Origin of the sequence: Nocardia sp. CA-290969, from assembly GCF_050936135.1 — a bacterium.
GTDB lineage: Bacteria > Actinomycetota > Actinomycetes > Mycobacteriales > Mycobacteriaceae > Nocardia.
Genome location: NZ_JBNJNJ010000001.1, coordinates 5,147,867 through 5,263,209 on the forward strand (window position 1 = coordinate 5,147,867; position 115,343 = coordinate 5,263,209).

Here is a 115,343-nt window from a genome sequence, read left to right on the forward strand (position 1 = left end):
GGCCGTCCCGGGTTTCGGCGGCGGAGGGGGCGTGGATCTCGACGATCTCGATACCGTCGCGGGACAACTGTTCCACCACCGTCCGCGCGGCGTCGCGGGCCCTGCCCTGGCCCGCGGAGGGGTTGGTCACCACGGCAACCGCGCGGACCTCGCGGAGTCCGGCCCGGTCGCCGCTCGCCTCGGTCATGGCAGCAGTGTGCCAGGGTTGAGGATCCCGGCCGGGTCGATTTCGCGTTTCACCGCGCGCAGCACCCGCACGCCCAGTTCGCCGATCTCGGCCGGTAACCAGGAGCGATGGTCGGCGCCCACGGCGTGGTGGTGGGTGATGGTGGCACCGGCGGCGGTGATGGCGTCGCCCGCGGCTTGTTTCGCGGTCCACCACTGCGTGATCGGGTCGTCGAGGAGTTTTGCGACAACCGTGAAGTACAGCGATGCGCCGGTCGGGTAGGTATGCGAGATATGGCACATGACCAGCGCGGGCGTGCCCTGGGCCGAGAGTGCCTCGGTGAGCGCGGTGGTGACCCGGGTTTTCAGTTCGCCCAGCCGGTCCCAGGTGGTCGCGGTTTCCAGGGTTTCGCACAGCACCCCGGCGTCGAGGAGCGCGTCGCGCAAGTAAGGGGCGGCGAACCGGCCGTGCTCCCAGTCCCGGGCGGGCGTGGGACCCAGTTCGGTGCCGCCGGCCGCGCGCAGCAATGCGGCCGCCTCGGCGCTACGCGCGGCGACATGGGCGGCACTGCCTTCGAAGGTGGTCACGGCGAGGCAGCCGGAGACCGGGGTGCCGCCGACATCTTTGGAGCGCGCCAGGTTCAGCCCGGTTTCGGCCTCGTCGGACAACCGCAGCACCGTCGGGGCGGCACCGGTCTGCACGACCGCGCGCAACGCGGCGGCACCGGTTTCGAAATCGGGGAAAGACCACGCCATATGGGCCGTGGTTTCCGGAACGGGGTGGACCCGGACGGTGACCTCGGTGATCACGCCGAACGTCCCTTCGGAACCCAGGAACAGTTCCCGCAGGTCGGGTCCGGCGGCCGAGGCCGGTGCCCGGCCCGGTTCCACGGTGCCGGTGGGTGTCGCGACCCGCAGGCGCTGGACCATATCGTCGAAACGGCCGTACCCGGCGGAGGCCTGCCCGGACGACCGGGTGGCCGCGAACCCGCCGATACTCGCGAATTCGAAACTCTGCGGGTAATGCCCGAGCGACAGCCCGTGCGCGGCGAGCAACTGCTCGGCCCGCGGCCCGGTGACACCGGCGCCGAAGGTCGCGGTACCGGAGACCGGGTCGCACTCCACCAGCGCGTCGAGGCGGCGCAGGTCCAGGGCGATCACGGTGTCGAACCGGCCGCGCACCGGGTCGAGACCACCGACCACACTGGTGCCGCCGCCGAACGGCACCACGGCGATGCCCTGTTCGGCGCAGTAGGCGAGAACATCGGCCACCTGCGCGTGATCGGCCGGGCAGACCACCGCGTCGGGCGCGTCCTGGGGACCCTCGGCACGCCTGCGCAGCAGGTCGAGCGTGCTCTTGCCACCCGCGTGCAGTAACCGGGCGGCGTGTTCGGTGGATATGTGCTCCGCCCCCACCAGCCGCGCGAGACCGGCGCGCCGGTCCGCGGACAGGACCGGCGGCCGCAGCGGCACCTCGCCCTCATCACGACGCGCCACCGGTGCACCGGAGACGCCGAACACCTGGCCGAGCAGACCACGGATCTGCTCCGGCAACGGTGTGTGCCCAGCGGGAATTCCCCAGGCGTCCCACACCATATCGGGTCGTGCGGCGCGTGCGGCCGGTTCTGCGGGAGTCTCGCCCTGCCCAGTGGTCATGCGTTACAGTTTGACATGAAGTGTCAAGAAGTAAACCCCTCGAGATGAGGTCGTAGCCTGTGCCCGGTAGTGCAACCCCGCAGGACGCCGGTTCGGTGGACCGGACGATCCTGGACGCCGCGCGCGACTGCGTCGCGGAATTCGGGGTCCGGCGCACCACCCTGGCCGAGGTCGCCCGCCGGGCGCGGGTGAGCCGGCCCACCGTCTACCGACGCTGGCCGGACAGCCGGGCACTCATCGGCGAACTGCTGGTACGCGAACTGCGCGCGATCATCGCGTCGGCCATACCGGAATCGGGGGACGCGCGTACCCGGCTGGTCACCGGTGTCGTGGCCGGCGCGGCACAGGTGCGGTCGAATCCGCTGTTCGGGAAGATCTTCCGCACCGATACCGATCTCATGCTCACCTATGTCTTCGGCCGGCTCGGCCGCAACCAGCGCGAACTGCTCGAGCTGTTCACCAGCGGTATCCGCGACGGGCAGGCCGACGGCTCGGTGCGCCCCGGCGATCCCGGGCACCTCGCGGCGATGATGCTGCTCATCGCCCAGTCGGCCGTGCAATCGGCGGCCACGGTCAGCGAACTGCTCGACGAGCCCGCCATGGATACCGAACTCCGGCACGCCCTCGACGCGTATCTCACGCCCGGGCCCACCTCGTCCAGGAAGGAGTAGCGCACGGCCGATCGGGACACGATCCCCACCCGCCACGCGCCACGAAACTATGGTCACCAGCCCTTCCGATTCCGCCGGCCCCGCGCTCGACGCCCGCCGGCGCACCCGCGAACTCACCGCCCTCGGCGACGACCCCACCATCGACCTGCTGGTCATCGGCGGCGGAGTAACCGGCGCCGGAGCCGCCCTCGACGCAGCGACACGCGGACTGCGCACCGTCCTCGTGGAGAAGAACGATCTGGCGCACGGCACCAGCCGCTGGAGTTCCAAACTCGTCCACGGCGGCCTGCGCTACCTGGCGAGCGGACGAATCGGCATCGCCCACGAGAGCGCGGTCGAACGTGGCATCCTGTTGCGCCGCAACGCACCGCATCTGGTACGCCCGCTACCGCAACTGGTACCCCTGCTGCCCGGGATCGGGTTCGGAGCGCGGACCCTGATCCGCACCGGTTTCCTGGCCGGCGATGTGCTGCGCGCCGGGGCCCGCACTCCGGCCGCCGTACTGCCGAGGTCACGCCGGGTGACCCGGGCCGAAGCGCTGCGCCTGGCCCCGACCGTGCGGCAGGACGGGCTACGCGGCGGACTGCAATCCTGGGACGGGCAACTGGTCGACGACGCCCGGCTGGTGGTGACGCTGGCCCGGACCGCGGCCGCCCGGGGCGCCACGGTGCTCACCCGGGTCGCCGCCGAAACCGTCACCGGCGACAGTGCCACGCTCCGCGACACCCGGACCGGCGAAACACTCACGGTCCGCGCCGCGGCGGTCGTCAACGCCACCGGGGTCTGGGCCGATCAAGTGGATCCGAGTATCGACCTGCGACCCAGCCGGGGTACCCACCTGGTATTCGACGCCGCCGCCTTCGGCGGCCTCACCGCCGCCCTCACCATCCCGGTCACGGGTTCGGTGGGCCGCTTCGTCTTCGCGCTCCCCGCCCCGCACGGCCGGGTCTACCTGGGCCTGACCGATGAGGACGCACCGGGGCCGGTGCCCGACGAACCCCGGCCCACCCCCGGCGAAATCGATTTCCTGCTCGACACGGTGAACACCGTCCTGCGAGTCCCGCTCACCCACAGCGATATCCGCGGCTCCTACGCCGGTCTGCGCCCGCTGCTGCGCACCGCCGGCGACCACACCGCCGATATCTCCCGCGAACACGCGGTCCTCACCTCCCCGTCCGGGGTGATCACCGTGGTCGGCGGCAAACTCACCACCTACCGGAAGATGGCCCAGGACGCGGTCGACGCTGCCGTGACCCGTGCCCGGCTCCCGGCCGGGCCCTGCCGGACCACGGATCTCCCGCTGGCCGGCGCGGTCACCGGAGTCGCCCGGGATCGGCTGCTCGCACCGCAACTGCTGATCGAACGGTACGGCGCCGAAGCCCCCACCGTGGCGGCCCTCGCCGCCACCGACCCGGAACTCGCCGCGCCGGTGGCGCCCGGAATCGATGTACTGGCAGCGGAATTCGCCTGGTCTCTCACCCAGGAAGGTGCCCTGGACGCCGACGATCTCCTGGACCGCCGCACCCGGATCGGGCTGGTCGCCGAAGACCGCGCCGCGGCCCGCGCGACCGCCGAAGCCATGGTGGCCGCCTATTCCGGATGATCTCCGGCGTACTCCCAGTCCTGCACGCCCGCGGTCATACAGGCACGCGGCCAGCGGTCCAGCCCGTGCGCGGCCTCCTCCGCCCGGATAGCGCGCAAGCCGGGCGTTTCCTCGCTCGGCTCGAGATACCGGAAACCGAGCCGTCGATAGTAGGGCCCGTTCCACGCGACCTCGGTGAACGTCGTCAAGGTGACCGCCGGCAGCCCGCGCGCGGCCGCCCACCGGACGGCCCGGTCGATCAGCCGGCGGCCGATCCGCTGCCCCCGGTATTCGGGCAGCACCGACACCTGGTCGATATGGGCATGCCCGTCGACGGTGCTCACGAGGAGATAGCCGACCGGCTCCGCGCCGGCCACCCACACCCACGCCCGGCCGTCCAGCACGAACTCCCCGAGCACCTGCTCCGACAGCGGCTCGTCCCCGGCCACCGCCTCCATACCCACCGCGGCGAACGGCCTACCCGCCCGCACCTCGATATCCCGCAGCCGAGGGATATCCGCGGTGGTTGCCTCTCGGATCATGAGTACTCCTGTTCGCAAACCAGCCGCGAAGGGTACACGCTGTGTTTTTGGCGCGCTGGCGCGCGCGGGGGTTTGGCCCGTCCCTGCGTTCAGCCCGCGATACTCGCGCCTGCGGCGCATCGTCTCGCGGGCTGAACGCAGGGACGGGCCAAACCCCTCCAAGTGCCTCGCTGAACTCGGCGCCGCCGTGGTTGCGTTCGATTCCGGTGCTGCGGACCGTGCAAGTGCCTCGCTGGACTCCGCGCGGCCGTGGTTGCGTTTTATTTTTCGGGGTTGTGAGCGCACCAACTGCCTGGCTGAACTCGGCGCCGCCGTGGTTGCGTTCGATTCCGGGGTTATGGGCCGTGCAAGTGCCTCGCTGAACTCGGCGTCACCGGAGTTACGTCCGATTTCGGAGTACGGCCCGCCGAGTACCTCACTCAACTCGGCACCACCGTGGTTGGGACGTCGGCGTGAACTTCTCGGAGGGTTGTCTCCGGTCCCCTGACTTCGGTCGGTCTACAGCCTCCGGTTCGGGGCCCGTCTCGTTCTGGAGCGACAGAGCGGGGGAGCGAAGCGGAGGAGCGGCGGAGTGAAGAACGAGACAAAGGGGGGCCCCGAACCCGCGACGCCGAAGGCGGCGCCATGACACAGTTCGGGGCCCGTCTCGTTCTGGAGCGACGGAGCGGGGGAGCGAAGCGGAGGAGCGGAGGAGTGAAGAACGAGACAAAGGGGGGCCCCGAACCCGCGACGCCGGAGGCGGCGCCATATACACAGCTCTATGCTGGTGCGGTGGTCTGAGGAAGGAGCCGCGGGTGCGTGTCGATACGTCCACCATCGGAATCGCGCCGGGTGAGGGCTTGGTCGCACGCTTCGGTGATGTCGTGATCTACCTGGTGGGTGCCAATGCGTCCACCGAGCGGATCCTCGGCGCCGTGGAGGCGGTGGCGGATGTGGAGCATCCCGGTGCGGCGATCGCGCAGCGGCTCGCGGCCGTGGTGTTCGGGACCGGTTCGGAACCACCGCCTTTCGGTCTGGTCGCCCCTACCGCCGACGGCACACTCGTGTTGCTGCGGGGTCCCGTTTCGGCGTTGATCTCGGGAGCCGAGGGGTCGCGGCGGCTGGTCGGTGCGCGGGCGTTCACCTGGGTCGACGAGATCGTGCGTGATCCGGTTCGCACCCTTGCGGTGGGGCCGGGGGCGGAGGCCCAGGTGACCCCGTATCCACGTACCGATCTGCGCGCCGGTGTGGTGCCCGGCGGTGGTTTCGTCATCCACGCGGCGGTGCGCCGCGGCCGGAAGCAGAACCGGGCCGCGGCGGCTGCGGCGCCGGTGGCGGGCGCGGAACCGCAGGCCACGGCCCCTGCCGGACTGGCCGCCGCCGAACCCGAACCGGCGGCCGATCCCGGTCCGCCCACCGGTCTGGCGGGGGCCCGGTCCGCGGAGCCGCTGCCGGGCACCCGGGCGTGGTCGGCGGCACCGCAACGCCCGGCGCCGGATCCCATCCGCCTGCGTAAGGAGCCGGCGAGTTCGCGGCTGCTGCCCGCCGCCCGCAACGGCGCCGAGGGGCCCGGGAAATCCGCGCCCGCGCTGGTGGCCGAGGACGGTACCAGCTATCCGCTGGACCGGGCGTATGTGATCGGCCGTGGCCCGTCGGTCGACGAATCGGTACGCCGCAAAACCGCCGCCCCGCTGGTCCTGCAGCGTGACCGCCACATCTCCCGGGTGCACGCCTACCTTTCGGTGGACGGCGGCAAGGTGTTCCTCCGCGACGCCGGCACCGCCGCGGGTACCTTCGTCTCCACCCCGGGTGAACCGCGGTGGACCCGGATCGGCCAGTCCCCCACCGAACTGCCGCCCGGCGGCCGGATCCGCATCAGCGAACAGGTCCTCACCTACCAGGACGAAAGCCCGCACGCCGGCAACTGATCGGTATGCCCGGGCCGCGCGCCCGCGCCGCGCGGCGCACAATGGCGGTATGCACCGCACCGGCCCGACCGACGACATCGACGAATCCGCACTCACCGTCACCCCACCCAAAGCGCAGGCCGCGGGGGTCACGGCGGTCGGTGTCGCGCTGGGGCGGGCGGTCGCCGATATGGGGGTGGTCCGCACCGCGCGCACGCTGGCGCGGGTGAACCAGGTGCACGGTTTCGACTGCCCGGGATGCGCGTGGCCGGAGCCCAGCGGGCACCGCCGGCCTGCCGAGTTCTGTGAGAACGGCGCGAAGGCGGTCGCCGAGGAAGCCACTCTGAACACCGTGGGCCCGGAGTTCTTCGCCGAGCATTCGCTTGCCGAGCTGGCCGGCAAGTCCGGGTACTGGCTGGGCCGCCAGGGCCGGTTGACCCACCCCATGGTGCTGCGGCCGGGCGATACCCACTACCGGCCGATCACCTGGGACGACGCCTACCGGCTCGTCGCCGACCAGTTGCGGGCGCTGGATTCGCCGGACGAGGCGGTGTTCTACACCTCCGGCCGCACCGCGAACGAAACCGCGTTCCTCTATCAGCTCATGGTCCGCAGTTTCGGCACCAACAACCTGCCCGACTGCAGCAATATGTGCCACGAATCCTCGGGCACCGCGCTGACCGGTTCGATCGGGATCGGCAAGGGCTCGGTGACCATCGACGATTTCGCCGCCGCCGATCTGATCCTGGTGGCGGGGCAGAACCCGGGCACGAACCATCCGCGCATGCTGAGTGCCCTCGCCGACGCCAAGAAGTCCGGTGCCCGCATCGTCGCGATCAATCCGCTGCCCGAAACGGGCCTGCTCGGGTTCCGGGATCCGCAGACCGTCCGCGGGCTCACCACCGGCGTCGATATCGCCGACGATTTCCTGCAGATCCGCCTCGGCGGCGATATGGCCCTGTTCCAAGGTCTGGCGAAACTGCTCTTCGAGGCCGAGGACCGCGCCCCGGGCACCGTGCTGGACCGCGCCTTCATCGACGCGCACACCGCCGGTTTCGCCGCCTACGAACGCCACATCCGCGCGGTCGATCTGGAGACCGTCTACGAGGCGAGCGGTCTCACTCCCGATGAACTCGCCCGCACCGCCGACCTGATCGCTCGCTCCGGCAACATCATCGTGTGCTGGGCCATGGGTCTCACCCAGCACAGGAACGCGGTGGCCACCATCGAGGAAGCCACCAATCTGCTGCTCGCGCGGGGCATGATCGGTAAACCGGGCGCGGGTGTCTGCCCCGTCCGCGGGCATTCCAACGTGCAGGGCGACCGCACCATGGGCATCTGGGAACGGATGCCCGAACCCTTCCTGGCCGCCCTCGACCGCGAGTTCGGCATCACCAGTCCCCGCACCCACGGTTACGACACCGTGCACACCATCCGCGCGCTACGCGACGGCAAGGCGCGGGTGTTCTTCGGTATGGGCGGTAATTTCGTCGCCGCCACCCCGGATACCGCCGTCACCGAGGCCGCGCTGCGCAGCTGCGCGCTCACGGTGCAGGTGTCGACCAAACTCAACCGCAGCCATGTCGTACACGGCGCCACCGCGCTCATCCTGCCGACCCTGGGCCGCACCGATCTCGATATCCAGAACGGCCGGCGCCAGCAGGTGTCGGTGGAGGATTCGATGTCGATGGTGCATCTGTCCACCGGCCGGCTCACCCCGGTGAGCGATGAACTCCGCAGCGAGGTCGCCATCGTGTGCGAACTGGCCCGGGAACTGCTGGGTCCGCAGCATCCGGTGCCCTGGGAGGATTTCCGCGGCGACTACGACCGGATCCGCGACGCCATCGCCCGCGTGGTCCCGGGGTGCGCCGACTACAACACCCGGGTCCGGCAGCGCAACGGTTTCGTCCTGCCGCATCCGCCCCGCGATACCCGCGAATTCCGCACGGCCACCGGCAAAGCCAATTTCGCCGTCAACGAGCTCAGCTGGGTGCCGGTCCCGCCCGGCCGGCTCGTCCTGCAGACGCTGCGCAGCCACGACCAGTACAACACCACCATCTACGGTCTCGACGACCGCTACCGCGGCGTGCACCACGGCCGCCGGGTGGTGCTGGTGAACGCGGGCGATATCGCCGAAATGGGCTTCCGCGACGGCGATCTCGTCGACTTGGTCGCGGAGTGGACCGACGGTGTCGAACGCCGGGTGACGGGCTTCCGGCTGGTCGAGTACAGCACGCCGCGCGGGAACGCCGCCGCCTACTACCCCGAGACGAACCCCCTGGTCCCGCTCGACCATGTGGCGGCGCGATCGAATACACCGGTGTCGAAGGCGGTTGTCATCCGGCTCGAACCCCATGTCCACCAGCGCAGCCCGGAATGAGCAGAGTCACCGCGCGACGCCGGATGGTGCGTATCACCCCGGCCGGTGAGATCACCCGTCCCGATACCCTGGCCGTCGAGGAACCCCTGGAGATCCGGGTGCGCGGCGAATCGCTCACCGTCACCATGCGCACCCCGGGCAACGATATCGACCTGGTGCACGGTTTCCTGTTCGGCGAATCCCTGATCACCGCGGCCGCCGATATCCGCACCGCCCGCTACTGTGCCGGCACCGACGACGAGGGCCGCAATACCTACAATGTCCTCGATATCGACCCCGCCGCGCCGATCGCCCTGCCGAACCGCCCGTTCCTTACCACCGGCGCCTGCGGTCTCTGCGGTCGCACCGCCCTCGACGAGATCCGGCAGCGCACCCGTCATCCGCTGCCCACTCCGGCACCGATGGTGGACGCGGCGATTCTGGCCGGTCTGCCCGAAGCCCTGCGCGAACGGCAATCGGTCTTCGACGCCACCGGTGGCCTGCACGCCGCCGGCCTCTTCACCGCCACGGGCGAAGCGCTGGTCGTGCGCGAGGACATCGGCCGCCACAACGCGGTGGACAAGGTGATCGGCTGGGCGCTGCTCGAGAACCGGATCCCGGCCACCGATCTCGTCCTCGTGGTGAGTGGCCGCGCTTCCTTCGAACTGGCCCAGAAAGCCGTGCTGGCCGGTATCCCGATCCTCGCGGCGGTTTCGGCCCCCAGTTCGCTCGCCGTGGACCTGGCCGCCGAATCATCCCTGACCCTGGCCGGTTTCGTCCGCGGCGACACCATGAACCTCTACACCTGCCCCGAACGGATCAGCGGCACGCCGAGCCGGAAGTAAATGCGCGTCCCGGCCACTCTGTCGCGGATCAGCGCGGCGCGAGGGCCGGATAGTCGGCGAGGTCGATATCGTCGGTGGCGTCGGTGGCGTACTTGTCCATGAGGTCGAACAGTCGCGATCCCAGGAACCAGTCGCGGAGCCGTAATCCGTAGCGGGTCTTCGGCGCCAGGAAGCGGCCTACGTTGCTGTTGCCCCCGATCTTCACGTAGTCGCGCAGGATCTCCTCGTATCGAGCGAAAGCGGTGCCGTACTCACCTCCGGCTACGGCGAGTTCACCGGCCAGGACATAACCGCCGACCAGCGCCGAACCGGTCCCGAATCCGGCGAGTGTGTTGCCGTAGGCGCTGTCCCCGACCAGCGCCACCCGTCCCGAGACGAATCGGGGCATCCGCACCCGGGCGATCGCGTCCAGGTAGAAATCAGGGTGATCCGGCAGTTCCGCGAGCATGTCCGGCACCTGCCAGCCCATTCCGGCGAACCGTTCGGTGAGCACCCGGCGCTGGTCGGCTTCGCCGGCGAACTCCAGTTTCCCGGCGGCGAACATGTACATCTGCTGGGCCTTCGGGCCACCCCGCACCGCGAGCAGGCCGGGGGCGCTGTGCGCGTAGGCCACGCGGCGGCGCGGGCCGTCGCCATCGCCGCCGCCGGGGACGTCTCCGGCGATGGCGTAGTAGTAACCCCGATGCTCGACGAACTCTGCTTCCGGGCCGAAGACCAGGCGGCGCACCCGGGAATGGATCCCGTCCGCCCCGAACACGAGATCGAAACGACGGGCAGGGCCGTGTTCGAATTCGACGTCGACACCACTGCCGGTTTCGCGTAGCGCACTGATCGAATCACCGAACACGTAGTTGCAGCGCTCGGCGGTGAGACCGTGCAGGATCGCGGCCAGATCGCCCCGCAGGATCTCCACCTCCCCGCCGGTGAAATCACCCGACATCCGCGCTCGCTCGCGCCCCTCCGCGTCGACAAAAACCGTATCGGTGGCTCCGGTGCTGCGTCGCTGGATCTCGTCGAAGATGCCCATTCGCTCGAGCAGTGTGCGTTGGACGCCACCTTTGAAATCGACGGCCTGGCCGCCCGGGCGCAGAGCCGGGGCACGCTCGACCACCGTGACCTCGAATCCGTAGCGGTCGAGCCAGTAGGCGAGCGCGGGACCGGCGATGCTCGCGCCGGAGATGAGAACGCTGCGGTTCTTCACGATGAACTCCATCCATCATATGCGTCCGCAGGAAACTGTTTCCAGCGGACGCCGACAGCGTATGGTAGACACAGTTTCACGTCAACCGATTTTCGAGAGGCATCTCCATGGCCACGCCCACCGTCCTGGAACTGCTCTGGGGAACCGATCGACGCCCCACGCGGGGGCCGAAACCCACCCTGACCCGGGCCGCGATCGTCGCCGCCGCGGTCGAACTGGCCGATACCGAAGGCCTGGCCGCGGTGTCCATGCAGAAGCTGGCCGACCAGCTGGGCTACACCAAGATGTCGCTGTACCGGCATGTACCGGGTAAGGCCGAACTCACCGCACTGATGACGGAGGCGGCCATGGCCGGCCTACCGGAACTGGACACCTCGGGCCCGCAACCCTGGCGAAGTGGCCTGCGCTCCTGGGCCTACGCGAGTTTCGCGAGATACCGGCGCCACCCGTGGGTGATGGAACTACTCGCCGGCGCCCGGCCTGTGGGCCCCAACGAACTCGGCTGGACCGAGGCCGCCCTCGACGCCATGGCGGATATCGCATTGACCGGCCCGGAACGGCTGGACACCCTGGCCGTGCTGAACGGGCATGTGCGCAGCCTCGCACAACAATTGATCGGCCCCGGCGTCACCGAGGAAGAATTCACCGGCGCGATGGCCGCCGCGCTGGAACTGGCCGGTGACCGTTTTCCACGGTTGCTCGAGGCACTGTCGGATCGCCCGGAAGCGCAGCAGCCGGCCGAATGGTCACACCAGCGCGATGCCGCCCTCGAATTCGGAATCGAACGCATCCTCGACGGCGTGGCGGCCCTGATGGCTCAGCGCACCCGCCGGTGACGGCGCCCCCACGTTTCGCGCGGCCGCCGCGCTCACATTCCGGGCAGCCGAATCCCCCGGTCCGCCGCCAGCCGGGCCAATTTCTCGGCCTCGTCGATGGCGACGGCGACATACGTGCGCCAGCCGTCGTCGTCGCGGCGCAACAGATATTCGTAGTCGCTGTCGGTGAGCAGGGCATCGTCGCCGTCGTAGAAATGCCAGCGCACCCGCACCCGAGCCAGGACAGGGGTCAGCTCGGCGTACTCCAGCAGCGTGTGATCCACCCGGGAAAGTCCCAGCGACTGATAGACGGGGTGCGCCTGTGTCAGGCCCTGCGCCATTTCTTCCCGCGAATGCAGCGCCCCCACGAATTCGCCGCTGACAATGGTGCCCGGCGTCCCCCATAACGCAGCCGTCCGTTCGGCGTCGTAGGCACTCAGCGTGGACTGGTATTCATCGAGAAATGCTTCGACTTCGCCGCGAATGGACATAGCACCCTCTCGCCCGCCGGGCCTGCCGGTCGCAATCGGTGGCGACCGGCTCGGCCACGGCCGGAGTTCGGAGCGTCCGCGACCGGACGCTCCCCTCCTCAGTTGGCCAGCGCCTCCAGCAGCGCCGCACGCTGGCGGGCACCCAGGCCGCCGATCCGGCGATCCTCCGGGATATCCGCCTGGTCCATCAGTTTGGCGGCCTTCACCGGGCCGACACCCGGCAGCGCCTTGATCACGGCGACAACTTTGGTCTTCTTGACCAGTTCGTCGCTATCGGCCTTGCGCAGCAACTCGGCGACCGAAACCTTGCCGTCCTTCACCTGACCGATCAGTTCGGAGCGCGCCTTGCGCACCGCCGCCGCTTTGGCCAGAGCCTCCGTGCGTTGTTCCGCGGTCATCGTTGGCAGTGCCATATCTCCTCCGCTTTCACTCGTCGCTCGAACATCTGGTTGATCGGGTCGATTCAACATCACAATACCGACACCGAACCGCCGACACACCGGCCAGACCTGCAGTCATAGCAATGATTTCTGATTCGGCTCCGCGGGTCGCGCCCGGATCCGATTCGGACGGTTGACCGGGAATATCCGGTTGGACGTGCTGGAACACGTAACATTTGCCGTCTGCGCAGCGAAAATACAGGCAGACGCATCCCCTGTACGGCGGCGATTCAACGGAGAACCGAGGGATCAACGCAGATACCCGCCCGCTGTGCACGGTATGCGCTGTGATCAGGTACTTCTTCCCCACAACTCCGCGCCGGGCCGTATTCGGCCCGATTGAACCGATGCACGATTCCTACGCCGGATCCGCGCACAGCTGCTACGCTCCCGAACCTAGAACACGTTTCAATTCGTAGGAGTGGTGATGGCACGGGAGATCCGCGACGTAGTCGAGCAGTACGTGAAACTGGTCGGCGCCGGACCGACCGAAGGTATCGTCGCTCTCTATGCACCCGATGCCGTGATCGAGGACCCCATCGGCACCGAGCCGAAGCAAGGGCACGAGGCCATCCGCGAGTTCTACAACGTCATCGCGAGCCTCGAACGGGAGACCTCCCTCGCGCCGGAAACCGTGCGCATCGCCGGCAACCATGCCGCCTTCGTATTCACGCTCGTCACCAAGGCCGGCGGTCAGCGGATGACGCTGAGCCCGATCGATGTCATGGAATTCGACGCCGAGGGCCGGATCACCCGCATGCGCGCCTATTGGAGCGCCGACGATATGGTCGTCGAGCCCGAATGAGCCGCGATGCGGCGACTCTACTGCGCTGAGCCGTCGCATCGCCGGACCCCGGGGTCGCCCACGACCGGCCCTGCCCCCATCATGTGCCCGGTATCCTGGCCATCAGGATCCCGCGCGCTGGGCCGATATCGTGGGCACCCCGGGCGTCACGCCGCGGAACCCTATCTCGTCCAGGTAGTAGAGCAACCACACCAGGACCGAGGAGATCCGATGAGCACTTCCCGTATTCCCGCGCTCGCCCCGAAGGATGCCGGGCTGCTGACCAAGGTCATGTACTGGTTCGCGCGGCGCAAGGTCGGCGAGGTCCCCGAACCGTTCGCGGTGAGCGGGCACCACACCGGCATCCTGGTCGCCGGCGGAATTCACGAACTCCTGGCGGAGCGGGTGTCGAAGAAGCTTCCCGCCAATATCCGGGAGATCGCCGTGTACCGGACAGCCTGGACCGTCGGCTGCTCCTGGTGCGTCGATTTCGGCACCATGCTGCAGCGACTGGACGGCCTGGATATCGACCGGCTCCAGCACATCGACGAGTACGAGACGTCCCCGCACTACACCGACGACGAGCGGGCGGCCATCGCCTACGCGGACGCGATGACCGCGACCCCGATGACCGTCACCGACGAACAGGTCACCGACCTGGAGAACCGGTTCGGCCGGGCGGGCGTCATCGAACTGACCTACCAGATCGCCCTGGAGAACTCCCGGGCACGCAACAACCACGCCCTGGGCATCACCGCACAGGGCTTCAGCACCGATTCGTGCCGGGTGCCCTGGGCATGAGCGAGTCAGGCCCGGAGGCGGTAGCGAAGCGTCACCACGCAGGGCCCTCGCTCATGCCCCATCAGCACCGCATGAGCGAGTCAGGCCCGGAGGCGGTAGCGAAGCGTCACCACGCAGGGCCCTCGCCCATGCCCCATCAACACCGCATGACGGCGGGTCAGACCACCCAGCACGCATACCCGATATGCGCGCCGCGGCCGACGAACACCTGCACATAGGGCGCGAGATCACCGCCGGGCTGGGCCGCCTGCAAGGTGTGGTCACCTTCGTAGGCGGGCACCCACTGGACCAGCGCGATACCGCCCCCGGCCGGTGGGACCGTGGCGAACGGGACCCCGTTGTCGTAGAAGGTCACCGGGGTCACCGCCTCGCTGAGCCGTGCCCGCACGGTGTAGGTGCAGCCGGTGCCGTAGTTGGTGCGGATCCCGGCGTTCAGATCCGGCATCACACTGACCTGCACCACGGTGGCGGCGGCCGGCGGCGCGCCGAGCACGGTGGCCGTCAATGCCGCCGCGACCACACAGAGAAAGGCGCCCGCCCGGCCGAACCGTGCGGGCGCCTTCGGGTCGTCTGATCGTTCGCGCCGGATTCCCCCGATAAGCAGCTGTGTCACCATGACCCGCTCCTACATCGCCGGAATGTCGAGTAGTCAGGCGACGATACCGCGCGGCGGCGGCCGGTAGGCCCGGATCCGGTGTCGGAACGGTTGCGTCCCGGTCGCAGGCCGGCATTGTCACCGGCCCGCCCGGCGTACTGCTGCCTCAGGCCGACTTGTCGCGGCGCTCCGGGCGCTCCCGCTTACGCGGCACGATGGTGGGCAGCACATTGTCGTTGACGGTATCCGCGTCCACGACCACCTTGGCCACATCGTCGCGGCTGGGGATATCGAACATCACCTGCTGCAGCACCTCTTCCATGATGGCGCGCAGACCGCGCGCCCCGGTGCCCCGCAGAATGGCCTGATCCGCCACGGCCTCGAGTGCGTCGCGGGTGAACTCGAGATCCACCCCGTCCATCTCGAACAACCGGATGTACTGCTTGACCAGCGCGTTCTTCGGTTCGGACAGGATTTTCACCAGCGAATCCTTGTCCAGGTTCGTCACCGACGCGACCACCGGCAACCGGCCGATGAATTCGGGGATGAGACCGAATTTGATCAGATCCTCCGGCATCACCTCGGCGAAATGATCGGTGGTGTCGATTTCGGCCTTCGACCGCACCTCGGCACCGAAACCGATGCCGCGGTGGCCGGTGCGATCGGAGATGATCTTCTCCAGACCGGCGAACGCGCCCGCCACGATGAACAGCACATTGGTCGTATCGATCTGGATGAATTCCTGGTGCGGATGCTTGCGCCCGCCCTGCGGCGGCACACTGGCCTGCGTACCCTCCAGAATCTTCAGCAGCGCCTGCTGCACACCCTCACCGGAAACATCCCGGGTGATCGACGGGTTCTCGCTCTTGCGCGCGATCTTGTCGACCTCGTCGATATAGATGATCCCGGTTTCCGCGCGTTTGACGTCGTAATCGGCGGCCTGGATGAGTTTGAGCAGAATGTTCTCGACATCCTCACCCACATAGCCGGCCTCGGTGAGCGCGGTGGCATCGGCGATCGCGAACGGCACGTTCAGCATTTTCGCCAGTGTCTGCGCCAGGTAGGTCTTACCGCAGCCGGTGGGGCCGAGCATCAGGATATTGGATTTCGCCAGTTCGACGCTCTCCCCGCGGGCGTCACGGCCCTTGTCGCCGGCCTGGATCCGCTTGTAGTGGTTGTACACCGCCACCGCGAGAGTTCGTTTGGCCGTGTCCTGGCCGATCACATAGTTCTCCAGGAAATCCCGGATCTCCGCGGGTTTCGGGAGTTCGTCGAGTTTGACCTCACTCGATTCGGCGAGTTCTTCCTCGATGATCTCGTTACACAGATCGATGCACTCGTCGCAGATGTACACCCCTGGTCCCGCAATGAGCTTCTTGACCTGCTTCTGGCTCTTCCCGCAGAACGAGCATTTGAGCAGATCGCCGCCGTCGCCGATGCGCGCCATCGTGTGGGTCCCTACTTCCTTGTTCGCGTGCAACCATCCGTCCAGCTGTCAGCCGGCCGCGCCCGCGGTGGAGCGAATCCGGCAATATCACCCGGATCGAAGGGGCGGTGCTGTCAACCGGGAACACAGGTCCCTGGGTTTGACCGTACCCGGTGTGTGCGATCGAGGTCGACAACTCGGGCAGGTTTCTCGTCGCGGTTGTGCGGGGATTCACCCGGATACGGCGTCGGCGCACGATTTCCGGCGCCGGGCCACACGGGGCGTGTCGCCCGCTCGGCCCGTATCCGCACGGCCGGGACCCGCTTCCCGGCCGACCCGGCGTCCCGCGATCACCGCGGTGCGCCGGGCCCCGGCCGCACTCACTTCTGAGCGCTGAGCTTCCGGTAGTCGAACACCGTATCGATGATCCCGTACTCCTTGGCCTCCTCGGCCGTCAGGATCTTGTCGCGGTCGGTGTCCTTGCGGATGGTGTCCGCGTCCTTGCCGGTATGGCGGGCCAGCGTGGTCTCCATCAGCCGGCGCATCCGCTCGATCTCGGCGGCCTGGATCTCCAGATCCGACACCTGACCCTGGATACCGCCCTCGACCGACGGCTGGTGGATCAGCACCCGCGCGTTCGGCAGGCACGCCCGCTTACCGGGGGTACCGGCGGCCAGCAGCACCGCCGCCGCCGACGCCGCCTGCCCGAGGCAGACGGTCGCGACATCGGCACGCACGTACTGCATGGTGTCGTAGATCGCCATCAGCGAGGTGAACGAACCACCCGGCGAGTTGATGTACATCGTGATGTCACGATCGGGATCCAGCGATTCCAGTACCAGCAGCTGCGCCATGATGTCGTTCGCCGAGGCATCGTCGACCTGCACGCCGAGGAAGATGATGCGCTCCTCGAACAGCTTGTTGTACGGGTTGGATTCCTTGACGCCGAAACTCGAATGCTCGATGAACGACGGCAGGATGTAGCGCGACTGCGCGCCCGCCGGGGCGAGACCGCCGAGCCCGGCGCGTGCAACGTTCGGATTGGCCATATTCGTCTCCAAGTCTATGAGTGAGCTGTCCGCAGAGCGCCGATCGCGGCCACCGGCGATCACCGGCTCCGCGAACTCCGCTCTAGTTGCCCGTGCCGCCCGCCTGGCGTGCATTGGTGATCACACGGTCGATGAAGCCGTATTCCAGTGCCTGCTCGGGCGTGAACCAGCGATCGCGGTCGGCGTCGGCATTGATCTGCTCCACCGGCTTACCGGTGTGCATCGCCTGCAACTCGTTGAGCTCACGCTTGGTGTACGCGAACTGCTCGGCCATGATCGCGATATCCGCGGCCGAACCGCCGATACCGGCCGACGGCTGATGCATCATGATCCGGGTGTGCGGCAGCGCGAAACGCTTGCCCGGCGCGCCCGCGGTCAGCAGGAACTGCCCCATGGAAGCGGCCAGACCCATCGCGGTGGTCGAGATATCGCATTCGGCGTACTGCATGGTGTCGTAGATCGCCATACCAGCATTCACCGAGCCACCGGGCGAATTGATGTAGAGCGAAATATCCTTGGTGGGATCCTCCGCCGACAACAGCAGGATCTGCGCGCAGATCTTGTTCGCGATGTCGTCGTCGACCTGGGTGCCGAGGAAGATGATGCGCTCACGCAACAGGCGCTCGTACACGGAATCGCTGAGATTGAGCCCAGCGGTCGGAGCTGTCATGACCTCGGCTTTGTTGATTGTCACGGATACCTGCCTTCTCTCGCCGGCTCGTTGCTGTCACAAACAGTAACGAAACAGGGGGTGACCGACGTCCCGGTCCCCGCCTGATTCGCTCAGAGCGCAATATCTACGGAGGCGCCTTCGGTGGCGTGGGTTCGGAGTCTCTCGATGCCACATGCCCTCGCTCGCGAATTGCGAACCCAGGTCCACGCTTCGCCGTTGCGCTGTATTTTTGGCGCGCTGGCGCGCGCGGGTTCGGGGCCCCCTCGGTCTCGTTCTTCACTCCTCCGCTCCTCCGCTTCGCTCCCCCGCTCCGTCGCTCCAGAACGAGACGGGCCCCGAACCACGGAGGCCGGACTGATCGCATGCGGAGAAACGGGGTGGCATCGGATGGGACCGGTCCGGCTCGGGTGCTCATGCGGTTCGCAGGCACTGTCGAGCGACGTTCCGAAGTGCAGACCCGACACCAGCGGGGAGACCGGAAGCCCTGGGGCCTGGGCGGGGGCGTACCGGGACAGGGGGATGTTCCCGTGCTGTCTCTGGATTGCCGACACCGCCTCTGGTCCCAGGGCTTCCGATCCGTGGTGCTGTATGGGTTACTCCTCCGTGTCCGCGGTGGACTCGGTGGTCTCCTCCGCAGCCTCGTCGTCGGCGGGCTTCGGGGTGCCGAACATTTCTTCGGTGTCGACGGTGTTGCCGGCCGAATCGGTGACGGTCACCTTGCCGACGACCTCGGCCAGGGCCTTGCCGCGGCGGACATCGGCGAAGACCGCGCCGAGCTGGCCCGCCTGCTGGACCTGCTGGATGAACTGTTCCGGCGCCATCCCGTAGCGCTGGGCCTGGAACAGGATTCGCTCGGTGAGCTCCTCCTGGCCGACCTGGGTGCCCTCGGCTTCGGCGACCGCGTCCAGCAGCAGCTGGGTCTTCACCGACTTCTCGGCGGCCTCCTTGGTGTCGGCGTCGAACTCCTCGCGGCTCGAGCCCTGGGCCTCCAGTGCCGCGGCGAACTTCTCCTCGTCGTGGTCGAAACCGTGCACGGCGTCGTGCTCGACGGCGTCGATCTCGGCCTTGACCACGGCCTCGGGCAGCGGCACCTCGACGGCTTCCAGCAGCTTCTCCAGCACCTGGTCGCGGATATCGCCGGCCTGCTGGACCTTCTTGTTGCGCTCGACGCGGGTGCGCAGATCGGCCTTCAGCTCGTCGATGGTGTCGAATTCACTGGCCAGCTGGGCGAATTCGTCGTCGGCCTCGGGCAGTTCGCGTTCCTTGACCGAACCGACGGTCACCGTGATCACGGCTTCCTTACCGGCGTGCTCACCGGCGACCAGGGTGGACGTGAACTCCTTGGACTCACCGGCCGACATACCCTGCAGGGTTTCGTCCAGGCCCTCGATGAGCTGGCCGGACCCGACCTCGTGCGACAGCCCGGTGGTCGCCGCCTCCGGGACCTCCTCGCCGTCGACCGTGGCCGACAGGTCGATGGAGACGAAATCGCCGTCCTGCACGGGACGTTCGACACCCACCAGGGTCCCGAACCGCTGCCGCAGCGACTGCAGCTGCTCGTCGATGTCCTCGTCGGTGATCTCGATGGCATCGACGGTGACGGCGATGCTGCTGTAGTCCTCGGGCAGGGTGATCTCCGGCCGGACATCGACCTCGGCGGTGAACGCCAGCTCCTGCCCGTCCTCGATCTTGGTGATCTCGATCTCCGGCTGACCGATCACCTTCACCTCGGAGGTGGTGACGGCCTCGCTGTAGCGGCCCGGCAGCGCGTCGTTGACGACCTGCTCCAGCACCGCGCCGCGACCCAGGCGCGCCTCGAGCAGCTTGGCCGGAGCCTTGCCCGGACGGAAGCCGGGAATGCGCACCTGCTTGGCCAGGGCCTTGTAGGCGCGATCGAAGTCCGGCTTCAGCTCCTCGAAGGGCACCTCGACATTGATCCGGACCCGGGTCGGGCTCAGCTGCTCGACGGTGCTCTTCACGGACATGCTCCTTGTTCTCGTCGGTTCGTCTTCTCGCCGGCCCGCCACGTTGACCGTGCCGCGGGCCGGGTGATGGTGCGTGGTCTGGCGACGGCGCGCGGGTACGCGCCGCCGGCGTACCGTCTCCGAACGGCGAGCACCTGCGGTTTCACGCGCCCGGGGTACGCATCCCGACCAGGGTAGTTGACCGGGCCGGGCAGGCTGCACGCCGGGAGGCGGTTGACGGGCTCCCGCGCCCGGAAATCGCGGCGGCGCCGCTACCGCCCCGGTGCGGCTCAGCCCTGCGGAACCGCCACCGCGTCCGTGACGAAGACCAGGGTCTCATTGGGCCGCACCCCGTTGCGGCCCGCGCCGTAGCCCAGGTCCGGCGGGATGATCAGCAGTCGCCGGCCACCCTGCTGCACACCTTCCAGACCCTGCTCCCAGCCGGGGATGACCATGCCGGAGCCGAGGGTCAGCTCTAAGGGCTCGCCGCGGTCGAACGAGGAATCCAGCTTCTGCTTGTCCGACCAGGTGACCAGGGAATAGTTCATGGTCAGGTCATCGCCCGGGGCGGCCGCGCGACCCGAGCCGGGCACCAGATCCTTCACCACGAGTTGCTTCGGCGGATCGCAGTCGTCGGGAACGGTGATCTCGGGTACTTCACCGAACCCACCGGTCACCCCGATATCCTCGGCCGTGCATTCGCGCCCCTTCGACCGCGCCGGCGCGCCCTGCACGGGAGCGCTCCGCGGCGCGGCCGCCGAGGAGGCAGTGGTCGCAGCGCTGTCCGAACTGTCGTCCGAACCGCATGCGCTGAGCCCGAACGCCACCGCACCCACGGCCACAACGGCGACGATCCTGCCGAATTTCTGCATGAGCCGCACACTAGCTGTATTTTTTGGTGCCGCCTCCGGCGGCACGTGGTTTTGGCCCCCCTTGGTCCCTGCTGTCAGCACTCGACACTCGCGGCTGCGCCGCATCGCATCGAGCACTGACAGCAGGGACGGGCCAAAACCTCCAAGGGCCTCGTAAGACTCGGCACCGCCGTGGTCGCGTTTCGATTTCGGGGTTACGTGAGCCTTCTGGGGGCCTTGTAAGGCTCGGCGCCGTCGTGGTTGCGTTTGATTTCGGGGGGTTATCGACCGTCCAAGCGCCTCGCACTTCGGCGGCGCCGTGGTTGCGTTCGGTTCCGGGGTGACGGGCGCTCCCAGTGCCTCACTGGGCTTGGGCGGCCGTGGTTACATTCGGATTCGCGGCGGGCCGGGAGCGGCGGAGCTGATTCGGTTATCGGCTGGATTCACGGGTATGCCGCGCAGGGAGAGTATCGATAGCGCGACCGCGGCCGGGACCGCGCGAACCGGACACCGGGTGGCACACTGCCAGCTATCGTTGACGGTGCCCGCACCCGGCGTGCGGATAGCCCGGCGCGACCACGACCTCCAGGAGGTTCCGCGTATGACGCAGTTGGCGAGTGCAGGCGGGGATACCGCGGCCGACAATCTGGGCGGTGACGGGGGCGAATCCATCGCACCCCGCCCCTATGTACTGTCCGCGGATACCGAGGGGCCACTCGATCCCGACGAGCTGGAAACGGTGGACGCGTGGTGGCGGGCCGCCAATTATCTGTCGGTCGGGCAGATCTATCTGATGGCCAATCCGCTCGTCCGCGAACCCTTGGCACCCGAGCACGTCAAACCGCGGCTGCTCGGGCATTTCGGGACGGTGCCGGGGCTGAATCTCGTCTGGGTGCACGCCAACCGGGCAATTCTGGCGCGTGATCTGGACGCGGTGTTCGTGGCCGGGCCGGGGCACGGCGGGCCGGGTCCGAATGCGTGCGCCTGGCTGGAGGGCACCTATTCCGAGCTGTACAGCCATGTTCCGCGCGACGCCGAGGGGATGCGGGCGTTGTTCGCGCAGTTCTCTTTTCCGGGTGGGGTGCCCAGCCATTGCGCGCCGGAGACGCCCGGCTCCTTCCACGAGGGTGGCGAGCTGGGTTATTCGCTGTTGCACGCGTTCGGCGCCGCGCTGGACAACCCGCATCTGACGGTCTTCTGCGTGGTGGGTGACGGGGAGGCCGAAACGGGGCCGCTGGCGGGCAGCTGGCATGCGAACAAATTCCTGAACGCGGCGCGCGACGGCGCGGTGCTGCCGATCCTCGCGCTGAACGAGTACAAAATCGCCAATCCGACTCTGCTGGCGCGGATCCCGGAATCGGAGCTGGTATCACTGTTGCGGGGCAACGGCTACGACCCGTTGATCGTCGCCGGTCGCGACCCCGCTCAGGTCCATCAGGATATGGCCGCCGCCATGGACACCTGCCTGGAGCGGATCGCGCAGATCCAGCGCGCCGCCCGCGACGGCACCGACAATTCGCGACCACACTGGCCGATGATCGTGCTGCGCACGCCCAAAGGATGGACCGGCCCCCCGCAGGTCGACGGTGAACCGGTGGAGGGCACATTCCGTGCGCATCAGGTACCGCTGCCCGCGGCACGCAACGATGCCGGGCATCGCGCGGTACTCGAACAGTGGCTGCGTTCCTACCGGCCCGAGGAGTTGTTCGACGAGGCCGGCGCACCGGTCTCGGAGTTGCGGCGGCTGGTGCCGGACGGGGCGAAACGGATGAGCGCGAGCCCGGTGGCCAACGGTGGTGCGCTGGTCCGTGATCTGCGGCTGCCGGATTGGCGCGACTTCGCCGTAGACGTTCCGGGACCGGGGCGTACCAGCCATGAGGCGACGCGAGTGCTGGGCGGGTGGCTGCGCGCGGTCACCGAACGCAACCCGGACAATTTCCTGACGTTCGCACCGGACGAGCTGGCCAGTAACCGGTTACAGGACATCCTCACGGTCACCGGCCGCAACTGGCAGGCCGAGGTCGGCGTCCACGACGAGAAACTGGACCGCGCGGGGCGAGTGATCGAGGTGCTGTCGGAGCATATGTGCCAGGGCCTGCTGGAGGGTTACCTGCTCACCGGCCGGCACGGCGTCTTCACCTGCTACGAGGCGTTCGTCCATATCGTCGACGCGATGTTCAACCAGCACGCCAAATGGCTGGACGCCAGCGCCGCGGTGCCGTGGCGGCGGCCGCTGGCGAGCCTGAACTATCTGCTGTCCTCGCATGTGTGGCGGCAGGACCACAACGGCTTCACTCACCAGGACCCCGGCTTCCTCGATGTGGTGCTGAACAAGAAACCCGAGATCGTGCGGGTCTACCTGCCGCCGGACGCGAACACCCTGCTCTCGGTGTACGACCACTGCCTGCGCTCGCGGCATTACGTGAACGTGGTGGTGGCCGGTAAACAACCGCAGCCGGACTGGCTGTCGGGCACCGAGGCCGCGCTGCACTGCGCACGAGGTATCGGCATCTGGGATTGGGCGGGTCATCGCGACGAACCGGCCACCACCCCGGATGTGGTGCTGGCCTGCGCCGGCGACGTACCGACCCTGGAAACCCTGGCCGCGGCGGCGATCCTGCGGGAGAAACTGCCCTGGCTGCGGGTACGGGTGGTCAACGTGGTGGATCTGATGCGGCTGCTACCGACCGAGGAGCATCCGCACGGGCTCCCGGACAGCGAATTCGACACCTTGTTCACCCGGGATTCCCCGGTGATCTTCGCCTTCCACGGCTACCCGTGGCTCATCCACCGGCTCACCTACCGCCGCACCAACCATGCCGGCCTGCATGTGCGCGGCTACAAGGAACGCGGCACCACCACGACCCCCTTCGATATGGTCATGCTCAACGATCTCGACCGCTATCACCTGGTGATGGATGTGATCGACCGGGTCCCGGCGCTGCGCCAGCAAGCGGCCGGGCTGCGCCAGGAGATGGTGGACGCGCGCCTGCGGGCCCGCACCTGGACCCGGCAGCACGGCGAGGATATTCCGGAGGTGGCGAACTGGCGCTGGCCCGGGTGATCGATCGAGGGCCGGCGGTCCGGGTGATGCAGTCGCGCCCGGTGTGAAACTGCCTTGCCGCGCCGGTGCGGCTCGGCCACGATCACAGCATGCTGTTGACGATCACCTGCACACCGGAGGCGGGCAGTACCACGCCCGCAACCGATCTCGGGTTCCTGCTGCACAAGAACCCGGACCGGGTGCAGGAATTCGGATTGTCCTACGGCACCGCGCATGTGCTCTACCCGCACGCCTCCCCCGAACGCTGCACCGCGGCACTGCTGCTGGAAGTGGACCCGGTACGGCTGGTGCGCGGCCGGTCCCGCGACCTGCAGGCGTTCAGCCTCGGGCAGTACGTGAACGACCGCCCCTACGCCGCGTCCTCATTGATGTCGGTGGCGATCGGCTCGGTGTTCCGCAGCGCCTTGCGCGGTGATTGCGCCCAGCGCCCCGGACTGGCCGACACCCCGCTGCCGCTGCGCCTGGAACTGCCCGCGCTGGGCTGCCGCGGTGGACCCGCCCTCGCCGAACGGATCTTCGCCCCGTTGGGCTGGACGGTAGGCGCCACCCCGCTCCCCCTCGACCCGGCGTTTCCCGAATGGGACGATTCCGCTCATCTGCGGCTGGTGCTGACCGGAACCCTGCGGGTGGCCGATGCCCTCAACCACCTCTACGTCCTGCTGCCCGTGCTCGACGGCGCCAAACACTACTGGCTCGACTCCGGCGAGGTGGACAAACTCCTGCGGGCCGGCGGCGCCTGGCTGGCCGCCCACCCGGAACGCGGCTGGATCACCCGCCGCTACCTGGCGCGGCGCCAATCCCTGGTCCGCACCGCGCTGGCCCGGCTGGCCGAACTGGACGATTCGGACCCCGAGGAGCTCGGCGCAATCGACGAAGTCCTCGCAGGTGACGAGACGAACGCACCGCACCTCGAGGCGCGGGCCGGTTCCGGTCCGGCCTCCCCCACAACGGTTCTCGCTCGGACGCCAGGGCGCCCCTCTTCGGACCGCACCGATCGGGATCCCGCCGCCGGCGGCACCGTCGCGAGCAGCGCCGGCGGGCCGGACCGCGAAGTACCGGCCGGCACCACATTCAGTACGCATGCACAGGCCGATACCGCGGCCGGTATTCGGAGTTCGGCCGAACAACCGGCCATCGTGCCGGATACCACCCGACCGCACGGCATCACCGTGCCGGGCGCTCCGAGGTCGGCCGGCGCGCCCGCGACCGCATCGGTTGCCGCCGGCGACGAGCAGGCACCGGCACCGGTGGAGCCGCGGCCAGTTGTCACCGTGGCCCAGGACACGGACACCGGTGTGCAGGCCGCTGCGGACGGGCCCATGCCGGCGGGCGCTTCCTGGTCCCCCGGTTCCGTGGACGCGAGCACCGCCGCGGGCACCTACAGCGCGGAAAACCCTCCGTCACTGGCGGTGCAGCGGCGAGCAGCGGTCGTCGCGGCGCTGCGAGAGGCCGGAGCCGCCCGCGTCCTCGACCTCGGCTGTGGTGAGGGGGCGTTGCTACGCGAACTGCTCGACGACAGGTCTTTTCAGGAAATCGTGGGCGTCGACGTCTCCACCCGGGCACTGTCGATCGCACGGCGGCGGCTGCGGCTGGATCGGCTGCCGGCCGCGGTCACGCGCCGGCTGACCCTGCGGCAGGGATCGCTCACCTATACCGACAACTCCTTGCGCGGTTTCGACGCGGCCGTGCTGATGGAGGTGATCGAACATATCGACCCGCCGCGCCTGCCCGCGGTCGAGTACGTGGTGTTCGGCGCGGCGGCACCGCGGTCGGTGCTGGTGACCACCCCGAATGCCGAATACAACGTCCGGTACGACGGATTACCGGCGGGCAAGTTCCGGCACAGTGACCATCGCTTCGAATGGTCCCGGGCGGAGTTCGGTTCGTGGGCGCGGCGGATCGCGGGGCACTACGGCTACCGGGTGGAGTTCGCGCCGATCGGCAACCCCGACCCCGAGGTCGGGCCGCCCACCCAGCTCGCGGTGTTCACCCGTGCCGAAACCGAAGGAGCGCAACAGTGACCGATCTGTCCGTACCGGATCTGTGCCTGGTGGTGCTCATCGGCTGCACCGGATCGGGTAAATCGACCTTCGCCCGCACCCATTTCCCGCCGACCTCGGTGATCTCCTCCGATTTCTGCCGCGGGCTGGTGAGCGACGACGAGAACGACCAGTCCGCGACTCCCGACGCGTTCGCCCTGCTGCACCACATCGTGGGTGTGCGGCTGCGGCGTGGCCTGCGCACCGTGGTCGATGCCACCAATGTGCAGCCGGGCGCCCGCAAGGAACTGGTCGCGCTCGCCCGCGAGCACGATGTGCTGCCGGTGGCGATCGTGCTGGATGTACCGGATTCGGTATGCCTGGAACGTAATTCGCACCGGCCGGACCGTGCCGCCGTCGGCGCCCATGTGGTGCACCGCCAGCAACGCGAGCTACGCCGCGGGCTGCGCGGACTGGAGCGGGAGGGGTTCCGCCGGGTCCACACACTGCACGGGGTCGCCGAGATCGAGGTGGCGCGGATCGTGGACGAACGGCTGTGGAACGATCGCCGCGATCTCACCGGCCCGTTCGATGTGATCGGCGATGTGCACGGCTGCCGGTCGGAGCTGGAAACCCTGCTCACCACGCTCGGCTACCGGATCGACCGGGACGACGCCGGCCGGGCGGTCGGCGCCCGGCACCCCGGGGGCCGGACCGCGGTGTTCGTCGGTGACCTGGTCGACCGCGGACCCGATACGCCCGGTGTGCTGCGGCTGGCGATGGGAATGGTGGCCGCCGGCGACGCCTTGTGCGTTACGGGGAACCACGAGAACAAACTCGTGCGTGCCCTGTCGGGGCGGAAGGTGAAACCCGCTCACGGGCTCGCCGAATCGCTGGCCCAGCTCGCCACCGAGAGCGAGGAATTCCGCACCGCCGTCCTCGAGTTCTGCCGCGGGCTCATCTCCCACTATGTCCTCGACGGCGGACAGCTCGTCGTGGCGCACGCGGGTCTGAAGCAGGAATACCACGGCCGATCCTCCGGACGGGTCCGCTCCTTCGCCATGTACGGCGAAACAACCGGCGAGACCGACGATTTCGGCCTGCCGGTGCGCTACCCGTGGGCCGAGGACTACCGCGGCCGCGCGACCGTACTGTACGGCCACACCCCGGTCACCGATCTGCGCTGGGTGAACAACACCCTCTGCCTGGACACCGGTGTGGTTTTCGGCGGGCAGCTCTCGGCACTGCGCTATCCCGAACGCGAGACCGTATCCGTTCCCGCCGAACAGGTCTGGTACGAACCGATCCGCCCGTTGGCCCCGATCGGCGGCGAACCCGGCGCCGGGCTCGCCCACCGGGACCCCGGCATCCTCGACCTCGACGATGTGCTCGGCCGCCGGGTCGTGGAGACCCGTAACCACGGCCGGGTGGGCGTGCAGGAGGAGAACGCGAGCGCCGCGCTCGAGGTGATGAGCCGGTTCGCGGTGGACCCGCGCTGGCTGGTCTACCTACCGCCGACCATGGCGCCGTGCGCCACCTCGGAGTTGCCGGGCTTCCTCGAGCATCCGGCCGAGGTGTTCGACTATTTCCGCGGCGCCGGGGTCACGCGGGTGGTGTGCCAGGAGAAACATATGGGATCGCGGGCCGTGGTCCTGCTCGCCCGCTCCGCCGCGGCGGCCGCGCACCGATTCGGTGTGGAACAGGGCACGGGCATGATCTACACCCGGACCGGACGACCGTTCTTCGACGATCCGGACCTGACCGAAGCCGTGCTGACGCGCCTGCGCACGGCCGCCGAATCGGCCGGTCTGTTCGATGAACTGGGCACCGGCTGGCTGCTGCTGGATACCGAGCTGATGCCGTGGTCGGCGAAAGCGCAGCAGCTGTTGCGCAATCAGTACGCGGCGGTCGGCGCGGCGGCACGAGCGTCGGCCGGCGCCGCCACGCAAGTACTGGCGGCGGTGGCCGAACGGGGTCACGACGTCGCTGACCTGCGCGCCCGAATGGCCGGCCGATCCGCCGATATCGAGGCCTTCACGCACGCCTACGGCCGTTACTGCTGGCCGGTGGACGGGCTCGCCGGTCTGCGCCTGGCGCCGTTCGGGTTGCTCGCCGGTGAGGGCGCGAACTATGCGGTGCGCGATCACCACTGGCAGCTCGGCATCCTCGACCGCTTGGTCGCCGCCGACCCCGAGTTGCTGACGGCGACACAGCGCGTGGACGTCGACCTCACCGATCCCGCCGGCGAGGCGGCCGCCACCGAATGGTGGCTCACGCTGACCGGCAGTGGTGGGGAAGGCATGGTGGTGAAACCGGTCGACGCCCTGGTCCACAGCGCGCCGAAACCGCGCGGCCGCAACGGGGACGAGCCGGAACCACAAGGCACGGACACGACCGCCCCCTTCCCGGCGATCGCCGGCAACGGGCAGCTCACCGGCGAGTCCGCGACCGTGCCCGCCGCCGCACAGGCGGCCTCAGGTGCCGGACATTCGGATACGGCCACCACGTCGATGGATCCGGCGGGGCGGCTGGTCCAGCCCGGGATCAAATGCCGTGGGCCGGAATATCTGCGGATCATCTACGGGCCCGAATACCTGCGCCCGGAGAACCTGCGCCGCCTCCGCACCCGCGGCCTCGGCCGGAAACGCTCCCTGGCCCTGCGCGAATACGCCCTGGGCCTGGAAGCCCTGGACCGGCTCGCCGCAGGCGAACCCCTGTGGCGGGTGCACGAAGCGGTCTTCGCAGTCCTGGCACTCGAGTCCGAACCGGTGGACCCCCGTTTGTAAACGAGCTCAGCAAGTCGCGCGGAGACTTGTTCCGCACCCTGTTGCCGGCGCACAGGCATCCGGCGACAGGAGGCAACGAAGCGCCGACGACTGGCTCACGCCAGTTCCCGAGGTGTCGAACGCGGCACCGCGCTCGGCACCGTACTCGGAGGTCCGCAATCCCCCGGCCCGAGCACGACCACGGCGGCGCCGAGTCCAGCGAGGCACTTGGGGCCTCACAACCCCCGAAACATAAACGCAACCACGGCGGCGCCGAGTTCAGCGAGGCACTTGGGGCCTCACAACCCCCGAAACATGAACGCAACCACGGCGGCGCCGAGTTCAGCGAGGCACTTGGAGGGTTTGGCCCGTCCCTGCGTTCAGCCCCGCGAGACAATGCGGCGCAGCCGCGAGTATCGCGGGGCTGAACGCAGGGACCAAGGGGGCCAAACCCCGCGCCGCCGGAGGCGGCGCAAATAAACACAGCACCCTTCCCACTGACGGGAAAACGCGGCAACGCCGCCCCTTCAAACACTCGTGTACCGTACCGCTATACAACGGCACATAGAACAACGTCCCCACACTTACTGAACCGACGTACGAGTTCTAGCGCCACGAACGGACGGAGACCACCATGACCATCACCCGCAACCTCGGATTCGTGAAGCGGTTCGCCACGGCCGCCGTACTGGCCGGCGCGCTCGCCCTCGTGCCCGCGGCCCTCGCACCGCAGACGGCGCAGGCCGATGCCCCGGGCCACAGCACCCGCGGCGACAGCCATCCGGGCCTCGGCACCTACAACGACACCCACGACATCCCCGGCGATCCGAGCAACCGCAGCGAACCCGTGCACGCGATTCCGGCGCAGCGCACCGGAAGCTACGAGAGCGGCGGCGGATACCACGACGTCTGCGCGTACAAGCCGTACTTCTACGCCTGCCGGTGATACCCGCGCGGCGCTCCTACCGTGATCCCGGCCCGCGCCGGGTGCCCCGGCGACCCGCGGCGGCGCGTTCGGTATCGATCGTCCCGGCGAGTTCGTCCGGAACATGACCGGCGATTTCGCGGCGCGAGCCGATCATCAGCTTCTGCCGGATACTGGCGACCTGTGCGTCGACGGTGCGCACCGAACTGCCGCGCCGCTGCGCGATAGCGCTGTTCGTCCAGCCGGCCGCGGCCAGCACCGCCACCGCGCGTTCCGCCGGTGACAGCACACCCCAGCGGGAAACGTTCTGCCCCACCGGCGCGGCAGTTCCCGTAACCTCGGCCGCCCATCTGCGCAGCACATACTGCTGCACCATGTCGCTACCCGGACGGTACTGCCCGCCCCGGCGTTCGGCCGCCGCGAAATCCGCGGGCCCGAGTATCGCGGTGGCGGCGGCGGTGGCGCGGCGTACCCCCAGCGCCATCATCGGTACCCGCTCGGCCCGGACCCCCATCGAGCGATGGCAGGCCCGGAAAACACCTACCAGCCAGGCCAGTTCCTCCGCACGCTCGCGTGCGGTAGCCGACGAACCGGGCGCCGGGGGATCTGGTGTCAACAGGTGGGTCAGGACCACCATGCACACCCCGACGGACCAGGACGCCTTCCAGGTGTCGCCGACCGCGTATCGCCCGGACAACACCGCGCGCACCTCCGGCAACGCGGACGCCGGTTCGGCCGACCGCGCGAGCGCCAGGGCCCGCGCGACCCGGGCCCAATGCACCGACAGCGCGGATTCCGCGGCCACCGAGCGATCCAGGTGCGCACGGGTGATCGCATCGGCACGGCCGGGTTCGTCCAGCATGGCCGCGGCCAATGCGGTGAACACCGCCGCGCGTTCGATGCCGATACGATCCCCGAGGCCGGCGAATTTGCGACCCGCCCGGTCCAGCACGGTCACCGCGCGGGCATCCAGCCGGAACAGCATGAGTTCCAGGCCCCAGATCCATTCCACCGAGGGCGGTGCGCCGAGATCGATGCGCGGATCGGCCCGCCACGATCCGGCGGCGGACGGCCCGGGCAGGTGGCCGGCCACGCAGTCGTCCAGCAGGCGCGCGGCCCGCTGGTCGTCGCCCTGCCACAGGTGGTACCAGGCGAGCAGGGCGGTGGCCCGGATCCGGTGCGGATTGTCGCCGGATTCCGCGGTGACGTCGAGCGCCGCCGCGGTCAGCCGGGTGAGCGTGCAACTGCCGCCGTTGGCGAACGGCACCCACACCGACAACAGCACCGAGGCCGTCTCCAGCCCGATCAACGCCTCGCCCGGATCGGCGAGACCGGTTTCGATACCGATCAGGATGTCGTCCCAGGATGTCCGGGCCCAGTCGAGCCAGGCCTGTTCGCCCGGGCCGCACCAGCGGGTGTGGGCCTCGGCCACGCGGTCCCGGTAGTACCGGCGGTGCCGGCCGGCCAGTCGCGCCGCTTCGGCCGGTTCCCGGCGCAGCCGGTCGGCCGCGAACAGGCGCACGCTTTCCACCAGATACCAGCGCACACTGTCGGCGGTGCGGAAGGTCGACAGCAACGAGCGTTCGGCCAGCCGGTCCAGTAGCGACGGAATCCGCTCGGCGGGCAGCCGATCGTCCGCGCAGACCGCGACGATCGCCGCCGTATCGACCCCGTTGCGTTGCGGTTCCACCCCGTCGGTTTCGTATCCGGCCGCGAACACCGACATCCGGCTCAGCAGGAGTTGTTCGTCGGCGCAGCACAGATCGAACGACCAGGCGATCACATCGAATACGCCGCGGTGGCGCCGCTCGCTACCCGAATGGGCGCCCTGTGACCAGCGCAGCCGCTGATCGTCGGCGTCGCCGGTGAGTTCGGCCAGCACCAGGGCCGGCGGCCGGTGCCGCAGCCGGGCGGCCGCCAGCCGGATCAGCAGCGGCGAATGCTCGACCCGGCGGCAGATCCGGCGCACGATCGAGAGCTGGCCGGGTTCGTCGGAGACGGGCCGGCCGGTGAGTTCGGCGCGCTGCCGGAACAATTCCAGCGCTTCCGGCGGCGACAGCGGTCCGACGACCACGAGGTATTCGTCGGCCCAGCCGATCGGTTCGCGGCTGGTGGCCAGGATCGTCAGACCCGCAGTGCCGGCGAGCAGATCGATCACCGCGCGGCCCACCGCCGCGAGCACATGTTCGCAGTTGTCGAGGACCAGGATCGCGCGGCCGGCGGGCGCGCCGGCGCGGGCTCCGATACCGATATCCAGCGAACTCGGATCGCTGATATCGGTGCGGACCACCGACCGCAGCACATTCTCGGCCGAATCCCCGCAGTCGCGTTCGAGTTCGGCCAGGCGCGCCCAGTACACGGGGCGGCCGGGGTCCACCCGGCGCAGCGCCTCGGCGGCCAGGCGGGTTTTACCGATCCCGCCCGGGCCCACGAGCGTGACCAGGCGCACGGTCGGCGATGTCAGCAGATCGTGCAGGCGCGCGAGTTCCCGTTCCCGACCGAAGAACTCGGTCGCGGGGGCGGCGGGTACCGCACCCTCCGGGTAGATCACCACCATAGAAACGTAAGTTAGTGCACGTTACGGCGGTCTGTGCGGTGAACCCGTTCATTTGTGGGTTACCCGAGGTTGTACACAGCCGTAGCGCTCAACACATCACGGGCGCCGCGTTGCGGTAGTGCATCTGCACCACGGCACTGTCGAAGGTCAGCACGTCCACCAGCCGAAGCCCGGTGGTGTCGACCGGCGTCCGGAACAGCGGCACGCCGTCGCCCAGCACCATCGGGTGGACGAAGAGCCGGTATTCGTCGATCAGCTCGTGTTCGATGAACGCCGCCGCGGTTTCGGCGCCGCCGAACAGCACCATGTTCTGCCCCTCGGCTTTCCGCCGCCGGATCTCGTCGGCGAAACCGGCGCCGAGGGCGCGGGTGTTCCAGGACGGATCGCGCAGCGTGCGAGTGACGACGAGTTTGGGGGCGGCCCGCCAGAACCGCGCGAACTCCACGTAGAACGGGGAGACCGGCGCGAGGTCGGCGGTCGGCCAGAACGCCGCCATGATGTCGTAGGTCTTACGTCCGTACAACAGGACGTCGGCTTGCCGTAGCTCACCCAGATACTCGGTGCAGAGCTCCTCGTCGACCACCGGCCAGTGGACCGCCTCGTCGGGCCCCTCGGCGAACCCGTCGAGTGATATCTGCATCCACAGCGTCACGCTTCCCATGCCCATGCCTCATCTACCGCGTCGGCTACAGGGAGCAGATTGTGCCCGCACCCAAGGGCACGCGCATCGGTATATGCCGCGAAACATACTTAGGTATACGGAACACTACCGCCGAGGGACGGGCGGAGAGCCACCAGCGAATGTACCGTCGTCCAGCGAAACACCGGGTAAAGGATTCCCAGCGCGGAGAAGAACGACGACCGAATACGACGCGGCCCGGGCGGGAATACGAGGTTCGCCGCCCGAGCCTTACGAGTCAGCCCTGGGCGGGAAGGTCGGACAGCTCGCTGTCGCTCTCGATGTAGTGGGCGACGAAGCGGTTCACCAATTCCGCGGCCGCCTTGCCCGGTAACGTGCGGGCCAGCTGCAATTGCCCGGTCAGTTCCGCCAGGTCCGCGGCCTTCTGCTCCGATTCCCGGTACTTCTGCCACGCGGTGCGATGGAACAGATCGACGAAACGCCGGGCCATCCGATCGCAATCGGCGCGCATCCGCTCGAGTTCACCGAGCACTTCGGCATCGGGCACACCGGCCGCCGCCAGCTGCTCGGCCATCCGGATGAGCTGCCGGTCGGCGGGCCGATAGGTAGCGGCATCCACCGGCTCGTACAGCCCCGCGGCGACTATGCGCGCCAGGCCGTTGGGAACCGCGGCGTAACGTTCCTGCAGCTCGGTGGCGGCGATGGTATCACCGGGTGCCGGCGGCTCCCCGGGGGGCGGTTCATCGCTCTCCGCGCCGCCGAGCAGTGCGCCGACACCGAGGATATCGCCGAGATCGTCACCGCGATCCCACGCGTTGAGCAGCTCTTTGATGCCGTTGAGCTTTATTCCCCGATCCAGCAATCTGCTGATCGTGCGCACCCGATTGAGATGCTCGGGGCTGTAATAGCCTGTCCGCCCCTTGACCTGCGGTGGGGGCAGAACCCCCCGTTCGTGATAAACCCGCAGGCTGCGCACGGTCGTACCGGCAGCCCGCGCCAGTTCATCGATCGTGTACTCCACACCAGCAGCCATATATCAAGGAAACCACATCGAAACGGTAACGAGCCGCGGCGGACACGACCGAAACGTCCGCTTCAACCGATGTTGGTCAAGGATTCGTCAATTCGTCGATCTCCGGGCGGTGGCCCGTTGGGCATGGGTCCGCCGTTCGTCTTCCGACATACCGCCCCAGACGCCGTAGGGTTCCCCCACGGCCAGTGCGTAATTGCGGCACCTGTCCAGTACGGGGCAGCCGTCGCAGATCTGTTTCGCTCGCCGGACCCGGGCGGCGCGGGCCCGGCCGCGTTCTCCTTCCGGATGGAAGAACACCGCCGATTCCAGGCCCCGGCACGACCCCAGCAACTGCCAGTCCCATACGTCGGCGGCCGGGCGCCGACACGGGATCACGGTGGACATACACAACTCCTCTGCCCGATTTCTGTAGGCCAGCGTAATTACTCCCCACCTGTGGGAATCGGCTCGCCGAGGCGCCGGCAGCCTTCCCGGCACTGGCGAATTCCGCCGCCGGGCCGGGCGCAACCGATTTATTCTGCGAGTATGAGTGAGTTACCGGGGGCACGGATAACCGTCGGCGAACGGGAGCGCGCGATGCGGGAACTCGCCGAGCACCTCGGGGCGGGCCGGCTGACCCTCACCGACTACGAGGAGCGCGCCGCCGCCGCGACCGCCGCGATCACCACGCCCGAGCTGGCGCGCCTGTTCGCCGACCTCCCCGCCGCACCGGCCCCGCCGGCGCCCCCACCGGATCCGGCCGCCGGTTTCGCGATCATGGCCGGCTGCGCGGCCGCATTCGCCCTGATTCTCGCGCTCGCATTCGGCGGATGGCTGTGGCTGATGCTGCTGGTCGTGGTGCTCGTCTCGGCGCCCCTGGTACCGACCGCGCTGCGCCGCCGGCGCGCACCCGGCCGGGCCTGACCTCACCACCGGGTATGCGGCCGGACGCTGTTGGCCAGATCCACCAGGCGATACCGGTGCAACCGGCCGGGAGCGTTGCGGGCCAGCGCACGCAACCGCGATTCCAGGCCGCCGCGTAGACCGGCCACGGTGAGCGGGTAGCCGAGCAGGGTGATGTCGGCGGCCGCGGGGCGCATCCGCGACCGCAGCCATTCCAGCGCCGCCCCGACCACCACCACCTGCAATTGCAGGGCCCGCGGCTCGTCGGCGAACTCGAGCCGGGAGGCGGCTTCGAGCAGATCCACCTCGGTGATCTCGCTGTGCGGGCGCGAGACCAGCAACAGACTGCCGGTCATCCGCGCGGTGCTGTGGTGGCGGGAGGTGTCGGGGACCTCGTCGAGCACCTGCACCGCCTGCAGCGGTTCACCGTCGGCCGCCAGCCGCCGCGCCAGGCCGAATGCCGCGCTGACCACGCCGTGGTTGGTCTGCCACACCAGGCGGTAGAAATCCGCGGCGGCCCGGTGCCAGCGTTCGGAATCATCGGCCGCGGCCGTGGACTGCAGCACCAGTTCCGCGGTCGCGGCCAGTGCCAGTGCGGGCGCGATCTCGCCCGGAAGCATCGTGTGCACCTCGTCGAAGTGCAGGTACGCGCGCTCGAAATGACCCTGCAGCAGAGCGGCGACACCACTGAACCATTCGATACGCCAGTCCGTGACGGCCCGCGGGCGCAGCGCGTCCAGCAAGGCCAGTGCTGCCGGGAGATCGCCCAGGTCGATATGGGCGCGGATAGCCGCCAGTGCGCCCTCCACCTCGAAGGTCTCCGGGGCGTCGATGGTGCCGGCCGCGATGCGCTCGGAAGTCTGGCGCAGCGAGTCCAGCGTCCGGCGCGCGTCGCCGTGCAGTATCGGTGCGAGCAGTTCGACACTGGGATCGTCGGCATCGATCAGCGGGATGGGCAGCGCGGCGACCACCGCGGCGGCGTCGAGACCGAGACTGCGGTGTGCCCCGTCGACCATGCCGTCGGTCTGCCCGATCACCGTATCGATCCCGAAATCGCCGCGCAGCGAGCCGAATTCGACCGACGCCTGGGGATGTTCGCGACCGGTCTCGGCGGCCAGCACCATCCGCAGCACCCCGGCGAGCTGGCAGTACATGGCGTAGGTGGACGGGAATCGGCGGCTCGGATCGGGATGGGTCGCCCGGAGCAGCAGCCGGTGCAGGCACGGAAACTGCTGCAGCAGCGGATAGTCCTCGGGCGCGGGCGTTTCGGCGCAGTAGTTGCCCTGCGAATCCTTGCGCAGATCGAGGATCAGCGCGGCCAGGGTACGACCGGCCGCGTAGACGTCGGAGGCGACGGTGGGGCCGGTTTCGATGATCTCCGGTGCCTGGTAGCCGGGAGTGCCGTAGATGCTGCCGTAGGACTCCATCGCCGCCACGGCACCGAGGTCGATGAGTTTGACCTCGTCGTCGGTGACCATGATGTTGTCCGGCTTCAGATCGTTGTAGGCGAGCCCGAACGAGTGCAGGTAATCGAGTGCGGGCAGCACCTCCATCATGTACGCCAGCGCCTCGGCCACCGGAATACGGTGCGCACCGGCCAGGTCCAGCATCTTCTTCAGCGAACGCCCGCCGACGTACTCCATGACGATATAGCCGTCGGCCACCTCGCGGTGGGAGCGGTGCTTGACGAAGTTGTAGATCTTGACGACACCGGGGTGGGTGATCTCGGACAGGAACTGCCGCTCGGCCAGCGCCACCACATGCGCCTCGAAGTCCTGCGGATTCTGCAGCCCCTTGAGCACCACCCAGCGGTCGCTGACATTGGTGTCCACGGCGAGGTAGATCCAGCCGAGACCGCCGTGCGCCAGGCAACCCTTGACCACATACTGCTCGGCCACCACCTCGCCGGCCGACAGTGCGGGCAGGAAGTTGTAGGCCGATCCGCAGCGTGCGCATTCACCGGCCACCGTGCCCGGGCCGTCCGGACCCGACCGCCCGGTGGGCGCCTGGCATTTCCAGCAGAAACGCTTGTGCTCGGGGACCACCGGATCGGCGAGCACCGCGGTGGCGGGATCCACCGGATCCACCCGCGGCAGAGCCACCAGACCCGCACCGAGGCGGCGCACACTCGGCCGGGAGCGCGCATTGCGACCCGAGGGCGGTTCGTCCTCGAAGCCCGCGAAGGGATCGAACTCCTCGTCCTCGTCACCGGCCGCGCGCAGCAGTGCTTCGAGATCGTCGTCGTCATCGGCGGCCAGCAGGAGAGCTTCGAGGTCGTCGTCCTCGTCGTCCGCGCCGCCGAGACTGTTGAGCCGCGCGATATCGTCGCCGGTCAACGCGGCGACGGCGCGCTCGAAATCGCTGAGGCCTTCCGGTTCACCGGCCCCGCCGGGCAGCCCTTCCGGAGCCTGTCCGGGTGGTGACTCCGACGCGCCGGCCACCGGCGCCGACCCCACGGTCAGCGGAACGAAGATGCCGGAACCACTGGGTGGCGCCGCGGCATCGGTGGGGCTGCGCGGGCCGCCGCTCTCGGCGAGCAGTTCCTCGGCGGCACGGGTGAGGTCGGATTCCGCCGCCGAGCCGCGGTGCACACTGCCGCTGCCGGTGGTACGCCGCGTCGACCAGGTGTGCGCGGCGCGCCGCGGCATCGCGGCGCCGCGAATCCGCCGCTTGGACCAGGGCGGCGGGAGGGGGCGCTCGGACGAGCTGGAATGCTCTGGCATGCACGACCTCTCAAACCCACACGGTGAACCGAGAGTCCATTGTTATCCCGGGCCGTAAGCGAGGAGAGACCGGCGTTCCCTTTCCTGGGAATGCGGACGTCCCCTGGGGCGATGCCGCCGGGGACGTCCGTGGTCGCGGTGGGGTCTACCGCCCCTCTTCCGGTTCGTCCAGGATCCGGACCGTCTCGGCGGGCTCGGCAGCCCCGGCGAGCGCGGGCGCCGGCTGCTCCCGCTGCGCGACGATTTCGCCGACCCCCTTGCGGGCGAAGAACCAGCCGACCACCAGGGCGGGAACACCGATCACCACCATCGCGATCACCGCCGCCCGCTGTTCGATCTCGTCGCTGAACAGCATCAGCAGGACGACAGCGGCCAGGAAGACCAGAGTCGCGTAGTTGGTGTACGGCGCACCGGGCAACCGGAACTTCGGCCGGGTCACCTTGCCTTCCTGCGACCAGCGGTACAGCTTCTGCTGGCACAGCAGGATGGCGGTCCACGAGAAGATGGTGCCCAGCGCGGAAACGTTCAGCACGATCTCGAACGCCTGCTCGGGTACCAGTGCGTTCAGCCCCACCCCGATCAGCGCGATGGCGCCGGTCGCGAGGATTCCGACGTAGGGCACACCGTTCTTGGACATCCGGCCCGCGATCTGCGGCGCACTACCGTTCATCGACATCGAGCGCAGGATGCGGCCGGTCGAGTACAGGCCGGCGTTGAGGCTGGAGAAGGCGGCGGTCAGCACCACCAGGTTCATCATCGAACCCGCGCCGTCGATGCCGATCTTGGAGAAGAAGGTGACGAACGGGCTTTCACCGGCGGTGAACGCGGTGTAGGGCAGCAGCAGGGCGAGCAGGATCAGCGAGCCGACATAGAACAGGGCGATCCGGGCGATCACCGAGTTGATGGCGCGCGGCATGATCTTCTCGGGGTTCTCCGTTTCACCGGCTGCGGTGCCCACGAGCTCGACCGCGGCGTAGGCGAAGACCACACCGGTGGTGACGACGATCAGCGGCAGGAAACCGGTCGGGAACCAGCCGCCGTTATCGCTGACGACGCTGAATCCGGTGGCCGCGCCGTCGATCTCGAAGCGGCCGGCCAGGAAGATCGTGCCGAGGATCAGGAAGCCCACCAGCGCGACGACCTTGATCAGCGCCGCCCAGAACTCCAGTTCACCGAACCATTTGACCGAGATCATATTGATCGCGACGACGATGGCCAGGGCGATCAGCGCGATGGTCCACTGCGGTATCACCTCGAACGCGCCCCAGAAGTGGACGTAGGTGGCGATCGCGGTGATATCGACGATGCCGGTCATGCACCAGTGGAAGAAGTACATCCAGCCGACCGAGAAAGCCAGCTTCTCCCCGTGGAACTCGCGAGCATAGGAGACGAACGAACCCGAGGACGGGCGGTGCAGGACCAGTTCGCCCAGGGCACGCAGGATGAAGAATACGAAGATTCCGCAGACGGCGAATACCAGGAACAGCCCCGGTCCGGCCTCGCGGAGGCGGCCTGCGGCGCCGAGGAACAGCCCGGTGCCGATGGCGCCACCGATGGCGATCATCTGGAGCTGCCGTGGGCGCAGCGATTTGTGATAGCCCGCGTCTTCGGCGTGCAGGCTATCCGCCTGCGCCTGCTGCCCCCGGGGCTCTTGCACAGTTGTCATCTACTTGCCTTTCGAGTGGCGCAGATCATGTCTGCGAGCAATGTACCGCTAGTTAGCGGCACGATCAATAGGTGCCCGCCGGGTGTAACGCCCTGGAAATACGGAACTTTCATGCGCGAACAGGTTTAGCCGCAGGTCGTCTGCATGATTGATCGAGCCGCTGAACGTCGATACGCTGTTCATGTCACTAGCTGAGGAGTGCCCTGATGGCCTGGTTCGAACGCGAGTTCATCGCCGTCCCGGAGACCGGCAAACACCAACTCGTCTACAAGTGGCCGGATGTGAACATCCGGCGGTACTCCCGCGCCATCGTCAACGCCGACCAGACCGCACTGTTCGTGAAGGCCGGGCAGGTGCTCGGCGTGCTGGGCCCCGGCCGGCACCGGATCGACGCGGACGAACTCCCGGTACTCGGCGCCTTGGTGGACACACTGTCCGGGGGCAACTTCTACCGGGCCGAACTCTATTTCGTCTCCACCCGAGAGTTCGCCGGGATCAAATTCGGTGGCCGGCTGGCCGATATCGCCGACCCGGTCAGCGAGCAGATCGTCACGCTGCGGGTCTTCGGCGAGTTCGCGCTGACGGTCCGCGAGGCGCGGCAGTTGATCGTCTCGCTGGCCGGGAGCACCGATCTGCACGATCCGGCCCGGATCGAATCGTGGAGCGCCGATCTCCTGCTCAAGGCCATGAAGATCGCGGTGACCCGGGGCATTTCGCACGGCGACTGGCCGATCCTCGGCCTGTCCGGGCACCTGCCCGCGATCGAGCACGCGGTACTGCACGAAACCAACACCGCGCTCTACGAATACGGCCTGCGCATCCCCCGGCTGGGAAATTTCGACATCACGCTGGCACCCGAGGACGCCGACCGCCTCAAACGACTGGCCAAGGATGTCACCTACATCCGGCTGGCCGGCGATTTCCGGCAGTACGCCGCCGGTGAGATGGCTCTGGGCGCGGGCCAGGGCCTGGCCACCGGACACGGCCACGACGGCGGTTTCCTCGGTGCCGCGCTCGGCATCAACGCGCTGCAGCAGTCGAATCCCCCGGCCCCGGGACAGCCTTCGGCCGCACCCGCCTCACCATGGCACCAGCACCGGGCAGGTTCGGCACAGCCCACCCCGCAGGCAGAGCTGCCCGCCGGGACCGGGGCGGGCGAGTTACCCGCCGGAACGGGGGGTGGCACGCCACCGTCCAAAGACCCCACCGGACCGGTATGCACCGGTTGCGCCGCGCCGAACCCGGTAGGTGCGAACTTCTGCGTCAACTGCGGTACGCGCTTCGAACCCGCGGCCCCGTCCTCCTGCCGTGATTGCGGAGCACAACTCCCGGCGAGCGCAAAATTCTGCGCGTCCTGCGGGACCCCCACACACCCACACTGAGCCGCCACCGCCGGCCGTACACGCCCGCCGTTGCCGCCAAGTACCGAGGGACACCCCAGAGTTTCGACGCCGCTGGACCCGACCCAACACGCCCGGACGCCGAGCTCAGCGGGCCCCGGAGATCTACGCAACCCCGGAACCGAACGCACCACCGCAGCGCCGAGCCTTACGAGAACCTCGGAAGTTCACACAACCCCGAAATAGAACACGACCACGGCAACGCCGAGTCTCACGAAGCCCCCGGGGTCCGCACAACCCGAAACCGAACGCAACCACGGCGGCCCCGAGCCTCACGAGTACCTCTGAGGTCCACATAACCCCCGAAACACGAAACGACCACGGCGACGCCGAGTCTCACGAAGCCCCCAGGGGTCCACATAACCCCGGAACCCAACGCCACCACGGCGGTGCCGAGTCTTACGAGGCCCTTGGAGGTTTTGGCCCGTCCCTGCTGTCAGTGCTCGATGCGATGCGGCGCAGCCGCGAGTGTCGAGTGCTGACAGCAGGGACCAAGGGGGGCCAAAACCCGCGCCGCCGCAGGCGGCGCAAATCTACACAGCCACGAGGCCCGATTCCGAGGTTCCCGCGAGGCTGCGGACCTGGCGGGCCGCGACCGAGAGTGTCGCCAGGTCGTGGCGGGCCACACCGAAGATTTCGGTGAGTGCGGCGCGGGCGCGGGCGAGGCGCGAGCGGTTGGTCTGCTCCCAGTAGTCCAGTTTCTCCGATACCGGGTCCTCGGGGTCGGTGGCCGTGGCGATATCGAGGGTCAGCAGGCGCAGCGATTCGTACAGGTCGTCGCGTAAGGCCAGCCGGGCCAGGCCCGCCCACCGCTGGTCGTAGTCGAGATCGTTGACCGCGCTGATCAGCCGGGTGATCTCCAGGTGGGCGTTGAGCGCGAAATACAGTTCGGCGATCTCGTGCGCGTCCCGTTCGGCGATATCGGCGATATCCAGCACATCCAGCAGCGGATACAGATGGATCAGGTGATAGACCTCGGTGGCCAGATCGGCGGGCGCCCCGCGTTCGGCCTCGGCGGCGGCGTGCGCCGCGACGTGTTCGGCCAGGGGGGTGGGCAGCCAACCGGGGACCTGGCTCGCCAGCGCGCGGACACCGTCGCGGTAGCGGGCGATATCGGCGCCGATGGCGATCGGCTGTGGCCGGTTCAGCAACAGCCAGCGGGCGGATCGTTCCAGGATGCGGTGGGTTTCCAGTTCGAGCCGGTCGCGGACCGCTGTCGGCATGGGGGTCGTGCGGATCCGCGACCACAGCTCCCGTAGCCGGAAGATGTCCACCGCGGCGGTGAAGGCACGCACGGCGTCTTCGGTAGTGGCACCGATCTCTTCGGCCAGCCGGAAGGCGAAGCTCGCGCTCGCGTAGTCGACCATCTCGTTGACCACCACGGTCGCGACGATCTCGCGGCGCAGCGGATGGCCGGCGATGGCACCGGCGAAACGCTCACGGAGCGGGGTCGGGAAATACTGCGGCAGGACCGCGGTGAAGGTGGGGTTGTCGGGCAGTTCACCGGCCAGCAGGTCGGCTTTCAGTGCCAGCTTCACATGAGCGATGACCGTCGCGAGCTCGGGTGAGGTGAGGCCGGCTCCGGCGGCGATACGCCGCTCCATCTCCGCGTCCGACGGCAGCGCCTCCAGGTGACGGTCCACGCCGCGGTGGGTTTCCAGTTCGGTGAGCAATCGCCGGTGCACGGCTCCGCGCCGGGCGGCGATCGAACGGGAGAGCCCGATCCGGAAATTCTGCGAGATATTGTCCCGCAGCACCAATTCGGCGACTTCGTCGGTCATTTCCGCGAGCAACGGATTGCGGTCGGCGATATCCAGCTCGCCCGCGGAGACCGCGGCGTCGAGCAGGATCTTGATGTTCACCTCGTGATCGGAGCAATCCACGCCGGCGGAATTGTCCAGCGCGTCGGTGTTCATCTTCCCGCCGTTGCGGCAGAACTCGATCCGGCCGAGTGGGGTGGCGCCGAGATTTCCGCCCTCGCCGATCACTTTCACCCGCAGCCGGTCGGCGTCCACGCGTACCGCGTCGTTGGATTTATCGCCCACGTCGGAATTGGTTTCGGTACTCGCCTTGATATAGGTGCCGATACCGCCGTTCCACAGCAGGTCCACGGGTGCCTCGAGAATCGCGCGGATCATCTCCGGCGGGGAGAGGCGGGTGGTGCCCTGCGGAAGTTTCAGCGCGGCCCGGACCTGCGGTGTCACCGGTACGGCCTTGGCGGTGCGGTCGTAGACGCCGCCACCCGCACTGATCAACGACCGATCGTAATCAGCCCAACTCGACCGCGCCAACCCGAACAACCGCGCCCGCTCCGCAAACGACGACCCCGCATCCGGATCCGGATCCAAAAAAATATGACGATGATCGAACGCCGCCACCAACCGAATATGCTCCGACAACAACATCCCGTTACCGAACACATCCCCACTCATATCCCCCACACCCACCACCGTGAAATCCTGCGACTGCGTATCCACCCCCAACTCCGCGAAATGCCGCTTCACACTCTCCCACGCCCCCCGCGCCGTAATCCCCATCGCCTTGTGGTCATACCCCGCCGAACCACCCGACGCAAACGCATCCCCCAACCAGAACCCATACCGCCCCGCCACATCATTGGCGATATCGGAAAACGTCGCCGTCCCCTTATCCGCCGCCACCACCAGATACGTATCATCACCATCCCGGCGCACCACCCGCTCCGGCGGCAATACCGCACCGGTGCCGTGTTCGACATTGTCGGTGAGGTCGAGCAGGCCGGAGATGAAGGTCCGGTAGCAGGCCACGCCCTCGGTGAACAGCGCCTGCCGGTCGGCGGCGGCGTCACCGGTCGCGGCCGGCGGACGTTTCACCACGAAACCACCCTTCGCACCCACCGGCACGATCACCGCATTCTTCACCGCCTGCGCCTTCACCAAACCCAGAATCTCGGTCCGGAAATCCTCCAACCGATCCGACCAGCGCAAACCACCCCGCGCCACCGCACCGAACCGCAGATGCACACCCTCCACCCGCGGCGAATACACGAAAATCTCGTACTTCGGCCGCGGCTGCGGCAATTCGGCGATCGCCTGGGGGTCGAATTTGAGCGAGAGGTGGGCGGGCGGCTCGCCCTCGGCATCACGACGGAAGTAGTTGGTGCGCAGGGTCGCCGTCACCACTCCCAGCACGGCCCGCAGGACGCGGTCGGTGTCCAGGCTGACCACGGCCTCGATCTCGGTTTCCAGCCATTCCGCGATGACGGTCGCGGGTTCGCCGCTGCCGTCGGGGTCGAAGTAGGCCTCGAAGAGCCGGACGAACCCGCGCGACATCTCCGGGTTGGCCAGCAACACCCGGGTGATTCCGGCCGCGCCGTAGGAGAAACCGGCCTGCTTCAAGTACTTGGCGTAGGCCCGCAGTACGACGACCTGCCGCCAGTGCAGACCCGCCCGCAGGATCAGTTCGTTGAGCGGATCGGTCTCCGCCGCACCGAACCACATGGCTTCGAACGCGGCGGTGAATCGTTGCGCGATACCGTGTCTCGCGGGCCCGTCCGGGCGATCGAGATCGGCCTCGAGTTCGGGGTCCAATTGGGTGCGTAAGACGGCCGAGACCACCCGTAACCGGAAGTCGTAGATCCAGTCCGAGCCGTCGCCGGTGGATTCGAGCTGGTAAGGCCGTTCGTCGACAACTTCCACGCCGAGGCTGTGCAGCACGGGCAGGACGCGGCTCAGCGAGACACCTTCACCGGCGGCGTAGAGCGTGAACCGCCACTCCCCCGGCGGAGCTTCCGCCGTCCGGTACAGCGCGGTCCGGAAACGCGCTGCCCCCAATTCGCTCGGATCAATCCGGAATCGCATCGGCGTAACTGTTTCCTGCATTGTCGTCACCGTGATCCGCGCCTTTCCGCTTCGGTTTCGATCTCGATACCAGGCACTCTACGCGTTTAATGTGCCGTTGTATAGCGGTACGTTACATGTGTGTAACCGATCACGGCAGTCACCGACCGGGATAAATCACCACGGCCGCACCGTACCGGCGAATACGCCGCAAACCATCGGATACCGGTCAGGACCCCAGCAGCCCCGACCGTGCCAGAAAGGTGCGGGCCCCGGCCTCGTTCGCGAATGCACCGGTATCCACGCGCAACCCGGAGGTCGTATCGGCGAACCAGACCGCCGAGGAGGCACTCACCGCGGCGAAGACTTCACCGTCGGCCAGCACCGCGCTGCCCGCCGTCCGCCATTGCGCGATCGCCTGTGCCAGCGGGCCCGGTGACGCACTCTGCACCTGGAAAACCAAGGTGCGCCCGCCCGTGATGCCACCTGCCAGCAACGCACTGTCAGCGGTCAGTGAACAACTCTGCACGCCTTCGGTTTCGGAATGGGGCAGACAATCGGCCGCGCGCAGCGACTCCGGCAGCAGACCGAGCACATCGGCCGAGGCAGCCGGGCCGGTGAAACCGGGCGGGGCGGAAAGCGGTGGAGCCGTGAGAGCGCAGGACTTGACCATCAGAAAGGCCAGCACGAGCAGAACCGCCACGGCGATACCGCCCGCGGCCCGCCACTGCCATTTCGGATGATGCGCCCGGACCACCGCCTCCGCCTCGCCGACAAGGTGCTTGCGAAGAAAGCCGAGCGCGCCGTGGTGCCGATGGTGCGCCGGCGAACCGTCGTGATCCCGCGGACCGTGCGCGCCTTCGCCGGACGCCCCCGTCCGCGAATGTCCGTGGTGATGCCCGCCTGCGTTGCCGTGGACGTGCGATCCGGATAATCCGGCCCGGGTCTCCAGCGCACCGGCCCAGCCGCTCATCTCGGCGAAATGGGCACCGAGCCCGCCCGGCTGCCGCGTCGCCCCGTCACCTGCTCCGCCGGCCGGACCCAGGGCCGGCCCCGAGGCCGTAATCGCCTGCGGCGCCGAGCCTTCCGGCAGCGGACCACCGCAATTGGGGCATGCGGAGACCTGCGGCGCGGCCACGTGTCCGCAATACTGACAGCGCGTCATCGTCGCATCTCGGCACTCATCGCGACCTCACTGCCCGGTGATGACGATCGAGGAGATGGCCACCGCGTTCGCCGAACTCGAACCGGCGGATTTGAGCACGGTCAATACGATCTCCGAAGCCTTGACCGGCGGCTCGATCCGGGTCACCACCAGAGAACGCTGGTCCAGTGTCTCCTGCGTGTAGGTCGTCTTGTCCTCGTCGTCGAACTGATACGACACCCGGCTCACCGTACGGAATTTCGTCCACTGGTCGGTGCCGTCGGTGCCGACATGATCCCAGCCGGGAACGATGGCGATGGAGTCGATTTCGTATTCCTTACCCAAGTCGATCCGCAGCACCTGGCCGTCGAGTTTGTAGGCCCGCGGACAGGACCACGCCTTGTCCGGTTCCCCGGAGAAGGCATCCATACCGTCGGTACCGCCCGAGGGACAGCTCGATTCGGCGGCTTTCACCTCCAGCGTGCCGCTGCTGGGCTGCTCAGCGGGTGGTGGCGCCGGCTGTGCCGGTGCCTGGGTGACGGCCAGCGCCTGGTTGTTCGTCTCCTCGTTACCGCCGGTCACCACCAGCAGCACCACGATGAGCAGCGCCACCACTGCCGCGACGGCGAGTGCCACCCGCGGTTTGCGAAGCTGATCGGCGACCTCGCGGGCCATCTCCTGCGGTGTCTGCCGCGGCGCCCGGGCGGGTTCGGGGGTGGCCGGGCGTTCCGGCTCCGGTTCCTCGGTCGCGTTCAGCCTGCTCGCGGCCCGCTCGGCATTCTCGGCAGCGAACGACGAGGCCGGCCCGGGGTCCATGGGCTGGCCGCTGAGCAGGGCGTTGATCCGCTCGCTGGCCGAAACGCCCGCGGTCGAGCGGCGGGGCCGTACCGGGGCGGGCGCGGAATCCGGCTCCGCGGCCACGGGGTCCGCGCCGGCAGGTTCTGCTGAACTGCCGAGCACCGATGGGGTCGGATCCTCCGGCGCGGGCGCAGGTGGCTGTTCACCGAAAGCGTCGACCCCGACCGAGAGATCGCCGGCTTCCGCGGTACCCGACGGTTCCGGCGGGGGTTCGCGCAGACCGAATGCCGGATCCGCCAGCAGGGCATCCAGAATCGCGCCTCGATGGCGGAGAAATACGTCTCCGGAATCCGCATCGGGCATAGCCGAAATGGTATCGGCTCAGCGCACCTCGAAAGCCACTCCATCCCCAGCAGTGGGAATGACGCGGCGGGAGATCAGGCCGGCTTTTCGGCGGTGACGAAATACTCCGGCGGGACATCGAAAACACGCGCCAGGGCGATGATCAGATCGAGCCGCGGTATGGCATCGCCGTGGATGAGCCGGTACAGCCCGGACTGCGAGACCGGCACATCCGGGTACGCGAGCTCCAAATGTTGTGCGAGCGAATACAGTGTCAGCCCGCGTGTCGAACCGTCTTCGGTGGAAACCACCGATTCGGCGATCAGTTCCGAAAGCCGGCTGGAGAAAATCGCCGCCGCGGCTTGCCGGGGAGTCTGTTCCTGCGCTCCTTCCGAATTGTCGAACCTACCACTGTCCGATCCGGTCTCCGCTACCACGGTCATCGAGATTACCTGTTCTGCCCTTGTCAACGGGTGGGATATCCATGGGGCCGGGTCACCGGAACCGTACGTTCGGAATTACGCACCGGTACCGCGCCCGCCGGTGGCCGGTCGTGCTGCTCGAGATAGCGGGTTTCGCCCCGGGGTTCGACGAGCGTCACCCGGACCGTACGCATCGGAATACGCACATCCAGCTGGGATTCCCCGACCTGCTCGATGGCGAGATCGACCGAGCCGCGCCGCGGGCTCCCCGGATCGCTGATGGACACCGTGGTCGGCGCCGCCGACGCCTGTGGCGGCAACTGATCGAACACCGCGATCGTGGCGTCCGACCCGAGTTCGGTGTCGTCGGTACCCGCGAGCCGCAGCGACCGGGTATCGCCCACGGCGCTGACCAGATGCTCCCAGCGCTGCGGCCGGCTGGTGTGCACCTCGATATCCGCGCCGACGACGGTCGCGCGCAGTACCAATTGCTGCGCCACCGGCAGCATCGCCTGCACATCGACGGTCCGGCGGCGCGGGTTGTACCGGGCCGGATCGAACAACGGCAGGGCCAGCTGATGCCGCGGCTGCCCGCTGATGGCCCCCAGGATCTGGCCATTGGGGCCGATCGCCACCGACAGACCCGCGGCCACTTCGGCGGGCGCCTCCTCGACGACGCGCTCGTCCCGGGTGAGCGCACGCAAGGAGCTACCGGTCGGCAGCGTCGCGCGCAGCGCCAGCGCCTGCCGGCCCGGAAGCCGGCGCAGATAGTCGGGTAGCGCCTCGGTCATGGCGGGTCCGATGTAGCGCACCACGGCCCGTGGACCCTCGTCCCCGGAAAGGCTCACCACCAGCGTGGTCCGCCCGCTGTTCCACGTCCAGCAATCGTCGAGACCCGATTCGTCGAGTTGCGACCAATCGATGCCGAAACTGGTGACGAAGCGGCCGGGAACCGGCGTCCGCAGGCAATCCCACCGCTCGGTCAGCTCGGCGGGTTCGGCACCGATATGCAGCAACCGCGCGGCGTCCAGGAAAGCCGCCGCCGGCAACGGATGCGCGGCGACCCCGCGTTCGCGTAACCGGCCCGCGATCCGGTGTGCCGCCGTGGCCAGGGTTTTCGGCGCCACCACGGCACACGGTCCACGCCGCGCCAGCATTTTCAGGTTGCGTTCCTGATCCAAGCGCAGTACCAGCCAGGTCAACCGGTCACCGACCACCGGATGTGAACCGATCAGCTGGTCGTAGAGCATGCTGTAGCTCCCCGCCGCCCGAACCCGCTGGCCGGTGGTGACGATATCGATATCGACGGATATCCCGTAGTGGTCGAGCATCGGCAGCAGGCTCGCCGCGGAGACGGTGTCCTCGGTGTAGATGGTCTGCTCGGCGATCACCGTCGGCAGGTCGAGGTTCGGCGCGAGCTGGATCATGGCGATCAGCACATCCCCGTCCTCGGCGATACCGCACAGGCCCGCCGGAACCTCGATATCGCGCACCACCGGCGGTCCGGCGAGGTATGCGGCGCGCCGGGCTCGGCCCGCCCGGAAATCCAGCCAGTCGAGCAGCCAGCGGACGGGTGTCCGGCCGCGGATCCGCACGATCGCGGCCAGCAGCAATGCGGCCACGATCAATGCGGCACCCCACAGCGGCAGATATGCCGACAATCCGGCCAACACCACACTGCCTCCGATCGCCGTCACCGCGAAGGGGCCGCGTTCGACCCCGGCGACCCGGCGATCCGGTGTCCGCACCGCCCGTTCCGCAGTCGTCGTCACCGCTGCCTCCGCCGCGCGCTCACACCGTAGGTCGCGCCCGCGCCGATCAGCACGGCGGCGACGATCACGATCGCGGCGGTGATTCCCGGTTTTCCGTCCGGCGCGCGCGGCGGCGGTGGCAGCTCCAGCGGCGCCGCCTGGAACAGGCCCTCCGGCGGCTCGGGTGGGGTGCGGAAACTCAGGGCCGCGACCGGATCGATCAGGCCCGCGCCGACGGTGTTGTCGATACCGCGCGCCGGGGCGTGGGCGCCGGCGGTGAGACGCGCGGTGATTTCGGCGGGAGTTTCGTTCGGGTAGCGGGAGCGGACCAGCGCCGCGACACCGGCGGCATAGGCGGCGGCGTAGGACGTACCACCGACCGGGACGAGTTTGCCGGGGTTGCCGACCCCGTTGATCAGCCCCGGCGTGCCCGGCCCCAGCGATTCGATGCTGGTTCCGGGGGCGGCCACGGTAACCCACGGCCCCGTGAGCGATTGGCCGGTGACCGACCCGTACGCGGTGGTCAGACCCACCGAGAGCACCGCCTCGCTGAAGACGCCGGGAACAGAGGCCGTGCGCACATCGCGCCAGTTGCGGGGATCGCCCGGCCGCGCCGGGTCGTAACCGGGATTCTGGGTACCGCATCCCGCGGTATCGGTGTTGCCGGCACCTGCCACGAGCAGCGAGCCGCGGGTGTGCACGGCATACCCGACTGCCTCCGCGACCAGTGCCAGATCGATTCCGGAGTCGGTCGGTACGCATACGGGCAACGGCACGACGATGATCCCCGCACCGAGATTCGCGGCGTGCACCACGGCACGCGCGAGGGTCCGCAGCTCCATTTCTGTCCGCTCCCGCTGATCGCCCGATACCCGTTCGGGCCGGAACGCGGCGGACCGATAGCGGACGGAGACAATCCGTGCCTCGGGGGCGACACCGGTGAAACCGTCGGCGGGATCGGCAGCGCCGGCGATGATTCCGGCGATCAGGGTGCCGTGGGCGTCACAATCCTGCAGGCCGTCCCCGCCGGCGGCGACATAGTCGCCGCCCGGCGCCAGATTCGGTAACCGCGGATGTGGTGATACGCCGGTATCGACCACGGCCACCGTGACACCGGCTCCCCGGCTCAGCGTGCGCGCGTCGGCCAGGTTCAACGCCAGCTCCGACGGCGGCGTCCGGGAGATATCGGTATCGTCCAGCACCCCGGCGGACAGGCAGCCGCCTTCCTGTTTGGTCGGCGTCTCCGGCCCCGGCGGCCCATCCGGCGGCGCGATACCCACCACCACCTGCGGTGGTACCAGTGCGGTGGCCGGCCCGGCGCACACGCCCAGCAGGAGAACGGCCAAGGCCGAGGCCAGGGCCCTGCCCGGTCCCATCAGATTCCTCGCATGGCGGTGTAGACGCCCATGATCCAGAAGGCGATCACCGGGACGACGAGAATCAGCGCGTATTCGATCAGGTCGATGATCCTTCGGGTCACCGGAGTCAGGCGTTTACCGGGCAGCCGCAACGCGGCCGTCGTGGCGGCACAGGCGATAACCACCACCACCAGTACGACCGACAACCGCGCGAACGAACTGCCATAGGCCGCGACCAGAACCGACGCGACGCCGAGGACGGTGATCGCCGCCCCGGCGATCAGGGCTATGGCCTGTACACGGTCGGGGTACCAGCGCGAACGCATGGCGAGGATACCGGCGACGGCGGCGCCCATGACGATCTCCCGGATCCCGCCGGGGCTCACCGCCGCACAGATCACCGTGGCCACCGACAGCAGCCCGGAGATGGCCACGATCAGTCCGCGCAGGCTGGTTACGGCCAGCCGGGCCCGGCTCTCGATACCCACCTCGTGGTTGCGCCGTGACTGTTCGGCGGCGGCCGCGTCTTCGGCGTTCTGCTCCACATCGCGGTGGGTTTCGGCATCGAAGATATCGGTGAGCGTGGCCGGGTTCACCTCGTTGCCCGGGTCCGGCAGGTCCGGCGGCCGGATCCGGGCGATCAGCACCGCGATCCGCGGGGCGAGGGTGAGCAGCACCAGACCGGCGAATACGGCGCCGCCCGCGACCTGCCGGGTCACCAGGTCGAAATAGGTGAGCGGAAGTACCGTCGCGGTCACGGTGATACCGAGCACCGCGATACTCATCAGGGTCGCGATACCCGAACCGGTCAGCCGCATCATCGCCATGGCCGCCACCGCCGTGACCACCGCACCCGCCGCGATATTCGCGGGCGCGAACGGCCCCGGTTCGCCGTAGGCCGGCGGTACCAGCATGGCGCTGCCGGCGAACAGCAGCGGAATCGCGGCGAGCGCGGCACCCAGTGAAATACGGCGCGCCGCACCGCTACCCCGGATGGCGACGGCCGCCCCCCAGCACAAGGCCCCGAGCAGCAGCGCCGGGACACCGCACCACAGCAGCGAGGCCGTCTGTGTCCATGCCCAGGACAGCATGGCGGCCACGCCCACCGCGCCGATCCCGAAAACACCGAGACCCACGACGGCGGCGGTATCGGCATCGAATTCGGCGAATTCGCGTTCGTTGATGAGCGCCAGGGCATCGGTGATGTCCTCGACGACCGGCGTGAATACCTCGGCCGATTCGACCGGGGTGAGCATCAGGACCGTACCGTCGACGATGTCGTGGTCGCCGAGGCTGCGCCAGCGCGGGATCGGCGGCTCACCCGGGCGAGCCAGGCTCCACTGCCCCTGCGGCGGACTGAAATCGACCTCCGGATCACCGATGGCATCGGCGAGTACCGCCACCAGATCGTCGATGAAGGTTTCCACGGTGAACTTGGTCGGTACCACCACGTCCACCTGGTAGGTGGCGACCATGACGGCGATCCGGGCGCGAGCGACCTCGGCCGGAGCGGCGCCGCCCGTTGCGCTGGGCGGCGCCGTCTGCACAGCCGTCACCGCATGGCTCCGGTTTCGCCGGTGGGCTCGACCAGATAGCCGGGGAAATCATCGGCCAGTCCGGCCGCCAGTTCCTCGAACGCCAGAGCGGTGTCCTTGTCCAGCATCCGCAGATCGATCTCGCCGCCCTCGGCGAGATGCGGATCGAACGGGATCTGCACGGTCGGCCGCGACGCCGAGGCGAACAGCTTCTCGATGGCCTCGATATCGACGGTGGGTTTGACCGGATGATGGCGCACGATGGCGATCACCGACGTCGCGATCAGGTGGTCGAAACCGTGTGAGCTGAGCCAGTTCAGGGTGGCCACCGCACCGGTGACCCCGCCGACGGTGGCAGGGGTGGGCACGACCACGGCGTCGCTGGTGCGCAGCACCCGCTCGGTCGACGAATCGAGAACTCCGGTACCACAGTCGACCACGAGCAGATTGTAGTGGCGGCGCAGGATCTGCACGCCGCGCTGGTATTCGTCGCCGCTGAGCGATTCCGCGGCATCGGTGTTCCACGGCGAAGCCACCACCGCGAGATCGGCGGCGTTGACGGCGGTATAGGAATGCACCGCCGAGAACGAATCCAGCCGGTCCCCCGCGGCCGCGAGATCCCGCAGCGTCAGGCCGTATTGATGCCGGGCCGTCCGGCTGGACAGATCACCGAAATCGGGGTTGGCGTCGACGGCGGCCACCCGGTCGGGCCGCAGTTTCGCGAAGGTCGAACCGAGGGCGGCGACGGTCGTGGTGCGGCCGACGCCGCCCTTCACGCTCACCACCGCGATCTGGTAAGGCGCGGTGAGCTGCCGGCGGATACGGGTCCGCCGTTGCTCGGCACGCTGTTCCGCCGGTGACAACCCCAGATTGAATCCGACCTTGTTGAGTGCCCCGCGCACCCCCTTGTTCGACCGCAGATGCGCCTGCCGGACAGCAGCGATTTCGGCGAGCAGTTCGGCCGAAGCCAGGGCGGGCGGCAGCACTTCGATCCGCCCCGAGGGTTCGTGCGCCGGCCGGTGCACCCGGTCGGGCACACGTGTCTGGTCGGCCGTGTACTGCGGTCGCGCCGCGGCGTATCCGTAACCGTTACCCGGCGCCGGAGCAGGATCCGCGGCCTGGGTGTATGCCGCGGCCGGGGCCGGCCCGGGAGTCGCGGACGACGCGCCCGCGCTCGGCGGGGGGTTCCAGCCCGCGGCGCTCTGCTCCGGGAGCGGACCGGCGGCACCCGGCGGGGGCGCCGGATTCGATGTCGCCTGCTGTCGCTGCGCTATGGCCTGGCGCTCGGCTTCGGCGGCCTGCTGATGCGCATCGGCGGCGCGGCGGCGCAATTCGGCCAGTTCACCATCGCTGACGGCAGCCGCCGGTTCGGGGGCGGGCCGGTCGGCGGGCGGCGCAACGGACGGCGACGGGGCGGAAACAGCGGGCGTCGAAGCGCCGGGCTGCGGCGCGGTGGAAGGCGGTGAGGATTCTCCCGGCGCACTCCGATCCGCCGGGCCGGCCGCGGGTTCCGGTGTGCTCACCGGCTCGGCCGCCGGAGCGGGCGCCGGTGGCGCGGCGGATGTGGTCGCCGTCGATCCATTGCCCGGAATCTCCTCGAGCTGTGCGAAGTATGCGTCGTAACCGCCTTTGGCCAGCGCGGACGAAGCGTCGCCGTTCGTTGCCGGTGCCCGGTTCATCTCACCGTCCTCTCATCCTGCGCACATCAACCGGTGCGCACGGTATCGAACCAGCTGCGGCTCGGCAGCAGTTCGACCAGAGCATTGATCCCGCTCCGCAGGGATGAATCGTCGCCGGGACGGAATGTCGACCGTAGCTGTCCGTCCAGCGCCGCGGCCGGCGTCACGATGAACCGGCCCGACAGCGTATCGACCACGCTCGTACACGCGTCCTTCTCCGGCAGGCCGGACCCGCCGTCCCGGTGTTCGATCATTATCACCTCGGCACGCCGGACGATTTCGCCCAGTGCCCGGGTGAGCACACTCGCGGTATGCGGCGCCGCGCCGAGTTCCCGCAGCGCCGTCCGGCACTCGTCCGGATCCGCCGGGATCTCCGACAGGTCCGCGGTGGCCACGGTGACGGCCTCGAACTCGAGCGCCGGATAATCGCCGAGCGCCGATTTCAGTGCCGCCGTCAGTGTGTTCAGGTGTCTACCTTCGTGAAATACCTGCTGGATGACCACCTGATCATCGCAGCGGACCGCCAGGACATGACTCTCGCCCGCGCGCACCAGCGATATGCGCAACATGGTCTGGGTATGCCCACCGCGGCCGTTGTCGATGATCCGCGCGGCCAGTTCGACATCCGGCCGTTCGAGACTGCGCAGCCAGCCGGCCACCGCGGGGTGCACGGTGTCGCCCTCGACGATCCCGGCCTCCCTGAGCTGGCCGGTGACCACTGTCCGTACCCGTTCCCGGTCCTCGATCCGGAATATATTGGGCAGGATGGCCAGGACTGCCGGGTAGGTGTCGATGCCGACCAGATCCCGCAGGACGAGGGCGGCATCGACATTCAGATCGATCGAGATCGGATCAGTGTCCAAATCCGTCTGCCCACCAACTATCTGCCGGCTGCGACCTGCCGCGCACGGCGGCCGTGGCGACCGACCTAGACGATGCCACGGAACCAGTTGGCGACGGCCTGGTCGACCGTGTCGACATCGCCGCCCTTGGTACCCACCTGGATAATCTTCTGATTGAGGCCGGCCAGGCTGGCCTGGAAGGCCTCGATGCGGCTGTCGAAGACCCGCGAAACGGTCTCGTACTCACCGGCACCGGTGCCCTCGTAGATGCTCAGGATCTCGGTCTTGCACTGCTGGATCTCGACCGCGAGGTCCTGCAGGTGGCTGACCACCGCAGTGGTCATCTGGGTGAGACCATCGATTCCGTTGTAATCGAGCCGAATAGCCATGGAATTACACCTCTCGTATATTGGCTTACCGCGTAGGCCGAAGAACGGTCAGAACGCGAGATTGACCTTGGTCATATCCCGGTTACCGACGGCCTCGGCCTGGTTGTTCGACCATTGGCTGTCGTTCACCGAACCGGCACTCACGGCGCCGTCCAGACCCTCACCGGCGGCGGAGACGAGGCCCGCTGCCTCCAATTCCGCGTTATCGGTTTTGAGGCCGGCGTTGTTCATCGCCTCCGCGATCTTGTTGAGGGTTTCGGCCAGCTTGCCGCCGGTCTCGTAGGCATTGCCGAGCGCCGCGTACACGGCATTGTGGATCTGTCCCTCGGACACCCCGCGATAATCGTTCTGGATGCCGGCCAGCTGCCTGAGGCCCTGCTCGAGCAGGCCGAGACTGGCCATCGTTTTGTTGACACCCGAGCTCATGCTCGAAATGTCAGCCTGCAATACGCCACCGTTTCCGGCCATTTCGGCGCTCCTTCCGGAGTAGATGCCCGAGGTACTTATCCTCGGGACTTTCGTTCATTGTCGCTTTCCGGCTCGTCGTCGAGACGGTCCAGAACTCCCACCAGTGAGGAGTCCAGCTGCAGGTCCTCGGCGGGTTCGTCCTCTTCGTATTCGATGACACCGATAGCCGGGGGCCGTTCGAGAACGGGAACCTCGAACTGCTCGCCGGGGGTGAACACCTTGCCCGGCCTGTTCTCCTCCTCCTTCCGGCGGCGCCGCATCCGCGCGGTCGGCGCGGAGACCCGGCCCGGAGCCTTGCGTACCGGGGCGGTTCCGGGTGTGGCCGGAGCGGCGCCGAAGGGCGTACCCGTTCCGGGAGTCCAGCTGCCCGGCATCCGGAAGCCGGTGGCGGCACCGGGCATCGAGCCGATTCCGCCGCGCGCCATCCCGAGCGCCGCGAGGCTGCCCGCACCGGTCAGCGCCGCCAGCGTCGACGAGGTCGGCGACGTACCCAGCAGGCTGTCGCCGTAGGACGAGTCGAGTCCGTAGTCGCCGGCGTGCTGATCGAAGGCCGGATCGTTGCCCAGGGCCTGTTCGATATCGGACGGTGCCTGCTCCGTCGGACCGGGATCGGGTCCCGGGTCCGGGCCGGGATCGTCACCGCCACCACCGTCACCACCACTGTCACCACCGGACTTGGAGCCGTCGCCGGCGGACTGCGTGCCGTCGCCCCCGGACTGGGTGGGATGGTCGCCACCGCCGAGTAGTTGACTGTTCGGCCCGTTCTCTGCCAGATCCAGCAGCGGACCCTCGGTATCCGGCAGTGGTGGCGGGGTACTGCCCCCGGTGGGCAGGACGATCGGCGGCGGCGGCGCGATCGGTACGGAAGCCAATGCGGACACCACGGTGATCGCCCCGGCCTCGTACGCCTGCATGGCGACGGCGGCGCGCGTGCGCAGCACCAGATGCTCCAGTTCCACCGCTGCCACGGCTGCCACTCCGAGCACGACCGCGGGCGATCCCGCCGTATCTTTGGCCAATTCGTATGCGGCCGCGCGTTTGGCGTGGTGCGCAAGCAGTTCGGGCACCGACGGTACGACCTTGTCCGTGGCATCGTGCATGGCCGCGGACCTATCGGCCACTTCGGCCAATTGCCGCGCGAGCTCCGCTTGCTGACGCACCCACTCGGTGTGCTTACGGAATGCGTCCTGCGCACTGTTCGCACTCAGGCCGCCCCAGGCCTCGGCCATGGTCGACATCAGTCCGTCGGTGCCGGAGGCTGCCGAGTCCAGCGCGGTCCCGACCCCCGCGTAAGCCGCCGACGTCTGCGTGAGCGGCAGCGAGCCGGGCCCGCTGTCCATCATGTTCCGGACCATCTCCGGGCCGATGGCGAAATAGTCGAAGAACATCGCGGCGACTCTCGTCCCGTACGGGCTGTCCGGTTACTTACCCGGAACAGACGCCGCGACCACCGCACCGGCCGCCCCGACCGCGGCACCGCCGGTCGCATCGACGGTTTCGAACCCGACACTGGCCGGAACCAGCGTCTGGCCGCCGCGCATCTGTTCGACGACGCCGGCGTCGAGGGCGCTGAAATACACCGCCTGCATATAAGTGAATCCCGCGCTGAGCATCATTCCGGGAAAATGGGGACCGGCCGGCATCGGCGCGGCAGCCGGCCTGGTGGCGGTCAGCAGGGATTCGAGCGTGGACTGCTCGATTCCCAATTGCGCGCTGATCGCTGGAAGCTGTTCGGCGATAACTGACAAGGGGAGCATCGACGACTCCGATCGAAGTGTAGGTCTACCCGCATCAGAGCGGTACACCAAGAACGCTAAGCCATTCCCATCGCTGGGGAGTCCCACTCATCGGTTTCGGCCAGGGCCCGCGACGGTGCTCATTCCGGCCGCCAGGCCGCCTGCACCAGATCCTTGCGCGAATGCAGCGGCTCGACCAAAATGCCACGTCCCAGTGGCTGTTTGGTGGCCTTCACATCGCCGATCAGGGAACCGTCGAACTTCGTCCCGTCCATGATGAGGCCCGGCGAGTTCACATTCTTGATCTGCCCCAGCACGCTGTCGTAGAGGGCCGAATCGGCCTGGGCGATATTGCGGGCGGCGATCACATGCAGTCCGGTATCGCGGCCGTCGATGATGATGTCCTTCAACGGATCCAGCGGATTGAGCTGACCGCGCTGCACGACCATGTGATAGTCGTCGATCACCACGAAGATCTCCGGGCCACTCCACCACGAACGATCCCGGAGCTGCTGGGTCGTGACATCGTCGGGTGGGCGGCGGCTGCGCATCTTCTCCACGAACGGTGGCAGGTTCTGCGCCAGATCGCGGGCGCTGGTGAGATAACCGACCAGCTGCTCCGGCGGTATCGCGTCCAGATGGTGGCGCCGGTAGTCGATGAGCAGTACCCGCGCCTGGTCCGGAGTGAAGCGGGTGCGGATCGACTCCAGCAGCGCGGCGATCACCGTCGACTTACCGCATCCGGTACTGCCCAGCACGACGAAGTGGGTCGAGGTGGCGAAATCGATGGTGGCGGGGGCCAGATCGGATTCGCGGATACCGAAGGGCACCGTGAGCCGTTCGGCGAGGGTGGTCGGTTGCGGTACCCGCGCCAGCACTTCGGGCATTGTGATCTGGTTCGGCAGCAACCGGACCTCCGGTGCCCGCCGTCCCGAGAAGGTCTGCCGCAATTGGGCGATCGCCGCGCTCAGCCCCGCCGCCGCGGTCTCCGAATCGCCGTTGCCGTCGATCCGGGGCAGCGCGGTCAGCATATGCAGAGCATCGACGGAAACGCAGCGGCCGGGCCGGTTCGGCGGGACCGCGGCGACCACCGCGCGATGGGCGTTGAAGGTGGTGTCGGTGAGGTCGCCGAGGCGCATCTCCAGCCGGGTCTGCAGCAGGTCTTTGACCGCCGGCCGGATCGCCGCCCAGCGCGAACTGCTCACCACGAGATGCAGACCGTAGTTCAGGCCCTGCAGCGCGATGGACTCCATGGTGGACATGTACTCGTCGTAGAACGGCCCGTTGATGGCGAAACCGATATCCCAGCCGTCCACCACGATGAAGACATCACCGTGCTCGTCACCGTAGGAGGCCAGCTCGGCCGCACCCTCGGGAGTGGCACGCCGCCGCCGGAACTCGCGCATCGAATCGATGCGCAGGTGATCGAACAGTGCTTGCCGCGAAGCCATCAGATTGCGGATCAGGGCGAAGGTGCGCCGGATCCGGTCCACGTCACGGGCCGCGGAGACGGCGCCGACATGCGGAAGATCACGCAGCGGGGACAACCCGCCGGAGAAGTCGAAACAGTAGAACTGGACCTGCTCCGGGGTATGGGTGAGCGCCGCGGAGAGGACCAGGGATTGCAGCGCGGTGGACTTGCCCGACTGCGGCCCGCCGACCACGGCCACATGGCCACCCGCGGCGGACAGATCCACCACCCATACGTCCTGCCGTTGCAGGCGCGGTTTGTCGACGATCGCCCACGGCAACCGCAGCGCGCCCGGCTCGACGGCCGAAACCATCTGGTCCAGGGTGGGCGGTACGCCGAGCGGTGGCAGCCACATCCGGTGTGCCGGGCGGCCGTGCCGCGCGAACTGCTGCAGCACCGTCTCCATCACCGTGACCGGTTCGCTGTCGTTGTCCTCGGGTTCGGCGACCCGGATCGGTTCCGGCTCCACCACCGGTCGTGTCTCGGCGATATACGCGGCGGTGAACCGCTGCGGCGGTTTGTATCCACCGCCCGGCCGGCGGGCCCGCTGGGTGCCGGCGGCCGTGGTCTGGGTGGGCGCCGTATACGGACCGCCCACATACGCGGCCTGGAAGCGCTGGAGATCGCCGGCGCCGACCCGCAGATAGCCGGAACCGGGCTTCTTCGGCAGGTGGTAGGCGTCGGCCGTGCCGATCGCGTCGCGCGAATCACTGGTCTGGTTGGTGCGCAGGGCGATGCGGTAGGATAGATGCGCCTCGAGCTCGCCCATCCGGTTGGCCGGCACTTTCTGCGACGACAGCAGCAGGTGGATCCGCAGCGAACGGCCCAGCCGGCCGATGGCGACGAACAGTTTCGAGAAGCTCGGATGCTGTTCGAGCAGTTCGGCGAATTCGTCGAGGATGATGAGCAGAGTCGGGAGCGGTTCGAGCCGGGCGCCCTGTTCGCGCGCCTTCTCGTAGTCGGCCACACTGGCGAAGTTGCCGGCATCACGCAGGATCCGCTGCCGGCGCGCCATCTCGCCGTTGATCACGTCCTCCATACGGGTGACGAGATCGGCTTCCTCTTCCATATTCGTGACCACCGCGGTCACATGCGACAACCGGTCGAACCCGAGGAAGGTGGCGCCACCCTTGAAGTCGACGAGCAGCAGGTTCAGCACATCCGGCGAATGCGCGGCGATCGCGGAAAGGACGAGGGTGCGCAGGAATTCCGATTTCCCTGAGCCGGTCGCGCCGATGCACATACCGTGCGGGCCCATACCCTCTTCGGCCGATTCCTTGATATCGAGGTACACCGGCTGCCCGGTGGGATCGTGCCCGAACGGGATGTTGAGGCGGTTGCGGTCGGAGTCGCGGCGGGCCGGCCACTGCCGATCCACCCGGATGTTCCCGGGATCGGCCAGCCCCACCAAGTCTTCCCAGGAGGTACTTCCGCTGGCCTGTTCGGCGGCCACCGCCTCGACCACGGTGGAGAGCCGGTACGGCGACAACCGGCGCGCGACGGCCGTGGCCTGCGGAACGGACATGGAATCGGCCGTACCGACCAGCCGGCTGCCGCGCGCGGTGTGTTCCTCGAGGGCGCGGTCGGCGCCGACGGTGAACTTCAGCGACCGCGGCAGCGACTGTTCCGATTCCCCCAGCCGCAACCAGGTGCAGCCGTCGATACCGGAGATATCGCGGTCGGTGTTCGCGCCGCCGGATTCGACGATCAGCACGAAATGCGATTTGTCCAGGGCGGGTTCGTTGTTAGCGGAGAACGGTCCGCGGTTGAGGCCGGCCAGCACCTTCGTCCGCAGCTCGGCCACGGTCCGGTAGACCATCCGGCTCGGGCCGATCGCATCGGTCTGCGACGGATGCTGGGTATGTGGCAGCCATTTCAGCCAGGACCATTCCGGGCCGTCCGGATCGTTGAGCACCGCCGCCACCGCGACCTGATCGGGGCCGTGCAGAACCACGATTTCGGCGATCATCGCCCGGGCCAGCCCCGCGACCGCGGCGGCATCCCCGTCCAGTCCGACCAGCGGCGCCGAGAGCAGATTGATCGCCACCGGCATTCCGCCCACGGTCGAATAGGCCTTGGCGAACCGCGTCAGTTCCACCACACCGACCGGGTCGAGATCGGAGGTGGGCGCGGCTTCCGGAACGATCACCCGGACCTGGTTCGCGATCCGGCCGCGCCCCATCCGGACCCGGAGGAATTGCGGACCGGCGACCTGCACCTCCCACATCCGTTTCCCGCCGACGAGCCGGCCGATCCCGTCCGGCCCCGGATGTGTGTAGGAAAGGTATTCGTACAGCTCGGTTTCGGCCTCGTGGACGGTGTTGCGGTTATCAGTGATCGACCGCAGATAGTCCTTGCGCTCCTCGTTCAACCCGGCCGCGGTGCTGTTCGCCCCACCGGCGCCACCCAGCGTCCCGCCGACCATGCCGAACATCGACACGATCATCATCATCGGGAACATCAGCATCATCGGCGACATGGTCCGGCCGCCGGTGAACATCATCGCCATCATCCCGACCATGGCGCACACCATGATCACCGGCATGATCATCTTGAGCTTGGACAGCGGCACCGGCCGCGGGAGTTCCGTCGGCGGCTGCAGCCGGAGTTCGGTTACAGCGGGCGCCTTCGGGCCGCGCACCATCCGGGCCGGGCGGACGAAACGGCGTGTCGCGGTCATTTCTTACCCGTCATCTGGACACCGGTCATGTTCGTCGGTATCCCGTCGTGCTGGATCATCGCGTCGGCGACCGAGAGCGTGGGGCCCACCGCGAACAGGGAGACGATGCTCCACGGCGCGGTCACCGGTTCTCGCAGCCCCAGCGCGGTCAGCGTCGGATCGCTCTGGCTGCTACCGCTCAGTTCGGCACCGATACCGTGCCGGACACCGCTGTCGGTGATCCAGAACAGTGTCTCGCGCAACGGCGATCCCGGCTCGGCGCCGGTGACCTGGACGAACTTACCGGAGGTCCGGGGTAGATACGCATAGTCGGCGGTGGCCCCACCCGACCACGGCGCCGTCACCAATTGCACGGTGCGGCCCTGCTCCTGTTTGGTCAGCGGCAGCTGGCGGCCGAACAGCAGCCGGGTGTGCGCATTGGGGTCGGTGCCGGTACGGGACCAGTGATAGCAGGTGATCAGATCACGGAGGGGGTCCAGGATCTCGACCGGCGCCGTGGGATAGGTCGCCGTCCCCGGCCAGTCACCCGGCCGGAGGTTCGCCGCGGCGACATCCGGGCCGATCGTGCTCGTGGCCACCGCACCGTGCGAATTCGCGTTCCGGACGATGGCGGCCAGCACCGGGCTGACCCGCACCAGACCCGAATTCGAGACCAGGTAGTAGGCGGCCGGCTGATTCGGGGTGGAGACGGTGACGATGGAACCGACCACCGCGTCCAGGGCCGGTTTCAAGGTCACCGGGGCGCCGGCGTCGGGCACATCGGGAACCCGGATCGGCGGCACCTCGGGAATGGCGCCGAGCAGGCCCGGCGAGGCGGCAGCGACGTTCACCGACGAATCGATGCCCAGTGCCAGCAGCACCGGCGATTCGGCCATATTGATCTCCGCGCGCACCACTCCCTGCTCCGGATCGGTGTACACGAGCCAGGTCGCGTCCTCACCGCGCAGCAATCGGGCCTGCGGGGCGCGCATTTCGTGCACCGCGTCGTCGTCCACTGTCAGCGAGCCGGCGATCGCGGTGGTGAGGACCGCGGACCGGGAAAGGATCGGCAATCCCGTTTTGGGATCCACGGGGGCGGCGGCGCCGGTACGGGCGGTATCGCAGACCGTCCACTCCGAATCCTTCTCGGCTTCGTCGGTGATCTGCCCGGGGGCGCCGGGTATCCCGACCCAGGCGCCGCGCGGGTACTTGGCCAGCTCGTCGCGCGAAACCTCCACCGGTTTGGCGGCCTGCCCCACGATCAGCCGGGCCGAGGTCAGATTCAGCGCCGGATGCAGGCGCTCGCCGAGTTTCACATACAGCGCCCCGGTGTCCTTCTCGGCGATGATCGGCGAATCGCCCACGGGTTTGGCCGGTTTGAAGAAGGCCAGGACGGCGGCACCCGCGATACCCACGCAGGCGAGCGCGACGCCGATGGCCAGCGCGGTGGACCGGCCCCGGGACGGGTCGTCGATCATCGAGGCGTCCCGGCGGACCAGGGCGTGCTCGATCCGGTGTAGCAGGAACCGCCAACCCGAAACCTGGTGTTTGGTCACCACCCGGAAGCGTGCCACCGGTGTACGTTCCTTCCGCCGACCTCGGCCACAACTTAACGCGCACCCCAGCGCAGGGAACTTCCCAACACTGGGAATTACGGGTGGGTGGCGTTATTTTCCGACGGGCGCCAACCCCTGCAAGGCCGCGCTGATATCGAAGGCATCGACGGTCATCAGTTCTTCGTCGGTGAGCGCGGCGATATCGACGTTCTCCCGGGTGAACCGGAAATCGCGTTCTGCTTCCGCGGCCTCCACCACATTGCGGACGAAGCGGCCGTTACCCGCCAGGTCGATGAGGCGCCGGCCGTTGCGGCTCTGCTCCGACATGGCGGTGCACCGATCGCGCAGCACCTCACGGGCCTGATCGGACAGGATGGAATCCTTCTTGGCCGCGATATGGTCGGCGATCTGGACCAGCTCGTCGGGGTCGTAGCTGGGGAAGCGGATCCGTTTGGTGAAGCGCGAGGACAGGCCCTCGTTCGATTGCAGGAACCGGTCGATCTCCGCCTCGTATCCGGCGATGATCACGACCAGTTTGTCGCGGTCGTTCTCCATCCGGGCCAGCAATGTATCGACCGCCTCCTTACCGAAGGCGTCACCACCGGAAAGGCCTTCCTGGATCAGCGTGTAGGCCTCGTCGATGAACAGCACACCGCCGAGGGCCGAATCGATCAGCGCGTTGGTCTTGGGCGCGGTGTGCCCCAGGTGCGTCCCGACCATATCGTTACGCGAGGCCTCGACGACCTCGGCGTTCTCGACCACCCCCAAGCCGGCGAAGATCTTCGCGATCACCCGGGCGATGGTGGTTTTACCCGTCCCGGGCGGGCCGGAGAAGATCAGGTGGTTGGACCGGGAATCGACGGCCAGCCCGCGCTTGGCCCGTACCTGGTCCATCAGCACACCCGACTTGAGCCGGTCGACCTGCTCCTTGACCGAATCCATCCCGATCTGCGACTGCAACAGCTTCGAGGCCTCGTCCAGTAGCGCGTCGCGTTCCGCCTTGGCCGCGCTCGCCGCCACCTCGGCGGGGTCGTCACCCGATTTCGGATTCCAGATATCGGTGCGCGAGGCGATCACCGCCGGCGTGGTGACCTCGAGGCGGAAGTTCTTGTCCCGCACGGCCTGCTGCCACTGGGGGCGATTCGGCCACAGCCCGGAGCCCTGCAGGCCCTTGAGCAATTTGTCCGCCGCGTCGTGTTCGCCGGTATGCCGCAAGATCATGCCGAGTAAATAGTGGGCATCGGCCCAGATATAGGACAGATTGCCGGATTGGCTGTCCTCCACGATCCGCTGTGCTCGCGGCATCGCCTCACCGAACCGGCCGAGATGGGCCAGTGCGGAGGCAGCCATCAATTCGGCCGCGATATCGAGCAAACCGTCCTCGAGTACCGGCTTGTCCGACCGTGCGGCGAGGACATCGGGCCAGCGCCCGGTGCGGTAGAACAGCGAGAGCCTGGCGAAACCCGCCACATCGTCGCCGCGGATCTCATCGAGAATGGCCGCCGCCTCCTGCCATTCGCCACCGTCGGCGTACGCGCACGCCTGCGCGATGGCGATCTGGTCCCGATCGGCCATGGCCACCCGCAGGCCGAATACGCCGATCTCGACCTGACACCACAGCGCCCGGTCGGCCAGCCCGGCCCGCTGCTGGTCACGGTAGAGATTGTGCGAGGAGCGATAGGCGCCGTAGATCACTTCCGAGGTGATCTCACCCGCCATGGCGCGGCCCAGCCAGGCGTCGCACATATCCGGATCGAGATCCGTGGCCGCCGTGAATGCCGCGCGCGCATGTTCCTCGTTGCGCACCCCACCGGCGACCAATCCCAAACTCTGCACGCCCGTGTAGAACGCGTCTTCGGCCGCTGACAACTCGGACTTCCCTTCCGCCGACCCTCGCCTGCTGGCAGGGTAGGCCACAACGGACCCACCGCACGGCCTAGGCATTTCCCTCCACTGGGAAGTCCGTGCACCGAGTTCGGTGCGCCGGTACGGTAATTGCCCCGCATTTTCCGGTACGCGGGCACACGGTCCATCGCCGGACCGGTCGGCATACGGTATTCATCGGGATCTTCCCATCACCCAACGGCACATAAAACGAGTCAATATGCCTGACACTTCCGGCGGTGCTGGATCGGCGACCACCCTCACAGAGGACCGGTCACCACGATCGCATAGCGGAGTTTGTGCTGAGAATCATTGGCACATACCGATTTATCTTTCGGACGACATTCAAGCCCGGAAATGACATGCGCGCCGACTCTCCGACCCGCCTTCCCGCCATTGGAGATAGTGCCGCTGTACAACGGTCCATCAACCGGGAATAGTTGGCCTCAGGTCACCAGTCCCCTCATCCCTGATGACCTGTACCGCGGCGGCCGGTGGAAACAGCGAGCCACCGGCCGCCGCACCTCTCACCCCTCCGCCCTTCGCGACTCTTCCCTCGGCGACGGCGATACCGAGACGCCATCGGGCGCCGGCAGCGCGCCGCTCCCCCGGCCCGGTACGACCGGACTCCCGCGCCGCGTTCCCGCCGCACTCTCCGATGCGACGCCGTTCTCCGGTTCCGGCCGGGAGACCGGAACCGGTGGCGGCAGGGCCGTTTCCCCGCGAGCCGCCACGACAGGTAACGCCGGCGCAGTGTCCGGGCGCGCCCACGGTGTGGGAACCGGCTTCGGTTCCGCGGCCGGGCGCTCCCGCCACGGACTCGGTTTCCCGGCGGCCGCGCTCTCCCTCCGCCGGCCCGCTTTCACCCCCGCGTCACCGGGCAGGGCACCGCCCGCCGGAGCTCGGGTACCCACCGGTCTTCCGGGCGCCGCGGCGGTCTGTGCCCGCGACCACGGACCGGTCGCGGTCGCGTTCTGCCCCGCCGTGGCCGCGCCACCCTGATTCCGCGGTTCCGATCCTGCCGGCGAATCCGGATCGGCCCGGGACACGCCCGCGGAAGGTACAGCGGAATCCGTTGCGGTTTCGACCTGCGCACGCGAGACGGGTGCGGTGTCGATTGCCGGGTCGGGAATCCCGGCTGCCTCTGCCCCGGACACCGATGGTTGCTCGTCCATCACCGGCGATTCGCCGGTTCGGGCCTGCGAAACCCGGTCTACGGCCGCCACCCCGCGTCCCGCAGCTCCCGCGTCGGCGCCGGCGCCGAGCGAATCGGGACCGGCGCTGCCCGGTTCGAGACCGGCACCTCTCGATTCGAGACCCGGCTTTGCCGATTCGGGCCCCACGGCCGCCGAAACCGTTTCTGCCGGTGCTCCCGGCCCTTGTGGTACGGCCGCCGGATCGGCCACGTTCCCGGCCGGGACAGATCCGCTGTCACCCGGCGACGATGCCCGGGGCGGCACAACATCCTTCACGCCCGCACCCGTATCGACCAGCCAGTTCCGCGGCTTCACCGCGCTTTCCGCGGACTGCGCCGGCCGCCCCGGCGACCCCACCGGTTCCGGCCGTTGCGGACCTGTTCCCGAATCGGCCGTCGCGGGCGGCGGCGCCACCGGGGTGGTGAAGTCCAGCCGCGAGACCCGGTTCGCGAATTTCTCCGCATGCCCGGCGATATCGTCGGCATGGTCGTCGAGCACCTGGGCGTAGCGCCGCACCTCCTCGGGATCGATCAGCAGCGCGTCGTCGTCACCGTCGGTACCCAGCGCATCGGCCACCGTGTCGTAGACGACGCCGGCGACCATATCGGCGACGGCCTGTTCCAGCGGTTCGATCGCCCGGCCGAGAACCTCGGCCAGGATATAGGCGACCAGCGCCTGTTCCATGGCGGTCACGAGGCGTTTCGCCGCCAGTGCGAGGGACTGCCCGAGCGCGGCGGAGCTACCGGCTGTCGCCACGGTGGCAGCCATCGCCGCCGTATAGGCCGCCGCGAGCAGGGTGAGTTCGGTGAGTACCGCGATCTTCACCGCGGTGATCACGTCGGCCGCGACCTCCAGCGCGGTCACCACCACCTGGCACAGGTCCTCGAGCGTCTCCATATGCGAGGCGCTCATCCGTCCCCAGGACGCGACCAGCGCGCGATAGGAACGGCCCTGATAAACCGACCCCATCTCCGTGATGGCCCCGGTGGCCGCCTCATGGGTGCCCGCCACCTCGTCGGCGAACGTCCGCACATGGCCCGCCAGTTCCCGGACCTGGTCCTCGTCGATATCCGGATACGGCACACCGGCGAAGTTCAGGAACTGGACGACCTCGTGGGGTATCTCGACAGCCAACGGCTCGGAGATCCGCTCAGATGACCCGGATCACCACGGCGTCGGTCGGCATGGGTGAATAGGTCACCGTCGCACCCGAATACGGCGCCTCGATCACCATTCCGTCACCGGCCGCCAACTGGACATGCTCAGGTCCGCGCGCGCTGAACGATCCGGCCGGGAACACCAGATCACCGGCCCGGACATCGCGCGGATCGATCCGTTCCCCCGCGTAGATCTGTTCGTAGGTGGTACGGGGCAGCACGACTTCGCCACCGGTCGCCTGCGCGACGGCGTACTGCGTCAGCCCGGAGCAGTCGAAACCCCCGCCGCTGGGACCGTTCGCACCCCCGCCACCCCAGACATAGGGGAGACCGAAGGCGGAGTCCGCCGCTTTCGCCGCCAGGCCGCCCTTGGTCTTGTCCCAGTTACCGCGGGTACGCCGGCGCACCGGCTGACCGCCGGTGACCTGCTGACCGGCGACCATCCGTGGCCGCCGCCGGCGCCGCCGCTTCCGAGAGGCCGGGACGGTCGATCTCTTACGCTCGCCGAGAGCCACCGGCGGCATGATCTGCGCCGCCTGTTTGCGTGCCGCGTCGATATCGGCGTTCACCTGCCTGGTCGCGTTGGCGATTGTCTGCTGGGCCGAATCGAGCAGCGCCGGACCGCTGAACCTCGTATCACCGACAGCGGTGATGGCCTGGATACGTGCTTGCAGGTCGGAGATCTGATTCGTCAGTACCCCGCGCCCGTGCAGCGTGCCGGCCCCCGATTCGGTGACCGTCTTGCCCACGACTCCCTCCCGGCCGTGTTGTGTTTCGACGACGGTGCGATGCATGTTCAGGGTGTCGCCGTACCCTGTGGCACCCCCACCCGAGAGCCGGGTGAATTCCGCGGCCATGGCCTGCGACAGCGCTGCCGAGGCACGGTCGGCCGGCTGCCCGGCCCCGTACAGCCCGAGCAGCTCCTGTAATACACCGTGCACGTCGTCGGTCAGTGCCGGCATACGATCAGCTCACCCTCGCCCATCGCACCGACTTACCTCTCCGCCCCGGCACCCCGGGCAACTTTTCGGCTATTACGCCCTCTGCGTTGTTTCGACTATGCGACAACACCCGGGTGAACGACGGTGGTCCTATTCCCATCCCCAGGAAGACAACACAATGAAAGGGACAGCACGGGAGGCGACGACAGCGGATGGACACAGCAACGGCGGACGCGGAAATCGACACCCCGGAAACGACCTCGGCCTCGCGCCCCGGCAGCGCCGGGACCACGGACCGCAGACTCCTGGCGGCGCCGGGTAGCAGCGAACCGGGACCCACGAACCCGGTGCACAACGGCGGCACCCTGGCCGCCGACGGTGGAACTCCGGTGCGGGCGACCACGATCGCCGCGAAAGATGGCGCCGGACCGGGCGGCAGCTCGGCATCGGGTACCGCGGCGGGCACCTCCGGGGCCATGCTCGTCGCCGCGAAAACCGGTCCCGAGAAGAGCCCGTACCTCGTCGTACTGGAGCCACCGCCCGGAGCGTCCCCGGAACTCGCCACCTTCATCGCCCAGGCGGAGAGCACCATTCAGCAGTCGGTGGACGTACTCGGTTTCGGCCGCGCGGACCCGCCGCCACCCCCCGCGAACGGCAAGACGCCGGACAAGGTACAGACCGCGCACCTGCCGGGGTCCGGTAAGGGCCTGGATCTGTACAAACAACAGGTGATGTCGGCGGGCGTCCGGCAGGACTCCATGGTCGATATGGATGCGCAGGTGGACGGCACCTCGCAGATGGTGGCCGCCGAACAGGCGAAGACCCTGTTCGAAATCCAGCACATCGTCGCCGATCTGAAGGTCGCCCTGAAATCGGTCGGAGCGAAGAAGCTCAAACCCGCCGAGGAAGCGGCGGTCATGGATCATGTCGCCGCGGCGGTGGCCGCGGTACACGACAAGGTCAAGGACGCTCAGAACGTGAACGTCGATGCGGCCGGCGGTGGTTCGAGCGGCGGTGGTGGTGGTGCCGGTGGCGGTGCGGCCGGTGCCGGCGCCATGGGTGGACTCGGGTCCATGCTGCCGATGCTCGCGATGCTGCCGATGGCCTTGATGCCGATGCTGGGTCAGCTCCCAGAACTTCTCGGGCAGAAGGACAAGGACAAAGAGGACGACGAGGACAAGGACGAAGCTCCGCCGAGCCAGCCCGCTCCGTCACCCGGTCCCGCCCCGACCGACCCCACAACCGGGGCACCGCAAGGGGCCACAACTACACCGGGCGAAACCGCCGCACCGAACCAAACCACGCAGGCGGGCGCACCGCAAACCGAAATTCCGTACGGCCCGGCATCTCCTGGCAAACAGGTGTAGCGCTAAGTCCGGGGCCCGGCGGAGCATCTCCCGGCCTGTCGCGGCTGCTGCGCACCGAACAGGTCACTGAAACCCGGACCGGCGCCCTGCCCGCCGTCGCGGTCGCGGCGCTCACCGGGGGGCCGGGCGGCGCTGGACAAGCCGGACGCTCGATATCATCCGCGCCGTCGACCACGTGGTAGCGGCCTCCCAGGCTACGGCGGCCGCGGATCCGGCGCGGAGTTGCCACGGAGCCGGGCCACTGCGCTGAAATTCGTCCGGGCGTCCGCAACTGCGGGTGGCAACCGCGCGACGGATGACGTACTCACCCGCCTGCGGGCCGATCGAGTCAGCGGGGCCTCGCGAGGAGCCGCCGGGTGCTCCCCGCACTCCCTACCGGTTCCCGTCGATCACTCACGGCCCGCCGCCGAGTCGCCGACCGGCCCGCTGCATCGCGGGGCAGACGGTCCGGCCGGTTGACTCGGCGGCGCAATCAATGCGCAGGTCAGGATGTTTCCCGTGCCGTTCCAGGTGGTGGTGCGACCGGCGGGGGCACCGCACCGGTCGGTGGACCGGCATCGACCGGCGGAGCGCTCACGACACCCGGCGGGGAGACCGCCGGGGGCGCCGGCGGGCCGCCCTCCACGGGCCCCACCGCGACCCCGCTGGTCGTACCGGCAGGCCGGTCGACCGGCGCCTGGACATCCGTCGATACGGTGTCCGGAATCGCGGCGAACGACGGATGCTCCAGGACCTGACCGTGTGCGTAGACCGCGTCACGCAGAACCTGCCGATCCGGTTCCCGTTCGAGGAGCGCGACCAACTCGTTGCAGCGCCGTTCCCAGACCAGTGCCCGCAGCCCGCTCACCTCGTCGTCCACCCGGATGGCACCGAGATCGACCCGACCCACATCCACCCGCTGCGAAATCATCGCGGCCGCCAGCATATCGTCGGCGTCCCGCAGTTCCTCCCACCAGGAGCGGGGGATTTCCTCGCCGCTCTGCGCCCGGGCCAGGATCCGGTCGCGCAGCGCACGCGCCGCGAAAGCATCGTGGTGCACCGGGGTGGCGGCGCGGCCGAGTTGCTCGTGTGCCTCCACGGCGAGTTCGATACACCGTGATCGCACCTGGACGTCGGTCACCGCGGAGACCGATTCCAGGGCGGGCACCGAACCCGTGATCCCCAGGCGGTCCGCGGTATCGGGAGTGAGTACCCGCAGGTCCACGTCGTAGCTCGGGCCGACCAACCCCTGCATGGCCACCGTACCGAGGCGCCCGTGCAGGCCCGGATCGATCGGACCGGACGAGACCAGCGCGGACAGTGTCGCATTGGCCTTCGCGCCCCAGGCGAGGCCGAATTCGACCAGCACCCGGGCGGGGTCGGACACACCTTCCCACGGCGCGGCGGCAGCGCCGTCGGCGCCGAGCAGCTCATCCCACAGCCACGGCGTGGAGACCTGGCGCGGCAGATACAGGCCGGCCGGCAGCCAGCCGCGGCCTTCGTTGGAGGTGATGAAGATTCCCGCACCCGCGGGGCCGCGCAGTACCGCAACCGCCCAGGTCATACCCACCGGAGAATCCGTCGCCGCGAGTACGGCGCCGAGCAGGGTCCGCGCGATGACGAGGTCTTCGTTCACGGCGTCGCCGACGATGTAGTTGGGCTCGGCCTCCTTGTCCCGCGCGGCGTCGACCGCCGAATTGAACGGAGTCGGCGCGACCGCCGGTACCGCGCCGTTGTCCGCCGTGGAACCGGTCCCCGGTGTGCTCGTGCCGCGATCCTCGCCTCCGGACCCCGCGCCGGCCGGGCCGCCGGCGAAGGCCCCCGCCGGGGGCAGGCCGGCAGCCGTTCCCGGCGCTCCCGCCGTGGATCCGCCGGTCGGTCCGGTGGCACCGGGAGCGGCCGCGGTCTCCCCGGTGGGTGCGCCGGTGGGCGCACCGGGCGACACCGCCGCGGCGGCGCCGTTCGTGCCCGGCCCCGCCGGGCCGGCGCCCTGTCCTTGCGTCTCGCCGGGCGTCGCGGCTGCCGGTGGTGACACCGGTCCCATATTGTTCGGGCCGCCCGCCGCGACCGGGGTCGTCGCCTCGCCGGACGGGGTCGTCGCCGGGTCGCTCGCCACCGGGGCAGGTTGCTGAACAGGGGCCGGTGCCGGCGCGGGGCCGCCGAATGTGCTGCCGGGGCCGCTGACTTCGTTACCCGCCTGCTCGATGGCGGCGGCGCCTTCGGCATCGCCACGCTCGTAGGCGTCAGCGGCATCGTGCAGCGATTTGGCGGTTTGCTCGTGTTCCCGCGCCAAGGCTTCACCCGCCCGGCGCCGAGCCTCGTAGTAGCGTTCCAGAGCTTCCTTGACCGGGTTGGCGATCTTGCCGTAGGTGGGCTCGAAATTGGCCAGCCACTCCACGGGCGGTTCGGCCCATGCGCGGATCTCCGCCGCGATCAGGAGGTGCTGCTCTTCGAGCTGGCGTAGTACTGGGGGTTCGATTTCCAGCCATCTCGGCATGTTCGACCAATCCTTTCGCACCACCGACTCACCCAATTGTCAATTGTTCCCATTTGTGGGAATTCAACGAGGGGCGTGCGGAAGGAGTCAGCGGTCCGGGGCGGTGGTTATCGCGGTACGCCGAGGAGCGGGGCCGGTTTCGGGTGGCCGTGTGAAAAAAGGATGCGCGAGAATCTGCGCGTGGGCGTAAACCGCGTCACGCAGGGTCTGCCGGGACTGCTCCTCGGCCAGTAGGAGAACGAGCTCGTTGCACCGGCGCTGAAAAGTCAGCGACCGTAGTACCGACGAATCCGACCCCGACTGGGAATCGGCGGCGCCGGGGCGTAATTCACCGAGTGCGATCCGGCTCGTATCGGCGCGATGCCCCAATGCGGTGGCGGCGATCAGATCGTCGGCATCCTGAAGCTCCTGCCACCAACTGGCCGCGAACTCGCGGCCGTCCCGCACGGCCCGCAGGATCCGCAGTCTGATCTCCGGGGCACCCATCGCGTCCACTGTTTCGCTCGTCTCCCGGTCGACGCGGATATGGGCATCCACCGCCAGTTCCAGGCACCGCACCGCGATATTGCGGTCCGGCACCGAGGCGGCTCGGTCGAGTAGCCGGGGCGCCGCGGTGAGCCCGAGACGGTCCAGCATTCCGGCCGCGGGCCGCCGCAGATCCATGGCGTCCGAAGGCCCTACCGATCCAGCGAGTCCGACGTTGCCCAGCCGCTGCCCCAGCAGCAGATCGATCGGTTGCGAGGACGCCAGCGCCGAAAGTTTCGCTCCCGATTTCGCGCCCCAGGCGAGGGCGAACTCCACCAGGATCCGGGCCGGATCAGCGATACCCTCCCACCCGGATTCCTCGGCCACCGCCCAGAGCCACGGCAGTGACAGCTCGCTCGGCAGGTACAGGCGGGCGGGTAGCCACCCGCGCCCCTCGTTCGAGGTGACGAAAGCGCTCACCCCGCCCGGGTGGCGGAGCACCGCCACCGCCCAGTCCACCCCGACCACCCACGAATCGACCGCCGCCCGGATACCACCCAGCAGCGTGCGCGCCAGCGCCAGATCCGCGTCGACACGTTCGCCGACAACGAACGACGGTGCGGCCGCCGCGATCATGGCCGCGCCGACGGCTCCCTCCACGAGTTCCCCTGCACCCGGACGTTTTTCCGCGCCCGGTTCCCCCGTCGGCAGCGATCCCGGGCCGCGCCCGGCGGCTGCCGCCACGGCCGGCACGGCTCCATGGGCGAGAACCTTCCCGGTGGCGCCGGGCGCTCGCTGTGCGTCGACCGGGGCCGCCGCGCCGCGGCCGGCCTGGGTACTCGAGATCGCGGCCGACCCGGCAGCGGCACCACCGGCGGACGCGCCGCCGGAAGTGGACGAGGCCGCGGTACCCGGGGCGGAGGGGGTGGGGGCGGTGGTTGCTGCCGGCGCGGCGCCGACCACCGTCGGCAGGACCATGGACGACATCGCGACAGCGAGCGCCCGTCCCGATTCGTCCGTGTTCGGCGGGCCGGTCCGCGCCGCCTCTCCCGCCGGCGGCTCGGCAGACTCCGGCGTGCTCGTGGTGCGCTGTTCCGGCGCGGGTTCGGTCGCGGCGGCCGGCCGGTCGTCTGCATCGGCCGGACCGGTCACTGTGGCCGCCTCGGGATCGGGTTCGCCGGTGGGCGCGGCGGTGTCACCGGTGGGCGCGGCGCCCGGCGGCCGCTGCCCCGGCGGTACCGCCGCCCCAGCGGCCGGATCACCGGCGCCCCCGTCGATGCCCGGATCGGCCACCGGCGCGGCGGGAACCACGGCGGGCTCCGCACCCGTACCGGCCGGCACCTGGACGTCCACCGGCGGTGGTAGCTGCGCCACCGGCGGAGACTCCGGTACGAGCCCCGGGTGCAGCAGATCGTCGAGTAGATCGACCAGTATCTGCCCGAACCGCGAATCCGCCGGCACCAGGTTGCCCGCACCGGGCCACCACCGGCCCGGTTCGAACCCGGAGCCCGGCTCCCAGTGATGCTTCTCGCCGGCGGGGTGGCCGGCCCCGGGCGAACGGGGAGCTACCCCCGGCATCGAACCGCTGCGCCAGGGACCGGGCTGCCCCAGCGCCTCGGCGATATCGTCGAGGCGCGGCAGGCCCTGCGGCCCCAGCGAGTTCAGTGCCGCGGCGACGATATCGGCCACCGCACCGCGCGCTTCGGCAAGTATTGCCTCGGTGGCCTGCCGATCCGCCTCGGCCTCCGCCTCGTCGTCTTCCTCCCCGTCGTCGTTGCTGTCGCCGTGCGTGGCCTGTTCGATCCGGTCGCCGGCATCGTCGACGACATCGAGAATCTGGTTACGGGTCCGCCGGATCACCTCACCGAACGTGCCGAAGGTATCCGCCGCGGCCGTCAGGGCCGCGGCGAACGCCCGCGGATTGTTCTCCAGCGCGACGAGCGCTGTCCGGATCTGCGCCAGCCCCGCCGACCGCTGCACCGTTTCCTCGAACGCGCGCCGGGCCTGCTCGATATCGGCGAGATTCAACGCCGCCGCACCCTCACGGGCCGCGGTCTCCAGGCCGTGCCAGGCCGCGGGCGGTATCTGCGGCCAGTCGTCACCGACGATGCGATCCCAGTGCGGGCTGGCTTGCTCCGGCGCCATCGATGAGGTCAGACCGTGGCCGACCGCACCGCGTCGCCACCGTCGATATCGGCATTACGCAACTTGGTGGTACCGAAATCCGCGGCCTGCACCGTGATTCCGGATTGTTCGGTCACCTCGGTCGCCGCGGCGGTGCAGGTGTCCCGTATCCAGTCCAGTTTGCCGAGCATGTTTCGGTCCAGCGTGGAGCATGCCTTCGATTCCACAGCCAGCGAATCGACGGTCGTCCCGACGCTCTCGGTCATCACCGCGAGGGCACCCGCGACATCCCCCACGCTCGCGGTCACACCCTCGAGCGAAACGATATGCACCATGCTTCGAATCCTCCTGTATCGGCCGTCCGGTCCCGGCTAGGCCGGGCGCAGGCCGAAAGCTTCGTTTTCCAACGCCTGGTACGCGGCTTCGGTGGGCAGGCCGAACGAATCGATCGTGTAGGAGCGGGCACCGTTGGCCTCCATCTCACGCCGCAGACCCAGCCGCGATTTCGCGTGCGCCAGCCCGGCCAGCTTCAGGATCTCGGCGCTGAGCCAGGTGTCGCCGTTCTCCCGGGCGTCGTCGGTGATGTGCAGACCCACGATCTCACCGTCCCGGTCACAGGCGACACCCACCGTGTGATCGGGGTTGAACACCTCGTGCACCTGCGGCGCGGCGGCCGGTGCCGCGGCGCCGAAATCGTCTGCGGCATCGGTGTAATCGTCATCGAAATCGTACTCGTCGGCCATCGCTGCCTCCTCGTTCTGTTAAGCGGACTCGGCCAGGGTCTCCGACAGCACCGACCAGGCGGCGTCGGCGATAGTCAGCACCAGCCGGAGCTGCCAGACCCGGGCGCCGAGATACATCTCGCCGGTACCGTCGTCCAGCATTTCCAGGTAATCGGCACTGTCCACATCGGGGTTCATCGATACGGTGGTGACCGGTGGCCGCCCATCGTCCACACTGATGATCGAACCGCCGCCCCCGGGGATGAAACTCTTCCGGCAGCGCGGCCCCGCGCCCAGCGCCACCTGGGTACTGTTCGTCGTAATGGTGACGTCGGGATTCAGCAACAGCTGGCTCACCCAGGAGCGGGCGGCGAGTTCGGGCCGCTCCCCGTTGATTCCCATCATCAGCGATCCCGCCAGGTCCACCACCAGCAATTGCTCGCCGGTGGTGATCCCGACGATCACCAAGCGGTGCGGGCCTTCGGCCGGCGCCGGCAGATCATCCGCGGCGACCGTGGTCGAATCGGCGCCGACACCGCCACCGGCGGCCGGATATTTGGTGACGATGCCGGTGGCCACATCGACGGCATAGGCAACCGTGGGATGGCCGGAGCTCGCGCCCAGCGCGGCCATCCGGGCCAGCCCTTCCTCGTGCAGCCAGGCGATCGCATCGGCCGCCGAGACCGAATCCTCCGCTTCCGCAGTCTCCGCGCTCATCGTCCGGCCTGCCCGGCACCGGCACCCGCGGGCTCCGCCTCGTCTGCGGCGGCGTCTGCGGCGTCGTCGGCGATCACCGTTTCCATGATCACCTGATACTGCCGGGCCGCGTCCTGGGTGCTCTCCCGGATCGCCGCCATGATCTCGTTCACCAATTCCGCGCAAGTGAACCGGTCGGCGGTACCCGGCATGAGGTACAGACTGGTCAAGCGGCCCATTGCATCCACTTCCGGAATCACCGCCCCGCTCGGCGACGGCCGCCGGGCCCGCACCTCGTCGATACGCTCGCGCATATCGGCGATCCGGTGCCGTAGTTCGCGGGCCGCGTCCAGCGCGGCTTGCACATCGGGATGGATGCTCATGAGTTGCCTCCGGAGCGGGTCGGGGCCTGGTTGTTGGCCGGGGCAGGGGTGGGCTGGGTGACCGTCGGTGCGATGGTCGGCCGCTCCCCGATAACGGGTTCGGTATGCGGGGTGTCGTCGACGTACATCAGGCGGTCGGGATGCCAGGCCACCACGCGGTTGCGTTCGTTGCCGGAGCCGCCCGCGCCGCCCATGCCGCCCATACCCGGGGCCATCGGCATATACGGCATCATCGGCGACCCCGCGGCGCGGCCGGCGCCACCGGCCGAACCCGATACGGAATCCGAGACCGGAACCCGGGGTGGTGCACCGACACCGCCGCCGCCGACCGCCGGTGTCAACGGCAGCACGGTCGACGCCGACAACGTCTGGACATCGGAGGCACTCGGGATACCGCCGCCCGGCATCGACGGCGTCCCGCCCGATGGGCTCCCGTACGACGGGACCGCGTAGTCGCCCAGACCGTAATCGTCGTAGTAGTCGTCGTAGTACTCGTCGGAAATTTCCTCGGTCTGGTCCAGCCCGTTGGCCCCCAGGCCCATCATGCTCATCAGCGTGGGCAGCATCTGCGCGAGCATCTGGTCACCGGAGCCGGAACCGGAACCGGTCTGCGCCGCCGCGCCGGTGCCCTCGGCCGAATCCGCCACCCCGGTCCCGGTTTCGGCGACATAGGAGCCGGTGGCCTCACCGGATCGTACGTTCAGTTCGTTGTACTCCGCGGTCGCCGCGGCCAGGGCGGCCTCGTTCTTGGACCGGGCCGCCGCGAGCATCTTCCGCCGGGCGGCCAGGATTTCCTCGGGGGTGGGATGTTTCGCCTTGACCCGGGAGAACGCATTGCCGTACGAATCCGCTCCCTGCGCCAGTTTATCCATCGCGTCACCGAGCTGATCCATCCAGCCGCGGTAGGTGGCGAACCGCGTCGCCACCTCCGAGCCCACCGGGCTCCAGTGCTGCAGCACCGACCCCGCCCGGTCCATATCGCCTGCCGCCTGCGCCCGGGAACCGGTGTTGAACAAGCGCACCGAATCCGCGAACCGATGCGCCGGTTCCGGGCCCGGTCCACTGTGCAGCTGCCGGGCGAACGTCAGCGGATCACCGCTGACCACCGGCATATCGCTCAACCCCGGCGGTACCCGCCGTAAGCCGACCGGCTCCACCGCCGGGACCGGATTGTCGACCAGTTCCCCGCCCGAGGCATTGATCAGCCGGGCACCCGCATCGTCGGCGGCGGCGTATTCGACCGCCGCCTGCCCGATATGGTGCGCGTCGCGCTGGATCTTGTTCAGCACCCCCACCGTCGCATTGAACAGCGCCGCGGCCTGCGCGTTCAACTGCGGCACCGCCTGCGCGGAAATCGGGTCCGCCCCAGCGGGCAGCACCCATTCCCGCGGCACCGCGGCACCGGTGACCCGCGCCAGGTCGGCCGACTGCCCGGCCACGGCCACCAGCTCACCGAGATCGACATTCAGCGCCATCGCAGTCTCCTCTCACCTGTCGCCGCTAGGCCGGCACCGGGACATCAACGGGCTGATCGGCATTCGCCACCGTATCGCCTTCCTGGCCGTTGTCCGCCCCGGCCTCGACACCCTTCGGATGCTTGAACCCGGCGAAATCACCCAGCGGGCCCTCGGCATCCCCCATATCCGGTGCGAACTGTTGCAGTTCGCCGTGCACCACGGCCTCTACGGTTCCACTCTCCCCTTCTCCGAACACCACCAGCAACGCGGTCCGATTATCCGAATCTCCCTTCGGCGACCCGGAGTCCGCGGCGCCGGCCTTGTCCGGGCTTTCCGTCGATTTCCGCTCGCCCTCCGGCGTCCCACCGGCCGGGGTGCCGACCACCGCGCTGGCACCGGCCGGGACCTTCCCCTCGTCGGCCACCGCCGCCGTCCACGTCGCGACATCGCCGGTGGCCAGCTGGAACGGGTCGACCGCCGGGCCGATATCCTTCGGATCGGTCCACGCCGCCGGGGTCCCGGCGTAGGCGGCCTTCGCATCGGTGCCGTTATTGTTCGCGAACGCCTTGTCCAGCGCCAGCGCCACCGTGAGCGGCACCTTCTGCGTCCGGCCGTCGGGGAACGGGTACAGCACCAGGCCGTCCGCTCCCGCGACACGTTTCGGCGCTCCGGTACCGGTCTGAGTGGAGGTCGCACCGGGCGGCGGCCCGGTCTGGGTGTGGGCGGGTTGCGCCGGGGTCTGCGCCGGCGTCGCGGCAGCCTGGTTGGACCAGGGGGTGGTCGCGGCGGGTCGTGCCTGCGGCATGGTCGGCGCGGCGGCCTGGTCGTACCGGGACGGGTCTATATCGTTGATCCGCCGGGCCATGTCGTTGTCCGCACCGTTGCGCATGGCAGCCTGCGACATCATCATGGGCAGCAGGGAATTCATCAAACTCCCCATCATCCCGCTCATCCCGCCCATCGGATCGGTGGCGGGCATCGAACTGTACGGGTTGACGGAACTGGCGGGGTCGATGGAACTGGACGGATTATTCGCCGCCTCCAGCGCCTCGTTCGCGCGATCCTGGGCCTGCTGCACCGAATCCGCCAGGTCGGAAGTCGCCGTGCCCGGAGTCTCGAGATCACCGACGCCCAGATCCCCCACGCCGGCGGGATCGGTGAGGTTGCCCTGGGAGTTATCGGGCCAGTATGCGGGATTCTGGAACTGGTCGTCGAACGCGTCGACCGAGTTGCCCAGATCCTCGCGCGCCTTCTCGTCGTCCTCCAGCCTTTCCGCTTCCTCCTTCATCTGCTCGGCCAGGGCCTGGGCCTGCGCATTGGCGTTCTCGATCTCCGATGCGGCCTCGTCCACCGCCTGGATCAGCATCTCGAGGAAGCCCGCGTTGTCGACCTGAGTCAGCCCCTTCACCCAGTGGTTCATTCCGGTGATCAGATTGGCGAAGCTCTCCTGGCCGGTCTTGGTGATCTCCTCCATTTCGTCGATGCCCACAGCGATATTGGCCTGTGAGGTGACGAGCCGATTCCGCTTCTCGTCGAAAGCCGCTTTGAGATCGCTGTAGGACGCAGTGCCCTCGCTCGTACCCGCTTCGCCCGGTATATGCGGCGCCTTGGGGAGCGGCGTCAGCTGCAGATCTTCTTTCTTCTCCAGGTTGCCGAACAATTCGTAATCGTCGACGATCACCTTGGCCACCGAATCGGTGGCACCCCCATGCCATTCGGCAACAGCCGGATCGATGCCCTCGACCGGCTGCAGCAGGAAACCCGCACCGGTGTCTGTGACCCCGGGTTCCTCGACGAACGGTTTTGTTCCCATCTTCGGTCCGGCCGCGGTGTCGCCGACCCATTGCAGCACGAGCGCCGGGGCGGATGGCTGCTTGTTCCCGCCCTGCTCACCGGATCCGTCGCTGCCCCCACCGTCGTTACCGGCCGGGCCGAGGTGTACCCAGGCGGCCGCACCCAGGCCCGTCAACCCCGAGTTCGCCCAGCCTGCTTTGGTCCTGGTGCGATGCCCGGTGTTCACATCCTTGGTGGAGGTGCCCATGCGCATCTTGTCGTTGAGGAAGTCGGTGACCTTCTTGCTGGTCCGAAGACTTGTCTCGGTCGCCTTGTGCAGATTACGGGCCTGGCCGATGCGGTTGGAGCCCGCGTACTTGGCGCCTGCCTTCTTCCGAGCATCCTTGGCAGCAGCCGCCGCCTGCTTCTTCGTGAATGTCTGGCCGTTGACGTTGACGGTATTCTTGTCGGCCCCATTCTTCTTCTTCGGCCAATTCTTCAGCTTGGCCTCGAGCTCGTCTGCATGCGCGCTCAGCGAACTCCCCTGTTTGCGATAATCGGCGGCTTGCGCCTTAGCTCTCTCGAACGGTTTCAGCTTGTCGGTCAGGTACGTGGAACCACGACCACCCAGCTTGCTGAGTCCGTGGCCGGCACCGCCGACCACCATGCTCGCCACCGCGCCGTGGGCACCGGCCTCGAACGCACCGTCGAAGGTATGAATGCCGATTCCGTCTTCCCAGGCGTTGTCCGCCAGTTTTCCGGCGAATCCGCCCGCCGCACCCCCGACCAGGAGGCCTCCGACGCCCGGCATAACCCGGCTGACACCGATATTGACCCCGACGTCGACAGCGAAACCGAGCAGCCCCATATACCCACGCCTCCTACGCCGGAACGACCGCGCCGGCGGCCGATTCGTCCGTTGACGCCGGCGCGGCCTGCGCTGCCGCCGCGCCCGCGATCTCGATTCCCGGCGGATGGAAGAACCCGGTGAAGGGACCGAACTCACCTTCGCCGTCGCGCATTCCGGCCAGCTCGGTGACCACCTGGAGCGCACCGTCGACGACGGCCTCGACCGTACCGTCCCCGGCTTCGCCGAAGCGGACCAGAATCGCCGTCCTCCCTTCCCAGACAGCCACATCACCGGTCATGACCTGTCCGGGGTCGATCCTGGTACCGATCTGTTTGCGATCCGTCCACTCCGCCGCGGTACCCGCGTAGGCCGCGCGGGCGTCGGTACCGGCGGCATTTCCCAATGCCGCGTCCAGCACCCGGGCCACGACACCGGACACCTCCTGCGACCGACCGTCCGGGAACGTGTACACCACCTTGGCAGCCGGATCGACGGGCCGGGCCGGCACCGGCGGCCTACCGGTATCCGCCGGAGGTGAAACCGCTTTGGCAGGAACCTGGCCTGGAGCCGGACCGGCCGGTTGACCACCGGTGGCCGGTTGACCGCCACCCGGTGCAGCCACGGGACCGGACGGGACCGCGGTAACCGGCGGTACGGCGTCCGGCCTGTCCCGGTCCGGCGAGCTGTCGTCCCGCTCACCGCGGTCACCCTGGTTCCCGCGATTCATCATGGCCTGCATCAGCTGCGGGAGCATCATCGCTTCCATGCCGAATCCGGAACCGAGGCCCGCCGCGGACGGGGTTACCGGCTGTTGCGGTGCGGCAACAGTATCGGTGCCGGTCGAATCCATTCCGGACACCGCGGGATCGGCGCCCTCCGCCCCCTCACCGGCACCGGTCGGCGATGCGTTCTCCGAACCTTCGGTCTCCGCACTGAGATCCAGCGGTTCGGGGGCGGCGACGGTACCGGCACCCGCGGGATCGTCCGCACCGGATTCGGGAGTCTGTTCGGTGGCGCCGGGCTCGAACTGGGGGTCGTCGTTGCCGCCGGCGGTATCGTCGTCGCCGGCCGGGTCGTCGTCGGAATCCGCCGGCTTCTCCTCGGTCTCCTTGTCCTCCGAGTCCGGCAATTCGGGGACGACCGGCTCGTCCGGCGTAGCTTCCTCGGCCAACGCCTCGAACAGTGTGTTGTATCCGGTGAGAATGGCTTCCACGCTGAGGCTCACGGACTCGACCAATGTCATGGCATAGATATCTTCGGTCATTCCGGCCGCCAGTTGCGCGGGATCGACGAGGAAGACGGGCGTTTTGGTGCGGGGACTGACCTTTTCGGCGTACTCCTCGGCGAAACCCGTGATCTTCTCGACATCGCGAGGGTGAACTCCGGCGAATTTCGCGAGCGCCTCGATGGACGCATCGATATCCGTACGCCCACCCTTGCACAGGTCTTCGGTGCGTTCGACGGCCTGCGCGACGGTACCGGACAACGACCGTAGCTCCGCGTAGTGTTCACGCAGGGCGGCTACACGTTCGGTGTAGCTCGGAATTCCCGCCGCTTCCTCCCCGGAGATCTCGCTGACCGAGAGTTCCTCCGGCAAGCCGGTTTTCCCTGGCTCGTCACCGAACGATTTCCGGGTACCGAGATAGGTCCCCGGAATGGTCCGGTAGTTCTGCTGCATGGGCGGGTTGAATTCCAGTCCGTACGGCAAATTACCGGGGTCCGGCATCATGACATCGGGCATTCCGTCGGGAATATCGGAGAGTTCCGCCGAACTGATATCGATCAGCGGCACCTCGGGATATCCCGCCAGTTGGTTGTAGTACGGCTCGCGCAACATATTGTCCGTCGACCACGGACCGGCCATCGCCCCGGCCGACAGCATGCCCATTCCCATGCGGAACGTCGAATCGTTCAATGCCCCGCGAACGCCCTGGAACCCGCTGGGCACCGCCCGCACCACCCCGTTGGTGACCAGACCTTTGCCGCCCTGCAGTGCCGTCTGGCCGAATGCACTGATCATGCCCTTACCGGCAATTCCGAGTGCACCGCCCAGCATCCCGCCGGCCGCGGCGAAAGCGGCCCCTTCGAGTACGTTCTCGCCCTGCACCCAGGCCGATATACCGCCGGCCGCACCGCCGAGGAGGGCGGCACCCGCCGGTCCGCCCAAAGCGAAGCCGGCGGCACTCGCCACCCCGATGGCGATATCGTCGATATGGTCGCCGAGCCAATCACCGAGACCCACGTGATCACCGGCTCGACACAGTGTCCACCGCGCGCGCCGCCCCGGTCCCGACGCGGCCCGTACGGCCGAGCAGAGCCCGCGAGCGAACCATCTGCGCTCTCCTTCCGACCCACTCATTGTCCGGGATTCCCAGTAGAGGGAAGCGCTGACCTGCCCCGACAGGTCATGATCGAAGCTGCGATACCTGACGCTCCGCAGCAGAGAGCACACCCCGTCGCCGCCCCGAAGGATCGGAAACCGCCGCAGGAGGAAACTTTCGATGAGCCTGCGTTATCCGGCTGCGAAAAGGGCTCACGACCCCTTGTACTTCTATCCGGATACCGTGGTGCAGCGGATGCGGGCCTGGCTCGCGGCTCATCCGTGGTACCGCCGGACGCTTTGGGCATTCGCGATATTCCTGGCCACCGTTGTGTTCCCGGGTGTGGTGGGCGCCGTCGCACTCGCGCAACCCGGCAGCGGTGTCTCGCAGATCGATGGCCTCAGCTGGATGAATGTCCGCGATTCCAATGGCGTACCGCTGGCGAACTATACGTTCGCCGCCGATCAGGGCGGGCTGCTGGAACCCGGCAAAACCGTGATCTGGGCCCTCATCGGCATCGAATTCGTGGGCTATATGGCCATCGTGACCACCGCGATCTGGATCGTCGGTTTCACCTTCAGCTTCGTCTGGCTCGATATGTTCAGCAGCGCCCTCACCGGAGTCGCCGACGCACTGGCCCGCCAGATCGCGACACCACTGGTGCTGATCACCGCGGCCACCATAGGCGCGTTCTTCGTCGCCTATTTCATCGCGCGCGGTTTCCCGAGCAAAGCCACCATGCAGGTGGTCACCATGCTGGGTGTGGCGATCCTGGGCCCCATATTCCTGTCCGAACCGCTCGCCGATGTGCTTTCCTCGGATGGCTTGCTGGCCCAGGGCCGCAATGTGGGTATCTCGGTGGCGGCGGGGCTCACCGGAGATGCGAACCCCAACCCGGCCGAACTGGTCACCGTCATGCAACACAACATGGCGGACAACTTCGCCAGAAAGCCGGTTCAGGTATGGAATTTCGGTCACGTGGTCGACAACACTGCCGGCTGTGCAAGAGCCTGGGATTCGGGCACGCTCGCCGCGAACTCGGATGCCATTCGCGAGGGCATGGAGAACTGCGGTAACAAGGCCGCCCAGGCCAGAGCCGATTCACCCGACATGGGACAGTTCGGCACCGGTTTGATCCTGCTGGTCTGCGCGACCCTGCTGCTGATCTTCGCGGTGTACCTGGCCCTCAAGGTCACCAAGGCGGCACTGAACACCATCTACCACGGGTTCATGGCGATTCTGGGCTTTGCGGCCGGCGGTTTCATCTACGGCCCGACCCAGACATTCCTCGTCCGCAATATCGTCGACGCCTTCGTCGCCGCGGCCCGGATGACCGCGTTCACCGGCTTTCTCGGTGTTTACATCCTGTTCCTGCGTAACTTGTTCGATCAAGCCCAGGGCCAGGTACTCTCGGTGATCGTCATCGCGTGTGTGGTCGAAATTGTGGCGATAGCCCAGATCCGGCGGCTCAACAAGAGCCTGAGCCGCGGCAACGACTGGATCGCCAACCGTTTCGCGCTCGCCATCCAGGGCAGCCCGGGTGGCGGCGGTGGAGGCGGCGGCGGTGGCACCGCCCTGGGAATGGGCGTCGGTGCCGGCGGGTCCGGTGGCGGCGGATCGCTGAGCGGGCTGGCGGCAATCGCCGCCCTGAACACCATCAACGCTTCGCCCATGACGGGCTGGTTGATGGCGGCGACTCCCAACCCGCTCAACCCGCTGTCCCGCGGCAAGAAGCGGTCCGAACTCGCCAATATCCGGACAGCGGATTCCCGCCAGGACATGTACCACTGGTCGCACCTGGGCCGGACCAACTGGCTTCGGAAAGCGCACGCCCGCGCCGAAACCCATGGCGGGATGAGCGCCGCGCTCGGTGTCGCCAACGCACTCGACGGCTTGGGCGACAGCCGTGTCCCGGACTCGTACATCAACGCGGTGCTGCGCGCCGCCGGTACGCCCGACGAACAGGTACACCAGGTCCTGCGCGCCCACGCGGCGATGAAGTCGAGTATGTCGAGCAATCCTTACGGCTGGGGCCCCTTGCAGAAGGCGATCGCCGCCGCCCGCGCTGTCGAGAACCATCTGCTCCCGACCGATACGCTGACGACACAGCGCGCGTTCGCGGCCCAAGCCGTCGTCGCGGCCAACAACTTCGCCCGGCACACCAGTGCCCCTGCACAGGGTGCGATCATCAACCAAGGCTTCGTGAACCGCGTCCGGCAGAACTGGGATTCCGATATCGCACTGCGCAACGCGATAACACCCGCCGAGTGGAACTCGGTCGGCCGCGACACCCGGTGGGCGATCGCCACCGAAGCCGCGACCTCGTTCCAGCAGGCGGCACAGAACTACTACGACAACCCGACCGCATTGACCCGGCGACACCTCCAGCAATGGCAGATCAGGATCGCCAACCTCGACCACCTCGATCCCGCCGGGGGCCTGGACCCGTGGGATTCGTAGTCCGGCAGCCGGTCGGCGCCGTCCAACGCAGGGTGGTAGCCGATAGGCGGTACATACCCGCGATACCGCTTACCTGAGGTTTACGCCCAGCGTCGCGCCGCGAAACTGGGCGGCAGCGAGGTGATCTGGACATCCTTCCCGCGGCTGGGCGCTTCCACGCATTTGCCGTCGCCGATGTACATCATCACATGCCCCATCTTCCCGTTCTTGTAGCTGCTTTCCGGGAAGATCAGGTCGCCGGGCTGGATATCGCTGTTCGCTACTTTGGGTAGTGATCTGAACTGATCGTCGGCAACCCGGGGGATATTGACGCCGGCCTTCTTCGCCGAGTACTGCATCAGGCCCGAACAATCGAAGCTGTTCGGCCCCTCGGCTCCCCAGACGTAGGGATCGCCGACCTGGTTGAGCGCAGTCTTGACCGCGTGTTGCGCACGCGCAGATCCACCCTCGACCTGGTATCCGCTGGCGGTGGAGCCGGAAGCGAATTTCACTCCGCCCGGCAGCTCCTTGCCCAGGATGTTGTACAGGTACTGATTGGTCAGCTGGTTGATCGCCGACGCGGTGTCACCGGCATTGGCCGACCCACCCGAGACGATCTTGTGCGCCGTCTTCAGGGCTGCCGTCAGGATCTGGCGAACCTTCTGCTGGCCTTCCTTCGTATACGCCATCGGCCCGAGCTCGGCCAGCGCCTCGTTGACCTGCTGGATCAGCGATCGCACCGCCTTCTTGTCGATCTTGTTCGATCCGGCGACACCGGTGATATAGGTCGCGAGCTGCTTGTCCAGGTTGTTGAAGGCGGTAGCCGCGTTCTGCTGGAACATCCGCTTGGCCTTGATCATCGCCGCGCCGTCACCGCTGCCGCCCGGCGACCCCGATCCACCCAGTTCCTCGCGCAGCTTCTTGACCTCGGGATCGGTGGGCTCACCCTCCCCGTACATCGCCTCGAGGACCTTCAGCACTTTCATCGCGCGCTGCGCCTCCGGTGACATGGACGATCCGTCGGTATCCGCCGCCGGCGTGGCGCCACCTCCGGCGCCGCCGCCCATCAGCCCGGACAGTGCCGAACCGATCATCGGCAGCAATGCCGTACCGGCCATCATCGCCATGGGCGCCAGTTGTCCCAGCAGTTCCGGATCAACCAGCGGTTCGGGTTCCCGCTCCTCCGCTGCGGATTCCGCGGGAGGTGCCGGCTGCGCCGCCGGTGGCGCCGGCGCGGCCGGAGTCGCGGCCGCCGGCGCGGCAGCCGCCGGTGCAGGTGCGGCGAGCGGGAAGACCGGGAGTCCGGGGAGCGCGATATTCGGCGGTGGCGGGGCGATCCCCGGCGCAGGCGCGGACTGCGCTACCGGCGTCGCCGCGGTATTCGATGCCGCCGGGCCGGGCGCCGGTGTCGCCGGTGCGCCGGGAGCGGACCCGTTACCGCCGCCGGCGCCCCAGCGCCGGCGCTCCACGGCGTTCGACGACGATCCGCTGTCGGCGGCACCTTCGCCTTCGAGATCGCCGTCGATTTCAACGTCCACCGTGTACGGCCCGATTTCCGCGCTGGTCATGACACCCCCCCCAGTACCCGCTTGACCTGTACCCGGGCATTGCCGGGAATTCTCGAACGGATGAATTTCCCCTCGTCCACGGTCACCAGTTCGGCCGGGCCGAGCGCGATACCGACCCGCGTCGCGGCGTTGTCGCGGTAATCCCAGAACACCAGGTCTCCCGGGGAGGTGGCGCCGGGATCGACGATCTGCCCGCAGTACGCTTGTTCGCGCACGGTTTCCGGCAGCACCACCGGCTCGCCGCCCACGGGATCACCGCAGTTCTCGGCTGCCGCCGCACGAGGGGCACGGCCCGGCACACACCGGCCGGCCACCGCGCCGGCCGAGGCGCTGTAGACGACATCGCGGACGTATTCCGCCATCTGCGCGGTACCGCCGGCCTCGGGGTACCGCAGCGCGAGGTCCGCGGCGCAGGCCGCGGCCCGCATCGCGGAGACGCATTCCCGGTCCCGTGCGGCGATATCCGGGTCGTCGGGATCGAGTGTCAGCGACGCGTACGGGATACTGCTCGGCCGCGGCGAAGGCGAAACAGTCGCGCTGCTCGCCGCAGTGGTGGTAGCCGGGGCCGTCGTGCCGGTAGCCGGTCCGAGTGCGATATCGCATTGCCGCCCGAAATCGACCTTGGCCATCGTGGACAGCTCGCCCAGCGGCGCAACCACCCCCATCAGCAGACCTCCGCCACCGCAGCAGCACGACAGCAGGATGGTCAGCAGCACGATCAGCCGTTGGGTCGACACAGCCGGAATCGTTCCACTCGCCGCCACCGCACCGCGTTCATCGCACCGCCTCCGGTTCCTTGCGGTCGGCCCGCCCGGCGACACTCGGGGTGCTGGTGATGGCCGCCGCCCGGTCCGCGCGCGCGGGTCCGAGTACCTTGCCACGCCCGATCCGGCTCAGTGCGTCCCGCATGAACATTTCCCCGCGCCGTTCCTCCGGCACCTGCCGGCCGGCACCGATCGGCGGCGAGGTCTCTTCCCGCAGGGCCTGCAGCAGGAACGGCGCCTCCTCCAGATCGACACCGAGCCATTCCAGGCTGTTACGGGCCAGGGTTTCGTCGCGCTGCCGGAAGACGAAACGATTGGGGATGAGGTTGTGTGCCGCGCCCTGGAAGTCGGTGGCCGGATCGTGCGACGCCAATCCGATGGCGGCCAGATGCTTACGACCGTCGCGGCTGAAGTCCGAGGTCACCGCGGCGCCGACTTGGGTCTGGGTGAAGTGGTGCGCCTCGTCACCGACCAGCAGCCCGAAACGCCCGTTGTCGGAGAGGAAGGCCTCCCGCGCCGTCACACCGACCAGCTCGTACAGTGCGGTACCCAGACGCTTGGTCAGCGGCAGCCGGTTGTACAGGTGCGGTGTGGTGAGTTCTTCGGCACTGGGGAGCGCGAGTTTGTGGCTGCGCACCACGGTCGCGGCGGCGTCCAGCCGGATCGGCTTCAGGCTCGGGTCGAACAACACCGGCACCCGCTCGACGATGGTGCCCAGCCGGGCCGCGAGATCCGCGTATTCCTCGAGTGTCCCGGGTTCGTCCCGCAGCCGGCACACCACCCGGTACAGGTCCAGCAGGCTGGTGATCCGGTATTCGGCGATCCCTTTGGGCGAGAGCAGATTGCTGATCACGGCGCCGGTACCGGAGGTCGGGGAGAGATCGAGCAGGGGCAGGATGGAATCCAGCGCCCGCTCGCCCGCCACCCGCGGATCGAAAAGCCGCAGCGGGTCGAGCGATACCGACGGATCGGCCAGATCGATCACCACCGCATCGTCGATCGCGGCGGCGAAATGCTCCCACTCCCCCACCTGGCTTCGGTCGATCGCCAGGAACTGCCCGCCCATATCGTGGACGAGCACCGCCATGAGCTTGAGGAAATACGATTTACCCGAACCGAGTTCGCCCGTCACCGCGAAGGAAGCCGAGAGGTCGTGCAGTGCGGCTTCCATGATCCCGAAGTGGATCGGCTCGAAGTGGCCGGACAGCAGGTTGATTCCGATCACCGGCCCGCTGTCGTCACCGATCTGGCTGGTGGTGAACGGGACGAATCCCGCCCACATATCCGACGGCACGATATGGGCGAAATCGTCGAAAGCCCGCCGCGGCGGACTCCCCGGCACCAGCAGCGACCACAGATCCACCTGCGCGCCGACCGGTGCGGCCATCTCCACCTGGAAACGTTTGTAGCGGCGGCGCAAGGTGTTCACCGCGTCCATGGTCTCGTCACGGGAGGGCCCGCCCACCGCGATCACAGTGGTGAAGGAGACCTCCGATTCCCCGCCGTTGACCTCGAAATGCTGGTTGTATTCACCCAGCATCTGCGCCTTGGACATCAAGGTGTTCTGCGCGAACGAGACCTCCTGATCGCGCTGATCCATCTGCTCGCCCAGGCGCCGTAGATTCACCTCGTTGCTTTTCAGGACCTGATCCGCCGGACGGGTCGAGATCCGCATCCCCCAGTCGACGGTGACGGCACCGAGACCGTCGATCACATTGAGGAACTCACTGCCCCCGGGGAACAGCATGCCCGCGTACGGGAACGAGCGCGGCGTGAGCATCGCCTGATAGGAGGGCCGGTATCCGGTATCCGGCTGCACCACCTTGATCACCGGGACGAACGAGGGGCGTAGCCGCCGCCCGGAATCCGCCCGCGCACCCTCGTCCAGTGCGGCGGATTTGAACACCGCCGCCGTCGCGTCGTCGAGTGCGCCCGCCCGGGTCGGCGCGACCGGATCACCCACGGCGCCGCGCGCCAGATAGTGCTCCCACAACCACTGGAACATCGCGGCGGGCACCGGAACCGGGTCGAAATCACCGCCGATCCGGGACAGGATCTCGTTGGCCTCTTCTTCGTAGGCGTCCAGTTCGGCGCGCGAAATGGCAGTGGCGTCGATGGTGGTGGTGCTGCCCCGCCACATCCGCGACAACGCGGAGATCCCTCCGGTATTCGCCGTGCCCACCGGTATCGACAGGAGGAAGATGCGGGTCTGCGGGGCGATGGACCGCACCCGCTCGTAGGAGGCGAACACTTCGTCGGCGTAGTCGTCGCATTCGTCCAGATCCACACCCTCGACCATCTTGCTCAGCACATCGATCGTGTTCTGCCGGGCCTGGATACCCAGCAGGAGCGACCCGTTCGGCAAATTGTTGATCAGGTTGTGGTGCGCCATTTTGACGTCGAATTTATCGCTCGCCCGGCGCAGGCCGTAGCCGAGCGGCGTGATGAAGTACGTGGCCGTGACCAGCCCCGAATGGGTGAACTGCAGATGGCCGCGAATCGCGGCGGTGGGCTGGAGATCCCGGTTGAAGCCCATCAGCGTGCCTCCCCGCTCGTCGACCGCCCCCCGTTACCACTGATCATCGCCCGCCAGTTCGATGCCGCCGCGGTGGGTTCCACATCCACCGGGCGCAGGAACCGGCTGGTACCCAGGAGATCCATCAGCTGCCCGCCGCGGGCGGCCGTCAGGGGTCGCCGGTTCTTTCCGGCCGGCGGCCGCGGCGGCGTGTGCGGCAGTATCGCCACCACCGTTTCCTCGACGAACATGGTGATCCGCGCGGACTCCGGGGTCACCGGCATTCCGGAGGCCAGTACCGGCTTCGGATAGCAGATCAGCCGGCCGAACCAGAACACCCGGGAGAACAGCCGCACCCCCGTATACGGGATGAGGCCCAGCGCGAAACCGAGCACCGCGGTCACAGCCAGGCCGGCCAGGAAGGTGATCGCCGGGTTCATCGGAAGAGTCATGGCACCGGCACCCGTGATGATCAACCCGATGGCGACCCCCGCCACCTGCGGCAGGGTGTAGGGCCCGAACGGCAGTTTCTGCCCGTTCTGGGCCTTGCCGATAACGGTGGGAACACGTTTGACCGGCGTGAAGACCTTGACCACCTGCGGCGTCACCGATAACCGCCTCCGACGGGATGATCCGGCACGATCATATTCGCGTCCGCGCGGGCGAAGTTCACCAGTGTGGGCAGCATCCAGAACAACACAGCGGCCAGGATCGCCGAACCCGCGACACCGAGGATTTTCGCCGGGGACAGTTTGGATTTCGCGGCCTCGGAGATCAGCACCGCCATCGAGACGATCGTGATGAGGATCAGGCCCGCCCAGCGGACGAAAACCAGGATGCCGTAGAGGATATTGCTGAGATTGCTCATGGTGGTCGCCTCGTATCAGTTCTGGGTGGCCGGGGGGATCTCCACGGTGGTGGTCGGGACTCCCGTGGTCGCGCCGGTGGACGGGCCGGTGTTCTCGCCCTGCGGTACGACGAGTGTCAGCGGTTGCTTCAGCGCCGGCAGTGTTTCGATCGCTCGCACCTGCCACTGCCCCTCACCGCGGACCATGGTCAGCGGATAGGCCAGGGCCGGAGCGGTGCCGGACGCCCCTTTCGGGGTTACGGTGGCCAGCACCTGGGCGCTTTTCCCGGCGGTTCCACAGGCCGTGTCCTCGGCGGTGATCGCCACGGTGCTGAGTTCGGTGAACGGCGCGGGCCGTAGTGCCGAAATACCGGAATCCACCGCGACATAGCGCGCCACATCACCCGCGCCGGTCAGATAGGCGGTCAGGAAACCGGTCGCGACCTGCGCGAACGGCGTCTCCTCACCACACGGCGACGAGTATGCCTGCGCGAGATCGGAGCCGACCGCGGGCGGTTCGACCACTGCGGGCAGGGTCAGCGCCCGCAGGCTGCCCTCGGCGACCGAAACCGGCACCCGGTAGTACCGGCGGGCCGCATCCGGCCCGCCTTTGCCGATATGTACCGAAACCGTCACCGACCAGACCTCGACCGTTCCGGCGGACAATGTGCGCGATACGTACACCACGATCGGGTCGTTCACCTGTGCCCCGACCTTCGGCAGCGAGATCCGCTGGGTACCGTCGACGAAGCGCGCCAGCGCATCCTGATCCGCCGCACCGGCACTCAGATAGGCGACCACGAAATCCTGCGCGAACGCACCGGCCAGGCTCGCGTGCCCGGTGACGGCGACCATCTCGTCGTCGCCCGGCGGCGCGGGATCGGGGGCGAAGAAGCTGTAGACGGCGTGACCTCCGCCGAGCACGGCGAGCACGGCCAGGACCACGACGACGATATTGTCGCGACGACGGCGCGCGGCCATCTGGCGAAGCAGCGCCTCGCCCGAATCCGCGCGTCCAACCGCCCCAGTCCTCACTCTCGGAATGGTAGAGAGCGCCCTGCCCACCGGCGGATCACCACTTCCCACACATGGGGACCTCAGAGACTCCGGCCTCAGGACATCGAGCTGTGCCGCAACCGGCCGGCCAGCCGGAACCGCAGCTGGTCGTCGTAGCCGATCGGGCTCTCCGCGTTGGCCAGATCGGACAGATCCGGCTCCACCATGGGAGTATCGTCGGCCGCCCGAACCAATTGGGCGATAGCCAGTTCACGGTTGGAGAAGCCCGGGTAGGGGTACAGCAGCAGCGAGGTCGGGGTGTAGCCGCCGTTGTAGTTCAGCGCCCGCACCGTGACACCGGCACTGTCACCGCCGCTGACCCGGGAACCGATCTCCACCAGCCGGACCCGGTCCTCGGGATGGAATACGTCGACCGGCCGGAAGAGGTAGTCCCAGCGGACCCACGGCGCCGGATCGGTGAGCCAATGCGAAATGCTGGTGTGTCCCAACTGGACCACCGCGAGATGATTACCCGCCCGGCGGTGCGCCTCGCGCAGGCCGACGCTTTCCAGGGTCGGCCAGATGGCCGGATTGTTCTCGGAGGTGATGTCCTCGATCAGCCACCAGGCGCCGCGGGTGCGAGCGTCGTCGCGGGCCCGCACCGTGATCCGCCAGCGGGTTGCCCGTCCGGCCGAACGCAGCACCGAAACCTCGAACTGCAGTTTGTCTCCGCCTTCCGGGCGGTAGAGCAGATCGAGCACTTCGGCGTGCCGGTCGAATGCCGATACCCGATGGAAGAATTCGGCGATCGACATCCGGGGTACGTATTCTTCCGGCGCGATTCCCGAGAGCGCGGTGATCCCGCTCGGCTGGGCGAGTGTCTGGCTGTCCAGGTCCCAGACGGCGCCCACAGCGACGGGTAGCGGCGGGACCTCGGCCTCGGCCGGTCCCGCCCACCACCGCACCGCATGCACTTCGCCGCCCGGCCCGAACACCGGCCGGACCATCAGGCGGTGCGGTCCGGACCGGGTGGAGAAGGTGCGGTCCAGCTCGACCGCGCCCTCGATCGAGGTGCGCAGGGCTTCCGTGATGTCGCGGGTGGTCAATCCGTCGTAGAGCGCCGGCGTCCGGGCCAGCTGCCGTTGCAGTACCCGCCGCCAGTCGGCGAAGTCCCGTGCGGTGTCCCCGACCGACGCGACCGAGAACCCTTCCGGCGCCAAAGTTTCGACCGTCACCCAGGGGATCACTGCGCCCTCTCATCGCGTGCGTCCAACCGTTGCGCGGTGTGTATCTCTATCGAGACAACGGCCGCAGAAGATAATGTACCGTTGCTCAGCGGTACGTTCAACAGTGGACTCACGGCGAACCTGAGATACCCCCGCGCGGCGGCCGGGGAGCGGCGTCGGAAACGCCTCGCCCGGGCACGCAGGGCCGCACCGACACAGGGGTGGGAAACACGTGGCAACCCGGCGGCTTCGCCGCTCGGCCAACGGCACGCACGGAAAACTGCACCGCCGAGCGGCGTGCCACGACAGCAACGGTCGCGATCACTGATACCCGGCAATTCATCGGACGAACTTTACCCCGGGTGAACCCCGCAGGCCACGGCTGGTGCGAAACCGGCTGCGGGAGGGTGTCGTTCAGTTGGCGACGGTGCGCCGGCGGCGCATTATTCGCTCTGCGAGGTCAATGCGATCACACCCGCTCCCGCCAGCAGACCCAGGTCCGCCAGCTCAGAGGGAACCGCCCGCAATCCGGGCAGGAAGGGAAGCCGGGCATGCATCGCGACGGCGTTCTGCAACGGTTTCCACAGGACGGAGCCGGGACCGGCGATCGGACCGCCCAGGACCACCCGGTCGATATCCAGGAGCGCCGCCACCGAGGCGATGGCCCGCCCCAGCGCCGTCCCGGCCCGCTCCAGTGCGGCAACCGCCACCCGATCGCCGGCCTGCGCGTCCGCGGCCAGCGAGGCGATCGAATTACCGCCCCAGCCCTGTCGCTGCGCCCAGCTCGTCAGCGGCCGGGCGCCGACCACCGACTCCAGACAGCCGCGGCCGCCGCAGCTACAAGGATCGTCGTAACCGGGTATCAGCACATGCCCGACCTGACCGGCGTTTCCGGTGCGCCCCACCACGACGAAACCGCCCACCATCACACCGCCGACAATCGTGTCCCCGAGATGGATCGCCAGCGAGTCCATGACGTCCTGGGTCGCGCCGAAATGCCGTTCGGCCAGGGAAAGGCACACCCCGTCGAGGGCCAGCGCCACGGTAGCCGCGGGAAAGAGCTCCCGTACCGATTCCACCAGCGGGAAACCCGCCTCCCATTCCGGGATCTGCATCGGAGCCACCACCCCGGCGGCCATATCGAGGGGCCCGTTGGAGGCGATACCCACGGCATCGACCTCCCGGCCGGCGGCGATGTCCAGCAACAGTTCTCGCACTTTGTCCCAGGCGCCCTGCCCGGGGACGGGAATCTGCCGGACCTGGTCGGCGCCCACGTCGTCGGCGATCTCGATCGCGGCCAAGCGGGTCGGACCGATCTCCAACGCCAGGATTGTCATCTACGCACCACCAGAGCTAGATCCGCGTTTGCCCCCGCAGCATAATCAGACAGCGGCGGTTTCCGTCGGCCGGAGCGGGCGGCCCAGCACGATATGCCGTTTGGGCGCACCGGAAACCGAGCTTCCGTGCGTCGGGCGCGGGCCGTTGCGGATGATCCGCATCGGGCGTTTGTGATCGATCGGCACGGTCCGGTGCCGGTCCAGATCCTCGATGACATTGCCCGAGTTGTCGTAGGCGACGCCTGCCCAGATCATGGCTCGCGGGGAGTCGCCCCGCTCGATAAGGGTCTGCGCCAGTTTGGCGCACTGCTCGAAAAGCGGACAGCCATAGCAAGTACGTACTGCCGAATGCCATGCGTCCGGGGTTCCGGAATCCAGGTCCCAGCTGTCGGGGACCTCCGCGCAGGGCGGTCGCTGCACCGATTTCACCGGCGCGGAAAGGGTCGGCGCGGGAACCCGCGAATGATCCGTAGCCCGAGGTAGGACCACGTTCAACGACCGTACTCGTGTTGTGCTCATCACCGTCTCCGGAACTGCCGAGGGCACGCCGGGGGTACCGATACGTGTCCCGTTGGTCGGGCGGAACGTCAGGGCTGCTCAACAGTCCCCGGAAACCAGCTGATGTCAGCTGTATCACGACGGTAGAACACCGATGGGCTGCTAGGCAAGGTCTTGTGCCGTTGATTAACGGGACGTTGACACGCATTTCACATCTTTAAGCCGTCATTCAGCGGTTCGTTTGGTTATGGACCGTTTATCTACGGGCCCAAATATGGTTTCCTATAGGTATGCCTGCCGAATCCGAGTACACGATCGACGAGCTGGCGCGGGCCGCCGAGACCACCGTGCGCAGTGTCCGCGTGTACCACGAGCGCGGGCTGCTGCCCTCGCCCGAGGTCCGGGGCCGGATCGGCTACTACGGTTCCGACCACCTCAACCGGCTGCAGACCATCAGCCGGTTGCTGGGCCGCGGAATGAAACTCAACGGCATCCGGGAGCTGCTGGCCGCCTGGGACCGCGGCGACGGACTGGCCGATGTGCTGGGGGTCACCGATAATTCCGCCGAGCCGCCCGGGCGCCCGGCACCGGCCGGCCCACCGCCGTCCGAAGCGGACGAACCGGTTCACGAACTGCCCGAATACGTTCAGCAGGCGCTGGCGGCCAGCGACGATCCGTTCGACGTCTACCGGGTCACCAACCCGCGCTGCAGCGATCTTGCCACCCGGCTCACCGATGCGGGGCTCCCCGCGGCCGCGACCTTCCACCTGGTCGAACGCATGCGCGCGGAGTGCGACCGGATCGCCGATCGCTACGCCGCCGAGATCTTCTACGTCCTGGCCGGCCAGTCCTACGAACAGTCGGAACGAAACCCCAAGGACCGCACCAAACTGGAAACCGATCTGGCCATCGCGCGGCTGATCGTCACCCGCGCCGCCTCGGAACTGATCGACCAGGCCTTCGGCCGCCGGGCCGAACTCCCCACCCCCGATCCGCAGCCCGCGCGCCCGACCACCGCCCGGCAGCGCCCGGCACCGTCGGTGCAGCGGCCCGTGACCACGGCGCAACAGCGCCCGCTACCCCCGGTCTCGCCGCGGCAGCCGCCGAACGGCAAGCAGCCATCGCGCTCACGCAGTTGAGGAAGCCGGCCTCATGCCGGCGATATCGGTGCGCACTGTCGGGGTGACAGGATTTGAACCTGCGACCACCCGCTCCCAAAGCGGGTGCGCTACCAAGCTGCGCCACACCCCGTATCCCCCATACGGGGGCGGTAACCGGTCGGAGCGGGTGACGGGAATCGAACCCGCACCATCAGCTTGGAAGGCTGAGGTTCTACCATTGAACTACACCCGCATGCATACGGCACCCATGGGATCGCCACAATGCCGTGTGCATAGCGCACTGTACCGAATACCACTTTCCTTACGCCAATCAGCCCCGTCCCCGGTGCCGGTGAGTCGCCGGCGTGATGCCCCGGGCGCCCGGTGGCGGCTACGCGGCGTGGCCCGCGTTCGCCCTCCTCCGGGTCCGGAAAAAAATTCCGCGAAAGTGTGTAACACCGGCGAATCCCGTGCGATACGCCAGAGATTGCTGTTGTTCCGGGGTTGGAGAACCTGTTCTAGAACGCAGGTCTGCACGCCCCACCATCTTGCTACGATCTTCTTGCCGGACGGGGTATCTGGAAAGGGGGCGGTGGCGTGCACCCGACAAGGTGGACCATCCGCACAGCAGTACGACAGAACCGGGTCTGCCCGGTACCGAAGCCGCGGGTTCGCGGCGCGATTACCTCCGTCGCCGGTGATCGCAATGACAGCTGAGAACCGGCCGCCCATCCGGTCCACCGCCCGTGAATGGGCCCGCGCCGCCGGCGCCCAGCCCGATGCCGATATCACCGCGGCCGAGATCGAACCGGTGCTCGTCGAGATCCTCGAGCAGCTCCTGGAGCTGACGGTGTCCGATCCGTTCCCGATCCGAGCGGCCCGCCGGCTCGGTGCCCGGCTGTGCGCGGAGCCGCTGCACCAGGTCCGGATGCTCGCGTTGGTGACCCGCACCCTGCTGGGTTTCCCGGCCGGACCGCGCGGATCCCTCGAGGCCACCCAGTGGCCGCTGGTCGCCAGCCAGGCCATCGACAGCTATGCCCACGCACTACAGGAACTGGCGCTGGCGCAGCAGAAGAAGAATTTCTCCGACGAGGCCACGCAGCGGGTCCGCGAATTCGCCGCGCTACAGCAGCGACTGGAATACGAAGCCACCCACGACGCGCTGACCGGCCTGGCCAACCGCACCCTGCTGCGCCGGCGGGTCCGGAAGATGGCCGAACACCCGGAGCGCGGTATCGGCCTGCTGGTGGTGGATCTCGACCGGTTCAAACAGATCAACGACAACTACGGGCACGCGGTGGGCGACGAGGTACTGGTCGAATTGGCGCAGCGCCTACGGGAAGTGGCGCCGCCGGGTGCGGTGGTGTGCCGCTACGGCGGGGACGAGTTCGTGCTCGCCGCCGGTATGGCGGAGAACCGGGTCGGCGAACTGGCCGCCGATATCGTGCTCGCACTGAACGATTCGGTGTGGTCGTCGGCCGGGCGGGTGCAGGTATCGGCCAGTGTCGGCACCACCTATGCGCCGCCGGCGGATCGCAGCGAACTCGCCGAACTGCTGCGGCGCGCCGATCGGGCGATGTACTCGGCGAAAACCGCGGGCGGGCGCCGGTACGTCGGCGCCGAGGCCGGCGATACCGCCGTCGCGGGCTGAGCGATCACGGCCGCGGCAGAGCCATCGGTGCGCTGAGCGATCGGGCGCGGCCGAGCGGTCTGTACGGCCACACGATCTCGTCCGGCCGGGCAGCGATCCACCGCCGCCCGGCAATCGGCCCGGCGGCGGGTCACTGCGGCTGGCATTGCGCACACCAGAAAAGGTTGCGGCCTTCCAGGACGCTGTGCCGAACCGAGTCGTTGCAGCAGCGGCACGCTTCACCGGCTCGGCGGTAGACATAGGTGCGGGGCCGATCAGGCGCGTAGGAGGGCGCGCCGTGATCGTGTTCGGGCCGCACCACGTGCATTTTCCCGCGGCGCACCCCCACCTTCATCAGCTCGACCAGATCGGTCCACAGCGCCGACCATTCCGCGGCGGTGATCCGGTTACCCGGCCGGGCCGGTGAAATACCGTGCCGGAAGAGCACTTCCGCGCGGTATACATTGCCGACCCCGGCGATCACGCTTTGATCCATCAGCAACGAGCCGATACCGCGCCGGGAGCGCCGGATCCGCTCCCACGCCCGGTCCGGGTCGGCGTCGGGGCGCAAGGGGTCGGGGCCGAGCCGGGCGACGAGCGCCGCCACCTCCGGCGGTGTCAGGATCTCGCAGGCGGCCGGGCCGCGTAGATCGGTCCCGAACCCGCAACCGTCACGACCCGGACCCCAGATCCGCATCCGCACCTGCCCCACCGGTTCCGGCATCGGCAACGCGGATTCGGTGAACGTCCCGTACAGGCCGAGGTGCACGTGGACGAACACCTCACCCTCGTACTCGTGCACCAGATGCTTACCCCACGCCTGCGACCGCACCAGGATCCGGCCGTCCACCCGTGCCGCGCCCGCCGCGAATTTGCCCTGCGGACTCGACACCCGCACCACCGCGCCGGCCAAGCGGCGCTCGTGCCGGCGGGCGAGCCGGTGCAGGGTATGTCCCTCCGGCACCCGGGTCAGTGCGCGGGCAGCGCGGGCGCTTCGCCGGTCTTCTCGTAGGCGGCGAGGATATCGATCCGCCGCTGGTGGCGCTCCTCGTCGGACCACGGGGTCGCGATGAAGGCGTCCACGATCGCGAGTGCCTCCTCCTGCGAATGCATCCGGCCACCGATACCGATCAGCTGGGCGTTGTTGTGTTCCCGTGCCAGCCGGGCGGTCTCGACGCTCCAGGCCAGCGCACACCGCGCCCCCGGTACCTTGTTGGCGGCGATCTGCTCGCCGTTGCCGCTGCCGCCGAACACCAGCCCGAGGCTGCCCGGATCGGCGACCGTGCGGCGCGCCGCCTCGATGCAGAAGGCGGGGTAGTCGTCCAGCGCGTCGTAGACCAGGGCGCCACAATCGACGACCTCGTGACCTGCCTTCTCCAGGTGGTCCTTGACGGCGTTCTTCAATTCGAAACCAGCGTGATCGGCACCCAGGTATACGCGCATGCCGCGATTGTGTCAGGCCCGGGCTCGGCCGGTGACGGCGGGCGTAGGACCACCGCACCGGCGCCGGGGGCGGCACCCGCACGCCAGGAGCAAATGCGGAGGTCCGCTTAGAGTCGGGGGTATGCAGCCGCACGACCCTCAGCAGCCGTCCGGATCCGGCCCCGCGTGGGCAGGGAATCCGCCGGAGCCCGGGCCCTACCCGTGGCTCACCGACCGTCCCGGCGTCCCGGGCGCCCTACCGGCCGGCTATCCCCCGCCGCCGGGGCCGGCGCACGAACCGCGCGGGCTGTCGCCGTTCGGGATGCCGGCACGGCACAGCTGGGAGATCCCGCTACTGGTCGTGGTGGTGCTGGTGACCGCGGTCGGCTACCTGCTGGCCTTCCTGCTGCTCGTCCTCGGTTCGACCAACCAGTACGTCCTGGTCCTCGTGGCGGCGCCGCTGCTGATCTGGTTCGGCCGCGGTATCAACTATTCGCGGCAGCGGGTCAACGGGGTGAAGATGTCACCGACCCAGTTCCCCGAGGGCTACCGGATGGTCCAGGAGGCCGCGGCCCGGTTCGGGATGGCGTCGGCACCCGACGCCTACGTGGTGCTGGGGAACGGGCGGATCAATGCCTTCGCCTCCGGCCACGGTTTCCGCCGGTACGTGGTGGTCTATAGCGATCTGTTCGAGGTCAGCGGCGCCGCCCGGGAACCCGATGCGCTGGCGTTCATCATCGGTCACGAGGTCGGGCATATCGCGGCCGGGCACACCTCCTATTGGCGGATGCTCGGTATGTTCCTGGTCCCGGTGCTGCCCGTCCTGGGTAATTCGCTGATCCGCGCACAGGAGTACACCGCCGACAACCACGGTTATTGCCACCGCCCGCAGGGCGCGGCGGCCGCGATGGGCACCCTGGCGGCCGGCAAATACCTGAACACCGTGGTGGGCTTCGACGAAATGGCCGACCGCGCGGCGCAGGAACGCGGCTTCTTCGTCTGGATCGTGAATGCCGTGTCGTCGCATCCGGTGCTCACGTGGCGGATGTGGGCCCTGCGCGATCGCAGCAGGCACGGTCCGCTGTTCTGGCGGCCCAACGCCGGGCCGCGACCGCTCGCCCCGCCGCCGGGAACCCCCGGCGGCGGCACGGTGACCATGTCGAAAACCCCGCATTGAGCCCGTGGTGGGCCGATTCCGGCCGAGCCGGGATCGGCCACCACGGCGGTCAGTCGAACTGCGGATTCTCGTCGCGCGTGCGCTTGAGTTCGAAGAAGTGCGGGTAGGCGGCCAGGGTCACCACGGCGTCCCAGAGCTTGCCGGCCTCCTCGCCGCGCGGAATCCGGGAGAGCACCGGGCCGAAGAACGCCACACCGTTGACGTGGATGGTGGGCGTGCCGACATCGGGCCCCACTTTGTCCATGCCCGCGTGATGGCTGACCCGCAGCGCCTCGTCGTAGTCGCCGCTGTCCACCGCCGCGGACAACTGCGCCGGCAATTCCAGCTCGGCGAGCGCGTCGGCGACGATCGCGGCGAAGGTGCCCGCGGTATCGCCCTCCTTCTCGAACTCGGCCCGGCGGTTGTGGAAGCGGGTACCCAGGGCCGTGTACAGCGGCGACAGGATCTCGTCGCCGTGCTGCTGCTGGGCCGCGATCGCGACCCGCACCGGGCCCCAGGCGTACTTCATCAGGTCTTGGTATTCCGGCGGCAGATCCCGTCCCTCGTTCAGTACCGCCAGGCTCATCACATGGAACCGGGTCTCGATATCGCGCACCTTCGCGACCTCGAGGATCCAGCGCGAAGTGATCCAGCACCACGGGCACAGCGGGTCGAACCAGAATTCGGCGAGGTTCTTCTTTTCGGCCGGTTCGGACACGTCGGGTTCCTCTCCCTAGGTTGTCGACGGGCGCTGCGCCGCCTCACATCGAGCAACCCCGGCCGCGGTGTTTTCGTTCCCGATCCGGCCGGGCGGGGTCAGTAGGCTGGCGGCGGAGCTTCGGATCGTCGCTGGAACACCGCACGACAAGGGAGTGGTATCCATGACATCTGCACAGCATTTCGTGATCACCGGCGCCGGACTGGCCGGCGCGAAACTGGCACAGGAGTTGCGTGCCAACGATTTCGACGGGCATATCACGCTGATCGGCGCCGAGGAACGGCTGCCCTACGAACGCCCGCCGCTGTCCAAGGAGTACCTGGCCGGCAAGAAAACCCTGGATGAATTCACCGTGGCCGATGCCGCGTGGTACCGCGACCACAATGTGGAGTTGCTGCTCGGCACCGAGGTCACCGCCATCGACCGGGGTGCGCGGACGGTCGCCCTGCCGGACGGCTCGACCCTGCCCTACGACAAACTCGCCCTGGCCACCGGTGCCGCGCCGCGGTCGCTACCGGTCCCGGGCGGGGACGCCCCGGGCGTCTACACGTTGCGCACCCTCGAGGACTCCGACGCGCTGATCGAGTTGTTCGGCACCGCGAAACAGCTGCTGGTGATCGGCGCGGGCTGGATAGGGCTCGAGGTCACCGCGGCGGCCCGCGCGGTGGGGGTGGCGGTCACGGTGCTCGAGGCGGCTCCCGCGCCGCTACTGGGCGCGCTCGGCCCGGAAATGGGTGCGGTATTCGCCGACCTGCACCGGGAGCACGGGGTCGAGTTCCGGTTCGGCACCCAGATCGAGCGGATCACCGTATCCGGCGGCCGGGCACGCGGCGCGCAGCTTACGGACGGAACCGCGGTCGCGGCGGACGCGGTCCTGGTCGCGGTGGGCGCACGACCCCGGCTCGAACTCGCCGAAGCGGCCGGACTGCTCACCGGCACCGGGGTGCTTGTCGATGCGGGACTCACCAGCAGCGACCCGAATATCGTCGCGCTCGGCGATATCGCCGAACAGCTTCATCCCGTCCTGGAACGCCGGATCCGGGTGGAGCACTGGGCCAACGCCCTGAATCAACCCGCCGTGGCCGCCCGGACCATGCTCGGTAAGGCCGCCGCCTACGACCGCCTCCCCTACTTCTTCACCGACCAGTACGACCTGGGCATGGAGTACACCGGTTTCGCCGCCCCCGGCGAATACGAGCGGGTCGTCGTCCGCGGTGACCTCGCCGGCCGCGAATTCGTCGCGTTCTGGCTGGACGACCGGCACCGGGTGCTGGCTGGGATGAACGTGAACGTATGGGACGTGGGTGACCGGATCAAAGAGTTGATCCTGTCGGGCGACCCGGTCGACCCGGACCGGCTGGCCGATACCGCTGTCCCGCTCTGAGGACGGGCCCCGCCGGCCGCGCATTCACCAGGTGCGGCCGGTGATCAGCTGGTAGGCCTCGATGTACTTGTTCCGGGTGGCGGCGACGATATCGGCCGGGATCTCCGGGCCGGGGGGTTCCTTGTCCCAGCCGGTGGAAGTGGCCCAATCGCGGACGAACTGTTTGTCGAAGGAACGCTGCGGCCGGCCGGGCTCCCATTCCGCGGCCGGCCAGAAACGGGACGAATCGGAGGTCAGCAGTTCGTCGCCGAGGGTGAGCACATCACCGTCCCAGCCGAATTCGACCTTGGTGTCGGCGATGATGACGCCCCGTTCGGCGGCATGCGCCGCGCCGCGGGTGTAGAGGTCGAGGGTGCGCTCGCGCAAGCGCTCGGCGATCTCCCGCCCCTCCTGCTCGATCACCTGGTCGAATGTCATGGGCTCGTCGTGCCCGGTGTCGGACACTTTCGTGGTCGGCGTGAAGATCGGCTCGGGCAGCCGGTCCCCTTCCCGCAGCCCGGCGGGCAGCGCCACCCCGCACACCGACCCGCTGCGCTGATATTCCTTCCACCCCGACCCCACCAGGTACCCGCGGGCCACACACTCCACCAGCACCATCTTCAACGGTTTCACCCGGACCGCCCGTCCGGCGAATTCGGCCGGCACATCGGTGGTGGACAGCACGTGGTTCGGGATATCGGCGAAGAATTCGAACCACCAGTTGGACAGCTGCGTCAGCAATGCGCCCTTGTCCGGGATCGGGGTGGGCAGCGAGACGTCGTAGACCGAGACCCGGTCGGAGGCGACCAGCAGCAGGGTGTCGCCGTCGGTGTACAGGTCGCGCACCTTTCCGGCGTGCACATGCTTCACGTTGCGGCTCCGATCCTGGTCGAGTGGTGTGCGGACAACTCCCGCGCGGGCAACCTTACCCACGTGGCATTGTGGACAAGGCCCGTGCCCGTACCTCTGTGCCCCCACACTCTGTGTCAACGAAGGAGCCCGATGTCCGCACCGAACCTCACCCGCGAACAGGCGATCGAACGCGCCGGCGTCGTCTCGGTCGAGAACTACCGCATCGACCTCGATCTGACGGACGGGGCGGGGAAGCCGGGCGAACACACCTTTTTCTCGCGCAGTACGGTCACCTTCACCGCGAAACCGGGTTCGCAGACCTTCATCGATATCGTCGCCCGTGGTGTCCGTTCGGCAACTCTCAACGGCAAACCCCTCGATATCGCCGGCTACGACGAGTCCACCGGAATCACCCTGCCCGATCTGGCCGAACGCAACGAACTCGTGGTGGAGGCCGACTGCGAGTACTCGCACACCGGCGAGGGCCTGCACCGGTTCGTCGATCCCGCCGACGACGCGGTCTACCTGTACTCCCAGTTCGAGACCGCCGACGCCAAACGGATGTTCGCCTGCTTCGACCAGCCCGATCTCAAGGCCACCTTCGATATCGAGGTCACCGCACCGGCCGACTGGAAGGTCATCTCCAACGGCGCCGGCAGTTCCGCGGGCGGCCGGCACCGCTTCGCCACCACGCCGCTCATGAGCACCTATCTGGTGGCGCTGATCGCCGGTCCGTACGCCGAATGGACCGATACCTACACCGACGATCACGGCAGTATTCCGCTCGGTATCTACTGCCGCGCCTCGCTCGCCGAGTTCATGGACGCCGACCGGCTGTTCACCGAGACCAAACAGGGTTTCGGCTTCTATCACAAGAACTTCGGCGTTCCCTACGCTTTCGGCAAGTACGACCAGCTCTTCGTCCCGGAGTTCAACGCCGGTGCGATGGAGAACGCCGGCGCGGTGACCTTCCTGGAGGATTACGTCTTCCGGTCCAAGGTCACCCGGGCCTCCTACGAGCGGCGCGCGGAAACCGTACTGCACGAGATGGCGCATATGTGGTTCGGCGATCTGGTCACCATGAAGTGGTGGGACGATCTGTGGCTGAACGAATCGTTCGCGACCTTCGCCTCCGTACTGTGCCAGGCCGAGGCCACCGAATACACCAGCGCCTGGACCACCTTCGCCAACGTCGAGAAATCCTGGGCCTACCGGCAGGATCAGCTGCCCTCCACCCATCCGATCGCCGCCGATATCCCCGATCTGGCCGCGGTCGAGGTCAACTTCGACGGCATCACCTACGCCAAGGGTGCCAGCGTGCTCAAACAGCTGGTGGCCTACGTCGGGCTCGAACCGTTCCTCGCCGGGCTGCGCGCGTACTTCGCCGAGCACGCCTACGGCAACGCCACCTTCGACGACCTGCTGGCGGCCCTGGAGAAATCCTCCGGCCGGGATCTGTCCGGCTGGGGCGCCCAGTGGCTCAAGACCACCGGCCTCAATATCCTGCGGCCCGATTTCGAGGTCGGCGCCGACGGCACCTTCACCTCGTTCAGCGTGATCCAGGAGGGCGCGGCGCCGGGCGCCGGTGAGCAGCGTGTGCACCGGCTGGCCATCGGCGTCTACGACGAGCAAGAAGGCAAGCTCGTCCGCACGAAACGGGTGGAACTCGACCTCGCGGCCGCCGAGCGCACCGAGGTTCCCGAACTCGTCGGCGTTCCGCGCGGCAAATTCGTGCTGATCAACGACGACGACCTCACCTACTGCTCGGTCCGCCTGGACCCCGATTCGCTCGACGTCCTGATCAACCACATCGCCGATATCGCCGAACCGCTGCCGCGCACCCTGGCCTGGTCGGCGGCCTGGGAGATGACCCGGCAGGCCGAGTTCCGGGCCCGCGATTTCGTGGCGCTGGTGCAGCGCGGCATCGGTGCGGAAACCGAGATCGGCGTGGTGCAGCGGCTGCTCATGCAGGCCAATACGGCCCTGCGCAGCTACGCCGACCCCGAATGGGCCGACACCACCGGCTGGCAGGACTATGCGAACCGCCTACTGGAACTGGCCCGCGAAGCCGAAGCCGGGTCGGACCACCAGCTGGCGTTCGTCAACGCCCTGACCGGCGCGAAACTGTCCCCGTGGCATACCGAGGTGCTGCGCGAACTGCTCGACGGCGACCCCGCCGGGGTCGGCCTGCCCGGGCTCACCGTGGACACCGACCTGCGCTGGCGGCTGCTCACCGCACTCGCCGCCGCCGGCGAGGTCGATGCGGACAGCCCCGACACCACACCCGCCATCGACGCCGAGTTGCGCAACGACGAAACCGCGGCCGGGCGCCGGCAGGCCGCCACCGCGTCCACGGCCCGCCCGATCGCCGAGGTCAAGGAATCGGCCTGGGCGATGGTGCTGGAAGACGATTCGGTGCCCAACATCACGGCGCGGTCGATCGTCAACGGCTTCGCCCCGGCCGGGCAGGAGGCCCTGTTGCGGCCCTTCGTGGAGCGGTACTTCGCGGAGATCCCCGCGGTGTGGGAACGCCGGTCCAGCGAGGTCGCGCAAACGGTCGTGATCGGGCTGTACCCGGCCTGGGATATCAGCGAAGAGGCCGTCGCCCGAGCCGACGAATTCCTCGCCGCCGATCATCCGCCCGCCCTGCGGCGGCTGGTCGTCGAGGGTAAAGCGGGTATCGAGCGCTCGCTGCGCGCCCGCGCCTTCGATATCTCCTGAGCAAAACGACGAACGGGGCGTCCACCGGCTGGTGGACGCCCCGTTCTCGTCGGTAGCGAGCGCTCCCGGAACGCCGCCCGCGGGCGGCGTGGATATCAGCGGCCGATCGCCGCCGCCATCACCCGGATCGCCGAGATCAGCCCGTCGATCAGCTCACCCTGCCGCAGCGAGCTCAGCGCGGCGGTGACCCCGAGCTGGCACACCCGGTCGTTGGCGCGATCGGCCACCTCCCGGCCGGAGCGGACCTCGACGGAGTGGTCGTTCGGGGAAACGGCGATGAGCACCGAACGCGCCGCCTCCGGAGTGGTGGGGAACAGTGCGTCCACCGCGGCACCGGCATCGGGGCCCAGGTCACCGATATAGACGTTGAACCGCACCTTGGTGGCACGGGTCGCCTCGGTGAGCACATTGTCCATGGCCAGCCGCTCGTTGTTGTCGAACGGCGCCTCTTTGAACACGTCACCGGCCTCGTGCACCCCGGAAACCCGGCCGCTGCTGGTGATCGCGTATCCGTGCGGCAGTTCGGACTCGACCACCGCGGGCCATTTAGTACTTGCCACTTGCCCGGCCTCCGATCAGCGCTTCCTTGGGGGATTCGAGGGCGTCGAACGCCACATGCGAACCATGCGGCGACTCACCGGCATCGTAGGAATGACCGTGCCCGGTGACCTCGTCGGTAGCACTCCACAGCACCGGCGCGGAGGTCCACTTCTTGCTCATATCGAAGTGAACCGGCTTCTCACCGGGCAGCGGCTTACCGAGATACGACAAACCAGCGATTATGAGGTAGATCCCCAGCGGGATACCGGCGAAAACCGCCACTGTCTCGAGAATGCTCACACGACAAAGGTAGACGATCCTTTGTAGTAGATGGTGCACCGGTGCTGTGTTCATCTGCGCCGCCTCCGGCGGCGCGGGGTTCGGCCTCCTGGGTCCCTGCTGTCAGCGCTCGACACTCGCGGCTGCGCCGCATCGCATCGAGCGCTGACAGCAGGGACGGGCCGAACCCTCTCAGGGCCTCGTAAGACTCGGCGCCGCCGTGGTTGCGTTCGGGACGGTTTGCAGGCCCGTAGAGTTTCTCGCTGGGGTCAGCGCCGACGCCGGTTACGGTTTTACCGGCGGGCCGGCTTGTCACCAAGTGGTGTTCATCAGGGAGTTCGCGGCCATTTCCAGGTAGTCCAGCAGCTGGCGGCGGTGGGCGTCGTCGAGGACTTCCGGTTCGATCTCGGCGACCGCGATCCGCATACAGCGCAGCCAGGCGTCGCGCTGGACGGGGCCGATCTCGAAGGGCATATGCCGCATACGCAGCCGGGGGTGGCCACGTTCGTCGGAGTAGGTGCGGGGGCCGCCCCAGTACTGCTCCAGGAACATGCGCAACCGGCGTTCGGCCGGCCCGAGATCCTGTTCCGGGTACATCGGCCGCAGCACCTCGTCGGCGGCGACCTCGCGGTAGAACGTGGCCACCAGCCGGTGGAAGGTCTTCTCCCCGCCGACGGCGTCGTAGAAGGAGATCGTGGCCTGTTCGCCGGCCGGATCGCCGGAAGCCGGAATACCCGAAGTCATGAACCCTCTCGTTTCGCTGGATGCGCCGTCCATTGTGCCCGCCGCGGCGTGGGTTCGCAGATTCGGCGGTACGCCCGTACCGTCGAGAGCGTGCCGAGGCGTTGACCTCGGGCGTCGCTTCAGCGACAGTTAACCAGCCATTGTGCAAAATAACCGTGCACCGAGGGGCCTTCCATGGTCAACTGGATCTTGTCTCCCGGCGAGATACCACATGATCTTGAAACGCAGAATTTGGGGTCGACATGAAGCAACGGACCGGCGCCCGATCACCGGAGGCGATACGCCACCGACAACTGAAGCCCGCCGACGTCCACGCTCGTGGGTCGGGGGCTCCTCCGCTGCAATTGCTGTCCGATCACGCGGTCAACCGGCACAACTCCGAGACCGCCACCGATACCGATTCTGTTCATTCCCGCGGCGAATCCGCCGCCAAACTCCACTCCCCGCCGTCGATCAGCTGGCTGAAACGCCGCGTTCTACTGCTCAACGCCACCTACGAGCCGCTCACCGCGCTCACCGCGCGCCGCGCGATCGTCCTCCTGGTCTGCGATAAGGCCGACGCGGTTCACCACGATCCCACCGGACCGGTCCTGCACTCCGCCGGCGCCACCGTCAGCATTCCCTCGGTCATTCGCCTGCGCACCTACGTGCGTGTCCCCTACCGCGCCCGGGTCCCGATGACTCGCGCCGCCCTCATGCAACGCGACCGCTACCGCTGCGGCTACTGCGGCGGCAAGGCCGAAACCATCGACCACGTGATCCCCCGCAGCCGGGGCGGCGAGCACAGCTGGGAGAACTGCGTCGCCAGCTGCGCCCCCTGTAACCACCGCAAAGCCGACAAACTGCTCAGCGAACTCGGCTGGACCCTGCGCGCACCCCTGATCTCCCCGAAAGGCCCGCACTGGCGCCTGCTGTCCACGGTCAACGAACTCGACCCGGTCTGGTTGCAGTACCTCGGCGAAGGCGCTGCCTGAGCTGTGTTTTTCGGCGCGCGTCCGGCGCGCGGGGTTTTGGCCCCCTTGGTCCGGCTGTCAGCGCCCGAGATCGGCTACGGCCGACTTCGAATGTGCCCTGAGACGACAGCCCTATTGGGGTGTCAATGACAGATTGCCGGTCCGGCGCCGGGCGACGGAACCGTAGCGGGCGTCGAGGCGCAGCCAGGTTCTGCTGGCGCGTACCCGGACCAGTTCACCGGGTGGGATCCGGGTCGATTCCGCCCGGTCACCGGAATGCGGGATGAAGTCCATGGAGGTGAGCGCGAACACCACGCGCATCGGGATCTGCACCTGTTCCTGCTCGGCCGAGACGGTGATGACCGTCTGGTCGAGCAGCGAGGCCGGCGGACCGTGGCCGGAGCCGTGCTCTTTCGCCAGGTCGGCACCGCGTTCGGCCAGCTCGACCAGGGTCCGGGCGGGCAGATCGTCGATATGCCCGAATCCGGTGGCCGGGGGCAGGGCACCACGCCAGGCGGAGTCCAGGGAATAGCCGAGGTCGATCGGCCCCGGTGAGCGCAGGGCGAACAATATCGTTTCGGCGCCCACCGTCACATCGTCGGCCACGAGTTCCGCGCCGATCGTGCGGGTGGCCAGCGCCTCGAACCCGGTGGCCACCCAGGCGGCAACCAAACCCTGCCCACGCCGCCGCAACCGCACCACCGTCGCGGGGTCCAGCCGCTGGGCCCGGGTGAGGAAGGTCGCCAGATTCTCGCGTTCCGCCGGGTCGGGCACGGAGAGAGTGCGCTGATCGGATATCACGAACGCACAGCCTCCGGACTCGGACTGTGCCGAATACTCGCGGCCGTGACGAACCGTCCCGGCCTGCTCACACGGGCATCCACTGGGCGAGGTACTCCCGTTCCGGCCCGGTGAGCCGGCGCAGGCGCTGGGTTTCGATATCGAAGGCGGCCAGCTGGGTGGTGGCGGTGACCGCGGCCGGCGAACCGGGCGCGGCCCCGGCTGCGCGTACCTCGTAGGCGACGGTGAAATCGACGGCACGCAACCGCTCGATCCACATCGCGATATCGAGCGGGGTGTCCTCGTGCCGGAGCTGGTCCCGGTATTTGACGTGCAGATCCGCCAGGACGCAGCCGTTGCGCAGCGCCACGGTCGGCCGGTCGTCTTCGAACAGCCACGGGATCCGGGCTTCCTCCAGCAGCGTCACCATACGGGCATGGTTGACATGCTGGAACACATCCATATCCGACCAGCGCACGTGTACGGACGTGTGGAAGCGGGGCGCCGGGGCGGCCGCCTCGGCATCCGCCACGTCGCCCGAAATTGCGTTTGTCACCGTGGTACCTCCGATTGGGCGCCCACCCCGCTCACCATGCTGCGCACCTGCCGCGCCGCAACCGACAATGTGGCGAGATCGTGGGTTCCGGATTCGAACAGCTCCGCCAGTGCCGCGCGGGCGCGGCCCAGCCGGGACTGGTTCTTGGACTCCCAGTATGCAATCTTCTCGTCCGCGCTCTCCTCCGGGTCGCCACCGGAGAGCACATCCAAGGTGAGCGAACGGAGCGAGCTGTACATATCGTCACGCAGCGCGAGCCGGGCCAGCGCGTGCCAGCGATCGCCGCGTTCCAGGTGGCTCACCGCCTCGAGCAGCCAGTCGATCTTGAGGTGTTCGTTCAGCGCGTAGTAGAGCGCACCCACCTCGTCGCCGGAACGATCGGTGATATCGGCGATATCCACGATATCGAGCAGGGGGAACAGATGCAGCAACCCGAAGACCTCGGTGGCCAGGTCGAGCGGCGCGCCGCGGGCGACCAGATCGGCGGCGTGATCGGTCAGCGTGCTGACATGGTGACCGCGCAACCAGCCCGGCACCTTCGGCGCCAGGTCCCGGATACCCACACAGTACCGGTTGATCTCCGCACCCACGGCGATGGGCTGGGGGCGGTTGGTGAGCAGCCACCGCGACGCCCTGTCCAGGGTGCGTTTGGTTTCCAGTTCGAGCTCATCGCGTACGCCGACACCGGCGTCGGCGGCGCGGATGCGTGCCCAGATATCGTGCAACCCGAAGATTTCGGTGACGGCGGCGAATGCCCGCACGGTATCGGTGGCGGTGGCGCCGATCTCCTCTTGCAGCCGGAACGTATAGGTGAGGCCACCGTAGTCCACCACCTCGTTGGCGATCATGGTGGTGACGATCTCCCGGCGCAGCCGGTGCTTCTTGATGGCCGTGGCGAACCGTTCCCGCAGCGGTGTCGGGAAGTAGTCGGGCAGGCGTGCCCCGAAATAGGCGCTGTCGGGCAGATCACCGGACAGCAGATCGGCTTTGAGCGCCAGTTTCACATGGGCCAGCAGATTGGCGAGTTCGGGTGAGGTGAGCCCCGATCCCTCCTCGAGCCGGCGTTTCAGCACGATATCGGCCGGCAGCGCTTCGAGGTCACGGTCCAGGCCCCGGCTGGTTTCCAGTTCCTCGATCAGGCGCCGGTGCACATTGAGCATGCGCGCGGATTCGGCCCGGGAGATCCCCATCAGATAGTTCTGCGAAACGTTGTCCCGCAGCACCAATTCGGCGACTTCGTCGGTCATTTCCGCGAGCAACGGATTGCGGTCGACGATATCCAGCTCACCGGCCGAAACCACACCGTCGAGCAGAACTTTGATGTTCACCTCGTGATCGGAGCAATCCACGCCGGCGGAATTGTCCAGCGCATCGGTGTTCATCTTCCCGCCGTTGCGGCAGAACTCGATCCGGCCCAGGGCCGTCACACCGAGATTTCCGCCCTCACCGATCACTCGCACGCGCATCTTGTTCGCATCGACCCGCACGCCGTCGTTCGATTTGTCGCCGGCATCGGCATTGGTCTCGGTACTGGCCTTGATATAGGTGCCGATACCGCCGTTCCACAGCAGATCCACCGGCGCGAGCAGAATGGCGCGGATCAAATCCGGCGGCGACAGCGAAACCACGTCGTCGGCCAAGCCGAGTGCGGCCCGTGCCTGCGCAGATATCGGAACCGCTTTCACCGTGCGGTCGTAGACGCCGCCACCCGCACTGATCAACGACCGATCGTAATCAGCCCAACTCGACCGCGCCAACCCGAACAACCGCGCCCGCTCCGCAAACGACGACCCCGCATCCGGATCCGGATCCAAAAAAATATGACGATGATCGAACGCCGCCACCAACCGAATATGCTCCGACAACAACATCCCGTTACCGAACACATCCCCACTCATATCCCCCACACCCACCACCGTGAAATCCTGCGACTGCGTATCCACCCCCAACTCCGCGAAATGCCGCTTCACACTCTCCCACGCCCCCCGCGCCGTAATCCCCATCGCCTTGTGGTCATACCCCGCCGAACCACCCGACGCAAACGCATCCCCCAACCAGAACCCATACCGCCCCGCCACATCATTGGCGATATCGGAAAACGTCGCCGTCCCCTTATCCGCAGCCACCACCAGATACGTATCATCACCATCCCGGCGCACCACCCGCTCCGGCGGCAATACCTGTCCCCCGGCAAGATCGACGTTATCGGTGATATCCAGCAGCCCCGAGATGAAAGTGCGGTAGCACTCGATTCCTTCCGCCGTACGCGCCTGCCGGTCGGCGGCGGCGTCACCGGTCGCGGCCGGCGGACGTTTCACCACGAAACCACCCTTCGCACCCACCGGCACGATCACCGCATTCTTCACCGCCTGCGCCTTCACCAAACCCAGAATCTCGGTCCGGAAATCCTCCAACCGATCCGACCAGCGCAAACCACCCCGCGCCACCGCACCGAACCGCAGATGCACACCCTCCACCCGCGGCGAATACACGAAAATCTCGTACTTCGGCCGCGGCTGCGGCAATTCGGCGATTTCCTGCGGCTCGACCTTCACCGAAATGAAGTCCCGGGCCGCACCGTCGGCGCCGGTGACGTAGTAGTTGGTGCGCAACGTGGCCCGGATCAGCCCGAGCATGGCCCGCAGGATACGGTCCGCGTCCAGGCTCACTACCTGATCGATCCGCTCACGCACCCGCGCTTCGAGTTCGTCGGCGTGCTCGGCGGAATGGCTGTCGGGGTCGAACCGGGCGGCGAACAGTTGCGCGAACAGCCGGGCGGTATCCGGATAGGTGTGCAGGACCCGGGCGATATTGACCTGGCTGTACGGGAACCCGGCCTGCTGCAGGTATTTCGCGTAGGTACGCAGGACCGAGACCTCACGCCAGGTGAGTCCGGCGCGCAGAACGAGTTCGTTGAGTCCGTCGGCCTCGGCGCGGCCGTACCAGAGCGCGTCGAAGGCATCGGTGAACCGCCCGCGGACCCCGTCGGCCGGTGCGGTTCCGACGGCAGCCCGGATACCCGGTGCCACCTCGAGCAGTTCGGCGTCGAGATCCTGGTCCAGCGCGGCCCGCAGCAGCTCCGGGCTCGCGAGCAGGCCGAAATCGTAGATCCAGCGTTCACCGGCCCCGCCGTCGCCGTCGGCTTCGCGCCGGATCCGGTACGGCCGTTCGTCGAGTACCTCGACACCGAGACTCTGCAGCACCGGCAGAACCTGGCTCAGTGAGATCCCGGCGCCGCCGATGTACAGGGTGAAACGCCAGGAACCGGCGGGCGCGCCGGAGACCCGGTACAGATGCTGGTCGATATTGCCCGGCTGCAACCGCTCCAGGCGGTCGATATCGGCGAGTGCGCGCTCGGCGGTGAAATCCTGTTTGTACCCGTCGGGGAAGGCCTCGCAGTACCGGCGCACGATACGCGGGTCCAGGACGGCCGATTCGCTCACCGCGTCGTTGAGATGGTCGTCCCAGGTGCGGCTCGCTTCACCCAGCAGATTCTGGATGCGCAGCCGCTCCGATTCCGAGACGTCCGCGGCAGCGGAGATCCGCACCGGTTCGGCGGTATCGGCACCGGGCAACCGAATCGTGAAATACACGCTGGCGAGCTCACTTTCGCTCACCCGCGCCGAGTAGTCGATCGATGCGCCGCCGAGTTCGCGGACCAGGATGTCCTGCATCTCGAGCCGGACCGCGGTGGTGTAGCGGTCACGCGGCAGATACACCATCGCGGCGACGAACCGGCCGTAGGGATCGACCCGCAGGAACAGCCGGACCTGGCGGCGCAGCCCCACATTGAGTACCGCACCGGCGATCCGGCGCAGCGTGGCCGCATCGCAGGCGAACAGTTCGGTGCGCGGGAAGCCCTGCATCACCTCGAGCATCGCCTGGCCGGAGAACGAATCCAGGTCGAATCCGCTGCCCGTGATGGCCGAGCGGACCCGGGTGCCCACCACGGGTATGTCGAGCACGTTCTCGTGCAGTGCGGTCACCGTGAAGACCCCGATGAAAAGGTGTTCGCCGCGGAATCCGCCCGTGCTGTCCAGATCGGCCACCCCGATGAAGAACGGATAGACCGCCCGCTGCATGGTCACCGGAACCAGGCCCTGGGTCATCCGCAGCAGCCGCGGCACGCCCGTGCCGACGGGCACCTGGAAGCCGGTACCGGTGCCCGGGTGCAGGACGCCCAGTGCGGAATCCGGAACCAGCTCCGGCCGCGAGCCGCCGGGTTCGCTGCGGTAGCGGGCGTAACCGAGCACGGTGAAATTACCGGCGGCCATCCAGCGCAGCAGCCCCGCACAGTCCGACGGCGCGATATCGGCCTCCCCGGTTTCCACGGTGTCACCGGCCCGGTCCAGCCCGGCGGCGAGATCGTGGAGCAGGGCGTGAATGGCATCGGTATCCCTGCTCACCTGCCGCACATCGCCGATAACGCCCGGTACGGCGGCGGCGATCTCGTCGAGGAGTTCGGCGCTGGTCGCGCGGTGCAGTTGCAGATGGATCCAGGATTCGCGGGCCACGGAGGACCCGTTGCGGTCCTGACCGGCGAGGTGGGGACGGGCGGCGAGCAGCCGCCCGCCGGCATCGCGTTCCACCGTGACGATGGGGTGGATGACCTCGCGCACCGTACCGCCCATTCGGGTCAGCAGGGCGGTGACCGAATCGACCAGCATCGGCATATCGTCGGTCACGATCTGCACCGCGGCTCCGAGCCCGGTCCCGTCGTCGGGATGATGCACGCGCACCGCGCCCTGACCCGGTTGCCGGTTCAGGGCCAGCGCAAGGTGAGCCCGGAAGGTGAGTTCGGCAGCGGTGACCTCACAGTCCGCCTCGTCGGTCCCCACATGCCGGAAATATCCCTCCTCGAGGGCGGGGAGCCCGGCACGTAAGGTGTCCGGCAGTTCGGCAAACCATGCCTCGCTGGACAATTCGGACGAGACCGTCATTTCCCACTCCCTTGGATGCGGATCTTCGGACACACCGATGCCGCCCCGAGGGTAGTCCCGCACCCGGGTAGCGGGAAAAGATCCGCGGCGTTACCCGCGGGTCAGTTTGCGATGTGTCACGCGATGCGGCCGTGCGGCTTCCGGTCCGAGGCGTTCGATCTTGTTGGCCTCGTAGGCCTCGAAGTTGCCCTCGAACCAGAACCATTTGGCCTCGTTGTCGGCGTCACCTTCCCAGGCGAGGATATGCGTGCAGGTGCGGTCCAGGAACCACCGGTCGTGGGAAATGACGACGGCGCAGCCGGGGAACTGTTCGAGGGCGTTCTCCAGCGATCCGAGGGTTTCCACGTCCAGGTCGTTGGTGGGCTCGTCGAGCAGGATCAGGTTGCCACCCTGCTTCAGGGTGAGCGCCAGGTTCAGGCGGTTGCGCTCACCACCGGAGAGCACACCGGCCGGCTTCTGCTGGTCCGGGCCCTTGAACCCGAACGCGCTCACATACGCCCGCGACGGCATCTCCTGCTGGCCGACCTCGATGTAGTCCAGCCCGTCCGAAACCACCTGCCACACCGTCTTGTTCGGGTCGATCCCGGCCCGGGACTGGTCCACGTAGCTGAGCTGAACCGTATCGCCGACCTTCACGATGCCGCTGTCCGGTTCCTCCAGACCGACAATGGTCTTGAAGAGGGTGGTCTTACCCACGCCGTTCGGGCCGATGACACCGACGATGCCGTTACGCGGCAGCGTGAACGACAGGTCCTTGATCAGCTGGCGGTCGCCGAAGCCTTTGTCCAGGTGCTCCACCTCGACCACCACACTGCCCAGCCGCGGGCCGGCCGGGATCTGGATCTCCTCGAAATCCAGCTTCCGCATCTTCTCGGCCTCGGCGGCCATCTCCTCGTAGCGGCCCAGGCGTGCCTTGTTCTTGGCCTGGCGGGCCTTGGCGCCGGACCGCACCCAGGCGAGCTCTTCCCGCAGCCGCTTCTGCAGCTTCTGGTCCTTCTTGCCCTGGACGGCGAGGCGTTCGGCCTTCTTCTCCAGGTAGGTGGAGTAGTTGCCCTCGTAGCGAATGGCCCGGCCCCGGTCGAGCTCGAGGATCCAGCCGGCGACGTTGTCGAGGAAGTACCGGTCGTGGGTGACGGCCAGGACAGCGCCCGGATACTGCGCCAGGAACTGTTCGAGCCAGAGCACGCTC

The 115,343-nt window shown here is 68.1% G+C and carries 86 protein-coding genes, 2 tRNA genes and 1 pseudogene (2 of these 89 running past the window's edge); 22 read left to right on the plus strand and 67 right to left on the minus strand.

The genetic code is table 11. The annotated features are described in order from the left end of the window. Both ACQEVO_RS23690 and ACQEVO_RS23695 read right to left on the minus strand, forming a co-directional pair. On the minus strand, positions 1–187 hold the beginning of the coding sequence (locus ACQEVO_RS23690) for a diacylglycerol/lipid kinase family protein (RefSeq protein WP_432917014.1). 749 nt of this gene lie to the left of the window's left edge; only the first 187 of its 936 coding nucleotides appear in the window; it begins with the start codon at positions 185–187; its stop codon lies off the left edge, out of view. Then, on the minus strand, positions 184–1,761 hold the full coding sequence (locus ACQEVO_RS23695) for an FAD-binding oxidoreductase (RefSeq protein ID WP_432922968.1): 1,578 nt from the start codon (positions 1,759–1,761) through the stop codon (positions 184–186). Before ACQEVO_RS23695 ends, ACQEVO_RS23690 begins: the two co-directional genes overlap by 4 nt. A 119-nt stretch (positions 1,762–1,880) precedes the next feature. Between ACQEVO_RS23695 and ACQEVO_RS23700 the strand changes: the two genes are divergently transcribed. Both ACQEVO_RS23700 and ACQEVO_RS23705 read left to right on the plus strand, forming a co-directional pair. Next, positions 1,881–2,492, plus strand: a complete 612-nt coding sequence (locus ACQEVO_RS23700) for a TetR/AcrR family transcriptional regulator (protein WP_432917017.1) — start codon at positions 1,881–1,883, stop codon at positions 2,490–2,492. Between the two features lie 49 nt (positions 2,493–2,541). Continuing rightward, entirely contained in the window at positions 2,542–4,095 is a 1,554-nt protein-coding gene (locus ACQEVO_RS23705) for a glycerol-3-phosphate dehydrogenase/oxidase (protein WP_432917020.1), read from the plus strand. On the opposite strand, the gene ACQEVO_RS23710 is transcribed toward ACQEVO_RS23705, so the two are convergent. Further along, positions 4,083–4,616 carry a GNAT family N-acetyltransferase gene (locus tag ACQEVO_RS23710; RefSeq protein ID WP_432917023.1) on the minus strand — a complete coding sequence of 178 codons (534 nt, stop codon included), beginning with the start codon at positions 4,614–4,616 and terminating at the stop codon, positions 4,083–4,085. The genes ACQEVO_RS23705 and ACQEVO_RS23710 overlap by 13 nt on opposite strands. A gap of 794 nt (positions 4,617–5,410) precedes the next feature. On the opposite strand from ACQEVO_RS23710, the gene ACQEVO_RS23715 reads away from it, so the two are divergent. Genes ACQEVO_RS23715 through fdhD form a run of 3 tightly spaced genes read left to right on the plus strand, consistent with a single transcriptional unit; the run spans position 5,411 to position 9,706 of the window. Beyond that, complete coding sequence (locus ACQEVO_RS23715; RefSeq protein WP_432917026.1) at positions 5,411–6,523, plus strand: FHA domain-containing protein; 1,113 nt, start codon at positions 5,411–5,413, stop codon at positions 6,521–6,523. Positions 6,524–6,572: 49 nt separating this feature from the next. Continuing rightward, positions 6,573–8,882 carry an FdhF/YdeP family oxidoreductase gene (locus tag ACQEVO_RS23720; RefSeq protein WP_432917029.1) on the plus strand — a complete coding sequence of 770 codons (2,310 nt, stop codon included), beginning with the start codon at positions 6,573–6,575 and terminating at the stop codon, positions 8,880–8,882. Then, positions 8,879–9,706, plus strand: a complete 828-nt coding sequence (gene fdhD, locus ACQEVO_RS23725; RefSeq protein WP_432917032.1) for a formate dehydrogenase accessory sulfurtransferase FdhD — start codon at positions 8,879–8,881, stop codon at positions 9,704–9,706. Before ACQEVO_RS23720 ends, fdhD begins: the two co-directional genes overlap by 4 nt. A 28-nt stretch (positions 9,707–9,734) precedes the next feature. Here the strand turns inward: fdhD and ACQEVO_RS23730 are convergent, their stop codons facing one another. Continuing rightward, a complete protein-coding gene (locus ACQEVO_RS23730; RefSeq protein ID WP_432917035.1) occupies positions 9,735–10,907 on the minus strand; it encodes an FAD-dependent monooxygenase in 1,173 nt (390 codons plus the stop codon). Between the two features lie 107 nt (positions 10,908–11,014). On the opposite strand from ACQEVO_RS23730, the gene ACQEVO_RS23735 reads away from it, so the two are divergent. Beyond that, the gene (locus ACQEVO_RS23735) at positions 11,015–11,743 is read left to right on the plus strand and encodes a TetR/AcrR family transcriptional regulator (protein WP_432917038.1); all 729 of its coding nucleotides are present in this window, start codon (positions 11,015–11,017) and stop codon (positions 11,741–11,743) included. Positions 11,744–11,775: 32 nt separating this feature from the next. On the opposite strand, the gene ACQEVO_RS23740 is transcribed toward ACQEVO_RS23735, so the two are convergent. Both ACQEVO_RS23740 and mihF read right to left on the minus strand, forming a co-directional pair. Then, the gene (locus ACQEVO_RS23740; RefSeq protein ID WP_432917041.1) at positions 11,776–12,213 is read right to left on the minus strand and encodes a nuclear transport factor 2 family protein; all 438 of its coding nucleotides are present in this window, start codon (positions 12,211–12,213) and stop codon (positions 11,776–11,778) included. A gap of 98 nt (positions 12,214–12,311) precedes the next feature. Next, positions 12,312–12,626 carry an integration host factor, actinobacterial type gene (gene mihF / locus ACQEVO_RS23745; protein WP_280423069.1) on the minus strand — a complete coding sequence of 105 codons (315 nt, stop codon included), beginning with the start codon at positions 12,624–12,626 and terminating at the stop codon, positions 12,312–12,314. 454 nt (positions 12,627–13,080) lie between these two features. On the opposite strand from mihF, the gene ACQEVO_RS23750 reads away from it, so the two are divergent. Then, on the plus strand, positions 13,081–13,458 hold the full coding sequence (locus ACQEVO_RS23750) for a nuclear transport factor 2 family protein (RefSeq protein ID WP_432917045.1): 378 nt from the start codon (positions 13,081–13,083) through the stop codon (positions 13,456–13,458). A 210-nt stretch (positions 13,459–13,668) separates the two neighbouring features. Further along, complete coding sequence (locus ACQEVO_RS23755; protein ID WP_432917048.1) at positions 13,669–14,238, plus strand: carboxymuconolactone decarboxylase family protein; 570 nt, start codon at positions 13,669–13,671, stop codon at positions 14,236–14,238. Between the two features lie 157 nt (positions 14,239–14,395). Here the strand turns inward: ACQEVO_RS23755 and ACQEVO_RS23760 are convergent, their stop codons facing one another. From ACQEVO_RS23760 to ACQEVO_RS23785, 6 genes are all read right to left on the minus strand, one after another. Further along, on the minus strand, positions 14,396–14,854 hold the full coding sequence (locus tag ACQEVO_RS23760) for a hypothetical protein (RefSeq protein ID WP_432917051.1): 459 nt from the start codon (positions 14,852–14,854) through the stop codon (positions 14,396–14,398). Between the two features lie 145 nt (positions 14,855–14,999). Next, positions 15,000–16,280, minus strand: coding sequence for an ATP-dependent Clp protease ATP-binding subunit ClpX (clpX, locus tag ACQEVO_RS23765; protein ID WP_030523255.1), 1,281 nt, complete (start codon positions 16,278–16,280; stop codon positions 15,000–15,002). A gap of 359 nt (positions 16,281–16,639) precedes the next feature. After that, a complete protein-coding gene (locus ACQEVO_RS23770; RefSeq protein WP_280420323.1) occupies positions 16,640–17,308 on the minus strand; it encodes an ATP-dependent Clp protease proteolytic subunit in 669 nt (222 codons plus the stop codon). Between the two features lie 82 nt (positions 17,309–17,390). Continuing rightward, on the minus strand, positions 17,391–17,978 hold the full coding sequence (locus ACQEVO_RS23775) for an ATP-dependent Clp protease proteolytic subunit (protein WP_280401256.1): 588 nt from the start codon (positions 17,976–17,978) through the stop codon (positions 17,391–17,393). 596 nt (positions 17,979–18,574) lie between these two features. Further along, positions 18,575–19,960 carry a trigger factor gene (gene tig, locus ACQEVO_RS23780; RefSeq protein WP_432917056.1) on the minus strand — a complete coding sequence of 462 codons (1,386 nt, stop codon included), beginning with the start codon at positions 19,958–19,960 and terminating at the stop codon, positions 18,575–18,577. A 275-nt stretch (positions 19,961–20,235) separates the two neighbouring features. Then, a complete protein-coding gene (locus ACQEVO_RS23785; RefSeq protein ID WP_432917059.1) occupies positions 20,236–20,817 on the minus strand; it encodes an FKBP-type peptidyl-prolyl cis-trans isomerase in 582 nt (193 codons plus the stop codon). A gap of 580 nt (positions 20,818–21,397) precedes the next feature. Here ACQEVO_RS23785 and ACQEVO_RS23790 point away from each other — a divergent pair. The 4 genes from ACQEVO_RS23790 (at position 21,398) to ACQEVO_RS23805 (ending at position 29,550) form a co-directional block, all read left to right on the plus strand. Beyond that, positions 21,398–23,860 (plus strand): phosphoketolase family protein, encoded by a 2,463-nt coding sequence (locus ACQEVO_RS23790; RefSeq protein WP_432917062.1) that lies wholly within the window; start codon positions 21,398–21,400, stop codon positions 23,858–23,860. Positions 23,861–23,949: 89 nt separating this feature from the next. Then, positions 23,950–25,881: a 3' terminal RNA ribose 2'-O-methyltransferase Hen1 gene (locus tag ACQEVO_RS23795; protein WP_432917065.1), complete on the plus strand. Its 1,932-nt coding sequence runs from the start codon at positions 23,950–23,952 to the stop codon at positions 25,879–25,881. Beyond that, positions 25,878–28,625 (plus strand): polynucleotide kinase-phosphatase, encoded by a 2,748-nt coding sequence (locus ACQEVO_RS23800; protein WP_432917068.1) that lies wholly within the window; start codon positions 25,878–25,880, stop codon positions 28,623–28,625. The genes ACQEVO_RS23795 and ACQEVO_RS23800 overlap by 4 nt, the downstream gene beginning before the upstream one ends. Positions 28,626–29,238: 613 nt before the next feature. Then, positions 29,239–29,550 carry a hypothetical protein gene (locus tag ACQEVO_RS23805; protein ID WP_432917071.1) on the plus strand — a complete coding sequence of 104 codons (312 nt, stop codon included), beginning with the start codon at positions 29,239–29,241 and terminating at the stop codon, positions 29,548–29,550. A 16-nt stretch (positions 29,551–29,566) separates the two neighbouring features. Here the strand turns inward: ACQEVO_RS23805 and ACQEVO_RS23810 are convergent, their stop codons facing one another. The 4 genes from ACQEVO_RS23810 to ACQEVO_RS23825 all read right to left on the minus strand — a co-directional run bounded on the left by ACQEVO_RS23810 (position 29,567) and on the right by ACQEVO_RS23825 (position 34,143). Continuing rightward, positions 29,567–32,086: a helix-turn-helix transcriptional regulator gene (locus tag ACQEVO_RS23810; protein WP_432917073.1), complete on the minus strand. Its 2,520-nt coding sequence runs from the start codon at positions 32,084–32,086 to the stop codon at positions 29,567–29,569. An 88-nt stretch (positions 32,087–32,174) separates the two neighbouring features. Beyond that, positions 32,175–32,747, minus strand: coding sequence for a dihydrofolate reductase family protein (locus ACQEVO_RS23815; protein ID WP_432917076.1), 573 nt, complete (start codon positions 32,745–32,747; stop codon positions 32,175–32,177). Between the two features lie 256 nt (positions 32,748–33,003). Then, positions 33,004–33,759, minus strand: a complete 756-nt coding sequence (locus tag ACQEVO_RS23820) for a MerR family transcriptional regulator (RefSeq protein ID WP_432917080.1) — start codon at positions 33,757–33,759, stop codon at positions 33,004–33,006. A gap of 87 nt (positions 33,760–33,846) precedes the next feature. Next, the gene (locus ACQEVO_RS23825) at positions 33,847–34,143 is read right to left on the minus strand and encodes a WhiB family transcriptional regulator (RefSeq protein WP_432917083.1); all 297 of its coding nucleotides are present in this window, start codon (positions 34,141–34,143) and stop codon (positions 33,847–33,849) included. Positions 34,144–34,284: 141 nt separating this feature from the next. On the opposite strand from ACQEVO_RS23825, the gene ACQEVO_RS23830 reads away from it, so the two are divergent. After that, entirely contained in the window at positions 34,285–34,662 is a 378-nt protein-coding gene (locus ACQEVO_RS23830; protein WP_432917086.1) for a DUF1707 domain-containing protein, read from the plus strand. A 2-nt stretch (positions 34,663–34,664) separates the two neighbouring features. Here ACQEVO_RS23830 and ACQEVO_RS23835 read toward each other — a convergent pair whose 3' ends face one another. Then, entirely contained in the window at positions 34,665–37,364 is a 2,700-nt protein-coding gene (locus tag ACQEVO_RS23835; RefSeq protein WP_432917088.1) for a tetratricopeptide repeat protein, read from the minus strand. A gap of 145 nt (positions 37,365–37,509) precedes the next feature. Next, the gene (locus ACQEVO_RS23840; RefSeq protein WP_432917090.1) at positions 37,510–39,030 is read right to left on the minus strand and encodes an amino acid permease; all 1,521 of its coding nucleotides are present in this window, start codon (positions 39,028–39,030) and stop codon (positions 37,510–37,512) included. A gap of 206 nt (positions 39,031–39,236) precedes the next feature. Between ACQEVO_RS23840 and ACQEVO_RS23845 the strand changes: the two genes are divergently transcribed. Next, positions 39,237–40,412 (plus strand): SPFH domain-containing protein, encoded by a 1,176-nt coding sequence (locus tag ACQEVO_RS23845; RefSeq protein WP_432917093.1) that lies wholly within the window; start codon positions 39,237–39,239, stop codon positions 40,410–40,412. Between the two features lie 551 nt (positions 40,413–40,963). Here ACQEVO_RS23845 and ACQEVO_RS23850 read toward each other — a convergent pair. The 18 genes and pseudogenes from ACQEVO_RS23850 to ACQEVO_RS23935 form a co-directional block, all read right to left on the minus strand. Then, positions 40,964–44,215: pseudogene (locus ACQEVO_RS23850) on the minus strand (NAD-glutamate dehydrogenase); the annotation flags it as partial. Between the two features lie 262 nt (positions 44,216–44,477). Continuing rightward, positions 44,478–45,386: a hypothetical protein gene (locus ACQEVO_RS23855; protein ID WP_432917096.1), complete on the minus strand. Its 909-nt coding sequence runs from the start codon at positions 45,384–45,386 to the stop codon at positions 44,478–44,480. 54 nt (positions 45,387–45,440) lie between these two features. Beyond that, positions 45,441–46,553, minus strand: a complete 1,113-nt coding sequence (locus tag ACQEVO_RS23860) for a discoidin domain-containing protein (RefSeq protein WP_432917099.1) — start codon at positions 46,551–46,553, stop codon at positions 45,441–45,443. A 74-nt stretch (positions 46,554–46,627) separates the two neighbouring features. Beyond that, a complete protein-coding gene (locus ACQEVO_RS23865; RefSeq protein ID WP_432917102.1) occupies positions 46,628–46,975 on the minus strand; it encodes a helix-turn-helix domain-containing protein in 348 nt (115 codons plus the stop codon). 23 nt (positions 46,976–46,998) lie between these two features. Continuing rightward, positions 46,999–48,726, minus strand: a complete 1,728-nt coding sequence (gene eccE, locus ACQEVO_RS23870) for a type VII secretion protein EccE (RefSeq protein ID WP_432917105.1) — start codon at positions 48,724–48,726, stop codon at positions 46,999–47,001. Then, entirely contained in the window at positions 48,723–50,081 is a 1,359-nt protein-coding gene (mycP, locus tag ACQEVO_RS23875; protein ID WP_432917107.1) for a type VII secretion-associated serine protease mycosin, read from the minus strand. Before mycP ends, eccE begins: the two co-directional genes overlap by 4 nt. Then, positions 50,081–51,619, minus strand: a complete 1,539-nt coding sequence (gene eccD / locus ACQEVO_RS23880) for a type VII secretion integral membrane protein EccD (protein ID WP_432917110.1) — start codon at positions 51,617–51,619, stop codon at positions 50,081–50,083. Before eccD ends, mycP begins: the two co-directional genes overlap by 1 nt. Continuing rightward, on the minus strand, positions 51,616–53,277 hold the full coding sequence (locus tag ACQEVO_RS23885; RefSeq protein WP_432917113.1) for an AAA family ATPase: 1,662 nt from the start codon (positions 53,275–53,277) through the stop codon (positions 51,616–51,618). Before ACQEVO_RS23885 ends, eccD begins: the two co-directional genes overlap by 4 nt. A gap of 26 nt (positions 53,278–53,303) precedes the next feature. Further along, entirely contained in the window at positions 53,304–54,140 is an 837-nt protein-coding gene (locus ACQEVO_RS23890; RefSeq protein ID WP_432917116.1) for an ESX secretion-associated protein EspG, read from the minus strand. Positions 54,141–54,205: 65 nt separating this feature from the next. Further along, positions 54,206–54,508, minus strand: coding sequence for a hypothetical protein (locus ACQEVO_RS23895; RefSeq protein WP_432917119.1), 303 nt, complete (start codon positions 54,506–54,508; stop codon positions 54,206–54,208). A gap of 48 nt (positions 54,509–54,556) precedes the next feature. Next, positions 54,557–54,934: a hypothetical protein gene (locus tag ACQEVO_RS23900; protein ID WP_432917121.1), complete on the minus strand. Its 378-nt coding sequence runs from the start codon at positions 54,932–54,934 to the stop codon at positions 54,557–54,559. 77 nt (positions 54,935–55,011) lie between these two features. Further along, on the minus strand, positions 55,012–56,364 hold the full coding sequence (locus tag ACQEVO_RS23905; protein WP_432917124.1) for a PPE domain-containing protein: 1,353 nt from the start codon (positions 56,362–56,364) through the stop codon (positions 55,012–55,014). Positions 56,365–56,397: 33 nt separating this feature from the next. Next, positions 56,398–56,733, minus strand: a complete 336-nt coding sequence (locus ACQEVO_RS23910) for a hypothetical protein (protein ID WP_432917127.1) — start codon at positions 56,731–56,733, stop codon at positions 56,398–56,400. Between the two features lie 119 nt (positions 56,734–56,852). Continuing rightward, positions 56,853–60,863 (minus strand): type VII secretion protein EccCa, encoded by a 4,011-nt coding sequence (gene eccCa / locus ACQEVO_RS23915; RefSeq protein ID WP_432917130.1) that lies wholly within the window; start codon positions 60,861–60,863, stop codon positions 56,853–56,855. Next, the gene (gene eccB / locus ACQEVO_RS23920) at positions 60,860–62,416 is read right to left on the minus strand and encodes a type VII secretion protein EccB (protein ID WP_432917132.1); all 1,557 of its coding nucleotides are present in this window, start codon (positions 62,414–62,416) and stop codon (positions 60,860–60,862) included. Before eccB ends, eccCa begins: the two co-directional genes overlap by 4 nt. A gap of 93 nt (positions 62,417–62,509) precedes the next feature. Next, complete coding sequence (eccA, locus tag ACQEVO_RS23925; protein WP_432917135.1) at positions 62,510–64,267, minus strand: type VII secretion AAA-ATPase EccA; 1,758 nt, start codon at positions 64,265–64,267, stop codon at positions 62,510–62,512. Between the two features lie 542 nt (positions 64,268–64,809). Further along, entirely contained in the window at positions 64,810–66,612 is a 1,803-nt protein-coding gene (locus ACQEVO_RS23930; RefSeq protein WP_432917138.1) for a hypothetical protein, read from the minus strand. A 16-nt stretch (positions 66,613–66,628) separates the two neighbouring features. After that, positions 66,629–67,597 (minus strand): C40 family peptidase, encoded by a 969-nt coding sequence (locus tag ACQEVO_RS23935; RefSeq protein ID WP_432917141.1) that lies wholly within the window; start codon positions 67,595–67,597, stop codon positions 66,629–66,631. Positions 67,598–67,788: 191 nt separating this feature from the next. Between ACQEVO_RS23935 and ACQEVO_RS23940 the strand changes: the two genes are divergently transcribed. After that, positions 67,789–68,943, plus strand: a complete 1,155-nt coding sequence (locus ACQEVO_RS23940; protein WP_432917144.1) for a hypothetical protein — start codon at positions 67,789–67,791, stop codon at positions 68,941–68,943. Positions 68,944–69,427: 484 nt separating this feature from the next. Here the strand turns inward: ACQEVO_RS23940 and ACQEVO_RS23945 are convergent, their stop codons facing one another. The 9 genes from ACQEVO_RS23945 to ACQEVO_RS23985 all read right to left on the minus strand — a co-directional run bounded on the left by ACQEVO_RS23945 (position 69,428) and on the right by ACQEVO_RS23985 (position 82,131). Then, positions 69,428–71,419 carry a type VII secretion target gene (locus ACQEVO_RS23945; RefSeq protein ID WP_432917147.1) on the minus strand — a complete coding sequence of 664 codons (1,992 nt, stop codon included), beginning with the start codon at positions 71,417–71,419 and terminating at the stop codon, positions 69,428–69,430. Positions 71,420–71,506: 87 nt separating this feature from the next. Next, a complete protein-coding gene (locus ACQEVO_RS23950) occupies positions 71,507–74,029 on the minus strand; it encodes a hypothetical protein (RefSeq protein WP_432917150.1) in 2,523 nt (840 codons plus the stop codon). A gap of 8 nt (positions 74,030–74,037) precedes the next feature. Then, a complete protein-coding gene (locus ACQEVO_RS23955) occupies positions 74,038–74,343 on the minus strand; it encodes a hypothetical protein (protein ID WP_432917153.1) in 306 nt (101 codons plus the stop codon). 36 nt (positions 74,344–74,379) lie between these two features. Then, positions 74,380–74,751: a hypothetical protein gene (locus ACQEVO_RS23960; protein ID WP_432917155.1), complete on the minus strand. Its 372-nt coding sequence runs from the start codon at positions 74,749–74,751 to the stop codon at positions 74,380–74,382. Positions 74,752–74,769: 18 nt separating this feature from the next. Next, positions 74,770–75,447: a hypothetical protein gene (locus ACQEVO_RS23965; protein WP_432917157.1), complete on the minus strand. Its 678-nt coding sequence runs from the start codon at positions 75,445–75,447 to the stop codon at positions 74,770–74,772. Next, positions 75,444–75,809: a hypothetical protein gene (locus ACQEVO_RS23970; RefSeq protein WP_432917160.1), complete on the minus strand. Its 366-nt coding sequence runs from the start codon at positions 75,807–75,809 to the stop codon at positions 75,444–75,446. Before ACQEVO_RS23970 ends, ACQEVO_RS23965 begins: the two co-directional genes overlap by 4 nt. Further along, positions 75,806–77,284 (minus strand): PPE domain-containing protein, encoded by a 1,479-nt coding sequence (locus tag ACQEVO_RS23975; RefSeq protein ID WP_432917162.1) that lies wholly within the window; start codon positions 77,282–77,284, stop codon positions 75,806–75,808. Before ACQEVO_RS23975 ends, ACQEVO_RS23970 begins: the two co-directional genes overlap by 4 nt. Before the next feature lie 25 nt (positions 77,285–77,309). After that, on the minus strand, positions 77,310–79,907 hold the full coding sequence (locus ACQEVO_RS23980) for a hypothetical protein (RefSeq protein WP_432917165.1): 2,598 nt from the start codon (positions 79,905–79,907) through the stop codon (positions 77,310–77,312). A 13-nt stretch (positions 79,908–79,920) separates the two neighbouring features. Beyond that, positions 79,921–82,131, minus strand: coding sequence for a hypothetical protein (locus ACQEVO_RS23985; protein ID WP_432917168.1), 2,211 nt, complete (start codon positions 82,129–82,131; stop codon positions 79,921–79,923). A gap of 259 nt (positions 82,132–82,390) precedes the next feature. Between ACQEVO_RS23985 and ACQEVO_RS23990 the strand changes: the two genes are divergently transcribed. Further along, complete coding sequence (locus ACQEVO_RS23990; protein WP_432917171.1) at positions 82,391–84,670, plus strand: hypothetical protein; 2,280 nt, start codon at positions 82,391–82,393, stop codon at positions 84,668–84,670. Positions 84,671–84,750: 80 nt separating this feature from the next. Here the strand turns inward: ACQEVO_RS23990 and ACQEVO_RS23995 are convergent, their stop codons facing one another. From ACQEVO_RS23995 to ACQEVO_RS24035, 9 genes are all read right to left on the minus strand, one after another. Further along, positions 84,751–86,217: a DUF4226 domain-containing protein gene (locus ACQEVO_RS23995; protein ID WP_432917174.1), complete on the minus strand. Its 1,467-nt coding sequence runs from the start codon at positions 86,215–86,217 to the stop codon at positions 84,751–84,753. Further along, positions 86,214–86,954 carry a hypothetical protein gene (locus ACQEVO_RS24000; protein WP_432917177.1) on the minus strand — a complete coding sequence of 247 codons (741 nt, stop codon included), beginning with the start codon at positions 86,952–86,954 and terminating at the stop codon, positions 86,214–86,216. Before ACQEVO_RS24000 ends, ACQEVO_RS23995 begins: the two co-directional genes overlap by 4 nt. Before the next feature lie 37 nt (positions 86,955–86,991). Further along, a complete protein-coding gene (locus tag ACQEVO_RS24005; RefSeq protein WP_432917180.1) occupies positions 86,992–89,517 on the minus strand; it encodes an ATP-binding protein in 2,526 nt (841 codons plus the stop codon). Next, the gene (locus ACQEVO_RS24010) at positions 89,517–90,104 is read right to left on the minus strand and encodes a hypothetical protein (protein ID WP_432917183.1); all 588 of its coding nucleotides are present in this window, start codon (positions 90,102–90,104) and stop codon (positions 89,517–89,519) included. The genes ACQEVO_RS24005 and ACQEVO_RS24010 overlap by 1 nt, the downstream gene beginning before the upstream one ends. Beyond that, on the minus strand, positions 90,101–90,364 hold the full coding sequence (locus tag ACQEVO_RS24015) for a hypothetical protein (RefSeq protein ID WP_068050145.1): 264 nt from the start codon (positions 90,362–90,364) through the stop codon (positions 90,101–90,103). Before ACQEVO_RS24015 ends, ACQEVO_RS24010 begins: the two co-directional genes overlap by 4 nt. 15 nt (positions 90,365–90,379) lie before the next feature. Then, the gene (locus ACQEVO_RS24020) at positions 90,380–91,378 is read right to left on the minus strand and encodes a conjugal transfer protein (protein WP_432917184.1); all 999 of its coding nucleotides are present in this window, start codon (positions 91,376–91,378) and stop codon (positions 90,380–90,382) included. Between the two features lie 77 nt (positions 91,379–91,455). Then, entirely contained in the window at positions 91,456–92,574 is a 1,119-nt protein-coding gene (locus ACQEVO_RS24025) for a GAF domain-containing protein (protein ID WP_432917187.1), read from the minus strand. 434 nt (positions 92,575–93,008) lie between these two features. Continuing rightward, on the minus strand, positions 93,009–93,902 hold the full coding sequence (locus ACQEVO_RS24030) for an ROK family protein (protein ID WP_432917190.1): 894 nt from the start codon (positions 93,900–93,902) through the stop codon (positions 93,009–93,011). 45 nt (positions 93,903–93,947) lie between these two features. Continuing rightward, positions 93,948–94,421, minus strand: coding sequence for a hypothetical protein (locus tag ACQEVO_RS24035; protein ID WP_432917193.1), 474 nt, complete (start codon positions 94,419–94,421; stop codon positions 93,948–93,950). 269 nt (positions 94,422–94,690) lie between these two features. Between ACQEVO_RS24035 and ACQEVO_RS24040 the strand changes: the two genes are divergently transcribed. Further along, complete coding sequence (locus ACQEVO_RS24040; RefSeq protein ID WP_432917196.1) at positions 94,691–95,539, plus strand: MerR family transcriptional regulator; 849 nt, start codon at positions 94,691–94,693, stop codon at positions 95,537–95,539. A 38-nt stretch (positions 95,540–95,577) separates the two neighbouring features. On the opposite strand, the gene ACQEVO_RS24045 is transcribed toward ACQEVO_RS24040, so the two are convergent. After that, positions 95,578–95,651 (minus strand) — tRNA-Pro (locus tag ACQEVO_RS24045). 31 nt (positions 95,652–95,682) lie between these two features. Then, positions 95,683–95,753, minus strand: a tRNA-Gly gene (locus ACQEVO_RS24050). Positions 95,754–96,206: 453 nt separating this feature from the next. On the opposite strand from ACQEVO_RS24050, the gene ACQEVO_RS24055 reads away from it, so the two are divergent. Then, entirely contained in the window at positions 96,207–97,151 is a 945-nt protein-coding gene (locus ACQEVO_RS24055; protein WP_432917199.1) for a diguanylate cyclase domain-containing protein, read from the plus strand. A 130-nt stretch (positions 97,152–97,281) separates the two neighbouring features. Here ACQEVO_RS24055 and ACQEVO_RS24060 read toward each other — a convergent pair whose 3' ends face one another. Together ACQEVO_RS24060 and ACQEVO_RS24065 are read right to left on the minus strand one after the other, a co-directional pair. Beyond that, positions 97,282–98,094 (minus strand): Fpg/Nei family DNA glycosylase, encoded by an 813-nt coding sequence (locus tag ACQEVO_RS24060; RefSeq protein ID WP_432917202.1) that lies wholly within the window; start codon positions 98,092–98,094, stop codon positions 97,282–97,284. Positions 98,095–98,099: 5 nt separating this feature from the next. Then, entirely contained in the window at positions 98,100–98,573 is a 474-nt protein-coding gene (locus tag ACQEVO_RS24065) for a ribose-5-phosphate isomerase (protein WP_432917205.1), read from the minus strand. Between the two features lie 121 nt (positions 98,574–98,694). On the opposite strand from ACQEVO_RS24065, the gene ACQEVO_RS24070 reads away from it, so the two are divergent. Beyond that, positions 98,695–99,729, plus strand: coding sequence for a M48 family metallopeptidase (locus tag ACQEVO_RS24070; RefSeq protein WP_432917208.1), 1,035 nt, complete (start codon positions 98,695–98,697; stop codon positions 99,727–99,729). Between the two features lie 49 nt (positions 99,730–99,778). Here ACQEVO_RS24070 and ACQEVO_RS24075 read toward each other — a convergent pair whose 3' ends face one another. Beyond that, entirely contained in the window at positions 99,779–100,426 is a 648-nt protein-coding gene (locus ACQEVO_RS24075) for a mycothiol-dependent nitroreductase Rv2466c family protein (RefSeq protein ID WP_432917211.1), read from the minus strand. A 163-nt stretch (positions 100,427–100,589) separates the two neighbouring features. On the opposite strand from ACQEVO_RS24075, the gene ACQEVO_RS24080 reads away from it, so the two are divergent. After that, on the plus strand, positions 100,590–101,810 hold the full coding sequence (locus ACQEVO_RS24080; protein WP_432917214.1) for an NAD(P)/FAD-dependent oxidoreductase: 1,221 nt from the start codon (positions 100,590–100,592) through the stop codon (positions 101,808–101,810). Positions 101,811–101,834: 24 nt separating this feature from the next. On the opposite strand, the gene ACQEVO_RS24085 is transcribed toward ACQEVO_RS24080, so the two are convergent. Continuing rightward, positions 101,835–102,722, minus strand: a complete 888-nt coding sequence (locus ACQEVO_RS24085) for a phosphoribosylaminoimidazolesuccinocarboxamide synthase (RefSeq protein WP_432917217.1) — start codon at positions 102,720–102,722, stop codon at positions 101,835–101,837. Positions 102,723–102,791: 69 nt separating this feature from the next. Between ACQEVO_RS24085 and pepN the strand changes: the two genes are divergently transcribed. Then, a complete protein-coding gene (gene pepN / locus ACQEVO_RS24090; RefSeq protein ID WP_432917220.1) occupies positions 102,792–105,362 on the plus strand; it encodes an aminopeptidase N in 2,571 nt (856 codons plus the stop codon). A gap of 95 nt (positions 105,363–105,457) precedes the next feature. On the opposite strand, the gene ACQEVO_RS24095 is transcribed toward pepN, so the two are convergent. From ACQEVO_RS24095 to ACQEVO_RS24105, 3 genes are all read right to left on the minus strand, one after another. Then, complete coding sequence (locus ACQEVO_RS24095; RefSeq protein ID WP_432917223.1) at positions 105,458–105,922, minus strand: DUF5130 domain-containing protein; 465 nt, start codon at positions 105,920–105,922, stop codon at positions 105,458–105,460. Then, positions 105,909–106,202, minus strand: coding sequence for an aa3-type cytochrome oxidase subunit CtaJ (gene ctaJ / locus ACQEVO_RS24100; protein ID WP_280396980.1), 294 nt, complete (start codon positions 106,200–106,202; stop codon positions 105,909–105,911). Before ctaJ ends, ACQEVO_RS24095 begins: the two co-directional genes overlap by 14 nt. Before the next feature lie 291 nt (positions 106,203–106,493). Then, on the minus strand, positions 106,494–106,925 hold the full coding sequence (locus ACQEVO_RS24105; protein ID WP_432917226.1) for a globin: 432 nt from the start codon (positions 106,923–106,925) through the stop codon (positions 106,494–106,496). A gap of 242 nt (positions 106,926–107,167) precedes the next feature. Here ACQEVO_RS24105 and ACQEVO_RS24110 point away from each other — a divergent pair, with 242 nt between their 5' ends. Beyond that, entirely contained in the window at positions 107,168–107,899 is a 732-nt protein-coding gene (locus ACQEVO_RS24110) for an HNH endonuclease (RefSeq protein ID WP_432917228.1), read from the plus strand. Positions 107,900–108,010: 111 nt separating this feature from the next. Here the strand turns inward: ACQEVO_RS24110 and ACQEVO_RS24115 are convergent, their stop codons facing one another. The 4 genes from ACQEVO_RS24115 to ettA form a co-directional block, all read right to left on the minus strand. Continuing rightward, complete coding sequence (locus tag ACQEVO_RS24115; protein ID WP_432917231.1) at positions 108,011–108,652, minus strand: hypothetical protein; 642 nt, start codon at positions 108,650–108,652, stop codon at positions 108,011–108,013. 94 nt (positions 108,653–108,746) lie between these two features. Then, positions 108,747–109,214, minus strand: coding sequence for an acyl-CoA thioesterase (locus ACQEVO_RS24120; RefSeq protein WP_432917234.1), 468 nt, complete (start codon positions 109,212–109,214; stop codon positions 108,747–108,749). Beyond that, positions 109,211–114,154, minus strand: a complete 4,944-nt coding sequence (locus ACQEVO_RS24125; protein WP_432917237.1) for an NAD-glutamate dehydrogenase — start codon at positions 114,152–114,154, stop codon at positions 109,211–109,213. The genes ACQEVO_RS24120 and ACQEVO_RS24125 overlap by 4 nt, the downstream gene beginning before the upstream one ends. A gap of 90 nt (positions 114,155–114,244) precedes the next feature. Beyond that, positions 114,245–115,343: the 3' portion of an energy-dependent translational throttle protein EttA gene (gene ettA, locus ACQEVO_RS24130; RefSeq protein ID WP_432917240.1), read on the minus strand. Its footprint extends 578 nt past the window's final position; only the last 1,099 of its 1,677 coding nucleotides appear in the window; its start codon lies beyond the right edge, outside the window; its stop codon occupies positions 114,245–114,247.

What these genes read in the sequence shown, in the direction of transcription:
- ACQEVO_RS23840 (WP_432917090.1), bottom strand. Translation starts at nt 39,030, where the DNA reads ATGACAACTGTGCAAGAGCCCCGGGGGCAGCAGGCGCAGGCGGATAGC.
- ACQEVO_RS23905 (WP_432917124.1), bottom strand. Translation starts at nt 56,364, where the DNA reads ATGTTCTTCGACTATTTCGCCATCGGCCCGGAGATGGTCCGGAACATG.
- ACQEVO_RS23955 (WP_432917153.1), bottom strand. Translation starts at nt 74,343, where the DNA reads ATGGTGCATATCGTTTCGCTCGAGGGTGTGACCGCGAGCGTGGGGGAT.
- ACQEVO_RS23735 (WP_432917038.1), top strand. Translation starts at nt 11,015, where the DNA reads ATGGCCACGCCCACCGTCCTGGAACTGCTCTGGGGAACCGATCGACGC.
- ACQEVO_RS23900 (WP_432917121.1), bottom strand. Translation starts at nt 54,934, where the DNA reads ATGAGCTCGGGTGTCAACAAAACGATGGCCAGTCTCGGCCTGCTCGAG.
- ACQEVO_RS23970 (WP_432917160.1), bottom strand. Translation starts at nt 75,809, where the DNA reads ATGAGCATCCATCCCGATGTGCAAGCCGCGCTGGACGCGGCCCGCGAA.
- clpX (WP_030523255.1), bottom strand. Translation starts at nt 16,280, where the DNA reads ATGGCGCGCATCGGCGACGGCGGCGATCTGCTCAAATGCTCGTTCTGC.
- ACQEVO_RS23845 (WP_432917093.1), top strand. Translation starts at nt 39,237, where the DNA reads ATGGCCTGGTTCGAACGCGAGTTCATCGCCGTCCCGGAGACCGGCAAA.
- ACQEVO_RS23960 (WP_432917155.1), bottom strand. Translation starts at nt 74,751, where the DNA reads ATGGCCGACGAGTACGATTTCGATGACGATTACACCGATGCCGCAGAC.
- ACQEVO_RS23950 (WP_432917150.1), bottom strand. Translation starts at nt 74,029, where the DNA reads ATGGCGCCGGAGCAAGCCAGCCCGCACTGGGATCGCATCGTCGGTGAC.
- ACQEVO_RS23975 (WP_432917162.1), bottom strand. Translation starts at nt 77,284, where the DNA reads ATGGCGCTGAATGTCGATCTCGGTGAGCTGGTGGCCGTGGCCGGGCAG.
- ACQEVO_RS23995 (WP_432917174.1), bottom strand. Translation starts at nt 86,217, where the DNA reads ATGACCAGCGCGGAAATCGGGCCGTACACGGTGGACGTTGAAATCGAC.
- ACQEVO_RS24030 (WP_432917190.1), bottom strand. Translation starts at nt 93,902, where the DNA reads ATGACAATCCTGGCGTTGGAGATCGGTCCGACCCGCTTGGCCGCGATC.
- ACQEVO_RS24070 (WP_432917208.1), top strand. Translation starts at nt 98,695, where the DNA reads ATGCAGCCGCACGACCCTCAGCAGCCGTCCGGATCCGGCCCCGCGTGG.
- ACQEVO_RS23750 (WP_432917045.1), top strand. Translation starts at nt 13,081, where the DNA reads ATGGCACGGGAGATCCGCGACGTAGTCGAGCAGTACGTGAAACTGGTC.
- ACQEVO_RS23805 (WP_432917071.1), top strand. Translation starts at nt 29,239, where the DNA reads ATGACCATCACCCGCAACCTCGGATTCGTGAAGCGGTTCGCCACGGCC.
- ACQEVO_RS23935 (WP_432917141.1), bottom strand. Translation starts at nt 67,597, where the DNA reads ATGCCGGCACTGACCGACGACGTGCACGGTGTATTACAGGAGCTGCTC.
- ACQEVO_RS23695 (WP_432922968.1), bottom strand. Translation starts at nt 1,761, where the DNA reads ATGGTGTGGGACGCCTGGGGAATTCCCGCTGGGCACACACCGTTGCCG.
- ACQEVO_RS23775 (WP_280401256.1), bottom strand. Translation starts at nt 17,978, where the DNA reads ATGACAGCTCCGACCGCTGGGCTCAATCTCAGCGATTCCGTGTACGAG.
- ACQEVO_RS23720 (WP_432917029.1), top strand. Translation starts at nt 6,573, where the DNA reads ATGCACCGCACCGGCCCGACCGACGACATCGACGAATCCGCACTCACC.
- ACQEVO_RS23760 (WP_432917051.1), bottom strand. Translation starts at nt 14,854, where the DNA reads ATGGTGACACAGCTGCTTATCGGGGGAATCCGGCGCGAACGATCAGAC.
- ACQEVO_RS23820 (WP_432917080.1), bottom strand. Translation starts at nt 33,759, where the DNA reads ATGGCTGCTGGTGTGGAGTACACGATCGATGAACTGGCGCGGGCTGCC.
- ACQEVO_RS24105 (WP_432917226.1), bottom strand. Translation starts at nt 106,925, where the DNA reads ATGACTTCGGGTATTCCGGCTTCCGGCGATCCGGCCGGCGAACAGGCC.
- ACQEVO_RS23815 (WP_432917076.1), bottom strand. Translation starts at nt 32,747, where the DNA reads ATGGGAAGCGTGACGCTGTGGATGCAGATATCACTCGACGGGTTCGCC.
- ACQEVO_RS24035 (WP_432917193.1), bottom strand. Translation starts at nt 94,421, where the DNA reads ATGAGCACAACACGAGTACGGTCGTTGAACGTGGTCCTACCTCGGGCT.
- ACQEVO_RS24015 (WP_068050145.1), bottom strand. Translation starts at nt 90,364, where the DNA reads ATGAGCAATCTCAGCAATATCCTCTACGGCATCCTGGTTTTCGTCCGC.
- ACQEVO_RS24005 (WP_432917180.1), bottom strand. Translation starts at nt 89,517, where the DNA reads ATGGGCTTCAACCGGGATCTCCAGCCCACCGCCGCGATTCGCGGCCAT.
- ACQEVO_RS23790 (WP_432917062.1), top strand. Translation starts at nt 21,398, where the DNA reads ATGACGCAGTTGGCGAGTGCAGGCGGGGATACCGCGGCCGACAATCTG.
- fdhD (WP_432917032.1), top strand. Translation starts at nt 8,879, where the DNA reads ATGAGCAGAGTCACCGCGCGACGCCGGATGGTGCGTATCACCCCGGCC.
- eccCa (WP_432917130.1), bottom strand. Translation starts at nt 60,863, where the DNA reads ATGACCGCGACACGCCGTTTCGTCCGCCCGGCCCGGATGGTGCGCGGC.
- ACQEVO_RS23705 (WP_432917020.1), top strand. Translation starts at nt 2,542, where the DNA reads ATGGTCACCAGCCCTTCCGATTCCGCCGGCCCCGCGCTCGACGCCCGC.
- ACQEVO_RS23740 (WP_432917041.1), bottom strand. Translation starts at nt 12,213, where the DNA reads ATGTCCATTCGCGGCGAAGTCGAAGCATTTCTCGATGAATACCAGTCC.
- pepN (WP_432917220.1), top strand. Translation starts at nt 102,792, where the DNA reads ATGTCCGCACCGAACCTCACCCGCGAACAGGCGATCGAACGCGCCGGC.
- ACQEVO_RS23755 (WP_432917048.1), top strand. Translation starts at nt 13,669, where the DNA reads ATGAGCACTTCCCGTATTCCCGCGCTCGCCCCGAAGGATGCCGGGCTG.
- ACQEVO_RS24125 (WP_432917237.1), bottom strand. Translation starts at nt 114,154, where the DNA reads ATGACGGTCTCGTCCGAATTGTCCAGCGAGGCATGGTTTGCCGAACTG.
- ACQEVO_RS23770 (WP_280420323.1), bottom strand. Translation starts at nt 17,308, where the DNA reads ATGGCCAATCCGAACGTTGCACGCGCCGGGCTCGGCGGTCTCGCCCCG.
- ACQEVO_RS24080 (WP_432917214.1), top strand. Translation starts at nt 100,590, where the DNA reads ATGACATCTGCACAGCATTTCGTGATCACCGGCGCCGGACTGGCCGGC.
- ACQEVO_RS23785 (WP_432917059.1), bottom strand. Translation starts at nt 20,817, where the DNA reads ATGCAGAAATTCGGCAGGATCGTCGCCGTTGTGGCCGTGGGTGCGGTG.
- ACQEVO_RS24065 (WP_432917205.1), bottom strand. Translation starts at nt 98,573, where the DNA reads ATGCGCGTATACCTGGGTGCCGATCACGCTGGTTTCGAATTGAAGAAC.
- ACQEVO_RS23860 (WP_432917099.1), bottom strand. Translation starts at nt 46,553, where the DNA reads ATGCCCGATGCGGATTCCGGAGACGTATTTCTCCGCCATCGAGGCGCG.
- ACQEVO_RS23795 (WP_432917065.1), top strand. Translation starts at nt 23,950, where the DNA reads ATGCTGTTGACGATCACCTGCACACCGGAGGCGGGCAGTACCACGCCC.
- ACQEVO_RS23945 (WP_432917147.1), bottom strand. Translation starts at nt 71,419, where the DNA reads ATGCCGAGATGGCTGGAAATCGAACCCCCAGTACTACGCCAGCTCGAA.
- mycP (WP_432917107.1), bottom strand. Translation starts at nt 50,081, where the DNA reads ATGGGACCGGGCAGGGCCCTGGCCTCGGCCTTGGCCGTTCTCCTGCTG.
- ACQEVO_RS23910 (WP_432917127.1), bottom strand. Translation starts at nt 56,733, where the DNA reads ATGCTCCCCTTGTCAGTTATCGCCGAACAGCTTCCAGCGATCAGCGCG.
- ACQEVO_RS23990 (WP_432917171.1), top strand. Translation starts at nt 82,391, where the DNA reads ATGAGCCTGCGTTATCCGGCTGCGAAAAGGGCTCACGACCCCTTGTAC.
- ACQEVO_RS24055 (WP_432917199.1), top strand. Translation starts at nt 96,207, where the DNA reads ATGACAGCTGAGAACCGGCCGCCCATCCGGTCCACCGCCCGTGAATGG.
- ACQEVO_RS23810 (WP_432917073.1), bottom strand. Translation starts at nt 32,086, where the DNA reads ATGGTGGTGATCTACCCGGAGGGTGCGGTACCCGCCGCCCCCGCGACC.
- ACQEVO_RS23965 (WP_432917157.1), bottom strand. Translation starts at nt 75,447, where the DNA reads ATGAGCGCGGAGACTGCGGAAGCGGAGGATTCGGTCTCGGCGGCCGAT.
- ACQEVO_RS23895 (WP_432917119.1), bottom strand. Translation starts at nt 54,508, where the DNA reads ATGGCTATTCGGCTCGATTACAACGGAATCGATGGTCTCACCCAGATG.
- ACQEVO_RS23865 (WP_432917102.1), bottom strand. Translation starts at nt 46,975, where the DNA reads ATGACCGTGGTAGCGGAGACCGGATCGGACAGTGGTAGGTTCGACAAT.
- ACQEVO_RS23885 (WP_432917113.1), bottom strand. Translation starts at nt 53,277, where the DNA reads ATGAACCGGGCACCGGCAACGAACGGCGACGCTTCGTCCGCGCTGGCC.
- ACQEVO_RS24040 (WP_432917196.1), top strand. Translation starts at nt 94,691, where the DNA reads ATGCCTGCCGAATCCGAGTACACGATCGACGAGCTGGCGCGGGCCGCC.
- ACQEVO_RS23835 (WP_432917088.1), bottom strand. Translation starts at nt 37,364, where the DNA reads ATGCCAGAGCATTCCAGCTCGTCCGAGCGCCCCCTCCCGCCGCCCTGG.
- ACQEVO_RS23940 (WP_432917144.1), top strand. Translation starts at nt 67,789, where the DNA reads ATGGACACAGCAACGGCGGACGCGGAAATCGACACCCCGGAAACGACC.
- ACQEVO_RS23980 (WP_432917165.1), bottom strand. Translation starts at nt 79,907, where the DNA reads ATGGGGCTGCTCGGTTTCGCTGTCGACGTCGGGGTCAATATCGGTGTC.
- ACQEVO_RS23825 (WP_432917083.1), bottom strand. Translation starts at nt 34,143, where the DNA reads ATGTCCACCGTGATCCCGTGTCGGCGCCCGGCCGCCGACGTATGGGAC.
- ACQEVO_RS24110 (WP_432917228.1), top strand. Translation starts at nt 107,168, where the DNA reads ATGAAGCAACGGACCGGCGCCCGATCACCGGAGGCGATACGCCACCGA.
- mihF (WP_280423069.1), bottom strand. Translation starts at nt 12,626, where the DNA reads ATGGCACTGCCAACGATGACCGCGGAACAACGCACGGAGGCTCTGGCC.
- ACQEVO_RS23830 (WP_432917086.1), top strand. Translation starts at nt 34,285, where the DNA reads ATGAGTGAGTTACCGGGGGCACGGATAACCGTCGGCGAACGGGAGCGC.
- ACQEVO_RS23710 (WP_432917023.1), bottom strand. Translation starts at nt 4,616, where the DNA reads ATGATCCGAGAGGCAACCACCGCGGATATCCCTCGGCTGCGGGATATC.